67 protein-coding genes and 5 tRNA genes are annotated in these 87,979 nt (G+C 45.2%); 16 read left to right on the top strand and 56 right to left on the bottom strand.

Annotation, left to right across the window (positions count from 1 at the left end; translation table 11 throughout):
* Positions 1-204: 204 nt before the first annotated feature.
* Positions 205-276 (top strand) — tRNA-Met (locus Q0110_RS12055).
* Positions 277-362: 86 nt separating this feature from the next.
* Here the strand turns inward: Q0110_RS12055 and Q0110_RS12050 are convergent.
* The 15 genes from Q0110_RS12050 to Q0110_RS11980 form a co-directional block, all read right to left on the bottom strand.
* A complete protein-coding gene (locus tag Q0110_RS12050; protein WP_297906459.1) occupies positions 363-2,222 on the bottom strand; it encodes a ChbG/HpnK family deacetylase in 1,860 nt (619 codons plus the stop codon).
* A 71-nt stretch (positions 2,223-2,293) separates the two neighbouring features.
* On the bottom strand, positions 2,294-2,707 hold the full coding sequence (locus Q0110_RS12045) for a PaaI family thioesterase (protein ID WP_297906457.1): 414 nt from the start codon (positions 2,705-2,707) through the stop codon (positions 2,294-2,296).
* Positions 2,708-2,717: 10 nt separating this feature from the next.
* On the bottom strand, positions 2,718-3,284 hold the full coding sequence (gene xpt / locus Q0110_RS12040; protein WP_297906455.1) for a xanthine phosphoribosyltransferase: 567 nt from the start codon (positions 3,282-3,284) through the stop codon (positions 2,718-2,720).
* Between the two features lie 6 nt (positions 3,285-3,290).
* A complete protein-coding gene (locus tag Q0110_RS12035; RefSeq protein WP_297906452.1) occupies positions 3,291-4,616 on the bottom strand; it encodes a nucleobase:cation symporter-2 family protein in 1,326 nt (441 codons plus the stop codon).
* Positions 4,617-4,624: 8 nt separating this feature from the next.
* Positions 4,625-6,484 carry an endonuclease/exonuclease/phosphatase family protein gene (locus Q0110_RS12030; protein ID WP_297906450.1) on the bottom strand — a complete coding sequence of 620 codons (1,860 nt, stop codon included), beginning with the start codon at positions 6,482-6,484 and terminating at the stop codon, positions 4,625-4,627.
* A gap of 30 nt (positions 6,485-6,514) precedes the next feature.
* The gene (locus Q0110_RS12025) at positions 6,515-7,537 is read right to left on the bottom strand and encodes a low specificity L-threonine aldolase (protein WP_297906448.1); all 1,023 of its coding nucleotides are present in this window, start codon (positions 7,535-7,537) and stop codon (positions 6,515-6,517) included.
* Positions 7,538-7,697: 160 nt separating this feature from the next.
* A complete protein-coding gene (locus Q0110_RS12020) occupies positions 7,698-9,200 on the bottom strand; it encodes a glutamine synthetase family protein (protein ID WP_297906446.1) in 1,503 nt (500 codons plus the stop codon).
* Between the two features lie 18 nt (positions 9,201-9,218).
* Positions 9,219-10,169: a glycerophosphodiester phosphodiesterase family protein gene (locus Q0110_RS12015; RefSeq protein ID WP_297906444.1), complete on the bottom strand. Its 951-nt coding sequence runs from the start codon at positions 10,167-10,169 to the stop codon at positions 9,219-9,221.
* An 80-nt stretch (positions 10,170-10,249) separates the two neighbouring features.
* Positions 10,250-11,845 carry a sulfatase gene (locus tag Q0110_RS12010; RefSeq protein WP_297906442.1) on the bottom strand — a complete coding sequence of 532 codons (1,596 nt, stop codon included), beginning with the start codon at positions 11,843-11,845 and terminating at the stop codon, positions 10,250-10,252.
* A 47-nt stretch (positions 11,846-11,892) separates the two neighbouring features.
* The gene (locus tag Q0110_RS12005) at positions 11,893-12,081 is read right to left on the bottom strand and encodes a hypothetical protein (RefSeq protein ID WP_297906440.1); all 189 of its coding nucleotides are present in this window, start codon (positions 12,079-12,081) and stop codon (positions 11,893-11,895) included.
* A gap of 11 nt (positions 12,082-12,092) precedes the next feature.
* On the bottom strand, positions 12,093-13,640 hold the full coding sequence (locus Q0110_RS12000; protein WP_297906438.1) for a sulfatase: 1,548 nt from the start codon (positions 13,638-13,640) through the stop codon (positions 12,093-12,095).
* A 51-nt stretch (positions 13,641-13,691) separates the two neighbouring features.
* A complete protein-coding gene (locus Q0110_RS11995; RefSeq protein ID WP_297906437.1) occupies positions 13,692-15,176 on the bottom strand; it encodes a RagB/SusD family nutrient uptake outer membrane protein in 1,485 nt (494 codons plus the stop codon).
* 20 nt (positions 15,177-15,196) lie between these two features.
* Positions 15,197-18,502 (bottom strand): TonB-dependent receptor, encoded by a 3,306-nt coding sequence (locus Q0110_RS11990; RefSeq protein ID WP_366139667.1) that lies wholly within the window; start codon positions 18,500-18,502, stop codon positions 15,197-15,199.
* A 247-nt stretch (positions 18,503-18,749) separates the two neighbouring features.
* The gene (locus Q0110_RS11985) at positions 18,750-19,595 is read right to left on the bottom strand and encodes a FecR domain-containing protein (protein WP_297906433.1); all 846 of its coding nucleotides are present in this window, start codon (positions 19,593-19,595) and stop codon (positions 18,750-18,752) included.
* A gap of 110 nt (positions 19,596-19,705) precedes the next feature.
* Complete coding sequence (locus Q0110_RS11980) at positions 19,706-20,302, bottom strand: RNA polymerase sigma-70 factor (protein ID WP_297906431.1); 597 nt, start codon at positions 20,300-20,302, stop codon at positions 19,706-19,708.
* 268 nt (positions 20,303-20,570) lie between these two features.
* On the opposite strand from Q0110_RS11980, the gene Q0110_RS11975 reads away from it, so the two are divergent.
* On the top strand, positions 20,571-21,830 hold the full coding sequence (locus Q0110_RS11975; RefSeq protein WP_297906429.1) for a putative DNA modification/repair radical SAM protein: 1,260 nt from the start codon (positions 20,571-20,573) through the stop codon (positions 21,828-21,830).
* 26 nt (positions 21,831-21,856) lie between these two features.
* On the top strand, positions 21,857-22,621 hold the full coding sequence (locus tag Q0110_RS11970; RefSeq protein WP_297906427.1) for a TIGR03915 family putative DNA repair protein: 765 nt from the start codon (positions 21,857-21,859) through the stop codon (positions 22,619-22,621).
* A 400-nt stretch (positions 22,622-23,021) separates the two neighbouring features.
* Here Q0110_RS11970 and Q0110_RS11965 read toward each other — a convergent pair whose 3' ends face one another.
* The 7 genes from Q0110_RS11965 to Q0110_RS11935 all read right to left on the bottom strand — a co-directional run bounded on the left by Q0110_RS11965 (position 23,022) and on the right by Q0110_RS11935 (position 27,740).
* On the bottom strand, positions 23,022-23,819 hold the full coding sequence (locus tag Q0110_RS11965) for a DUF1080 domain-containing protein (protein WP_297906425.1): 798 nt from the start codon (positions 23,817-23,819) through the stop codon (positions 23,022-23,024).
* An 87-nt stretch (positions 23,820-23,906) separates the two neighbouring features.
* A complete protein-coding gene (gene queF, locus Q0110_RS11960; protein ID WP_297906423.1) occupies positions 23,907-24,371 on the bottom strand; it encodes a preQ(1) synthase in 465 nt (154 codons plus the stop codon).
* 10 nt (positions 24,372-24,381) lie between these two features.
* Positions 24,382-25,056, bottom strand: a complete 675-nt coding sequence (queC, locus tag Q0110_RS11955) for a 7-cyano-7-deazaguanine synthase QueC (RefSeq protein WP_297906421.1) — start codon at positions 25,054-25,056, stop codon at positions 24,382-24,384.
* A gap of 77 nt (positions 25,057-25,133) precedes the next feature.
* Positions 25,134-25,868: a class I SAM-dependent methyltransferase gene (locus Q0110_RS11950; protein WP_297906419.1), complete on the bottom strand. Its 735-nt coding sequence runs from the start codon at positions 25,866-25,868 to the stop codon at positions 25,134-25,136.
* 37 nt (positions 25,869-25,905) lie between these two features.
* The gene (locus tag Q0110_RS11945; protein WP_297906417.1) at positions 25,906-26,268 is read right to left on the bottom strand and encodes a VOC family protein; all 363 of its coding nucleotides are present in this window, start codon (positions 26,266-26,268) and stop codon (positions 25,906-25,908) included.
* A 98-nt stretch (positions 26,269-26,366) separates the two neighbouring features.
* Positions 26,367-27,173 (bottom strand): helix-turn-helix domain-containing protein, encoded by an 807-nt coding sequence (locus Q0110_RS11940; RefSeq protein ID WP_297906415.1) that lies wholly within the window; start codon positions 27,171-27,173, stop codon positions 26,367-26,369.
* A 93-nt stretch (positions 27,174-27,266) separates the two neighbouring features.
* Positions 27,267-27,740, bottom strand: a complete 474-nt coding sequence (locus Q0110_RS11935; RefSeq protein WP_297906413.1) for an Lrp/AsnC family transcriptional regulator — start codon at positions 27,738-27,740, stop codon at positions 27,267-27,269.
* Positions 27,741-27,903: 163 nt separating this feature from the next.
* On the opposite strand from Q0110_RS11935, the gene Q0110_RS11930 reads away from it, so the two are divergent.
* Positions 27,904-28,776, top strand: coding sequence for a DMT family transporter (locus Q0110_RS11930; RefSeq protein ID WP_297906411.1), 873 nt, complete (start codon positions 27,904-27,906; stop codon positions 28,774-28,776).
* 75 nt (positions 28,777-28,851) lie between these two features.
* Here the strand turns inward: Q0110_RS11930 and Q0110_RS11925 are convergent, their stop codons facing one another.
* Positions 28,852-29,829 carry a type I phosphomannose isomerase catalytic subunit gene (locus tag Q0110_RS11925; protein ID WP_297906409.1) on the bottom strand — a complete coding sequence of 326 codons (978 nt, stop codon included), beginning with the start codon at positions 29,827-29,829 and terminating at the stop codon, positions 28,852-28,854.
* 22 nt (positions 29,830-29,851) lie between these two features.
* Positions 29,852-31,870 (bottom strand): alpha amylase C-terminal domain-containing protein, encoded by a 2,019-nt coding sequence (locus tag Q0110_RS11920; protein WP_297906407.1) that lies wholly within the window; start codon positions 31,868-31,870, stop codon positions 29,852-29,854.
* A gap of 98 nt (positions 31,871-31,968) precedes the next feature.
* On the opposite strand from Q0110_RS11920, the gene Q0110_RS11915 reads away from it, so the two are divergent.
* Both Q0110_RS11915 and Q0110_RS11910 read left to right on the top strand, forming a co-directional pair.
* Positions 31,969-34,257 (top strand): cation:proton antiporter, encoded by a 2,289-nt coding sequence (locus tag Q0110_RS11915; protein WP_366139666.1) that lies wholly within the window; start codon positions 31,969-31,971, stop codon positions 34,255-34,257.
* Between the two features lie 30 nt (positions 34,258-34,287).
* Positions 34,288-34,872: a nitroreductase family protein gene (locus Q0110_RS11910; RefSeq protein WP_297906403.1), complete on the top strand. Its 585-nt coding sequence runs from the start codon at positions 34,288-34,290 to the stop codon at positions 34,870-34,872.
* Between the two features lie 2 nt (positions 34,873-34,874).
* On the opposite strand, the gene Q0110_RS11905 is transcribed toward Q0110_RS11910, so the two are convergent.
* The 3 genes from Q0110_RS11905 to Q0110_RS11895 all read right to left on the bottom strand — a co-directional run bounded on the left by Q0110_RS11905 (position 34,875) and on the right by Q0110_RS11895 (position 39,873).
* Positions 34,875-37,856, bottom strand: a complete 2,982-nt coding sequence (locus Q0110_RS11905) for an AAA family ATPase (protein ID WP_297906402.1) — start codon at positions 37,854-37,856, stop codon at positions 34,875-34,877.
* Positions 37,853-39,103, bottom strand: a complete 1,251-nt coding sequence (locus tag Q0110_RS11900; RefSeq protein ID WP_297906400.1) for an exonuclease SbcCD subunit D — start codon at positions 39,101-39,103, stop codon at positions 37,853-37,855. Before Q0110_RS11900 ends, Q0110_RS11905 begins: the two co-directional genes overlap by 4 nt.
* A gap of 323 nt (positions 39,104-39,426) precedes the next feature.
* Positions 39,427-39,873 carry a DNA-binding protein gene (locus Q0110_RS11895; RefSeq protein ID WP_297906398.1) on the bottom strand — a complete coding sequence of 149 codons (447 nt, stop codon included), beginning with the start codon at positions 39,871-39,873 and terminating at the stop codon, positions 39,427-39,429.
* A 210-nt stretch (positions 39,874-40,083) separates the two neighbouring features.
* Here Q0110_RS11895 and Q0110_RS11890 point away from each other — a divergent pair, with 210 nt between their 5' ends.
* Entirely contained in the window at positions 40,084-42,372 is a 2,289-nt protein-coding gene (locus tag Q0110_RS11890) for an NADP-dependent malic enzyme (RefSeq protein WP_297906396.1), read from the top strand.
* Between the two features lie 240 nt (positions 42,373-42,612).
* On the opposite strand, the gene Q0110_RS11885 is transcribed toward Q0110_RS11890, so the two are convergent.
* The 3 genes from Q0110_RS11885 to Q0110_RS11875 are packed head-to-tail and all read right to left on the bottom strand — an operon-like array spanning position 42,613 to position 45,032.
* Positions 42,613-43,515, bottom strand: coding sequence for a D-isomer specific 2-hydroxyacid dehydrogenase family protein (locus tag Q0110_RS11885; protein WP_297906394.1), 903 nt, complete (start codon positions 43,513-43,515; stop codon positions 42,613-42,615).
* Positions 43,516-43,539: 24 nt separating this feature from the next.
* On the bottom strand, positions 43,540-44,019 hold the full coding sequence (locus tag Q0110_RS11880) for a DUF456 domain-containing protein (RefSeq protein ID WP_297906392.1): 480 nt from the start codon (positions 44,017-44,019) through the stop codon (positions 43,540-43,542).
* 29 nt (positions 44,020-44,048) lie between these two features.
* Positions 44,049-45,032, bottom strand: coding sequence for a virulence protein RhuM/Fic/DOC family protein (locus Q0110_RS11875; RefSeq protein ID WP_297906390.1), 984 nt, complete (start codon positions 45,030-45,032; stop codon positions 44,049-44,051).
* 95 nt (positions 45,033-45,127) lie between these two features.
* Here Q0110_RS11875 and Q0110_RS11870 point away from each other — a divergent pair, with 95 nt between their 5' ends.
* The 3 genes from Q0110_RS11870 to Q0110_RS11860 all read left to right on the top strand — a co-directional run bounded on the left by Q0110_RS11870 (position 45,128) and on the right by Q0110_RS11860 (position 50,864).
* Complete coding sequence (locus Q0110_RS11870) at positions 45,128-46,534, top strand: TolC family protein (protein WP_297906388.1); 1,407 nt, start codon at positions 45,128-45,130, stop codon at positions 46,532-46,534.
* A gap of 69 nt (positions 46,535-46,603) precedes the next feature.
* Complete coding sequence (locus tag Q0110_RS11865) at positions 46,604-47,719, top strand: efflux RND transporter periplasmic adaptor subunit (RefSeq protein ID WP_297906386.1); 1,116 nt, start codon at positions 46,604-46,606, stop codon at positions 47,717-47,719.
* Positions 47,720-47,726: 7 nt separating this feature from the next.
* Positions 47,727-50,864 carry a multidrug efflux RND transporter permease subunit gene (locus Q0110_RS11860; RefSeq protein ID WP_297906384.1) on the top strand — a complete coding sequence of 1,046 codons (3,138 nt, stop codon included), beginning with the start codon at positions 47,727-47,729 and terminating at the stop codon, positions 50,862-50,864.
* Positions 50,865-50,948: 84 nt separating this feature from the next.
* On the opposite strand, the gene Q0110_RS11855 is transcribed toward Q0110_RS11860, so the two are convergent.
* From Q0110_RS11855 to Q0110_RS11830, 6 genes are all read right to left on the bottom strand, one after another.
* A complete protein-coding gene (locus tag Q0110_RS11855; RefSeq protein ID WP_297906382.1) occupies positions 50,949-52,523 on the bottom strand; it encodes a sulfatase in 1,575 nt (524 codons plus the stop codon).
* A complete protein-coding gene (locus tag Q0110_RS11850) occupies positions 52,520-53,950 on the bottom strand; it encodes a sulfatase (protein WP_297906380.1) in 1,431 nt (476 codons plus the stop codon). Before Q0110_RS11850 ends, Q0110_RS11855 begins: the two co-directional genes overlap by 4 nt.
* Before the next feature lie 111 nt (positions 53,951-54,061).
* Positions 54,062-55,381, bottom strand: coding sequence for a sulfatase-like hydrolase/transferase (locus Q0110_RS11845; RefSeq protein WP_297906378.1), 1,320 nt, complete (start codon positions 55,379-55,381; stop codon positions 54,062-54,064).
* A gap of 27 nt (positions 55,382-55,408) precedes the next feature.
* A complete protein-coding gene (locus tag Q0110_RS11840; RefSeq protein WP_297906376.1) occupies positions 55,409-56,920 on the bottom strand; it encodes a RagB/SusD family nutrient uptake outer membrane protein in 1,512 nt (503 codons plus the stop codon).
* Positions 56,921-56,937: 17 nt separating this feature from the next.
* A complete protein-coding gene (locus Q0110_RS11835) occupies positions 56,938-60,279 on the bottom strand; it encodes a TonB-dependent receptor (RefSeq protein WP_297906374.1) in 3,342 nt (1,113 codons plus the stop codon).
* 176 nt (positions 60,280-60,455) lie between these two features.
* Complete coding sequence (locus Q0110_RS11830) at positions 60,456-61,424, bottom strand: FecR domain-containing protein (protein ID WP_297906372.1); 969 nt, start codon at positions 61,422-61,424, stop codon at positions 60,456-60,458.
* Positions 61,425-61,746: 322 nt separating this feature from the next.
* On the opposite strand from Q0110_RS11830, the gene Q0110_RS11825 reads away from it, so the two are divergent.
* Entirely contained in the window at positions 61,747-62,361 is a 615-nt protein-coding gene (locus Q0110_RS11825; RefSeq protein WP_297906370.1) for an HU family DNA-binding protein, read from the top strand.
* Positions 62,362-62,480: 119 nt separating this feature from the next.
* On the opposite strand, the gene Q0110_RS11820 is transcribed toward Q0110_RS11825, so the two are convergent.
* On the bottom strand, positions 62,481-63,023 hold the full coding sequence (locus tag Q0110_RS11820; RefSeq protein WP_297906368.1) for an RNA polymerase sigma-70 factor: 543 nt from the start codon (positions 63,021-63,023) through the stop codon (positions 62,481-62,483).
* Between the two features lie 109 nt (positions 63,024-63,132).
* Here Q0110_RS11820 and Q0110_RS11815 point away from each other — a divergent pair, with 109 nt between their 5' ends.
* The 3 genes from Q0110_RS11815 to Q0110_RS11805 all read left to right on the top strand — a co-directional run bounded on the left by Q0110_RS11815 (position 63,133) and on the right by Q0110_RS11805 (position 66,014).
* On the top strand, positions 63,133-63,297 hold the full coding sequence (locus Q0110_RS11815; protein WP_297906366.1) for a hypothetical protein: 165 nt from the start codon (positions 63,133-63,135) through the stop codon (positions 63,295-63,297).
* A 125-nt stretch (positions 63,298-63,422) separates the two neighbouring features.
* Positions 63,423-65,519, top strand: a complete 2,097-nt coding sequence (locus tag Q0110_RS11810) for a DNA topoisomerase 3 (protein WP_297906364.1) — start codon at positions 63,423-63,425, stop codon at positions 65,517-65,519.
* 3 nt (positions 65,520-65,522) lie between these two features.
* Positions 65,523-66,014, top strand: a complete 492-nt coding sequence (locus tag Q0110_RS11805) for an NUDIX domain-containing protein (RefSeq protein WP_297906362.1) — start codon at positions 65,523-65,525, stop codon at positions 66,012-66,014.
* Positions 66,015-66,356: 342 nt separating this feature from the next.
* On the opposite strand, the gene Q0110_RS11800 is transcribed toward Q0110_RS11805, so the two are convergent.
* From Q0110_RS11800 to Q0110_RS11750, 11 genes are all read right to left on the bottom strand, one after another.
* The gene (locus Q0110_RS11800) at positions 66,357-67,739 is read right to left on the bottom strand and encodes a family 16 glycoside hydrolase (RefSeq protein ID WP_297906360.1); all 1,383 of its coding nucleotides are present in this window, start codon (positions 67,737-67,739) and stop codon (positions 66,357-66,359) included.
* Between the two features lie 149 nt (positions 67,740-67,888).
* Complete coding sequence (locus Q0110_RS11795; RefSeq protein ID WP_297906358.1) at positions 67,889-69,544, bottom strand: DUF6377 domain-containing protein; 1,656 nt, start codon at positions 69,542-69,544, stop codon at positions 67,889-67,891.
* Between the two features lie 116 nt (positions 69,545-69,660).
* Complete coding sequence (gene glmM, locus Q0110_RS11790; RefSeq protein ID WP_297906356.1) at positions 69,661-71,049, bottom strand: phosphoglucosamine mutase; 1,389 nt, start codon at positions 71,047-71,049, stop codon at positions 69,661-69,663.
* Positions 71,046-71,618 (bottom strand): DUF4827 family protein, encoded by a 573-nt coding sequence (locus tag Q0110_RS11785; protein WP_297906354.1) that lies wholly within the window; start codon positions 71,616-71,618, stop codon positions 71,046-71,048. Before Q0110_RS11785 ends, glmM begins: the two co-directional genes overlap by 4 nt.
* A 52-nt stretch (positions 71,619-71,670) precedes the next feature.
* Positions 71,671-72,720: a bifunctional oligoribonuclease/PAP phosphatase NrnA gene (locus Q0110_RS11780; RefSeq protein WP_297906352.1), complete on the bottom strand. Its 1,050-nt coding sequence runs from the start codon at positions 72,718-72,720 to the stop codon at positions 71,671-71,673.
* Positions 72,721-72,758: 38 nt separating this feature from the next.
* A complete protein-coding gene (locus Q0110_RS11775) occupies positions 72,759-74,045 on the bottom strand; it encodes a ComEC/Rec2 family competence protein (protein ID WP_297906350.1) in 1,287 nt (428 codons plus the stop codon).
* Between the two features lie 41 nt (positions 74,046-74,086).
* Positions 74,087-74,737 carry a ribulose-phosphate 3-epimerase gene (rpe, locus tag Q0110_RS11770; protein WP_297906348.1) on the bottom strand — a complete coding sequence of 217 codons (651 nt, stop codon included), beginning with the start codon at positions 74,735-74,737 and terminating at the stop codon, positions 74,087-74,089.
* A 77-nt stretch (positions 74,738-74,814) separates the two neighbouring features.
* Positions 74,815-74,988, bottom strand: a complete 174-nt coding sequence (locus tag Q0110_RS11765) for a hypothetical protein (protein WP_297906346.1) — start codon at positions 74,986-74,988, stop codon at positions 74,815-74,817.
* A 75-nt stretch (positions 74,989-75,063) separates the two neighbouring features.
* A complete protein-coding gene (locus Q0110_RS11760; protein ID WP_121735193.1) occupies positions 75,064-75,657 on the bottom strand; it encodes a sigma-70 family RNA polymerase sigma factor in 594 nt (197 codons plus the stop codon).
* A 200-nt stretch (positions 75,658-75,857) separates the two neighbouring features.
* Positions 75,858-77,435, bottom strand: a complete 1,578-nt coding sequence (locus Q0110_RS11755) for an outer membrane protein transport protein (protein WP_297906343.1) — start codon at positions 77,433-77,435, stop codon at positions 75,858-75,860.
* Between the two features lie 33 nt (positions 77,436-77,468).
* Positions 77,469-78,776, bottom strand: a complete 1,308-nt coding sequence (locus Q0110_RS11750; RefSeq protein WP_297906341.1) for a hypothetical protein — start codon at positions 78,774-78,776, stop codon at positions 77,469-77,471.
* 289 nt (positions 78,777-79,065) lie between these two features.
* Here Q0110_RS11750 and Q0110_RS11745 point away from each other — a divergent pair, with 289 nt between their 5' ends.
* The gene (locus Q0110_RS11745) at positions 79,066-81,135 is read left to right on the top strand and encodes a cation:proton antiporter (protein ID WP_297906339.1); all 2,070 of its coding nucleotides are present in this window, start codon (positions 79,066-79,068) and stop codon (positions 81,133-81,135) included.
* A 180-nt stretch (positions 81,136-81,315) separates the two neighbouring features.
* On the opposite strand, the gene Q0110_RS11740 is transcribed toward Q0110_RS11745, so the two are convergent.
* The 7 genes from Q0110_RS11740 to Q0110_RS11710 form a co-directional block, all read right to left on the bottom strand.
* Positions 81,316-81,400, bottom strand: a tRNA-Ser gene (locus Q0110_RS11740).
* A gap of 15 nt (positions 81,401-81,415) precedes the next feature.
* Positions 81,416-81,488: transfer RNA gene (locus Q0110_RS11735), tRNA-Lys, on the bottom strand.
* A gap of 20 nt (positions 81,489-81,508) precedes the next feature.
* Positions 81,509-81,581: transfer RNA gene (locus tag Q0110_RS11730), tRNA-Lys, on the bottom strand.
* A gap of 20 nt (positions 81,582-81,601) precedes the next feature.
* A tRNA-Lys gene (locus tag Q0110_RS11725) sits at positions 81,602-81,674 on the bottom strand.
* Between the two features lie 115 nt (positions 81,675-81,789).
* Positions 81,790-82,593 (bottom strand): MBL fold metallo-hydrolase, encoded by an 804-nt coding sequence (locus tag Q0110_RS11720; RefSeq protein ID WP_297906337.1) that lies wholly within the window; start codon positions 82,591-82,593, stop codon positions 81,790-81,792.
* A 48-nt stretch (positions 82,594-82,641) separates the two neighbouring features.
* On the bottom strand, positions 82,642-83,706 hold the full coding sequence (locus Q0110_RS11715; protein ID WP_297906336.1) for an asparaginase: 1,065 nt from the start codon (positions 83,704-83,706) through the stop codon (positions 82,642-82,644).
* Between the two features lie 21 nt (positions 83,707-83,727).
* On the bottom strand, positions 83,728-84,339 hold the full coding sequence (locus Q0110_RS11710; RefSeq protein ID WP_297906335.1) for a trimeric intracellular cation channel family protein: 612 nt from the start codon (positions 84,337-84,339) through the stop codon (positions 83,728-83,730).
* Positions 84,340-84,511: 172 nt separating this feature from the next.
* Between Q0110_RS11710 and Q0110_RS11705 the strand changes: the two genes are divergently transcribed.
* Positions 84,512-85,993, top strand: a complete 1,482-nt coding sequence (locus Q0110_RS11705; protein ID WP_297906334.1) for a DUF3943 domain-containing protein — start codon at positions 84,512-84,514, stop codon at positions 85,991-85,993.
* Here Q0110_RS11705 and Q0110_RS11700 read toward each other — a convergent pair.
* Complete coding sequence (locus Q0110_RS11700; protein ID WP_297906333.1) at positions 85,990-87,627, bottom strand: ABC-F family ATP-binding cassette domain-containing protein; 1,638 nt, start codon at positions 87,625-87,627, stop codon at positions 85,990-85,992. The two genes, Q0110_RS11705 and Q0110_RS11700, sit on opposite strands and share 4 nt — an antisense overlap.
* Positions 87,628-87,979 lie beyond the last annotated feature (352 nt).

Below are 87,979 nucleotides of genomic sequence, written 5' to 3'. Positions count from 1 at the left end.
TTGTCTGGCCACATCCACCAACATGTCACGTGTTTTAGAAACTGTCATCGGCATTGTATTGCACATTTTGATTAAAACTGTGCGCAAAGTACTTAAAAAAGATCGTATCTACCAAGTATATTAAAAAAAACTTGCAATAAATTTGTTTTATAAGAAAATATCCCTACCTTTGCGCTCGCAATCGAGAAACGATAGCAACTATATCGCGGAGTGGAGCAGTGGTAGCTCGTTGGGCTCATAACCCAAAGGTCGTAAGTTCGAGTCTTGCCTCCGCAACACAAGAAAAAGCTCTCAAGTTGTTGACTTGAGAGCTTTTTCTTGTAAGAAGGGTTCTTCTGATTTCCCCCAATAGAATTATTTTTTTACTTCAAGGCAGGTAAGATGTACTTCCAAACCAAATTGATCTCAGCCTGCATATCATCAATATTCGCAGTCATAGCGATTACCGCATCTTTTTCCGGCAAGATAATAATATATTGGCCTTTGGCTCCATCGGCACGAACAGCGTTATGACGGCAACGCCACATCTGATAACCATACCCTTGCAACCAATCGCTATCTTTCGGTTTCATCTTCAAGTTATCCGGTCTCATACCAGCAGGCATAGAGGCTATTTTAGAGGTAGTGGCCGCCTCTATCCAGCTTTCGGGAAGTAATTGCTTGTCGTTCCACTTTCCTTTTTGCAAGAAAAACTGCCCCATTTTCGCTAAGTCCTCGGTCTTGAGGTATAATCCCCAACCCCCGCAATTGATCCCCTGAGGACTCTCCTGCCAAGTGGCACCGACAATACCTAGCGGACGGAACAGGCGAGGATACAAATAATCGATCACTTTCTCTCCTGCCACCTTCTGGACGATGGCAGAAAGCATATACGTACCGAGGCTGTTATATACAAAATAGGTCCCCGGCTTATGTACCAATGGTGCCGAGAAAAAGAGCTTTACCCAGTCAGCATTCTCATTTCCCTCCTGGTGTACTAAAGCGGTAGGATCAACATCATGCCCGGATGACATAGTTAATAAATGACGTATCTCCAACTCTTTCAGGTAAGGGCCCACTTCGGCCGGCAATTTATCGGGGAAGAACGAGATTACCTTATCCGTGACCTTCAATTTACCCTCGGCAACGGCAAAACCGACGGCTGTTGCCGTAAAGGTTTTACTTACGGAGTTTAAAACATGCGGAGTCTGGCGATCACCTTCTCCCAGCCACTGTTCTTTCACGACCTTCCCATGCTGAAGGATCATGATACTATGTAAATCTTGGTTAACCTTCTTCACCGCCCGAAGATAATTGCCAAACGCCTTATCCAAGCTTTTTGAGGCTTCCCCACGGGGAAGCTCTTTAGTCAAGTCGTTGAAACTGATCAAATCTATATTTTTATCTTTCAAAGCTTGCTTTACTTCCGGACTGGTAAAAAGATCGGTCACACCTTGACGATCCATCGCTACATTCTCATAACCTATATGCCCGACAGTTTTCATTTCCTCGTTATCCAAAGCCGGGTGATCCAAGAACATATAGCGTTTACCAGGTTCCAACTTATCCAGCATCTTGATGAAACTGGCTACCTTCTCGGCCGAGGTCTTAGAAGCCCCATCATACCCGGAATAGGTAAAATCGTATTCCTTCATCGCCTCAACCCGATCCACGACCGGCAGATGATATTCCTCAGACAAACGGCGCATCAGCTTCACGACTTCCGGATCAAAACCAGTCGATCCCATATGCCCGGAAATATGGCTGATCTGGGGTATATTCTTTAAGGCCATCTCTATCTGGGCCCGGGCTTCCTGCTCGATCTCCGCTAAGTTCCATTTATTCTCCAGAATCGCCAGTCCCGGATAGGCGGGATTCGGAGACATCATCGGAAGGAAATAGCCATTGCTATCGGTCAGACTCGGACAATGTGTCAACGGACGCCATTTTACGTTATCCCATTCACTAGTAAACGTCAGATGAAGCCCGACATCTATACCCGGATTCTCTCTCAGCAACCGAGCGGCCTCGGGAAACCATGAAGTGACTACCATAACCTCAACACAAGTCTCCACCCCATTCTTATATCCCTCCATACACGCTATGTTGGCAGAACGGAACGATCCCATATCATCCGCACGGATTATCAAACGGGGATTTGTACCCCGTTGGCTGTATGCCGGCCATGTAGCGGCAAATAACAGACAACCACAAAGGATTTTTTTTACATTTGAAGTCTTCATAATATCGATAAATAAGATTTAAGAATTAATATACCAGTATCTGCTTCCGGCTTAGCCCGGAATAGCGTCATTTATACCTGTGGATGGACTACACAAAATGTCCCGGAAGACTTACTCACCAGCTTATCGTCACAATAAATCTCGCACTCACAAAAATGAATATTCCTCCCCGCCTTGATCACGGTCCCCTTGGCGATCAACTCATTGCCCCAAGCGGCCCGTAAAAAGGAAATTTTCAGTTCGGCCGTCAGTACATCTTTCTCCAACGGAGTCATCGTATAAGCGGCAAAGCCGGCGATCGTATCCGCTAAAGCAGCCAAGACTCCTCCATGTGTCACACCGCTATATTGCCTCTGCTCATCATGTAAAGGCATATGCGCCTCTACACGACCTTCCTCGATAACCGTAAAGTCAATCCCCAGAAAATTCACATAAGGATTCGTTTTCGCACGGTTAATTAACTTTTCTTTTATTCTTTCATCCATATCTCATAAATTAACGAATAGTTATCTTACAATCATCCAGATTATCAATAATAGCGAGGCTCTCCACACGTATCCCCTTCTCACGCAGCATATTCCCGCCATCTTGAAACGCCTTCTCAATGATAAAACCCATCCCTTCAATCACGGCTCCCGATTGCTCCACCAGCTCGACTATTCCCATGGCGGCATTCCCGTAGGCCAAGAAATCATCAATGAAAAGAATATGATCATCCGGTGTCAAGAAATTATTGCTAATACATACCGTATAATCCCGATCCTTCGTAAAGGAATGAACCACGGTAGAAAGCATATTCTCCATTGTCTTCGGTTTCTTCTTCTTTACGAAAACCACCGGCAACTGCATTATATATCCTACCATAATAGCCGGCGCGATACCACTCGCCTCGATAGTCACGATCTTATTAATTTTACGATCTTGGAAACGGCAGATAAATTCCTCCGCGATCTTATACATCAACATCGGGTCCATCTGGTGGTTAATAAAACTATCCACTTTAAGAATACCACCGGGATAACAGCGGCCGTCTTGCAAGATGCGTTGCTTCAATAATTCCATAATTCGTTATTCTGTTTGATCTTCTTTTACATGTATAAATAAATTCGCTAAAATAGCCGTCAATCCTCCTGTCGTAATGCCAGAGGAGAATATTCCCCGGATTACCTGGGGAGCCGCACCTAAAATATCCGGCATCAACTCCACCCCTAGCCCCAAAGACAAGCTGACCGCCAAGACCAACGTGGCCTTCCGGTTGATATCTTGGGCCGCGATAATGCGGATACCCGCCGCCGCTACCGTACCAAACATCAACAAGGTAGCGCCTCCTAAAACCGGATCGGGCATCAACGAGAAGATAACACCGACAATCGGGAATAATCCCAAAAGGATCAGCATACCCGCTATATAATACCCAACATACCGGCTGGCGACTCCTGTCAATTGGATGATCCCGTTATTCTGGGCAAAGATAGAATTCGGGAAGGAATTAAAGATACCGGAGACAAACGAGTTTACCCCATCTGCCAGAACACCTCCGGATACCCTCCTCAAGTAACCTTCCCCTTCGATCGATTTCCCCGATATCATCGAGTTGGCGGTAATATCCCCCGTAGCCTCAATCGCCGTGATCAAATAGATCAAGGCAACCGCCACGAACGAAGATATATTAAAATCCAACCCATATTTGAAAGGAACCGGAATATTAAACCCATTCAAAGTCTGCGAGGAGACGGATTCCATATCCACCATCCCCATGGCAAAAGCAATCGCATAACCGATACACAGTCCAAGCACGATAGAACTCATCCGCAAGTACTTGTTCTTACAACGATTAAAGAACAAAACACTCAACAAGACACATACAGCCACCCCGATATTACGAAAGCTGCCAAACGTGCCGTTATCCATAGCTGAATATCCTCCACCGCAAGCGATTACCCCCACCTTAATCAAGCTTAAACCAATCAGTAGCACCACGATTCCCGACACCAAGGGAGTAATCACCGAACGCAAATATTTAAAGGTACGGCTCACGATCATCTCAACCGGAGAAGCGGCGATACAAACTCCGAATATAAGAGGAAGCCCACCCGCCAAACCAGCCGTAATAATCGGACCGATAAACGAGAAACTAGTCCCCTGTATACATAATAATCCGGCTCCGACCGGCCCTAATTTACGGCATTGAACAAATGTGGATACCCCAGAGGCGAATAAGGCCATGGAAACCAAAAAACCGGTAGTCTCCAAATCCAGTTTCAATGCCCCGGCGATAATCAAGGGAGGTGTTATGATCGCCACGAATATAGCCAGCAAATGCTGGATAGCCGCAAAAAGGGTCTCTTTCAAAGGAGGACGGTCATCAATCCCATAAATCAAATCTGTATTCATCCTGTCTCTTATAACTTCAAGTCTAATAAGGTCTCCCCTTTTGCGTTCAACACCCGTACATTCATTTCATCTCCTTTTTTCCGCAAGATCATCACCGTGGCCGAATCGAGCTTTGGACCTCCACCTACGATTACCGGGAAGTTGTTTTCCAGTGAACCTTTCGGATGAAAAGCGTATCGATGCGTATGAGCGGATATATTCACGCAGAAAGGAGCTTTCGCCAACAAATTTCCCCAAAGTTCCGGACAAGGCTCATAGGCATCCCCATTCCCATAGATAGGGATATGGTTCAATAAAACCCGCTTCGAAGCCTGTTTAAACTCCTTACTTTCCAATTCTTTCGAAAGGAAACCCACCTGATCTTTCCGAAGACCGGTAAAATCATTCAATCCGTAATACACCCATGTGCTATCCGGCTTATCCTCGCCGCAATCCAACATGACGAAACGGGTATCTCCCCAGTTAAACGCCCCATATGTCTTATCGCCCACATAATCAAACAAGGCACGAAGACCAATAGAATAAGCGTTACGAATCTCGTGATTACCTCTCAGGAAAAAAGCGGGAACATTGCTAGCGCCTACCTTCCCGCATAAGTATGCCAAGTGATACAAAGCCTCTTTCTCATTGGCCGGATCATCAATACAATCGCCATTAAACACAACGAAATCATAAGGGATATCGCATACCTGCTCATATAAAGCATCCATAGTCGGGATATGCTTATGCAGGTCATTAAAGATCAACGCCGTGAAATCCTTTTGGGATGCGGACGGGAGTTTGAACGAATAAAACGGAGATACCGCTGTCTCACCAAACTCTTTCTTATAAGCTTGATAAAGCATGATTTCCTGCGAGCATACCCGGTAATAATAGGTCTGTCCGGGCTGGATATTTGTCAGCCGGATCTTATTATGCAAGCCGTTACATATCACTTGACCATCCACAATCGTGCGGACCTTCTTGAGATTTAACGTATCCGTACCATATTCCACCCAACTATAAGCCGGAACATTGGTTTGCCACATCACCGTAATACCACCCTCCGTAGGATTCTGGAGATAAGGAGCCGCATAAAAGATCTCTTCTGCCTTCGCTTTCAGGCGAACCTCTGTCACGACCGGACGATGGTCTGACGCCATAGCCTCTTCCGGAACCCATGCGGACAAACGGGTAAACGGCTGACCATTCTTTATGTATCCCGCTATATAATCCAAGCAACTATCCGGAGTGGAAGCAGGAAACGTGGCCAGTTTAGGATTGCTTAACAACTGAAAATCTTTACTGATCTCCGTGATAAAAGGAGAGTGAGCCGTAGCGTTCCAATCCCCGGCGATAAATAATGGCTTTCGCGCAGCAGCCGCTTCCTTACGGATGATCGGCAAAGAGAGCATCCGATCTTCCGGTGTCAGAGATAGGTGCGTACAGCAGAAGATATATTTCTCAAACTCAACCCATAGCAAGACTCGTTCCTCCTCTCGTCCGGGAAGAGCTATATACCGATATCTCAATGGTTTTTCCTTGCTTAGCATACCTACCCCGTATTTACCGCCATCATAGTCGATCGCCGGGGCGTAAGTCGGAAACATCAATGTCTGTTCCCCCAACAGCCGAAGCACATCTGTCCCTCCGCTCCTTCCTGTCACACTATCCACTTCCTGAACGGCTACCACATCGGGAGTTACCTTACGGATAGCGTCCGCTATACGTTGAAGGTCTGTCACCTCATCCATCCCCCTTCCATTACGGATATTATAACTCATGATACGTAACGTATTCCGCTCGGCATCACTACATTTCTGAGCTAAAACTTTATTTATGGGTAACAATCCTATAAGAACTATCACCCAAACAAAACATCTTTTCATATTATCAGATCTAATTCTATATCTATGATTTTAACCGAATATTTTTTTCATCTGTAGCTCGAAATCAGCGATATCCTCATCGGAAGTATCCCAAGAGGTAACCAGACGCACCTCATTTATCTCTTCGTTCCACATATAGAAGAAATATTTATCTTGTAACTTCCTCAATGCCTCAGAAGGAATCGTAAAAAAGAGTTGATTAGACTCTATTTTCTGCGTAAAGCGGATTTCCGGATATCGCTGTAACACATTCGCTAACCTGACCGCGCTGTCATTCGCTTTCATGGCATTCTCCAACCAAAGGTCATTTTCCAGATAAGGGATGAACTGGGCAGAAAGATAACGCAATTTAGAGGCAAGCTGAGCGGATTGCTTCCGATAAAATTGTAGGTTCTCCGTTATTTCCGGGTGGAACGACACGACGACCTCCCCCATCATCATACCATTCTTCGTACCCCCGAAGCTCAAGATATCTACGCCGGCATCTATGGTAACTTGACGCATCGTGCAATTCAAGTAGGCACAAGCATTCGCTAAACGGGCTCCATCCATATGCAGATACATATCATATGAATGCAAAAGATCCGCGATCGCTCTCACTTCCTCTATCGTATAAACCGTACCTAATTCCGATACCTGGGAAATATAAACAGCTTTGGGTTGCGAATGATGGCAAACCCCGAAGTTTTTCAAATGGGGACGAATCAATTCCGGCGTTAATTTACCGTCTTTCGTGGGGATCGTAACGATAGCGCAACCGGTCATTCGTGCGGGAGCTCCACATTCGTCTACGTTGATATGGGCGGTCTCAGCGCACAAGATGCTATTAAACGGACGTGTCACGGCTTGCAGGGCTACGGAATTCGCACCCGTCCCGTTAAATACAAAAAAAGGAGAAGCATCCTTACCGAACACTTCTTGTATTTTACTTGTAGCGGCCTCGGTCCAAGGATCATCACCATATCCAACCGCATGATTATCATTAGCCTTGATGATCGCATCCATTACCCGGGGATGCACGCCGGAATTGTTGTCACTAGCGAAACTTCTCATCTCTAAATTTTTTTTGCCAAAAGTACAGATTTAAGATGAGAACAAGGATATCCGAGTAATTATTTATCACTATTCATCATGTTATTCTTAATCTGTAGACCAAAAACAAGGGCGTGCCCATCACAAGCACGCCCTTCATATGAATCTGTAAATATAATTTTCAGCCACAATGGAAATAAGTATTAACCAGCTTTAGCATCTCTTCCGGATTATCTTCCATATCCTTCCGTAAAGATGAGTCATTATAAGATTCCAGTTTGTGGATAATACCGTCTATCATACTCGGACTAAACACATTATATTTTTCAAAAACAGCACGTTGCCGTCTTAAACAGATGGCTGAGGCCGCACAGCTGTCTGGGAGTTGGTCTAACGCTTTCAGACGATCTTGATTCTCTTCCTTATGAATATTCACGTTTACATAAGTCTTCTCAGCAATCTCCAAAGCATTATCGATCTCAAAACCATAGCGGCACGCAACCGCCAACCCTGCCAATAATTGGTACAAATCAGCGGAACCATCCGGCGAACGCATCTCAACCGTTTGCTTCTGGCTCGTATCATAATGGCTAACGGGCTCTAACGGATTCGCTAAAGAACACATGTCCGTTTTTGCCGCCCAACCTAGCGGGACACGTACTAAAACAGAGCGGTTCCGATCTCCCCAACAAATATTTGTAGGTGCTTCTTGATGTGGCACTAAGCGAAAATATGAGGTCGGATTCGTATTTCCGAAAGCCGTGATAGATGGTGCCAAACACATCATCCCCGCAATAGCTTTACGGGCGGTCTCGGATAACACGCCATTCGCCAGCATTTGATTCTTGCCGTCTTTCATGATACGCATATGGATATGCAGGCCGGAACCGGCTTTTCCCACCGTGATTTTCGGGGCGAAGGTGATATTATAACCATATTCGTGCGCCAAATTTCGGATCGCCCATTTCGCGATCATTAACTGGTCTGCCGCATTTTCTGCCGGACATGGCAAGAACTCGATTTCATTTTGCTCGTAGATCAAGCCATCTAACGTAAAATTACCAACCTCTGAATGACCATATTTGATTTGCCCTCCGGCTTGCGCAATGCAGTGCATGCACTCCGTGCGGAATTCATTGAACTTAGCATAAGGAGCGGATTCATGATAACCTCTTTGGTCGGTAGCAGGAAAAACACCTTCATCCGGGGCGATTACGTAATACTCCAACTCTCCCATTGCCTCAAATTCCATTCCCGTAACCTCCTTAAAAGCCTTACAAGCTTTACGCAAGGTATATTCCGGGGAACTTTCTAAGGGTTCTCCATCCTTATTGAAGAATGAGCAGAGCATGGTAAGCGTAGGCAATTCCGCAAACGGATCCTCGAAAGCCGTACGGAAACGGGGTACCACATACAGGTCACTACTTCCCGCCTCGATAAACGAGAAAAGACTAGAACCGTCTACTCGCTCGCCGCAAGTCAGGATCGCATCCAGATAGGCTGCATTGTTGATTACAAAGTTTAGTGTCTTCAAACGTCCGTCGCCTGCTGGATACATGAAATTAACCATCTGGATATCTTTCTCATAGATATAACGAATGATGTCCTCTTTCGTAAACTCGGATGCCGGCTTTTGTAAAAACTCCACTAATGCGTTAGGAGTCATTTCTAGTTCTTTGTTCATGTCTTATATTGATTATGTTTATAGTGTAGAGAAAAATTTTCCTTTGGAACTGTTGACAGGAATCAAGCTAGAGATCGCTTCTGCAACCTCAATAGGTCGGTCGGACTCTATAATGTCCACACCTTGACGGATAATCATACGGTATGCTTCAGCACGACTTTCGGGTGTGGATAATTTATCGTCGGAAGGAGCGGTAGATATCATGCACATGGCACCTCTTTCATGTAACATATCGATCACCTCACGGACTTCGGGGGTAATCTTAGGGCCTACATAAGCCATGATATGGCTCCAAGGTATACCATTATTCTCATAGTCTTGAACCGCTTCTTTCGTTTTTACGAAAGCCTCAAACATGAAATTAGGATTTTTCTCGTAAAAGAAACGGGCCGAGGCTCCATCATGAACCGTAATTATCACATAAGGTTCCGCTTGCATATCGGTAATCAATTGAGCGGTACGTTCCATAGGAACATCCTTCTTATCAAGGATTAGAATTGTTTTTCCACGGGCCCAACGAATCGCTTCCTCTAAAGTCGGAATACGATAGTTCGTGATATTTCCCTCGGGATCTTTCAAACGGAAATTTTGCAATTCTTTCCAAGTATAATCAGATACTTTCCCTGTCCCATTGCTGGTACGCTCCAGTGTATCATCATGGAAAAGGACGATAACACTATCTTTGGTTAACCTCGGATCTATCTCGAATGTGGCAGGTGTATAAGAAAGGGTATTTTCAAAAGTTTCCATACTGTTCTCAGGATAGCCTTTCCCCCGTCCACCTCGGTGTCCGCTAATTAAAGGAATTCGGTCATCGGCATATTGGTAGAAAGATATCAAATCTTCTATATTTGATATCTGTAGCGTATTCATTCCGTTGTATTCAATCTCCTCCTTTGGCGTGTTCAATACGCAAGAACCACAAAGTAGGGCCAATATTAAAAATCTAGCGGATAAATTGAGTTTCATTTCACGATCGTATTTTAGGTGAATGATTCTTTCTATCCGCCAAACTTACACAAAATAAATGATTTTACAGAGTTAGCACCTTAATATTCGTCAACTTTCTGGTCTGCACGGAACTTATCCAAACGTGCTTGCAAACGAGTTTGGACATCGGCATATTCCGGATTGCCGTATAAGTTATTCAGTTCATTCGGATCATTTTGCAAATCATAAAGTTCGTTACAATTAATCGCGTCATTATGTTCATTCTTTTCTCCATAAAAATGGATCAATTTATAACGACTGTCACGCACGCCATCGTGACGACGTACCATATGGATCGCAGGATAATCATAATAATGATAATACAAATATTCGCGCCAATCTTTTGGTGTCTCACCTCCAAACAAGGGGACTAAAGACGTTCCTACCATATAATCAGGTTTCTTGATACCGGCTATATCCAGATAAGTCGGGGCATAGTCAATGTTCTGTACCAAGGCCGTACATTCACTTCCTGCCTTGATTTTAGCAGGATAACGGATAATCAACGGCGTACGGAAAGATTCCTCATACATGAAACGTTTGTCGAACCAGCCATGTTCACCCATGTAAAAACCTTGATCTGAGGTATAAACAATCACGGTATTATCCATAAGTCCTTCTTTTTCCAGATATGCGATCAAACGCCCCACCTCATCATCAATAGATTTGATGCAACGTACGTAATCCTTGATATAACGTTGATATTTCCATTTAACCAAATCATCGCCTTTTAGGTTCTCATTAATAAATTTTTCGTTACGTGGCTTATAAGAAGCTATCCAAGCCTCCCGTTGTTCCGGGGTCATTCGATCCAAAGAGGCTTCCCAACCACCAATATTCCATTCCTTTTTATAAGCCTCCTTATCTTTAAGCTCATCAACCTTCAAATCATAAACCAAAGTCATATTTTTATCTATGCTCATTTCTTGCGTACGTGCGGCATCACAACGAGTGGCATAATCATCATTGAAAGTATCTGGATATGGGAACTCTACATCCTCATATAAATCCATATATTTCGTATCCGGCATCCAGTTACGATGTGGAGCCTTATGATGAACCAACAGGCAGAAAGGCTTATCCTTATCCCTCTCTTCCAAAAACTCGATAGCGTGATCGGTCGTAAGGGTCGTTGCATATCCTTCTTCTTTTACATACTTGCCATTCGATTCTTTGCTCTTGAACTCCGGATTATAATAATCTCCTTGATCCCATAACACATGATAATAGTCAAAACCTTTCGGTTCACATTGCATATGCCATTTACCTACGACACCTGTTTGATAGCCATGCTGTTGTAAGATTTCAGAAAAGAATACTTTTGTCGTATCAATACCTTTTCCTAACTGTCTTTGTCCGTTTTGATGACTATAAAGACCGGTCATTAAACAAGCACGACTAGGGGTAGAAAGAGAATTCTCTACAAAAGCTTGCCTAAACAACATTCCTTCTGCAGCCAAACGATCTAAATTTGGTGTAGGAGCCAATTTACCTAGTGCATGTCCATAAGCACTAATAGTTTGATACGAATGATCATCCGTCATGATATGGATGATATTAAGCGGCTTCTCTGCCACTTCCTTTTGCCCTACTCCACATGCAGAGAACAAAAAGGCCGGAGCCAAGAAGACCCCATAGTTAATAGCATTTTTCATGTATTCAAAATTTTAAAATTATACAAACGTACAAAAAACAGAAATTATCACCAATAATACTTTCGGGCTATTTCATCCATAGCCGGATACGTATCCAATAAATTTTCCGGTTTTAGAATCGTGATATCCTTCAATAAATCCTTGAAACGTTCAGCCGGAGTCCACGGCTGGCGTGGAGCCTTAAGCTTGAAAGTAAAAGATATTTGTATCTCATTTTGTATTAAGCCTTGAATCACACATTCACAGATTAATAATTTCCTTGATTCCTATGATCCGTGTGAGGTCTAACTGTCCGTTTCAAAGGAATATTCATTCCATCCGTAGATTCCAACCAGTCATAAATTTGACCATTCAATTGCTTGATAACTTCTTTATATTCAGGTTCTGCAATTAAATTAGTTGTCTCATACGGATCATTTTGCAAATCGTAGAACTCATTTGTATCCCAAACTCCATGATAACGTATGTATTTATATCGGTCGGTACGGATACCATGCATCGTAGGCGTTTGCGGAAATTCATATTCCCAATAATATTCATAAAAAATATGATCTCGCCAATCTACCTGTTCTCCTTTAAGCAATGGCAAAAAAGAATACCCTACCATTTGCTTAGCTTTATCTAAACCTGCACATGCCATAATAGTAGGAGCAATATCAACATTTTGTACCATATTTTCTATAACCTTACCACCTTCAAATAAACCTGGGCAACGGACCAACATAGGTACTCGAACAGACTCCTCATAAAATTGCCTTTTATCAATTAATCCATGTTCTCCCCACGCAAAACCATTATCACCCATATAAATCACCAACGTGTTATCATCTAATCCTGCCTCTTTTAAATAATCAAGGACAGAGCCAATACTTTCGTCTACAGAACGCAGAGTCTCACAATATTTGCGAACTTGAACATCCCAAGGGCGACCATGATAGGAATAATCTACTCCATGCCAACTTTCTCTTTGGTTCTTAACCCAATTAGGAGACATTTTCTCTCCATAATAATCTTTTCCGGAAGCAGCTTTTCCTGTCTCTTTACTAATAGTCGGTAAATCTTTAACACCATAATAAGGAGTATTTATTGTCTGGGGTAATACTAATTCTTTGTCTTTGTAACAATCCTTATGCCGTTTTGCGGCAGAGAAATTATCATGTACCCCTTTATGAGACAAATAAACAAAAAATGGTTTATCCGCTTGTTTCTGATCTTTCATAAATTGAATTGCATGCTCAGTTAACAAGTCCGTGACATAAGTACTATCTTTATATTGTATCCACTCTCCATTTGTATTAATACGAGGATTATAATATTCCCCTTGTCCTTTAAACCCCTCCCAATGGTCAAATCCGGGTTGCGGAGCACCAGAATCATTTCCCATATGCCATTTCCCGAAGAATGCGGTTTTATATCCGCTTTTTTGCAAATATTCAGGGAAAAATACTAACCCTTCAGGAAGAGGAGCCGAGTTGTCAACAACCTTGTGACTATGTGAATACATACCTGTCAGAATAGAGGCCCGACTGGGTGAAGAAAGAGATGTCGTAACAAATGCATTTTTGATATGTGCTCCTTCTTTGGCCATCCGATCCATATTAGGAGTTTCCAACCAAGGAATCGTTCCCATGAATCCCATATAGTCATACCGATGATCATCCGAAAGAATAAAAACGACATTTAATGGTTTTACTTCAAAAGAAGTATTTCCAGATTCCTGTATTTCAACCCGACTAGCTAAACATTGACTAGCAATAGTCAATGATAACAACGTACTATTAAGTCTTATATTCATAGAATAATTTATTGTGGAGCTGTAAAATATACAGCTCCAGATTCATAATTATTACCAACCAGGATTCTGATTTAATTCAGGATTTAAATCTAATTCTCGCTGAGGAATAGGCATAAGTACCATATGGTCTTTTATATTTTTAGCAATATCAGTCTTGTTATTCTCTGCGATAGAGGCTTCATAAGCACTATGCTCTTTCATACGAGTAACGAAAACTCCCATACGGACTAAATCAAACCATCGATGCCCTTCTATCGGGAACTCTAAAAAACGTTCCTTTAAGATTACTTGCCTAAACTCATCTTTTGAAAGACCCGAATAATTTCCGGAAGAATCTCCAAATGCACGTTCTCTCACACGATTTAATACTTCATGAGCTTTCGCTGATTCTCCTACCTCATTCAAGGCTTCCGCATACATTAGCAAAGCGTCAGAATAACGGATGATATGCATATTGATCTCACAGAATTTAGCAGCACTAATCCCCTCCTGCCAATACTTTCCAAATAAGGGAATACTAGAAACCAATTCTTTTCCATTTTGGAAATTTGTATAATGAGTCCTCATGTTCACATTCTTTCGCTTATCATTTTCCTCAAATGCATCATTCAGTTCCATAGTTGGTATATCTGCCTCATTAGATCCTTGCACTCCAACAGTTTCCGGTATAGAATATTTTGGTCCAACCATACTCATCTCCCCATTGTTAGGAAAGGGATTGGCTTTATATTCTATATAAAAAACAGCTTCCTTTCCAGCTTCTGTTTCCAAGTTCCAGTTATCACCATAATTTACATGTAAACCATACCCATAAGAACTTTCATGTTCAACCACTTCCGCTAATTTATCTTTTGCATTAGCGAAATCCCCTTTTGTCAAATATACTTTTCCTGCTAAAATTTTTGCGGCACCTTTAGTCACACGTCCAATATCCGCAGATGTATATTCGGATGGATAAGGAAGGATTTCTTCGGCCTCTGCTAAATCTGATAAAATTTGCTCAAAAATTTGCTCTTTCGCCACTCGAGGTCCCATAGCATCATCTATAGTCTCTAATCGAGTAACTAAAGGAACATCTCCCCAAAAACGGACAAGATTAAAATAATACAAAGCTCTCAAAAACTTAGCTTCACCAATAAGTCTCTGCTGAAGTTCAGGATTCATGGTAATAGACGGAATATTATTAATTGCCGCATTCGCTTTCATAATACCCGCATAATTATTTTGCCACATATCACTAATAAATGTATTTTCTGATGTATGGCGTAGGAATTCCAAATCTTGCAAGTTTGAATTTGGCATGCCTAATCCATTTTTCATTCCGTCACATGTCAAGTCACATAACATATACATACATCTATTATAAATGCCATTCAATTGTTGATAAGCAGCGTCAACCGCCGCTTGAGCATCCTGTTCACTAGCATAAAAATTATCTTCCACTAACCGGTCAACTGGCTTTTCATCCAAAAAGGAACAGTGAGTATTAAATAAAGCAAATAATGATATGCAGCTAAATTTTATGATTTTTTTCATGACTAATTCAATTTACATATTTACTTAATATCAAATCTTATACCAAACATAAAGGTTCGTGCTTGTGGATAACCTCCAAAATCCTCTCCTGCCTCAAGCGTAGAAGCACCTTTATAACTAACCTCTGGATCATATCCCTTATATTTAGTCCATGTTAACAAATTCTGGCCCGTTACATATAATCGAATTCCTTGAATATGTTTAATATTCAAAGTAGGAAAGCTATATGACAGTGATAAAGTCTTTAATTTCAAAAAAGAACCATCCTCTATAAATCGATCACTAACTAATAATGTCCGGTTCGTTGTTGCTTTTGGGTAAACATCACTCGGATGTTCCGGTGTCCATCGATTTATCATATCGGCAAAAACATTTTGGCCTCCTGTCGGATTCTCCAATTCCATTGCATTATAATTAAATATTTTATTTCCATAGGAGTATTGCAAGAAAACATTTAATTCAAATCCTTTATAAGCAAATGTATTTGTTAAACCTCCGAAAAATTTAGGACTTGCATCTCCTAATATTTCTCGGTCGTTGGTTGCGTCAACTTTTCCATCACCGTTCAGGTCTTTATATCTACGTAAGCCAACACCAATAGGCGATGCTGAAGAAGTCTGCTGTTTACACTCTTCTTCATTCTGGAAGATACCATCAAAGCGATACCCATAAAAAACACCAATTGGTTCTCCCACAATTAAACGACGTACAGAACCTGTCTTTAAATGGTCATCATTTTGTCCTACATCTTTATATTCTTCTCCTCCTAATTCTAGAACCTTATTTTTGTTAAATGATATGTTAAACGCAGTAGTCCAAGTGAAAGCCCCTCGCAAATTATCACTTTCAATAGAAAGTTCATATCCATGATTCTCTACGCTACCTATATTTTTCAACATACTCTGATGCCCAGAGGTAGAAGGAATTGCTACATTATATAAAAGATCTGTCGTTTTCTTCTTGTAATAATCTGCGGTAATTCTCAATCTATTACTTATTAATCCTAAGTCAACTCCAATATCAAATTGTCCTGTACGTTCCCATTTCAAATCTGGGTTTGGAATTTTATTCGGGAAAAATCCTGATACCAGCTGATTCCCTAAAATCCAGCTACTAGAGCCCAACGTGGCTAAAGATTCATACACACCAATCTCTGTATTACCAGTAAAACCATAACTGGTTCTTAACTTCAAATTTGAAATAACATCTTTTGTAGATTCCATGAATTCCTCTTCGGATATTCTCCATCCGGCTGATGCGGAAGGGAAAAAACCATATTTGCTATTTGCCCCAAATCTTGATGATCCATCGACACGAGCGTTTATGGAGAAAAGATATTTACGTTTTAGTGTATAATTGATACGCGCCAAATAAGACATTAAGCTCCATTGTGTAGCATTAGACTCCGGCTTATTGTAAACCGAGCCCGCACCTAGATTATTATATAGCATAACATCATTCACAAAATTTGAAGATGATCCCAAAACATATTCCGAATTATTCCTTTGAATGGTAAATCCCCCTAATAAATTCAAATCATGTTCCTCTGCAAATGTTTTATTCCAAGTCAGAGTATTCTCATTCAACCAATTAATAGTCTTATTAACACCTATTTGAGCAGAAGCCACTCCTCCCGATTGATAAATAGAGGATGGAGTATATCTATTCGTTTTATGATACATGACATCCGCACCTAAAGATACTTTCAATCTAAGATCAGGTATTATTTCCCATTGAGCATAAATATCTCCTAGCAAACGGGAAGTCGCATTGTTAAACTTCCGCTCTTTTGCTGTCGCTACAGGATTTGGGACCAATATACCAGGTATATTTACTTGAGTATATGCGCCTGTGGCTTCATTCTCATACACAGGTTGTATCGGATTCATTCTTAAAGCCCCTGAAATAGTACCATCTTCTCCTCCTGTATCTGTCGCTACCGCATTGTTTATCGTATGGCTAGCTGTCATATGCGTTCCCACATTGAAATTTTTGAAGATTTTACGATCTAAATTTAACCGAATGGAATAACGCTTAAAATCTGAGTTAATCACAATACCTTTTTGATTGGTATAGTTTCCAGATATTGCATATTGTGTTTTTTCATCTCCTCCTGAAAAACTTAGTTGATAAGTTTGGCTAACACCTGTTCTATAAATTTCGTCCTGCCAATCGGTTCCATCACCCAACTTTGCTATTTCAGATAACTGCGTAGCATCATAATAGGGTTCCAAACCATCATTCATATATGCTTCATTTACTAGTTTCGCATATTCCTGAGCATTCATTAAATCTATTTTCTTTGAAACATTAGACCAACCTGTCGATGTTTCAAAAGAAATAATATCTCGCCCTTTTTTACCACTTTTCGTCGTGATCAATACAACTCCATTAGCGGCACGTGCTCCATAGATCGCCGTGGCTGCGGCATCTTTCAAGATCTCTATAGACTCAATATCCGAGGGGTTCACAGTAGACAGACCACTCATCTGTGTCTTACCTCCCGTATTACCGAAACCGCTACCACTATAAACAGGGAAACCATCGATAACATATAGAGGCTCGTTTCCTCCTTGCAAAGAACTACTACCACGTACCCGGATAGAAGCTACAGCTCCCGGCATACCAGAAGTTTGGATTACTTGTACACCAGAGGCTCTTCCAACCAGTCCCTGATCAATAGAGGTCATTGGTGTTTGCTGTAATTCTGCCGTTTTCACAGAAGATACAGAACCTGTCAAATCACTCTTCTTTACAGATCCATAACCAATAACAACAACTTCATCTATATTTTGGGTATCTTCTGTCAGTTGGATTTTAAGGGAACGTTGTTTACCTACTTTTACTTCTTTAGTCATGTAACCGATATAAGATATCAGAAGTATATCTTTTTCTGACGCATCTAAGCTGAAATGCCCATTCATATCAGATATGCTACCCATAGAGGAACCTTTTACGATAACATTTGCACCGATAATGGGTACGTTCGCCTGATCGGTAATGATACCTGTAATTTTACCATCCTGTTGAATCATCTGAGACTGTTCATTTTTCTTATAAATAATGATATGTTTATCATCAATTGTATAAGATAAACCCTGTTTACCAAGAATACTATGTAATATTTGGTCGATGTTTTGTTTATTAGCCTTCACTGAGACTTTCTCGTTAAGGTTAATCTCATCATTTTTGTACCAGAAAGAGTATTCACTTTGGTGCTTAATCTCCTCAAAGGCTTCCGAGATAGTGACATTGTGCAGATTCAATGATATTTCCGCTACTTGAGAATAACCCGTTTTTGCAGATGCGCAAAATAAACTGAACATACATAGTACAACAGATAGTCTCATGATGTTATATGTTTTTTTTAGGTTAACATTTGGCATATAATGCCTTGTGTGTGAAATAAATTTCATACTTTTGCAATGATTTAAAGTTTGTAATTGTGTTGCGATAATTCAGACTTGAGTCTTTAGAAACGGAAGATGTTGGTAGCATTTTCCGTTTTACTTTTTTCCAATCTCTTTTTTCTATTTCATAGGCTATTGATTTAAAGTTTATAACTCATTTGGTTTATTTTTTCGAGATCGTGATTTGATCTCCTTCTATCTTATACCTTATAGGTCGATTTGCGGTCATTACTCGGAGGATTTGATCTATGTTCTCCCCCCGTACGAAATCACCGGTAAAAGCGGCCTTTTTCAAATCATTCCCAAGAATCTGGATTCTCACATTGAAACTTCTTTCCAGTTGTTTAGCGATTTTCTCTAATGGATAATTAGTGAAATAGAATTTACCGCAAACCCACGCTGTATAACTTTGTAATCTCACTTCTCTCTTGATAAAGCGATGTGAGGCTTTCATATATTTTATTTGTTGTCCGGGCATTATCGGGATGAGATTTTTAGTGTCAAGTCCGACACCAACTTTCCCCTCCGCCAAAGTTACCTCTATGTTATCATCATCGCCATAGGCTTTCACGTTGAACTTTGTACCCAATACTTTCACCTTAACATTTTCGGCGTTAACGATAAAAGGATGATCTTTGTCATGTGATACTTCAAAGAAAGCCTCCCCATCTACCTTGACCTCCCTTTGCTTGGAGACGAAAGCAGTCGGATAGCTTAATGTAGTTCCGGAGTTAAGGATTACTTTCGTTCCGTCTGGCAAAATAACAGAAGATCGCATTCCTTTCGGGTTTACCATCTCTACCATTTGGCTGTTCTGTTTCTTGTAGCCCTCATGGAAAGAAATATAATTGGAAATACCAAACAAAATCGTGACGGAAGCAGCAACCGCAGATATTCTCAGCCAGAATCTTCTACGCAGGCTGCGTTCAATGCGGCTATTAACCTCAAGGAAGATATCCTCCCTCATCTCATCGCCCATTTGCTTTATAATTTCTTTTCTTGTTTCCATATTAAGCCTTTCTTATAACAAGGAGTAAGACTAGATGAAATTCGTTTAAAGAGAAAGGCTATTTTTTCAATATAATCATTAAGATTCGTATAGAAACAAAAGGTATGTCATTACTGGAGAATAGACATTAATATAAGAACAAATGAAATATCAGGAAAGTCCGATTTCAACCGTGTTATTAACTTCTCTACCGCAATCTTCATTTGTACTCGAACCGTACTTTCCTGAATGGATAAAATTTTAGCGATCTCCTTAGTACTTAGTCCTTCTTCACGGATCATCAAGAATATCAGACGACATTTTTCAGGAAGTTCATCAATCGCTAGATTTAAAAGTTCCCGCATCTCTCGCGATTCCAATATTCCATCAGGAGTGGATTCTTCTTCCGGTTCAAATGAGCATAATTGATCCATCGGGATTTTATTGACGCTATTGTTTTTTGAAATATGACGAAGCGCTTCATTTCTTACCGTTACATATAAATAAGTATTTATATTGTCTACATCTCTCAAGCGTATTTTTGACTTCCAAATGGAAAAGAATACATCGGACACGACCTCTTTACAAGCCTCTTTCTCCCCAAGGCAATAATATGCGAAACGGAATACCTGATCGTAATATAAATTATAAAAACGCTCAAATGCCCCTCTGTCGTCTGAAGAGACAGAGGATAACAAGTTCTTAATATTTTGCCCAGATATTTCCATGCCCTTTTTAGCTCAGAGAAAAAGCGGGTTGTTGCCCACACTTCGTAAGGTATCGCCAGAGACCTATGCACACGCAGACAAGCAACCCGCAGATATAGCGAGGGCTTGTGCCTTGTGTGCTGTTAAAACTGGCGATTTCAACGAAGTAAGGCACTTCCAAAATTTTCACGATACAAATATAAGACTTTTTGGCAGATTTAAATCTCTTTAAAGCGTACAATTGATCCTACGAGATCATTATCTTTGTACGAAATAATCCCGCAAAAATATGGACGAGAAAGTACTCGAGAAATTGAAAATCTTGGCTGAATCGGCAAAATATGACGTATCCTGCGCCTCCAGCGGAACCTCACGTTCACATAAGAGCGGGGCTATCGGAAGCGCTGCGGGATGGGGGATTTGCCATAGTTTCGCTGAGGATGGACGATGTATCTCGCTTTTAAAGATCATGCTGACAAATTATTGTATGTATGATTGCGCTTACTGCATCAACCGGCGAAGCAATGATTTGCCGAGGGCTACACTCTCCGTTACCGAGCTGGTGAATCTCACGATTGAGTTTTACCGGCGTAACTATATCGAGGGATTATTTCTGAGCTCCGGTGTAGTCCGGAACCCGGATTACACGATGGAGCGGTTGGTGAAGGCCATTAAGGATTTACGCCTTATACATCACTTTAATGGATACATACATATGAAGAGCATTCCCGGAGCCAGCCAGGAATTGGTGAACGAGGCGGGGCTTTACGCTGATCGTTTAAGCGTGAACATAGAAATCCCGAATGAGGCGAGTTTGCAGGCTTTAGCTCCGGAAAAGGATTTTAAAAGCGTATTCGCCCCTATGCGTTATATCCAGCAAGGCGTATTACAAAGCGCTGAGGAACGCAAGCGTTTCCGGTATGCCCCACGATTCGCTCCCGCCGGGCAAAGTACGCAAATGATCGTTGGCGCTACGGCTGATACCGACAAGGATATACTTCATTTATCATCTGCCTTATATCAGAGACCTACAATGAAACGTGTTTATTATTCAGGATTCATTCCGGTAAATACATATGATAACCGCCTTCCGGCGCTTACCACGCCTCCGTTGGTCCGAGAGAATCGTTTGTATCAAGCGGATTGGCTGTTACGTTTTTATCAATTCAAAGTAGATGAAATTGTCAATGACGCATACCCGGACCTGGAACTAGACGTAGACCCGAAGTTGGCTTGGGCCCTACGGCATCCGGAAGTATTTCCGGTAGATATAAATAAAGCGGACTATGAGATGCTTCTCCGAGTCCCGGGAATTGGCGTGAAATCGGCTAAGATCATAATCGTTTCCCGGCGTTACGCCAATCTGGGTTCTGAGCAATTGAAGAAAATAGGAGTAGTCATGAAAAAGGCACGCTATTTTATTACCTGCCGTGAACTCCCGACGCAAACCGTGAATGAGGTCAGCCCCGAGACTGTTCGACAGCTATTGACGAGAAAAACCGGGAAGAAAACAGATGACCGGCAACTCATACTGCCTTTTATAGATTAACGCCTGTTTTATAAGAAGGATCGATAATGATTATATTTATTTACGACAAGACTTTTGAGGGGCTGCTTACCGCTGTATTCGATGCTTATTCCCGTCGAACTTTTCCGGATTTGTTATTGGCTGAGGGCGAGCCGTTTCCTTTGTTTTACGACGAGGCGATCCAGATTTATACGGACGACCGGAAAGCGGAACGGGTGTGGAAAGGGCTTGAAAGAAAAATTTCTAAGTCCTCCCTTTCCGGGTTGACGGTAACGTGGTTGTCGGAATTACCGGAAGTAGATATGTTGCTGTTCCGGTATATCCGGAAAGCGATTGACGCTCCTGCCACGATCGAGTTCAATCTTGGTGATCCGGACATATTGGAAACAGCCAAGATATGGAAGAAAGTAAATAACGAACGCCTGCGAGTGATGCAATTCTTTCGTTTCCAAAAAGCCACCGATGGAACTTACTTTGCCGCCATCGCACCTATATATAATGTGTTACCTTTAGTATTACCTTACGCACAAGACCGTTTCGCAGACCAACAATGGCTTATTTACGATTTAAAAAGAGAATATGGATATTATTATGATCTTAAAGATACGATAGAAGTCCGTTTCAAAGAGAAAGATTCACATTTACTGACCGGATTGCTCAGTGAAGATATCATGGACAAAGACGAAAAGCTTTTTCAAAGTATGTGGAAGGAGTATTTTAAGTCTATCGCAATCAAGGAACGTTTAAATCCACGCCTTCATCGCCAACACATGCCAGCCCGTTTCTGGAAATATATGCCAGAGAAGAGATGATATAATAATCACTATTAATCAATCAATTACATACTCTTGATTATTTTTGCCGGTAAATAATTAGAGAGTAAACCTCTTTCAGAAATAAACAACAAAAGGAACGACCCTTTTTATTACTAACTATAAATCGAGTCAACCCTATTTTATAGATTGGACGGAAAGTAGTCAACTAAAATCGTTAAACTACAGTTTCCTCGTATTTCTTTATGAGGAAACTACAGTTTCTTCAGCAAGAAATTATAGTTTCCATAGCAAGACATTACAGTTTCCTGCTTAAGAAACTATAATGTCTCACCGTGGAAATGAGTGTGTCTCCCCAAGGAAACAGGAATTCCTTAATAAAAAAGGGGGATGAACCTGAAATCAAGTCCATCCCCCTGTATTGCGATCAACACATTTCTTATAACTCACGAATCCATATATTACGGAAGCTGACCGGTTCACTAGGATCGCCGTGGCTCTGCAAGATGATTGGGCCTGCGCCATGTTTCTTGACTTGCGGGAAACCGATCCATTCCGTCGTACCTTGTATTATGGTATGATTTTGCAGAACTACACCGTTGTGGATGACTGTTACGGCAGGGTGCGTACGATAGCTACCGTCGTCCTTGAAAGTCGGGGCGGTATAGATGATATCATATACATTCCATTCGCCCGGTTTACGCATGGCGTTAGCCAATGGGATCGACTGTTTATAAATACTACCAGTCTGTCCGTTCACGTAAGTAGGATTATTGTAGCAATCCAATATTTGAACCTCATACATACCTTGCAAAAAGATACCGCTATTACCTCTCAATTGGCTTTCCCCCGTGATATTGGTAGGAACCTGCCATTCGATATGCAACTGGAAATCATTGAACTTCTGCTTGGTCTGGATATCACCTTTCTTCTTGTTCACGGTAAATACCCCATCGTGTACATCCCATTCCGCGGCACCCCCTTTCACGCTCTCCCAAGCGGAAAGATCCTTCCCGTCGAATAATACGATAGCATCCGATGGAGCGGTAAAACCACCACCTTTTAACTCGGTACCCGGAGTAACAACCGGTGGTACGGGTTCGTAAAACTCAGACATCTCATGCGTAATGCCCGCATAGCCTGTAGGCATCTTGAACTCTTGTTTCTTGTCTTGAGCGACAACAGCGACGCAACCCGCTAAAACGAAAGCCGCAACCGTAAGTAATTTTTTGTTCATGGTCTAAAATGATTTATTAGTTAGTTAACATTTCTTGCTGCAAATATACCTTTTTCTACCGGAATATATAACGATTTGTCAGAAATCTTATTGATTATGATCAAATAATCTTTTTTCTGCCAACCGTTCATATTTAGTACCCGGACGACCGTAATTACAATATGGATAAATACTTATACCGCCTCTCGGAGTGAATATACCGGTAACTTCGATGTATTTCGGATCCATTAATTTTATCAAATCCTTCATGATAATATTCACGCAATCCTCATGAAACGCCCCGTGATTACGAAAACTGAAAAGATAAAGTTTCAAGCTTTTGCTCTCCACCATTTTCACGTCGGGGATATAATCTATATGAATCGTGGCGAAATCCGGTTGCCCGGTAATCGGGCAAAGACTAGTGAATTCCGGACAATTGAAACGTACCCAATAATCATTCTCTTGATGCTTGTTCGTAAACGCCTCCAATACTTCCGGAGCGTAATCTTGCTTATATACGGTAGAGCCACCCAATAAACGTAACTCACCCTCTTGTTTTCTCTCGTCCATTCTCTTTTATTTACTTTTGTTTTTCTTTTTTCCTTCTCAGATATTTCTCCAATCCTTCCTTACGAAGTTTGCAAGCGGGGCAATGTCCGCATCCCTCAGCCACGACACCGTTGTAGCAAGTAAGTGTCTGCGTACGTACCAGATCAAATACGCCAAGCTCATCCGACAATTCCCAGACTTCGCTTTTATCCCGATCCATAAGTGGGGTATGAATTACGAATCCCTCGTCCATCGCCAGATTCAGCGTTACGTTAAGAGAGCGCACAAACGTATCCCGGCAATCCGGATAACCACTATAATCGGCTTCGGAGATACCTGTCACCAAATGATAAATCCCCTTGCCCCGGGCTAAGATGGCGGCGAAAGTAAGGAATACCATATTACGACCGGGTACAAACGTGTTTGGATAGCTATCATCCGGCTTTTCCTGATCCATGGCTATACTTGTATTCGTAAGCGAGCAATTGGGATCTAGCTGGCTGATAAGCGATACGTCTAATAACTGAAAAGGAACACCCGCATCTGCGGCGATCTTCCGGGCGACCTCTATCTCCAAGGAATGTTTCTGTCCGTACGTGAAGCATACGGCCTCTACACGTGAAAAATGCTTCTTCGCCCAGAAAAGGCAAGTCGTGGAATCTTGTCCACCCGAGAAGCATACCAAAGCGGCATCTTGTTGTTTCATATTTTTCTTGTTTTTAATACGTGGTTTAGCAAGCACACGGAAAAGACATCTTTTCAGCCGCGAAGATACGCTTTTTTCTAATTCTTTCGAGCGGTGATAAGCAACATCATCGGACGACGAAGCTCATCTCGCATCCCGGGAACCGTATCCAACATCGATTCGTCCGGTTGAGGCTCCACGAGATGAGTGATACGAAAACCCGCCTTGAGCAATCCGTTCACGTAAGTCGTAAGTGTCTTATGGAATTTGGTAACATCCTCTCCTAGAAAACTAGCATGCCGGATTCCCTCCTTAAAATAATTATCCACCGGCCAATGCATAAGTCTACCCTCCGGATCGTATATCCAATCTTGACTACCATAGGCCGTGAAAATGGGATGCTCCACGGAGAAGACAAAGGCACCTTCTTTCGTTAAGCATTTATACACATCCGCACAAACCACATCGAACGACTCGAGATAATGGAATGTCAACGAGCTAATCACCACGTCGAAAGATTCTGGCACGAAATTGAAATCCTCGATTGCCATTCTTTTATATTCGATCAAAGGTGAGGTATTTATCTCCCGGGCCTTCTCCAACATTTTCTCGGAGAGGTCAATGCCCAGAACGAAGGTCGCCCCTCGCTCTATGGCATATTGACAATGCCAACCAAAACCACATCCTAAATCCAACACACGCTTTCCGTTAAAATCAGGCAGCATCTTTTTTAGCTCATGCCATTCGCCCGCCCCTCTCAGTCCTTGTACAGAACGTGACATTTGGCTGTATTGACTAAAAAAACGCTCATCATCATACTTGTTTTCTTTCATATATGCTGTTTATCAAGGATATTTTGGCCGAAGATACTTATTTTTCGTAGATGCCAACGTGATTTCCCTCGCTATCTCCTAAAACGGCGAAGTATCCTTTGTTTTCGGCCTTTATCTTTGTCCTGGGTATGATAATTTTCCCTCCCTTCTCCAATACTTTAGATAAAGTACTCCCAATATCCTGGCTATAAAAGTGAATCAAGATACCATTTGGCGAAGGTTGGTAACCGGGAGCGAGAAACAAGGCTCCAACAGTTTCTCCCCGTTCGATAAAACAGGCCATCTTCTCCGTCTCACACTCCATAACCGAAAGTTTTACTCCAAGGATTGTCTCATAGAAATCGATCGCTCGATAAAAGTCCACGGTTGGGATCTCAAAAAAGGCAATTGAATTGTTCATTTTGTTTTCTTTTTATAGTTACTACTGGTGTCCTCGCAAAGACACCACAAAAGTAGAGTGTACGGAGCCTATACGATAGAAAAAAACAGACATCTTGGTTATTCCGAGAAATAATCGGAATAAGGAGCGCATACGGAAAGATACTCCGTCGGTGTATAACCCGAAAACAACCTGAACTCCTTTATCATATGCGACTGGTCTGAGAATCCGCATTCATAAGCCAACTGAGCGAACGAGATGGATGGATCTTGCTGTATCGTAAACAAAGCCCGTTGCATCCTTATAATACGGACAAACTCTTTTGGCGCAGCTCCCACATAATCCAAGAAAACCCGGTTGAATTGCTTGGGGCTGAGGCATGCGGTTTCCGATAGCCCGGAAATATTTATTTTCGCTTGCTTATTTATTTTATGGAGGACAGCGGATATTCGTCTTAAGTTATACTCATATTCTTCGAGCATGCGCAGACGGCGAATCAGAAACTGTTCGATCAAGCAGATACAAGCATCGTGATTGTCTGCCTCTATCACCCTTCTGGATAAAATTGATAATTCCAGATCTTCTATGTCATCCAAGGCGATAAGTTCTCCATAAAATAACTTAAGGGGAAGTTGAAGGATGGCTCTCGCCGCGTGGGGCTGGAATACAACCGTGATCATTTCAATCTTTCCAGCCGACATCACATCTGAAAAATTGAGACATTGCCCACAGATGAATGCCCGAGGCTGTGATTCTGTTTTTCCTACCAATAAAAGCCTTTTACCTCTATGAAATACCAATTGTATGCAGCCGGTAGGCAAAGTTCGTTCGGATACAGGAATATCCGCACTATCTTCCAATATCCAATAATATCTCACATAAGGAGTTAATACGTGAATGGGCTTTATTATCTCAAATGACTGCATCTTATAAAAACTAAATTATTGAGGCAAATATAAATGGCCCACGATCAATTCCATAGTAAAAAAGAGACATTCTATTGTGACATGGAATGTCACTCAACCGTTTTTAGGTATATTCAAAACCGTAGTATGCTTAATCTCATTGAGCACAAAAGAACTTTGCATTTTCACGATACCATGTACCTTGGTCAATTTCTCAAACACAAACCGATTATAGGCGTCTAAATCCTTAAGAACCACTTTCACAAAGAAATCATAAATACCTCCCGTCGAATAACATTCCATTATTTCGTCGATATTCCGTATTTCTTCCTTGAAACGTTCTATGTGCTCATCATCGTGAACGGCTAAAGATACATTACAAAAAACAATCAAGGGTAATCCTATTTTCTTATTGTCGACCAATGCTACATACCCTTTTATATACCCTTCGTTCTCCAAACGTTTGATCCGCTCGTAAATAGGGGTTTTGGAAATATGAAGCCTTTCCGAAAGCTCTTTCGTGTTGATCTTCGCGTCCTTTTGCAAAGAATGGAGAATCTCAATATCTGTCTCATCAAGCAGTGCCATAGTTTTTTTTCCTGTTTTATTTGATTTAACATTCCCGAATCAGGATTATAGAATACAAAACAGGACAAAAATAGGAAAATTATCGTATGTAAGTTTGACATATAGGAAAACAATCTTCTTTAGATAACTTTGCAGCAAATAAAAATCTAATTCCAACACAATTATGTTTAAAAGCGAAAATCTTCTGTTCCATTGTATCGCCATATTGACAGTCATTATATGGGGAACCACGTTTGTCTCCACAAAAATACTGATCAATACAGGATTATCGCCGGTAGAGATATTGTTATATCGCTTCGTACTCGCATATTTCTGTATTTTGACAATAGCGCATCAGCGCTTGTGGGCTAATCATGTAAAAGATGAGTTTCTATTGTTCCTATCCGGGTTGTGTGGAGGTTCCTTGTACTTCATCGCGGAGAATACCGCATTAGGTATCACATTGGCATCCAACGTTTCATTATTGATCTGCACGGCACCAATCATCACAACGGTATTATCACATTTATTTTACAAAGAGCCTCTCAAGAAAAGATTATTATACGGATCTTTAGTTGCCTTATTCGGGGTGGGGTTAGTAGTCTTTAACGGTAGTGTCCTTTTAAAAATGAACCCGCTTGGCGATTTCCTTACTTTAGTGGCCGCTACGATGTGGGCCTTTTACTGCCTTATTTTAAGACGCCTGAGTCGTTCTTATCCCACCTTATTCATCACACGAAAAGTATTTTTCTATGGAATACTTTCTCTCCTCGTCTATTTCACGATCTTCCCCCTAACTATCGACATTGAGTTATTGAAACTACCAATCGTGTATTTAAATATATTATTTCTGGGTGTTATCGCCTCAATGCTTTGTTATATCATGTGGAATACGGCAGTCAGGGCTCTCGGGGCCTCCAAGACCACTAATTATATTTATATTGTCCCCTTGATCACCCTTCTAACCTCCGCTATTTTTCTATCGGAGACTATCACGATAGCCTCTGGTATTGGGGCTTTAGCCATTATCAGTGGGGTTTATATCGCAGAGAGATGAGGACAAAAAAAGAGGGTGAATTCCATTTGAGAACACTCAGAATTCACCCCCCCTTGCTATTTTAACGGTACAATATTATTGTCCGATATAAGTCTCCATGAACTTAGCGCCCGGAGCCGGAGAGATGGTTACCACCTCCGTGTCGGCCGGGATCAAGACGGTCTGGCCTTGATGCACAAAAATCTCATTTCCTTTATTATCACGGATGGAAGCCTTACCTGCCATACAGATATAAACGACAAAAGAATCCAACTCCGAGAAGTTACGAACCATGATCGTATCCAGATCCAAAAGGTTTGTCGTGAAATACTTACAGTCTGCCAACTCTACCGTAGCGTTCGTATGACCTTTGTAATGAGTGCGGTAATCCGGATACAACGTATAATCGATAGCGTCTTTCGCCAACTCCGTATGTAATTCACGGCCATTGCCATTCGCATCCTTACGGTTGTAATCGTAAATACGATATGTGATATTACTGGTCTGCTGGATCTCAGCGATGAAGCAACCCGCTCCAATCGCATGTACACGTCCTGCCGGCAAGAAGAATACATCACCTTCATTTACATCGTAGCGCTGAAGTACATCCATGATCGTATTGTTCTCCACTCGCTTCACGTATTCCTCCGCATCGATTTGCTCAGAGAAGCCGGAATACAAGCCGGCGCCTTTCTCTGCCTTGATCACATACCACATCTCCGTCTTACCAAAAGAGTTGTGACGCTTTTTCGCCAACTCGTCATCCGGGTGAACTTGAATGGATAAATTATCACGGGCATCGATAAACTTGATAAGCAATGGGAAAGTCGTCCCGAATCTCTCCATCACTTTCTCACCCAGCAAATCCTTGCCATAAGAACGGATCAACTCATCCAAAGACTTGCCTTCCAACTCGCCATTATCAACGATTGAATAATTTCCCTCGACATGAGAAAGCTCCCAGCTCTCGCCAACGCCATTCTCTACCGGAGTAATACCCTTAAACGGGCAGATATCTGAACCGCCCCAAATCACCTTTTTGAGGATCGGCTTAAATGTAAATGGATATAACATAACGTGTTTTGTGTATAGAGTTTTACTTTTTGGCCTTCACTTTCCTTAATACGACGGCGCTACGTGCCGGGATATAAAGTTTCAGCCATTCTTTCTTTTCTTTCTTATATAACGGATCAAGTTGCGTAAAATGCCTTATGGTATCATCGGCCAAGCCAAATCCCCCGAAACAGGGAGCATCGGTGTTCAGCACGACCTCATATTCTCCTTTCGGCACCAAGAAACCATAATCCGTAAACGATTTCGTAGGGTTAAAATTGAATACGAAGACCAAGTCCTTACGCATATAAGCCAATATCTGATCGCCATCATTGTCCCAGACCTTTTGAATAGGAGTATCCTGGAAATTCTTCACGCCTCCGATCAATTCCAGCATCTCACGATCGAAATCACCCAAGAAATGATATTTCAAATCCAAATTGTCTACCAAGTTCCATTGGCGACGGGCGTATTTATAAGACCATCCATTCCCCTCCCTTGGGAAATCGATCCATTCCGGATGCCCGAACTCATTTCCCATGAAGCTCAGATAACCACCATTGATGGTAGAAGCCGTAACCAAACGGATCATTTTATGCAAGGCGATACCTCTATCTACCATAAAATTATGATCATCTTTTTGCATATGCCAGTACATATCGGCATCGATCAGGCGGAAAATGATCGTCTTATCGCCCACCAAAGCCTGGTCGTGGCTCTCGGCGTAACTGATCGTCTTCTCATCGGAACGACGGTTCGTGGTCTCCCACCAGATCGAAGACGGATGCCAATCCTCATCTTTCTTTTCCTTGATCATCTTGATCCAATAATCCGGGATATTCATGGCCATACGGTAATCAAAACCATAACCACCATCTTCCACCTTGGCGGCTAAGCCCGGCATACCACTCACCTCCTCGGCGATCGTTATAGCGTTAGGGTTCACCTCATGGATCAACTTATTGGCCAAGGTAAGATAGGCGATAGCGTCACCATCTTGGCAACCATTAAAATAATCGCCATAATTACAGAAAGCCTCACCTAAGCCGTGGCTGTAATAAAGCATGGAAGTAACGCCATCGAAACGGAAACCATCGAACTTATACTCTTCCAGCCAAAACTTACAATTCGACAAAAGGAAATGAAGCACCTCGTTTTTTCCATAATTGAAGCATAGAGAATCCCATGCCGGATGCTCACGGCGTTCGCCACTCAGGAAATATTGGTCATACGAACCGTCGAAGCGGCCTAATCCCTCCACCTCGTTCTTTACGGCATGGCTATGCACGATGTCCATGATCACGGCGATGCCCATCCCGTGCGCCTCATCGATCAGTTGTTTCAGCTCGTCCGGCGTACCGAAACGGGAAGAAGCGGCGAAGAAGCTACTTACATGATAGCCGAACGATCCGTAATAAGGATGTTCCTGTATAGCCATGATCTGGATAGCGTTATAACCGTCCTTCGCTACGCGAGGCAATATATTTTGACGGAACTCATTATAAGTCCCCACCTTCTCCTCATTGGTACTCATACCGATATGGCACTCATAAATCAAAAGGGGAGACTTTTTAGGTTTGAATCGTTTATTCTTGAATTTATAGGGTTTCTCCGGGTCCCATACCTGAGCGCTGAATATCTTGGATTGTTCATCTTGCACGACCCGGCGAGTCCACGCGGGAATACGCTCTCCGCTGCCCCCGTCCCACTCGACCAGCAACTTAAACAAATCCTCATGGTGCATCTGCGCGCCACTCAAAGCGATCTCCCATACGCCATTCGCCTTACGTTTAAGCTTGTACTTATTATCCTTCTGCCATCCGTTGAATGTACCGATCAAATAAATAGCGGTGGCATTCGGCGCCCATTCGCGAAACACCCAGCCTTTCGTGGTTTTGTGTAACCCAAAATAAAGGTATCCGGAAGCCATCTCGGATAAGGTCTGTTTACCATTATTCGTCAGGTTCTTTTCTTTATCAATCACGTATTGATACCGGCCTTCTATAGCCGCCTCATAAGGGGCTAGCCACGGGTCATTTTTTATCAGATTTAGAGACTCCATGATTTATTATAATTTGGTTCTCGGCAAAGATAAAAGAAAAAAACATACCCATTGATAATATTAGGATATTTCTTATATTCGCGGTAAACCGTACAATGATGAGCAAGGGAACAAAAAGTATAGCCTTTTACCTAATGATAATCCTCTTTTTCGGTTCGCTGATGTACTTTATCGCCAAAGAAGGAGAAAGTCGGCAACTGGAAAACTCTATAGCGTCCATCCAAAATGCACCTAGTAATTTACAAGAGGGGTTTACCTTATTTTCTCAATTATTAGTACATAATATCGAATCTTCCATAGGAATTCTACTTTTACAAATCATTACGATATTGCTCACGTGCCGTTTGTTCGGTTGGTTATTCCTGAAGATCGGGCAACCTACAGTCATCGGTGAAATCGTAGCCGGAATCGTGCTGGGGCCGTCCGTATTAGGTAATTTATTCCCGGAGGCTTCCGCATTCCTTTTTCCTATAGAATCGCTGGCGAATATAAATATGTTGAGTCAATTCGGACTTATACTTTTTATGTTCGCCATCGGGATGGAGCTTAACCTCTCCGAGGTGAGAAAAAAGCTAAATGAAACCATATTAATTAGTCATACCAGTACGATCGTTCCCTTCTTTTGCGGTATGTTAACCGCCTATTTCGTATACGACAAATACGCGGATAAGACAACCCCATTCCTCTCCTTTGCCTTGTTTATAGGTATCGCCATGAGCATTACCGCCTTTCCCGTATTGGCACGTATTATCCAAGAAAAAGGGCTTACCAAGACGCATCTGGGTACCATCTCGCTAGCGAGCGCGGCGAATGGGGATATCACCGCTTGGTGCTTGCTGGCGGTTGTCATCGCGATCGCACAGGCAGGGTCGATGCTAAGTGCCGTCTACAATATCTTGTTCTCGGTTCTTTACATAGCGTTTATGTTTTTGGCGGTACGGCCATTCCTGCGGATGATCGGACATATCTACCATAATAAAGAGGTGATCGACAAAGGGCTGGTCGCTTTCATCTTCTTGCTATTGATTACCTCGGCTTATCTGACGGAGATATTGGGATTGCATGCCTTGTTCGGCGCTTTTATCGCCGGGGTGGTGATGCCGGGAAATATCAAGTTCCGCAAGATCATGACCGAGAAAGTAGAAGATGTATCCCTTGCGCTTTTCCTCCCCTTATTCTTCGTATCTACCGGATTACGTACGGAAATAGGTCTTCTAAACAAGCCTGAGTTATGGTGGCTATGCCTTATCTTCATTGTAGTGGCCATCGCGGGGAAGTTCGGGGGAGCGATGTTCTCTGCCCGGTTCGTGGGTGAGAGCTGGAAGGATAGCTTATACATAGGGGCGCTCATGAACACCCGCGGGTTGATGGAGCTGGTCGTACTGACGATCGGGTACGAGATGGGGATATTGACGCCTTCCGTATTCGTGATCTTAGTGCTAATGACGCTGGTCACCACTTTTATGACAACACCGCTGGTCTCATTCATCAAGTTCTGTTACCGAACGCACGATAAGCTGATGGAGCAGAAAGAGAGAAGGCCGTTGGAGGGTATATTCAAGGTACTGCTATCCTTCGGACGGGCCGGAAACGGACAGATCATGCTGGACGTGGCCTACCAGATGTTCGCCCAAGGCAAAAACAAGCTGGAGCTCACGGCGCTGCACCTGACGGTTGGCTCGGACGTAAACCCGCTACATACGGATAATTTCGAGGAAGTCAGCTTCGGCCCAATCCTTTACGGGGCCAAGAAGCTGGGTATTCAGATACAGACCCGCTACGAGGTATCGAACAACGCCGGAGTGGATATTTGCAGCATCGTAAACAACGAGGGGTATGATTTCCTTCTGGTCGGTTCCGGGATATCGATGAGCAACACGCCGGACGATATAGCGGCAAGCCATTACCGGGCCTCTTTTTACAACCGTTATTTCAAACGTTTCAAGGCTCCGGAATCCTGGTTTTATCCGGGGGCCTTATTGAAAGACAAGACGAAGATGTTTATCGAGCAAAGCAATTGCCCGGTAGGTGTATTCGTGAACCGGAATTTCGTCAAGGCATCGAACGTGATCGTAGTTATCGACTCCGAGGAGGACTTATTCCTGTTGGGATATGCCCAGACCTTATTGAAGTCCACACACGGCTCGGCCAGCGTACTTGATAAATCCAGCAGTACGACCCCAGGGAACGAGGCGATCAAGGAAGGAATCCAGCGCTTCACGGAAGACGTGAAGCAGACCACGCTTCTACGAGAGAAAGACCTTACGCCCCAGTTATTCAACAGCTTCAACTTCATGCTGATCAGTTATAAGACATGGAACGATGTCTCCGAGCACCGGAAAGAAGCCTTGCAGAAGATGCCTTCTACGTTGATATTAAGTAAATAATCCGTTATAAATCCATATAAACCCGTCTTTATGAGAATCTATCTTTTCTTCTTGATCGCCACTTTCCTAGTGAGTTGTTCCTCTACGGAAAGCCAACGGCAGGAACCAGAAAACCAGACCTTGGAAACGATACTCAATCGTAAAAGCGTACGTAAGTATAAGGATCGCCCGGTAGAAAAAGAAAAGATAGACAAACTGATACGGGCCGGAATGGCCGCCCCCTCCTCCCGTGACAGGCGACCTTGGGAATTCATTATCGTAACCGACCGGAAAGCCTTGGATACGATGGCCGAAGGCCTCCCCTTCGCCCGGATGCTGAAAGAAACGAGGCAAGCGATCGTTGTTTGCGGCGATACCGTCAAATCCTCCAACGCTTGGTTTCTGGATTGTTCCGCGGCCTCACAGAACCTACTACTCGCCGCAGAATCCATGGGATTGGGAGCCGTATGGACGGCTGTTTATCCCTATCCGGACCGGATCGAGATCGTACGGAAAGAGCTTCGGCTACCGGATCATATCATGCCGTTGAACGTCATACCCGTAGGATACCCTATGCAGAAAGAGACACCCAAAAACAAATACAACGCCCAACAGATCCATCACAATGGCTGGTAAAGCTATATGACTTCCAGATAACTCCGTCCGTTTCCCGCCCGGTTCACCCGGATCTGTACGGGAATACGTTCCGTCATTTCCTGCACGTGCGAGATCACGCCGATCTTGCGTCCTTGCGTACGCAGGCTCTCCAAGGCATCCATAGCGACCCGTAACGTCTCCGCATCCAAAGAGCCGAAGCCTTCATCGATAAACAGGCTTTCTACCTTCATCCGGTTCGAGGAGAGCGAGGACAAGCCTAGCGCCAAAGCCAGCGAGACCAAGAAAGACTCCCCTCCGGAAAGGCTATGCACGGTACGGATCTCGTCGCACATATCCTGGTCGATCACCTGCAAGGCCAAGGTATCCGGCACACGCTCCAGCCGGTAACGCCGGGATAGTTGCCGCAATTGCACATTCGCGTAACTCAACAAGACATCCAAGGTGTAGCCTTGAGCGATCCTACGGAACTTAGCGCCATCCGCCGAGCCTGCCAATTCATTCAGCTTCGCCCAACGCTCGCTCACCGCCCTCCGTTCCGAGAGTTCTTGCTGGAAACCGGCTATCTTCCGTTTATTCTCCTCGTGCGTACGCAGACGGAAGCTACATTCGGACTTTTGCGCAGTTATCTCCGACAGGGATTCCTCCAGCGTCTTGCCTTCGGAGGTCGCTTGATAAGCAGTCATCCAGTTATCCAGCTCCTGCCGGCGTACGGAAAGGACCGCAGAAGTCTCCATCAGATCCTTCTTGATCTGTTCCGTCATTCCCCGGTATTGCTCCACCTCGCCGGCATGCCTCGTCGTACTTTCTTGTAACTGCTTCAAATGGCTCTTCAAGGCTTCCACCCGTTCGTGGAAGGCACGTTCCACTTGGTCGGCGGGCTGGCCTCCCAAAAGGAGATTCCGTTCCGAGCGCAAGCGGGCATAGGTTTGATCCTTCTCGTCGTAGGCTTTCGCGGCGTCCTCGTATTGCTTGCGCAAGGGAGGAAGAAAAGCCTCGTAGGACTCCCGTTCCGCTTGATGGGCGCTTCGCTCCCGTTCCAGTTCCCGCAGGCGTTCCCTGTTGGCTTGCCACTGGCGGGCGAAATCCGTCAAGGTCTCCCGGAAGCTTTCCGGGTCCTTGTTCCAGCCCGCCTGCCATGCGTCGTTCCCGAACAGGGCGTTAGCGGCAGACAGGGATTGGGATAGCTTCTCCTGTTGCTCCCGCTTATCCAATTCTTCCCGTTCGATCTGCTCGGACAGGGATTGTAGCTGGTTCCTTAATTCCGTCCGTGCGTTCTCGTCGGCGGCGATTTGTTTATGCAGTTCCAGTTCTTTCTGTTGTAGGGCAGCCAATTGTTTCGCATAAGCCTCCTGCCGTTCTTTACGGTCGAGAAGCCGCTTGAGGCGCAGAGTAGCTTCCGAGATACGATCCGCCAAGGCCAACAGACGCTCGTGCGCCTCATGAGAGGCGAAAGGATGCTCAAGGCTTCCACAGACCGGGCAAGGCGTTCCGGCGGTCAGCTTATCCCGCAGGCTTTTGATGTCACCGGTCGTTACGAACTGGGCTTGCTCCAGCAATAAGCGCTCCCGCTCCACACGGCAGGTCTCAATCGACCGATCCAAAGCCTCCGGTTCCAATTCCTTAAGGGCAAGCGCTATGGATTTCCGCTCTTCCTCGATCTTTACCTGTTCCTTGGCGTGCGCCTCCGCTTCCCGCCGCAAGGATTGTCCTCGTACCTCCAACCGCTGGATTTTCTGCCGGATAGCTAGCGAGGTCTTGTCGGACCGCTCGACCGCCCGGCGAGCCGTGAGGCAGGTATCCAGATAGATCAATAAGGCCGACAGTTGTTCGGCGATCCCCTCCTTGCTCCGGTATCGTTCGCGCCACGCCGTCTGCTTGTCCCACTCTTCCGAGGCTTTTTTCTGCTGCTCCTCCACCTTCCGGAGTTTCTCTTCCACCTCCTGTTTCCGGCGGGAGAACTCCTTCATCCGTTCGTCGGCCTCGTAACGGGCTTTCAAGGCCGATTCCAGTTGCACGTCCAGTTTCCGTGCCTGTTGTAATTCCAGTCGCAAGCGCTTAGACTCCTCGTCCGTCCTCGCCAATCGCACCTCTCCTTGCTCATACTCCTTCCTCGCAGTTTCCAGCGATACCAACGCCCGTTCCAAGAAATGGGCGTTCTCCTCCCGCTGTTTTTCCTTCGAGGCGATCTGGACCTCGGCCGCTTTCACGGCCTCCCGCAGGCTTTGCCGCTCGACCTTCGCCTTCTCCAAACGGACCAGTTCCCCCTCCAAGACCGAAAGACGGGCTTGGGAGGCTTCCACCTCCTCCTCCGGAAGAAGCTCTATGCCTTGTACACGGGCGTATAGCTGCTCGTAGGCCTCCTTCGCCTCGGCGTTCTTGGCGAAGATCCGGCGGGAGATCTCCGAGTATTGCTCCGTACCGGTCAGTTTCTCCAGCAAAGAGGCTTTCTCGCCTTGCTCCGTTTTCAGGAAAGTAGAGAAATCGTTTTGGGCCAAGAGCACCGAGCGGGTGAACTGATCGAAAGTCAGGCCGATCAGCTCGACGATACGGGCTTGCAGGTCCTTGTTGGTTCCCGGCTCCTCTTTCCCGGCATCTATATTATATAATGTAAGGCGAGCGGCCTGCAAACGCCCGCTTTCCTTCTCCCGTGCCCGGGATACGGACCAGCGGCTGCGATACCGGCATCCGTTCAGCGCCACGAAATCTACCTCCGCATACCCCGAGGCCGTCCCACGGCGTAAGAGAAAGCGGGGGTCGCTTTGCGGCAACACATCCTCTTGCACGTCCCTCAGCCGCACGTTATTCTCCTTCGCCAGCTCCGTCCGGGGCGTGCGGGAGAAAAGGGCGAGGCACATGGCATCCAGCAACGTGGATTTTCCCGCCCCTGTAGGGCCGGATATAGCGTAGATACCCGCCGAAGCCAAAGGCTCCTCCGTAAAATCAATGGAAAACTCTCCTTCCAGCGACGCCAAGTTGCGTCCTCTGATCGCCAGCACTCTCATAGCTCTACCTCCCTCATCACCTCATTAAACAATGTCTCTATCTCCTCGGGCAACTCACCTCCGTATCTCACGGCAAACGTATGCCTCAGCATATCCAACGGGGCTATCTTTTGCAAATCATTATATGACAAGGACCTCTCCTCTGCCTCCCCTTCCCGCCGGGGATATGAAGGGACGATCGAGGTGAGGCGGACCGCCTTCCTTACCAACGCCTCCTCCACCCGATGACGGAACGTAGGGTCCGGCTCCGTCAGCAAGACCCGTATCTCCAAGTAAGGCCAGCGGCTCTCGTCTTCGCTGTCTTCCTCCGGCTCCGGAAGCCCGTCGAGGCATCGCAAGACCTCCTCCGGCGGTAACGGGGATTCCGGCACACGTATCAGGTCCGCGACTCTCGGTATCCCGATCGCCTCGATCCTTGCGACATTCCCCTCCTCTATCTCCACGGCTATCACTTGATGCCGGTAGTTCTTCTCCGAAAACGACATAGGAAGCGGACTTCCGGCGTAACGTACGGACTCACGCCCGCCGATCCGCTGCGCCTTGTGGATATGCCCCAGTGCCGTATAAGCGATCCCGGCATCGAAAGTATCTGCGGATACGGACTCCAGCCCACCCATGATCGCACGCTCGCTCCGATCGTCCTCCGACAGCTCGGCTCCGGTGGCGTGTAAATGTCCCAAGGCCACGATCGCCTCGCTGGGATTCCTCCGGGCATCTGCGTAAGCGTAGAGATGCCGATACATCCGGCCGATACCAGCCACATACGAATCAGGCTCTCCCCCAGATGCCGCCGGGTAATCCCCTTGACGGAGGAAAGGTACCGCTAGGCAAAGCGCTTCCCGTTCTCCCGCACGGTTCCTCAATGGGACAACGAGCGATCCGAGGTCGATCTCCCCGGAATCCGTCCTCCCCACGATACCTACGATCGAGGTATTCAATTCCTCCAGCAAGGGATTCGGGGCTTCCAAGCGGATAGCGGAATCGTGGTTACCGGCGATGATCACGATCTGCAAACCCGGATTCAGGCGGTTCGCCTCCCGCAGGAAACGATAGAAACGGCGTTGCGCCCCGGCAGAAGGGTTCGCCACGTCGAACACGTCGCCGGCGATCAACAGGACATCCGTTTCCCGCTCCACCAATAGATTCGTCAGAAAACCGAGGAAAGCCTCGTGCTCCACCTCCCGGTCATAGCCGAAAAAGGTCTGGCCCAGATGCCAGTCGGCCGTATGGATAAGTTTCAATGCCATTTATCTTCTTCTATTTTGATCCGGCAAATGTACTTCTTTCCCTTCAGATATCAGATTTTGGCAAATCAAAAAAACGAACGATCAAGTATGTCCCGTATCCTCCTTCCAACATCCGTATGGATACATTCTTGTTCCTACGTAGATACATTGTCGTATCCGTACGGATACAAGAATACAGCCGTACGGATACACGGACGTACCCGTACAGGTACAAGGAAACAGCCGTAGAGATACACGCTCGTATCCGGGCAATAAAAAACCGGGATCCGGGCGGGTACATGTAAGTACCTGCCCGGATCCCGGCCCGCATCTATCTCCCTAGCTTATACCTCGTCCGGAGATTCCGAGTCGGAGCCACCAGAACCGCCCGGTCGTCCTTCCGCCAGCTTGTCCACCCAAGCGAAGGTAGCCTTCTGCAGATCGTTCTTGAACGCCTCGTCCGGCTGGAAATTCAGGTTTACGCTCTTGATGTTCCGAGCGTTCACCTCCTCCTTCGTGGAAACTCCTATACTGGAAATGGTGGCACTGAAACTACCCCAGTTACCCAATTTCACGCTCTCGCCTCCCATCAGCCTACGAAGCAAGATCTTACGAAGCTGACGGATGGCCATCATCGCCTCGGAAGGGTTCAGCGTCGTCTCATCGGCAAGTTCCATCGCCACCTGGGTTTCGTCCACTTGGGCGGTAGTTACTTGAGTTACATACCATTTCTTAGGCGCTTCCTTGTCCAACGGGTTTATCCGCTGCACAGGCTTTACTAGTATTGCCATGATAATTAGATTTATGGGCCTCTCTTGAACGGAGGCCCTGATTATTAAATCATCAAATATAACAATAGAGTTCCACTCTCGCAAGTTAAAACCGGATTACTATTCACGCTTTCTTAAAAACTATTTGTAAGCAAAAACTGACGAACTCATAATAATTTGTTACTTTTGCAACGGTTTTAAATAGGAACAACATAATTAATAAACATACCTATGGCAAAGATTACAAAAGAGGAGGCCCTTCGGTACCATGCCGAGGGCAAACCGGGTAAAATCGAGGTCATCCCTACAAAACCTCATAGTACGCAGACGGATCTATCCCTTGCCTACTCTCCGGGCGTAGCGGAACCTTGTCTGGAGATCGAGAAGAATCCGCACGACGCATACGAATATACGGCGAAAGGAAACTTGGTGGCGGTGATCTCTAACGGTACTGCCGTATTGGGGCTGGGTGATATAGGTCCCTTGGCCGGTAAACCGGTGATGGAAGGCAAAGGATTGCTATTCAAGATATTCGCGGGTATCGACGTGTTCGACATCGAGGTGAACGAGAAAGATCCGGAGAAGTTTATCCAGACCGTGAAGGCGATCTCGCCTACGTTCGGAGGAATCAACTTGGAGGATATCAAGGCGCCGGAGTGTTTCGAGATCGAGACTCGCCTGAAAAACGAGCTGGATATCCCCGTCATGCACGACGACCAACATGGAACGGCTATCATCTCGGGTGCCGGGCTGATCAATGCCTTGGAGATCGCCGGCAAGAAAATCGAGGACGTGAAGATCGTGGTGAACGGTGCCGGAGCCGCCTCGATCTCATGTACAAAATTGTACGTGATGTTAGGCGCACGCAAGGAGAATATCGTCATGTGCGACAGCAAGGGAGTTATCTCTACCAGCCGCACGGACTTGAACGCCGCCAAGCGGGAGTTCGCTACCGACCGTCCGATCAAGACCTTGCAGGAGGCCGTGGTGGGAGCCGACGTATTTTTGGGCCTTTCCGTGGCGAACGTATTGACCAAGGAGATGGTACGCAGCATGAACGCCGATCCGATCGTATTCGCCTTGGCGAACCCGAACCCGGAGATCTCCTACGCCGACGCCATGGCCTCACGGGATGATATCATCTTCGCTACCGGACGTTCCGACTATCCGAACCAGATCAACAACGTGCTGGGATTCCCTTACATTTTCCGCGGTGCCTTGGACACGCACGCCAAGGCGATCAACGAGGAGATGAAGCTGGCCGCCGTCTACGCCATCGCCGACCTTGCCAAGGAGCCGGTCCCCGACGTGGTAAACGCCGCCTATAAACTGAAACGCACCACTTTCGGACGCGACTATATCCTTCCGAAAGCGCTCGATCCCCGCTTGCTGACCCGTGTATCTTGCGCCGTGGCGAAAGCCGCTATCGACTCGGGCGTGTCTCGCAAGACGATCACCGACTGGGAGGGCTACGCCAACCATTTGCGTGAGATGATGGGATATGATAACAAACTATTGCGCTCGTTCACCGATATGGCGAAAGCGAACCCGAAACGGGTGGTATTCGCCGAGGCGAACCATGTGAATATGCTGAAAGCCGCCGCCGAGGCGAAAGCGGAAGGTATCTGTATCCCGATCCTGCTGGGTAACGAGGAGCGTCTGGCTAAGATCGCCGCCGAGGAGAATATCAGTCTGGACGGTATCGAGATCGTCAACCTCCGTCACGACCGTGAGACGGAACGCCGCCACCGCTACGCTCGTATCCTTTCTGAAAAGAAAGCGCGCGAGGGCGTGACTTACTCGGAGGCTTGCGAGAAGATGGTAGACCGGAACGCATTTGGTATGATGATGGTGGCTACCGGCGACGCCGACGCTTTCGTAACGGGTGTATACAGCCGCTACTCGGAGGTTACCAAGATGGCAGAGCAGATCATCGGTATCCGTCCGAGCTACAAGCATTTCGGTGCCTTGAACATCCTTACTTGCAAGAAGGGTACGTTCTTTATGGCTGATACGTTGATCAACCGTCACCCATCGGCCGAGGTATTGATCGATATCGCCCGCCTGACGCATGATGCCGTGAAGTTCTTCGCTCACGAGCCGGTGATGGCGATGTTGTCTTACTCGAACTTCGGTTCCGACAAGCAGGGTAGCCCGCTGAAAGTACATGAGGCGATCGATTTCTTGCATAAGACGTATCCGGATATGGTAGTGGATGGTGAGATGCAGGTAAACTTCGCTCTCGACAAGAAGCTGCGTGACGATATGTACCCGTTCAACAAGCTGAAAGGGCAAGACGTGAATACCTTGATCTTCCCGAACCTAAGCTCTGCCAACAGCGCATACAAGCTATTGGATACGCTAGGTATCACCGAGACGATCGGCCCGATCCAGATGGGATTGAACAAACCGATCCACTTCACCGACGTAGAAAGCTCTACCCGTGATATCGTGAACCTGACTACCGTAGCTGTCGTAGACGCTATCGTTCAGGAGCAGATCGAGAAAGAGAACAGATAGTAGGCAGTGTCACTAGCAGTCGTGGTGGTGGTTGTAGCGACCGTTATTGTAACAATCACTACCATCATAACGACCGCCATTAACAATAACGATTATCACTGTTGTTTTTGTTGTAGAGACGGGGCGTGCCCCGTCTCCCACCGATTGATAGTATTCTAAATTACCATTTTGATGGGATGAGACGGGGCACGCCCCGTCTCTACAATATAAAAACAACAGTGGTGATCGTTACAACAATAATTAGCGATATCCCCCCAAATAACTCTCAATATTAGCTATCACTTTCCGGGAAAGCCTTTGCATGCACTGTTCCGAATGGCCGGAAACCTTAGGCGTATATAACACATTATCGAATTGCGTCAAAGTATCCGCATAACTCCCGATACCCACCTCATCGCATAAGAAGAAGTTCCGTTTATGGGCACTAAGCCAACGTTGTAAATCCGGAACACGGAAAGTAGGCCCTACCGACGTATTGATCAATATCTTCAGATTACCGAACAAACTAAACTCGCCCGCCCCCAAAAGAATCGTATTACGAGGTAAGCAAGTACATAAAATATCCACCTCCGGCAGCAACTCCCGCAAAGGCAGGTAAGCGATACCGGCGGCCTCGGCATCCGGCTTACGAGTACGGCTGAAATAATAAACCTCCGCCCCCAAGAAGCGAAGAGCGTCAGCGATCATTCTCCCGGTCCGTCCTAATCCTATGATACCCACTTTTTGCCCGCCCAGCTCATACGCCTTATGTTTCCACTGTTTCCCGCCGAAACCATGCAACAGACGGACCAGCTCGCTAATAACATACTCCACGACTCCCTCATCGCCATAGTCGCGGATACCCAAGACCGTTATCCCCCGCTCACGTGCGGCGGCTATATCCACATTCGCACTAGACTCGCTATAAAGGGTACAGCACATCCCGATGTATTTGATATTCGGGCAAGCCTCGATCACATTCCTACGGATCTGTGTATTATAAGAGACAAGTACGCAATCAGCCTCCCCGATCCGGTTCACGGTCTCCTCATCCGTTTCCGGAATGCCGGTATAAAAAACGACCTCTTTTCCAAGCGTCTTCAAACGCTCCACTCCCCATGTATTCAATCCGGTAGAATCTACCACTACTATTTTCTCAAACATATCTTACTTTATTAATTACCATCTTCAATTAATTATCCCTCTCACAAAGCTATAAATAAAATAGCCACAAAGAGTGACTTTCAATACGACACTCAATAAAAAACCAGCGAATGCCCCGAAACCAGCCTTCAACGCATCCCCGGACGCCTTACCTCCTAAAAGTTCCCCAACGAAAGCCCCCACGAAAGGACCCAGCAAGATCCCCCAAGGCGGAAACACGAATATACCGGCCACGGTTCCCACGGCACATCCCCAATTCCCCCACTTGGACCCTCCGCTGTACTTAGTCCCCAGCATGGGCGTAACATAGTCCATCGCCTGCGCCAACACGACCAGTAATCCCCACACGACCAATTCCGTAACCGCAAATTCCGCATAGCCCGTAAAATGCAGCAGCCATAAAGCTAAATACGCCACCGGCGGTCCCGGCAAGACCGGCAAAAAACACCCCGCCAATCCCACCAACAAGCAAATAACGCCAAGTATAACCAATATGACATCCATACAGTCACTTTTTACTATAATCCTTTATTTCACCAATTCTCCTTATTAATCAAATTCACCACGACTTTCACCATCATATCTTTCTCCTCCGTCCGGCTTTCCGCAATCATCAAGGTTAAAGCGACCAATGTATTATCAGCGATACGTTTCGTTCCATCCGGATTATATAAGATTCCATTATTATCGAGAAACCACAAGAAAAGCGTCGCGGCTATACGCTTATTACCATCACTGAATGAATGATTTTTTGTAACCAGATAAAGAAGCATAGCCGCTTTTTCCTCTACCGATGGATAAAGATCCTCCCCACCAAAAGTTTGGTAAATCTGTCCGATAGAGCTTTTGAAAGAGCCGTCTTTCTCGTTCCCGAATAAATCACTTCCACCAAATTTACTTTTCAATCCTTGAATGGCCAACATCGCATTTTCATAGGTAGCCCTAAACCGTTGCTCATTTGTCGTCGAATGAATATCCAATTGCTGATAGTCATACTTATCCAGTGTATCTAAGGCGTAGGTATAGTCTATAACCACATCTAGTAACGTACGGCTTTCATCCGAGGAAAGAACCTCCTGACTCTTAACTGTACGACCGAGTACTTGTACAAGCAGCTTCAGTTCGTCGTATTTTTGTTGGGTCAGTTGTTTATTGACAGCGTAACCTTTAACAAGGTATTCTTTTAGGATTTTATTCGCCCAGATACGGAATTGCGTACCACGCTTAGACTTGACACGATAGCCGACCGAGATAATGACATCTAAATTATATACGGTTGTTTCATACAATTGATCCCTATCTACACCCATATGTGCAAATTTTGCACATGTGCTTTCTCGCTCTAACTCAGCTTCAATATACACATTTCTGATATGACGACCGATAACAGTCCGATCCTTTTGAAAAAGCTCCGCCATCTGCGCTTGTGTAAGCCACACCGTATCATTCTCCAATTTCACGTCAATTGAAGTCTCACCATCGGCTGTCCGATAAATAACGATCTTGCCATTTTCCATACGTTTTAGTTTTTAGGATATATAAATAGACAAAGATACAAACATTTCCCACCCTTAACTGTTTTGCTAAAAGCTAAATCTAAACATATATATTTATGCACAAACATTTACGCCTGACATGTTATGCTTTGTTGTGCTTGCTGGTGCCGATCGGGGTAATAGCACAGACAGAGCATACGTATTTAGACCGTGCCCTACCCGGGTCATGGTCTGAGGAAGGGAGTGATTTCCAGCAGACACTTCCTGTAGAAGATAATTGGTGGAGGAATTTTAAGGACCCGTTGCTGGATTCGCTGATAGAAGTAGCCGTGAAACAAAACTATTCCGTGCAAATGGCGATGGACAGGATCGCCATGGCGAAAGCCAACCTGCGGTCGGCACAAGGAAATTACTCGCCCACCCTAGGGCTTTCCACCGGATGGACACGGCAACAAAGTAGCGGCAATATCAATCAAGTACCCAAGGCGATCACCCAATATTCCAGCGCTACCGTAGATATGAACTGGGAGGTAGACGTATTCGGAAGTATCCGGAACCGGGTGAAAGCGGAGAAAGAGAATTTCGCCGCCTCGAAAGAGGAATACAACGCCGCCATGGTCTCCCTTTGCGCCCAAGTAGCCTCCTCCTACATCCATATGAGAGAGCTGCAACAAGAGGTAAAGGTGGCGCAACAGAACTGCCGCTCCCAACAGACCGTCGTACAGATCACCCAGAAACGGTACGAGACCGGGCTAGTCTCCAAACTGGATGTAGCGCAGGCGCAATCCGTATACTACAGCACGAAAGCCTCCCTGCCGATGTTGGAAGCCGGTATCATCCAATACGCGAACTCCTTGGCGATCCTGCTAGGCCTGTACCCTTCAGATCTGCAAAAGATCATGGAGACAGACGCTTCCTTGCCGGAATATATCGAGCCGGTCGGCGTAGGGTTGCCGGCAAACCTATTGCTACGCCGTCCGGATGTACGTGCGGCAGAACGACAAGTCAATGCGCTTGCCGCCTCCCTCGGGGCCTCTAAGTCCGATTGGTGGCCGAAAATATTCGTGAAAGGCTCGATCGGTTTCGCCTCCCACGACTTCGACAAGCTGGCGAATCACAATAGCCTGACCTACGAGATCGCCCCTACCCTTACGTGGAACTTCTTCCAAGGCACACAGAAAATACAGGCAACCCGGTTGGCGAAAGCCCAGTTGGACGAGTCGATCCGGCAATTCAACCAAACCGTGCTTACCTCCGTGCAGGAAGTGGATAACGCCATGAGCTCGTACAAGAACTCGATCAAGCAGATTGTAGCCCTCCGGGAAGTGGTAAACCAAGGGAAACAGACCTTGGATCTTTCCTTAGACCTCTATAAGCAGGGCCTTACGCCTTTCCAGAATGTACTGGACGCGCAACGCTCCCTCCTCACCTACCAGAACCAATTGACGCAGGCTCAAGGTAGCTCACTACTGAACTTGATACAGCTTTATCAATCATTGGGTGGAGGATGGAATCCTATGTAGGCCGTTCGATCCGATCGAACAAAAGCCCACTCAAACAATTAATATAAATAATCATTAAAGACAAAAGATATGAAGACATTTGTTTACATAGGGATTATCGGAGCCTCCGCCTTATTATTGGCGTCTTGCAAGGGGAAAAGCAAGCCGATGGAAACACCCGTGCCCTCCATAAGCATATCCACGCCGATCGTGAAGGACATCATCTTGACGAAAGAATACCCCGGATACCTTAGTTCACAATTGAAAGTAGACTTAGTAGCCCGTGTCAACGGATACTTGCGTACCTCTTACCTCAAGGCCGGAAGCCGGGTAAAAAAAGGCGATCTTATCTTCGTGATCGAACCGGACACTTATCAAGATAACGTCACCCAAGCCGAGGCTTCCGTAAAGACCTCCAAAGCCCAACTCGAATACGCCCGCAGTAACTATGAGCGTATGAAGGAAGCGGCCAAGAGCGGCGCCGTAAGCCAGATACAAGTGATCCAGGCAGAGGCTACCGTATCGGAGGCAGAGGCCGCCGTGAAGAACGCCGAGGCGGAATTGAATACCGCACGGACCAACTTGAGCTATTGCTATATCCGTGCGCCTTTCGACGGTGCGGTTACCCGGGCCAGCTACGATATAGGCAATTACATCAACGGAGCCGTCCAGCCGGTTACCTTGGCTACTTTATACAAGGACGACCTGATGTTCGCCAATTTCAATATCGAGGATAACCAGTTCATGAAGATGATGCTGGAAGCCGCCCGCAACGATAGCACCGTGAAGCTTCCGTCCGAGATCCTCGTCAGCACTGGCAAGGATGGCAGCAACACGTATACGGGTCGGCTGGATTATCTATCCCCCAATATCGACCTATCGACCGGTACCCTGAACGTACGTGCCAACCTGGATAACCCGAAGAATGTATTGAAGAGCGGCTTATACGTCACCATCACCCTGCCGTACGCCGAGCAGCCGGATGCGGTCCTGGTTCGCGACGCCTCGATCGGTACCGACCAATTAGGGAAGTACCTTTATATCGTGAACGACTCCAATGTCGTACGATACCGCCATATCGAGGTAGGCCAGCTGGTAGACGATACGCTTCGCCAAGTGACCGCCGGTATCGGCCCCCAAGATCCCTATGTCACCTCTGCCCTGCTTAAAGTACGGGATGGCATGACTATCAAACCTATAAAATAAGCAAGCTATGGTAAAGTTCTTTATTAACAGACCGATATTCGCCACCGTACTTGCTCTGATCATCGTCGTGGCGGGTTTGGTCACCCTCAATATATTACCGATCGCCCAGTATCCGGAGATCACGCCGCCTACCGTACAGGTATCTGCCGTTTATCCCGGAGCGGACGCACAAACGGTAGCGCAGACCGTAGGTTTACCGATCGAGCAACAGGTAAACGGCGTGGACGGTATGCTTTACATGAGTTCCAACTCCTCCAGTTCAGGGGCTTACTCCCTTACGATCACCTTCGCCGTGGGAACGGATATCGACATGGCGACCGTCATGGTGCAAAACCGGGTGAGTATCGCCCAGAGCAGCTTGCCGGAACCCGTGATCGTACAAGGTATCACCACCCGCAAGCAATCCTCCAATATCGTGATGATGCTTACCCTAAGTTCCAAGGATTCCATTTACGATGGGTTGTATCTAAGTAATTACGCCACCTTAAATATGATAGACCAGCTAACCCGTCTGCCGGGTGTAGGCTCGGTACAGGTAATGGGAGCCGGAAACTACAGCATGCGTATCTGGCTAGATCCGGAGGCGATGCGTATCCGTAACTTGACACCGGACATGGTTTATCAAGCCATATCCACGCAAAACGCCCAAGTATCCGCCGGTTACGTAGGCCAACCGATTATACGGGCAGATAACCCCTATCAATACACCTTGACCGTAAAAGGACGGTTGACGACACCGGATGAGTTCGGCAATATTGTCCTTAAGACCGGGCAAGGCGGCAAGATCCTGCGATTGAAAGATATCGCCCGCATAGAGTTAGGTAGCTCCTCTTATAACGTGGTCTCTAAATTAAGCGGACAGCCGACGGCGGCGATAGCGATCTACCAATTACCGGGCTCCAACTCCTTGGATGTATCGAAGGTGGTAAAGGCCAAGATGAAAGAATTAGGCAGTTCCTTACCCGAAGGCGTGGAATACAAAGTGACCTTGGATACGACCGAGGTGATCGACGCCTCCATCCATGAGGTGCTTATCACGTTCTTGGAGACAACCTTGCTGGTGGTCTTGGTCATCTTCTTATTCTTGCAGAATTTCCGGGCGGTAGTCATCCCGTTCATTACGATTCCGGTCTCATTGATCGGTACGCTGGCGGTCATGGCGGCTTTAGGGTTCTCCATTAATACGTTAACCCTATTCGGCCTGATCCTGGCGATAGCGGTGGTGGTAGATGACGCCATCGTGGTGGTAGAGAACTCCACCCGGCTCCTTGATACCGGAAAATATACGGCCCGTGAGGCGGTATCGAAGGCCATGGACGAGATCGTGGGGCCTATCGTGGGCGTGGTACTGGTACTATTGGCGGTATTTATCCCGACAACGTTTATCAGCGGTATCTCCGGGCAGCTCTATAAGCAATTCGCCTTGACAATCGCCGCCGCTACCGTATTAAGCGGATTTAACTCACTTACGCTTACGCCCTCGCTTTGCGCCCTTTTCTTGGAGAAGAATACGGAAGAACCGAAATTCTTCCTCTTCAAGGGATTCAATAAGATATACGGAAAGACCCAGAAGATGTACGACTCGATCGTAGAGCGGATGCTGAAACGGCCGGGAACGGCGATGATCGTTTACGGTATCATCACGGCGGTAGCGGTTATCTTGTTTATGCGCTGGCCGGCAACCTTTATACCCGAAGAGGACGACGGCTATTTCCTAGTCGTATCCCAATTACCCCCGGCGGCGAGCTTGAACCGGACGGAGGCGGTCACCAAGCAGATCGACGAGATCCTAAAGAGGTACCCCGAGGTGAAATCATTCGTCAGCGTTAGCGGATTCTCCGTGATGGGTGGAGGAGAGCAATCCAACGCGGCGACCTTCTTCGTGATCCTAAAGAACTGGAACGAGCGCAAAGGCAAGGAACATACGGCAGAGGCCGTGACCAACCGTTTCAACCGGGAGGCATCGGCTATCCAAGAAGCGCAGGTATTCGGTATGGTACCGCCCGCTATCCCGGGACTGGGCGCTTCGGGCGGTTTGCAACTGCAATTGGAGGATCGTAAGAACCTAGGCCCGACGGAGATGCAGCACGCCGTGGAGACATTGCTGGCCAGCTATCGCTCGAAACCGCAATTGCTGAACCTTTCTTGTATGTATCAAGCCAATACGCCGCAGTATTTGCTGAAGATAGACCGGGATAAAGTGCAGATGCTCGGTCTTCAGTTGAATCAAGTATTCTCCACGCTCAGCTATTATATGGGTGCGGCGTACGTGAACGATTTCGTGGAGTTCGGACGTATTTACCAAGTTAAGATCGAGGCGAACGGAGAGGCGCAGAAAGTGATCGACGATGTCCTCCGCTTGAGTCTGGAGAATAGCAATGGAAAGATGGTACCTTTTTCCTCTTTTATCGAGTTAGACGAGCAATTGGGATTAGACCAGATCAACTTATATAATATGTATTCATCGGCGGCTATTACTTGTATCGCCAACCCGAAATATAGCTCCGGGGAGGCGATCCTAGCGATGGAGGAGTTGATACAGGAGCAATTAGGTGATAATTTCGGATATGAATGGACCTCGGTCGCTTATCAAGAGACGAAAGCGGGATCTACAACCATGATTATTTTCGCCATGGCATTGCTAGTCGCATTCTTGGTTCTCTCGGCTCAATACGAAAGCTGGACAAGTCCGTTGGCGGCTATCATGGGTTTGCCTATCGCCCTGTTGGGAGCTATTATCGGCTGTTGGGTGATGGGAGTTCCGGTAAGCGTATATACGCAGATCGGTATTATCTTATTGATTGCCTTGTCTGCCAAGAATGGTATCTTGATCGTAGAGTTCGCCCGGGATTTCCGGAAGGAAGGCAATCCGATACGGGATTCCGCCTTGGAAGCCGGACACGTTCGTTTACGCCCGATCCTGATGACCTCGTTCGCCTTTGTATTGGGTGTCATGCCTTTGCTTTTCGCGACCGGAGCGGGAGCGGCCAGCCGTATATCCCTAGGTGCGGCGGTAGTATTCGGCATGGCTATCAATACGATATTCGCTACGATGTTCATCCCTAACTTCTATGAGTTGATGCAGACTATCCAAGAGAAATGGCTGGATAAAGGAAAGAAGACGGATAATACGCCTAAACAATAGAAAGTTTCCAAACCTCTAATGAGGCAAAAGAAGGTATTCCTTGCGAATACCTTCTTTTTTTCCATGCCCCTATTTATCTCTTTTTCACCAATAATAGGTATCCATAATCTTCTTCATTCTAGGTGTATTCTTATCTTCGTCCTGAACCTCTTTCCGTAGTTTCAACATTTCCTCCTTCATCTGCCGGATAATCTTGGCATATTGAGGATCGCCGTAGGCGTTATGGTTCTCACGCGGATCAGATTGAAGATCGTAAAATTCCCACGCCGGAGTGGTGGTCTTATCCTCCGATCCGGTCATATTCAGACGATCACCATAGAAGAACATCAGTTTATACCGTTCATTACGAATTCCCATATGAGCCGGGCGATTCGAATGCTGAGTCCAGTAGCGATAATACATTTCCTTACGCCAATCCTTGGGAGTATTCCCTTTCAAGTTATCCCGGAAACTATGGCCTTGCGATTCTTCAGGCACCTTCACGCCTGCGTAATCTGCCAATAAAGAAGCGAAATCCACGTTCAAGATTATATCCTTATTACGGGTTCCCGCCGGGATCTCCTTCGGATAACGGATCACGAAGGGCATACGTAAAGACTCCTCATACATCATACGCTTATCAAAGAAACCATGCTCACCCAGAAAATACCCCTGGTCGGATACGTACACCACGATCGTATTATCGGCGATGCCCATATCATCCAACGCCTTCAGCAATCTCCCGATATTATCATCAATCGTAGCCCCGCAACGCAAGTAATCGCGCACCAATTTCTGGTAAGCGGCGCTACGAGCGGCAGATCGGTGCATACCCTTCGTCGTAAAAGGCAATTCCGGATACCGGCACCACCATTTATCGGGATCTTGCGACGCTACGTCCCAACGGCGAGCCAATTCCTCCAAAGGTTGTCCGGAGAAGGAACGTCCATTTGTCTCCGGCCCCCAATCAAATAAATTCTCCGGTTCCGGAAAAACAACGCCGTCATACAAATGCCTCATCCGTTCCGGGAAATCCCAAGGCTCATGAGTAGCCTTGAAATGGCAACACATCATGAACGGACGGTTTTTATCGGCCTCCTTCATCCAGCGGATCGCCTTATCTGTCACGATATCCGTGGAAAAACCACGTACTCGTTCCCCAAAGTTACGCTCACCCGGCCAAGGGTCTGTACAATTTATAAAAGTAGGGTCCCGGTACTCGCCTTGGTCATGAAACACGGAATAAAAATCGAAACCCTGTGGTTGCGTTTTCAGATGCCATTTACCGATCAAGGCTGTCTGATAGCCCCCCTCCTTCATTCGTTTAGCGATATTATCCTGTTCCGGATCGAAAGAATCACTCAATGTATAGACCCCGTTCACATGGCTATAAGCCCCGGTCAAGATCGCCGCACGGCTAGGGGAAGAGATCGAGTTCGTACAGAAACAGTTATCCAACACGCAACCTTCCTTCGCCAAGCGACGGATATTCTCGTTCCGGGCATATTCCCCTAACACTCCACCATAAATACCCCAAGATTGGGATGTATGGTCATCCGAGAGGATAAACAAGATATTAGGGCGATTCTCTGATACCGGCTTATCAGCGGCCAAGAGAAACTGCCCGTTTCCCGAAAGACAACAGGCAGTCAATCCGATACTAATCAATGATTGTTTCATAGGTCGTTACGTTGTTTTCCTTGTACCAAACCCGGATCACGACGCTCCGTACCTTTCATTCGCGTCAAGTCATCCCCCAGCTCATGGCGTTTCTGGTCCGCGATCTTCATTAATTTCGCAGCCACCTCCGGATACTGGGAAATCACGTTATAACGCTCTCCCGGATCACGACGCAAATCGTACATCTCCGGCTTCATGATCTCCAGATTCGTCAATTTACCCGGCTGGCCATCATTTCCCGGCTCATAGGCTCCGTACGTAACGTATTTATGAGGGAATACCAGTTTAAACATTCCATCCGTGACAGCCTCCAAGTCATTCTTATGATAATAATAGACAAAAGACTCACGGGGATTGGCATCTTTTTTACCTTCGATCAGCGGCAAAATACTCACTCCATCAATCTTACGAGGAGGAAGCGGAGCTTCCGCGATCTCGGCAAACGTAGGAAGAAGGTCGATATTTGAGGCCAACTTATTGCAAGTCGTACCCGCCAGCGTCCTACCTTTCCAATACATGATACAAGGCACACGGTTACCGCCATCGAAGGTTGTAGCCTTTGCCTCACGCAATCCTCCAGCAGAACCGGCATGATTTCCATAATTGGTCCAAGGCCCGTTATCGGAAGTCAAGATCACCAATGTATTATCTTCCAAACCCAGTTCACGCAATGTCTTGAATATCTCACCCACACTCCAGTCGATCTCCATCATCACGTCGCCATATAAACCTTGCTCGCTCTTTCCCTTGAACTTATCGGATACAGCCAATGGCACATGGGGCATGTTATGAGCCAGATACAAGAAGAACGGTTTATTCTTATTTTTCTTGATGAAATTAACAGAACGAGTGGTATAGTCCGTCGTCAGCCGTGTTTGGTCTGTATTATAGCCGATAATCTCATTTCCGTCATAAGTCGGCAAATCCGGGAAATTAAATACCTCGCCCTGTTGCGGGTGAAAAGGCCACATATCGTTGGAATACGGTAAACCATAGTATTCATCGAAGCCATTTTGCAGGGGTAGGAACTCCTTCTGGCTACCTAAATGCCATTTACCGAAAATAGCGGTACTATATCCTTTCTGCTTCAATACTTCCGCGATCGTCATTTCTTCCGGATGGATCCCGTAGTTCGAGTCAGGCCCCGGAGCGCCGGAAAAACCGATACGATTCGGATAGCAACCGGTCAACAAGCCGGCACGAGATGCCCCACTAATCGGCTGCCCCGCCAAAAAATGCGTAAAACGAACGCCTTCCGCCGCCATTTTATCGATATTCGGAGTGGTATACCCGTAAGCTCCATTACAAGAAAAATCTCCGTAACCTACATCATCCAAATTAATTAAGACGATATTCGTGTAATCAGCGGCCATACCTGCCATCGAAAAGGCCGAGGCTGCCGTCAGAAACATTAGTTTATTCTTCATGATATTATTTGATATATTGGCTTTTTATTAAACAAATATAAACATACATAATCAGACGTTCTTTCTTTTCACATTTTTTAAAGCAAGAATATACTTACATTCCTAAGATCATCACTTTTTTAAAGAACTCTCAAAAGCGTCTCTCATCGATCGCAACTCTTTTACCTTCTCGGGATATTGATCTTTGAAATCCGTGCGTTCGGTGTTATCTTTTTCCAAATTGGAAAGGAACAACTCATTAAGGACCACTTCTCCTTTCGGGGTCACGTCATGAGGATTCGCTATTAGCTTCCACTCTCCGCAACGGACCGCCCACTGATTCCCAAAGTCAAAATGGAGTACCTTATGGGGAGATGGCTTAGAACCGTCTTTTATAAGTGGAACCAAGCTCTTTCCATCTACATCCATCCCTTCCGTGGAAAGACCGCATAACTCGACCAACGTAGGGAACCAGTCTATATTCATCGCTACCTGATCACGTACCTCTCCTTGAGGCAATTCCTTGGGCCAGCAGATAATAGCCGGGACCCGGATACCTCCCTCAAACAAAGAGAACTTTCCGGCCCGGTAAGGACCGCTATAGCCTCCTCCTCTAAAAGTACGCTCCTCCATGCTATGCCCGTTGTCCGACTGGAAAACCAGAATGGTATTATCGGCCAATCCCTCGGCGGCCAAGAAGGTACGTAACTCTCCTAAATAATCATCGAAGGTAGAGACAAACGCCGCATACATTCTTCTAGGATTAGGCAGGTCCGCATAATAATCCAGCCATTTCTCGCTGGGTTGCAATGGATAATGAGGTATATTTACCGCCCAATAGATAAAGAACGGTTTCTCTTTATCTTCCGTGGCGAACTTCTTGATCTCTTTCAGGTTCTCAGCGGCAAAGAAGTTTCCCGGAGAATAGATCTCCCTCTCATTCTGCCACAAATCGTGCCGGTTCGGGCCTCCCCAATAATAGAAATGGGAATAATTATCCACACATCCTCCCCGTATCCCCCAGAAGTAATCGAAACCCTGTGCGTTCGGCCCCTGTTCTATACGGTCGCCCAAATGCCATTTTCCGATCAAGGCAGTACGGTAACCATTCGATTTCATCCGCTCGGCTATGGTCTCTTTTTCTACCGGCAAGAAATTATTTCCTCCCGCATTCACCGTAAGTCCCGCGCGTTTGGCGAATTGCCCCGTCAATAAAGAAGCTCTCGACACCGAGCTAACCGCCGCCCCATAAAACTGGGTAAAACGAACGCCCTGATTTGCCAAGGCATCCATATTGGGGGTACATAAATCTTTCGCTCCAAAACAATTCACATCCAACGATCCATGATCGTCCGTATAGATCAAGATCACGTTCGGGTGAGCCGACTGAGCCTCAACAATACCAGCGAGCAAAAGCCCGCTGGTAGTTAAAATGGTTTGTTTTATATTCATGATTTATTTTCAAATACAGTGTCCTGTTTAATCCCAGTTCGGATTTTGCTCCAAATTCGGGTTCAAGACAGTCTGGTTATAAGGAATTGGCCATAAATAATCTCGCTCAGGATTGAAAGAGCGTTTCACAACTTCCACTCCCTCATAATTATGCATATAACCATTATTCTCTTTCTCGGCGGTTTTCCAGCGCAAGATATCCGAATAGTAGAGTCCTTCAAAGGTCAACTCGATACGACGTTCACGGCGGATCACCTCACGCATCTGATCTTTCGTCAAACCTTTGGGAACTTCAGGCATATTGATGTCCGGACGTTTACGTAATTGGTTGATAGCGTCATAAACCGACTGATCTGGACCACTCGCCTCATTCTGCGCCTCGGCATACGTCAACAAAACTTCCGCATAACGAATCAAGATAAAGTTGAAAGCAGAACGCTCTACCAAGGGAACCTCAACATCATCCTCATAAGAGGTATATTTCTTTACACCAAACCCTGTGGTTGCCACATCTTCTGATGTAATAGTCTTCCCCAGATAAGGATAACCTATACAAACAATCGATTTCAGCAAACGAGGATCTCTGTTCTCATATGGGTGAGCCGGATCATAAAGAGGAGATTCCTCTATCGTCTTCCCATCAGTACAGAGATACATATCAACCAATTCCTTCAAGGGAGCCGGACGATTCAAACGCCAGATCTGTTGATCGTACTCCGTAGTATATTCGGGCGATTTCGTTTCCACGTTAAAAATCACCTCGCAATTATGTTTATTAGCCTCGCTAAAGAAATGACGATAATCTTCAAATAATTGATAAGTACCCGATTCCATTACCTGTTTAGCCGCTTGAGCAGCCTCTGCCCAGCGAGAGTTATAAAGTAAAACACGGGCTTTCAAGGCTAAGGCAGCTCCTTTCGTAGCACGTCCAAGGTCGGTATCGGCATAAGTCTCTGGTAACACCGCTATCGCGTCATCCAAATCCTTGATAATTTGTGTCACACATTCTTCTTTCGTGTTACGAGGCAAGGATGCCTGTTCATCCGCATTCGGGGCATCCGTAATCAAAGGAACACCACCAAACTTATCGACCATATTCAAATAGAAAAAAGCACGTAAGAATTTAGCCTCTCCTATCATCTCATTTTTGCCTTTTTCATCCATGTCCACCGTAGATATGTTTTCGATAAACGTATTCGTACGCCCGATCCCAGTATAACAGTTCTTCCATAACGAAGCGATCAAGTCTGTCGTGGATAAATGCTCACCCTTACCTATCGCTTGTGTACCGTTGGCCTCATTATAAGGCATCGCATTGGCTGTCAACATGTCAAACTCCATCGTATGCAATGAACGCCAAGGCATCAACGCATTATAACATCCCATAATACCTGCGTTCGCATGTTCTTCCGTCTTCCAAAACGTATCTGTAGAATATTTATCCGAAGGATCTACGTCCAGCCAACTATCGCATGCGCTCAATCCCATACATGCAACAGCGATACATATCATATATTTCTTATACAATTTACGTCCCATATAGTCTTTTCCTTTATTTAAAATGTAACATTAACACCTGCTGTATACGTCCGAACCGATGGGTAAGTATACCAATTACTACCCTTCAAATCTTTCTCCGGATCAAAATCTTTCATCGGAGAGAAGGTGAATAAATTCTGCGCATTAACAAAAACCTTTAACCGCTTAACTATCCCATTCTTCAAGAAAGATGTCGGCACGTTATAAGAAAGTTGTAAGTTTTTCAGGCGTAAATAAGAGGCATTTCTCAACCAGAAATCATTTGTACGGAAATTCTCATTCAAGCATCCTTCGTATGTAGTCAAAATAGGCAATGTGGCACTAGTACCCCGCTCAGGAGTCCAAGCATCCGTCAACCACTGTTCCGGCAAACCGCAGCCAAACCACAAAGGTGTAGCCCCGATACGGTCTCCGTATGTATAAACGTCTGTAACTCCTTGGAAAAACGCAGAAAGATCGAATCCTTTATACCCCAAATTGATATTGAAACCATAAGTTACCTTCGGGATTACGCTACCACATATCTTACGGTCATCTTCCGTGATCTTTCCATCTCCGTTCACATCCTCAAATTTCAGATAACCGGGTTTAGTCGCCGCTGTCTGATACGGGCTGTTAGCGATCTCTTCCTCTGATTGGAAAATACCGATACAATGAAGCATATAATAAGAGTCTATCTCTTCTCCCTCTTTCAAGATAAACATACCATCGATAGTCGTATCTCCATTTAGATTCGTGATCTTATTATTAATCAATGTCATATTACCATTTATCTCATAACGGAAATCTCCTATATGATTCCTGTAAGCAAGGTTTAACTCCAATCCTTTATTGCTGACCTCACCAATATTACGGATAGGCCCCTCCAAACTACCTACTTGATCCGGCAAAGTAACGGTTCTCAAAATATCAGAAGTCCGCTTGTCAAAATACTCCAATGAAAAATCAATATTACCATTAAATAAAGAAGCGTCTATACCAATATTTGTCATCGTAGTTGTTTCCCAAGTTATATTCGGATCATTATAAGCGGTAACAGCAGCTCCTGATTGGATCGTTCCATTTAGAGGATAGGTTGTCGATAAATCCATTAAATCAACATAACGGAACAAGTCGATACGCTCATTTCCCAATTGTCCCCATGAGGCACGTAACTTCAGGTTGTAAATCCAAGGGATATCTTTCATAAACTCTTCCTCGCTCAAACGCCAACCGGCAGAGAAAGAAGGGAATATTCCCCATCTATTTCCTTTGGCGAAACGAGAGGAACCATCATAGCGGAAATTACCCTCAAACAAATAACGGTCTTTAAACCCGTAATTCACACGACCAAAGTATGACATCAAGACCGATCTGGTAGAAGTACCTTCCACAACAGCGTTCGCGGATCCCGCATCCAACTCATGTAACTCATTTCCGAGGAAACCCTCTACTTTACCGGAAAACTCTGTCTGATCATCACTCTCGAAACTATAACCAGCCAATACTTTCACATCGTGAGTGTCATTAAACTTCTTTCCCCACGATAACGTGTTGAATACCGTAACCGCTAAATTATTTTTATCCTTTTTATAGGCATTTCTCGTATTCTGACCATCAAAGACAATTTTTGTCTCCGCATCTGTCTTTAATTGATATTCATACACTTCCGGAGCAAACCGAGATTGTAAATAATCATACTTGTTTAAACCGACATTCAGGTTATATACGATATCAAACGGTAACTTATATTCCGCTGAAAGATTCGCCAGCATTCGTAAGGATTTATGCTGGTTTTCTCCCTCATCTGCCAAAGCCAACGGATGACGATAGATATTGTGTCCGGGAGTACGAACGAACGTATCCGCATAACGGCCATCTGCCGTATAAGTCGGATGGAAAGCTTGTGCTTTATAAGTCATCTCTACTAAATTAGAGACACCTGTAACCGGAGCGTTATGGACTTGATAATGCGCATTAATATTTGCTCCGATCTTTAAACGGCTATTCAGTTGAGCCGAAGTATTCACCGCTAAGGTGTATTTATTCGCATCGGTACCACGTAACACTCCATTCTGGTCTCCATAACCCAAAGACACCGAATACGTATACTTATCATCACCTCCGGAGAAACGCATATTGTGCTCCATGATGAAAGCATTGTTATACATGATATCTAACCAGTTATTACAAGGATATGTAATCGGGTCCGTCAGCATTCCTTGTTTATATTCCTCAATCAATTCATCTGAATAATCCACCGTCAATTTTCCTTCATTCCGTTGCGCCTGGTTCCTCGCCTCCATGAATACGATCGGGTCATAAACGAAATTAGGCAGATAAGTGGCTTGCTGGACACCGAAATAGTTATTATAGTCAACCGTGAATTTTCCTTTTTTTCCTGATTTTGTCTTCACCAAAATAACACCATTTGCCGCACGGGAACCATAAATAGCTGCGGAAGCCGCATCTTTCAATACAGAAATACTTTCAATATCATTCGGATTAACCGCTTCCAACGGGAACTCAATTCCATCCACCAAGATCAGTGGATCATTATCATTCAACGTTCCCTGACCACGGATACGAATCGTAGCCCCATCCGCTCCCGGCTGAGCACCAGCCTGATTCACATAAACACCAAGGGTACCTTGTAATGCCTGAGTAGAATTGGTGATCGGGCGATTCTCTAACGTCTCGGCATCCAAAGAGGAAATAGCTCCCGTCAAATTCACCTTTTTTTGCGTTCCGTAACCCACCACTACGACCTCATCCAGTTTCTGGGTATCTTCGGACAAACTAACCATTACATTCGAAGAGTTACCAACCTCAACCATACGGTCTGTAAAACCAATATAAGAAACTATCAAGATCGCATTGTCTGGCACTTCTAAGCTGAAGTTTCCATCGATATCCGTAATCGTCCCATTTGTAGTTCCTTTGACAACAACATTCGCTCCGATAATAGGTTCTCCAAGCGCATCTTTAACTTGCCCGGTAATCTTTCGCGGCGAAGATTGGAATAAAGCGCCCGGATGCGAGGTATTTGGAACATTTTTTGACTTAATTATAATCTGCCGATCTACGATCTCATAATGATATCCCGTATTTTTCAGGGCTTGCTCTAAGACTTCCTCTAACGAAGCATTATCTACTTTTACACTCGTTTTCCTATTTACATTTACTTGATTATCATTCAGGAAGAACGTGTACTCACTATTATTCTCTATTTCTTTCAGCACTTCCGATATACTGCAATCCTGTTTATTCATGGAAAGCTTATTTTGCGCATAGGAAGATGCGGATACAGTACATGCGAAAGCCAAGGATAACAATGTACTTATCTTCATGACCCGGTTTACTTTTCTGATTTTTTTCATAACTTTGTAATGTTTTTGATGAATAAATTAGCAGGTGTGTCGGCCTCTCAACTCCTAACGCCTGCCGTCAAGAACATCCGATCAGGAGGAGAAACCTTGTTTTTCCTCCTGTTTCTTTATTAGATTCAAGAACTGTTAACAAACATATTTTTTTAAATTTAAGGTTAAACACTCATTTATCTCCCTTTTATATATAGTTCATATTCACTGTCTTTCTCTCTGTATTTAATGGGTGACGTATTGCTTAACATAAACAGGATTCGTTCCAGGGACTCATCCCGTACCTTAAATGTAAACCGGTATTTTTCCGCTATCTCTTTCGGGCATTTTATCTTCCGTCCGTACCAAGGCTCCAGGCGAGTAAGGATCATGCTCAAGCGTTCGTTCTCAAAACTAAGTACACCGTTACGCCAACCTGAGTAAATCTCGGCGTTGACCTTCTTTACCTTCACGGTATTCGCCTGTTTGTCGTAAACCAACATCTCGTTTGGATTCAATATCACCTCACGTCTGTTCTTTATATTAGGATCTCCCAAACCGATCTTCACTTTACCGTTCAACAAGATCGTCTCCAATTTATTCTCAGATTCATGATTAAAAACCTCGAACGCCGTACCTAAGGCCGTTACATCCATGTTTTTGGTATGTACCGTAAACGGCTTATCTCGGTCTTTCGCCACGTCAAAGAAAGCTTGTCCTTTTAAATCCACATCACGTGTCTCACCATTAAAACTCTTCGGATAAGTTAATTGGCTATTGGGGCCCATTCTCACCATCGTACCATCCGATAAGGAAACCGACTCTATACAACGGACACCGGAGGCCATTACATATATGTATTGATCTTCCTTTGTATTGGCCCAATATACCCAACTTCCCACACCCAAAAGAAGCAAGACGGAAGCGGCGATCGCCATAATCTTATAGACATATAGCTTACGAACGTTGTTTTGCGCTATCGTCCGAGCTATAATTCGTCCCCAGATACGATCTCCTACCATGGGATTCATATCTTCCGCAACCTCATCCCATTGTGAACGCATACGCTCTTCCACCCTAGGGTCGCATAGTAAACGTTGCCGATCTTTCTCATCCAGAGAATCCCGCATCAATTTCTTCAACATCGTTCTCGTATCTTCGCTCATGTTTATTATTCTTATTCTATTTATAAATACACGCCATATTTTCCTTCCCCCTATTGGATGATAAAAAAAATTTCACTTAAGTATGCAAGAAATACAATGGTTCTTTCTTGCTTTCCACCTTTATATTCCCGTCCTTTGTATCTAATGAAATTAGTTGCTGACGGGGTCGGCAGGATTTCCGACCTCGTCAGCAATACTGCCGACAGCGTCAGTTATATTGCCGAGGGTGTCGGCAACCGATTTCATTGAAGAGAAACACCCAAAAGATAAACGTTAAATCACAGAGACATTATAATATTATCCATTAAACAACTAGAAAATTATGGGAAAACCGAGAAGTGGCATCCAAGTCAGTATCTATAATACACCGGGCAATAAACAAAACGGACCAATATCCTGCGCACGAGTCATCACCAGAGATACCAAACGCATGAACGATATATGTGAGTATATCTCCGAGTGCTCATCTGTCACCTCCGCAGATATAAAAGGTGTATTAGAGGCACTTACCTCCTATATCGGCAGGGAATTATCTTATGGATACAGCGTGGAACTAGAAGGGTTGGGGCATTTCTCGCCTTCGGTAAAAAGCAAAGAAGTAGTAGACCAGAAAGGAAACACTAAATCAAGTGCCAATATACACGGTGTTAACTTCCGCTGCTCTCCCCGGCTGAAGGAGATGGTGAAAAAGAACGCTCCCATCTTGGTTAAGCGGGAAAATCTTCCCAAGACAGGAATCGAGGGAAGAAGGGTTAAGATGTTATCCTACCTGGAAAAAAACTCATATATAAACCTCACCGATTATGCCGGTTTGAACAATTGTACCCGCTATCGTGCGGGTGAGGATATCAAGCAATTTATCAAGGATAACGTAGTAGCCAGCGTAGGATATCGAACACACCGTATCTATGTATTACCGGAAAAAGAAGACGGGTAAAACTAGAACTTAAGACGAAAAACAACTATAATTATTTATTGGTGAGGAAAGACTATCTTTGCCGTACTACCGATAGAGGGATAGCACTTCCGAACCCCCAATTATAACCTAGGAAGACATTAGATAAACCAGATAAGCAACATAATATTTTTTTTCAGGAACTTCAAGGCTTCGCTAATCTGGTTCTCCACGGTCTTCTCTGAAATATTGAGTTGCAAGGCTATCTCTTTATAACTTTTATGTTCTTTCCGGCTTAAATTAAAGATAATCCGTCGTTTTTCCGGCAGTTCTTCTATCAAGCGATCGATATACTCTCCCAAATTATAGGCGGCGATTTCTTCCTCCAAGTCGTAGGAGGTCTCCATAGCGGACAAGACCGTCATTTTATAAAAATCCTCGTTCACGTTCTTCCGATGTTGGTTAAAGATCAAATTTCGGGTGATAATAAACAGAAGGCCTTTAAAATTATCATCCTCCCGGATGAATTCCCTTGACTCCCAGACCTTGATAAACACCTCTTGCACTACGTCCTCGGCAACCTCCCGATCATTCAAATAAAGCCCGCAGAAATGATAAACTTTTGTCCAATATTGCTTATACAACACCGAAAAAGCCTCCCTATCTCCTTCCTTCAACGACTTTATAATTTGTTCCTCTTTCATTTAGTATCGCATATCGTTTCGCGAAGATAATAAAATCGCATACTAATAAAAGTTAATGACATCCCAGTTATTCATGACTTATTTGTATTATTAATATATATAAGAAATAATGGGAGAAGAAAACAAACATATAAGCGATTTATTAACCCGATACGTAAATGGACTCTATACACGAAATGACCTAGAGACTTTGCGGCAACTAGCCTCATCCGCAACAAAACGAGCCGAATTAGAAAGCGAGATGGACCGGGTCTGGAATGAGGTGCAAGACTAATTGGATAAGACACGCAAAAGAGAAAAAGAATATCTGATTGATCACCTAGGAGACCGTACGTATACATCTTTGCTCATTCGGAAATAATCATGTATTTTTGTCTGTTCATTTAAGAAGATCTATTGATGAAAGTTTGTATCGCCGAAAAGCCGAGTGTGGCCCGGGAAATCGCGGAAGTATTAGGGGCAACCCAACGAATGAATGGGTATATCGAAGGAAACGGATACCAGGTAACTTGGACATTCGGGCATTTGTGTACCCTGAAAGAACCGCATGAATACGCGGAGAACTGGAAACGCTGGAGTCTGGGGTCATTACCTATGATCCCACCCCGGTTCGGTATCAAACTGATCGAGAATCCTACGTATGAGCAACAATTCAAGGTAATCGAGGGCCTGATGCAGAATGCCGAGATGGTCATTAACTGCGGTGATGCCGGCCAAGAGGGGGAGCTGATCCAACGCTGGGTCATGCAAAAGGCGGGCTGTAAATGCCCCGTCTACCGCCTTTGGATCTCCTCGCTTACGGAAGAGGCGATCCGGGAAGGTTTCCAAAAACTAAAAGAGCAGACGGAATTCAATAAGTTGTATGAGGCCGGGCTATCCCGTGCCATCGGCGACTGGTTGCTGGGGATGAACGCCACCCGCCTTTATACCTTGCGTTACGGACAGAATCGGCAGGTATTATCTATCGGCCGTGTGCAAACCCCGACGCTCGCCTTGATCGTAAATCGGCAGGCCGAGATCGATAATTTCAAGCCGGAACCCTATTGGGAATTAAAGACCATTTACAGGAATACGACTTTCTCTGCCACGAAAGGTAAGTTCACGAAGAAAGAGGAAGGCGAGGCTTTTCTGGAGAAGGTAAAGGAACAGGATTTCACCGTTACCAGTATCACCGAGAAGAAAGGGAAGGAATTCGCACCTCGCCTATTCGACTTGACCTCGTTGCAGGTGGAATGTAATAAGAAATTCGCGTTTACGGCAGACGATACGCTAAAGTTGATCCAATCGCTCTATGAGAAGAAGGTGACAACCTACCCACGTGTGGACACGACTTTCCTTAGTGATGATATCTATCCGAAAGTACCCAATACCTTGAAAGGGCTGGTAGATTATACGGAACTTACCGCTCCTTTGATGAATCAGAAATTGCCGAAGAGCAAGAAGGTGTTCGACAACTCGAAGGTTACCGATCACCATGCGATCATCCCTACCGGAGTCCCCGCCCGCAATCTTACGGATACGGAACGGAAGGTGTACGACTTGGTAGCCCGTCGTTTTATCGCTGCTTTCTATCCGGATTGCGAGATATCGACCACTACGGTCTTGGGTCAAGTGGATAAGGTGGAATTCAAGGTGACCGGAAAGCAAATCCTCAAACCGGGTTGGCGTGTCGTATTCGGAGCCGAGCAGAAAGATCCGGAGGCTGAGCCTACCGAGGAAGAAGGCGTATTGCCCGATTTCGTGAAAGGAGAAAGTGGCCCGCATAAACCGATCTTGAAAGAGACTTGGACCCAGCCCCCCAAACCCTATACAGAAGCTACTTTATTGCGGGCGATGGAAACCGCCGGTAAATTGGTGGATAATGACGAGCTGCGGGATGCCTTGAAAGAGAATGGTATCGGCCGCCCTTCTACCCGTGCGGCGATCATCGAGACCTTGTTCAAGCGTAATTATATACGGAAGGAGCGTAAGAATCTTTATCCCACCGCTACCGGCGTGGAATTGATCGGTACGATCCATGAGGAATTGCTGAAAAGCGCGGAGTTGACGGGTCTTTGGGAGAAGAAGCTTCGCCAGATCGAGCGGGGAACGTATGAGGCTCGTACTTTCCTGGACGAGTTGAAACAGATGGTAAACGAGGTCGTCATAAACGTCCTTTCCGACCAAACCCGGCGAACGATCACGATCGAGGATACGTCTAAAGCAGCTAAAGAAGAAGTTTCCAAAGACAAACCCAAGGAGAAAAAGGAAAAGAAACCTCGTAAGCCTCGTGCCAAGAAAGAGAAAACGGAGGCTACTCCTGAATTGGAGCTTCCATCAACGGATAAGCCCGTTTGCCCCATCTGTCACAAAGGCTCTATCCTCCGGGGCAAAACCGCTTATGGCTGCTCCGAATACAAAAACGGATGTACATTCCGCTTGGATTACGCTACGTATGGAAATAATTTAACGGATGAGGAGTTAGGTACGGTTATCAGTAAATTAAAGTCTATTTAAAATATGAGAACAGAATGGTTTCCTTTGGTAAACGAGGAAGGTGAGACGATCGGAAAGGTTACTCGCAAGGAATGTCATAGCGGAAGTAAGTTGCTACATCCCGTAATCCATTTACATATCTTTAATAAGGATGGAGATCTATATCTCCAAAAACGTTCCATGACCAAGGATATACAACCGGGTAAATGGGACACGGCCGTAGGTGGGCATATTGATTATGGGGAAAGCGTGGAAGAGGCCTTACGCCGTGAGGTTCGTGAAGAATTGGGTATTACTAATTTCACGCCTATCTTCATCAAACGTTATATATTCGAGTCTTCCATAGAGAAGGAATTGGTAAACACCTTCCGGACCACTTACGATGGCCCCATCATCCCTGATCCCGAGGAACTGGACGGAGGACGTTTCTGGCCGATCGAGGAGATCAAGGAGAATCTGGGGAAAGGCGTATTCACCCCGAATTTCGAGAAGGAATTTACCGCTATTTTCCTATAAGATAAAAACCGCTACACTTCGGCTAGAATAGTTATTCAAGAGCCTGTTTATCCTTCGTAAGATACCATTACGTTCTACAAACCACGGCGTGAACTGTACAGACCACAGCATGTTTTGTATAATTCACGTCGTGGTCTGTGCAGTTCACGTCATGGTTTATAGAATGTAACTATATATGATTTTCTTTATATATTTAAATAAAATGTTTTGTCCTATAGCAATCGACCTATTATAACTGTAGCCCCATATGTATCTTACCTTGAAACCTAACAATCTTTGCCTAAAGCACTAATACCTCTACCTTAAATCTAATGTTTGTTCAGACCTTAAAACTAATTTTACTTATATATTAATGTGTGGTTTATACATATCTTGCGCCGTCAAACCGCATTCCTTTTTCATACGGATGCAATAATCGAGCGTTCCTACCTCCGGAGTGATATTGTTGGAACCGAACGTGAACTTTACACCTGCGGCTTTCGCTTTCTGAATGATCGCTTTATTCGGAATCTGATAAAGCTCGTTTATCTCCAAAGCCTTTCCACTTTTTGCCAAGGCATTCACGAAACGGTCGATACGCTCCTCTGTCCAAAACATATCATATCGGTCACTCATCGCATCGGGAAGGAAACAGGAATTTACGTACATATCGACCGGCTCTTCCAAGACAGAACAGATACGGTCCAACATCATATCCATATATTCTTGCTCATCGTCTATAATCACTTCCTTGTTTACCCACAGGTGCGTACGCCGCCCCTTATGATCCATAAACGTCATGGCATCGGTAAACACATAGTCAAAGCTGTTGCGGGCCGCCTCCGAAAAGGTTGTTACCCACTCACGCCCTTCCGCTTGCATAGCCAAGATAAAAGGTTGGGTACGCATGGTATCCAGATAATTATACAATTCCGTATCGTTCGTGATCGAGAAGCCGATGCCACAATTGATAGCCAAGCCATAATTAACCCCCGTCTGGCGTGACTGCCGTGCGGCTACTTCTTTCGTCAATCCACCTTTTAAATGAACATGATAATCAAGCACGGGGAAGTCCTCTTGGTGCAGACGAATGATCTCGTCCGTCTGCTCATCCACGGCATTCGCCCATTGAGCGGGAATGTCTATTCCTTTCGAGCTGAACGCCTCTAAAGAGATATTCTTAAACTGAATATTTCCACGTCCCGTACCCACCAGCGAGATAGTACCTTGGGATAACAATGCTTTAGCGTTCTCCTTCAAGCGGAAAGGTTTGGAAGGCTCTATATATTCTACGACAGTCTCACCATTAATCCGCACCCGGACAAGCCGTCCTTCTACCCGGATATTCATCTTAAACCATTCGTTCTCTTTCACGAAACTTTTCGTCAGGTTCCGGACCGACATCAAGCTACCGGTCATCCGCCACCAAACCGGATCTTCCCGATCGTTGTTCAAGGCGATACGGTATCCTTTACTATCCGTAGCATCCGTATGGATCCCGATATAACCTTTGCCACCGGTCGTAGTACGTACATCCATATCTAACTCGAAGTTGGTATAACCCTTGCCATCGTTCAATAAAGCACGGGCGTTGGAACCGGCCAACGTAAGAATATCATTTTGTATGACCACGACACCGGATGTCTTCCATGCGTTGTGATCGATCGTATCGGATACGTTCTCTTTCGTAAATCCCGTGAACACCAAACAGGCGATCACGGCGGCAATCATTAATTTCATCTTCATGGCATCTCATTTTTAAAGTTATGCCACAAATGTATCCGGGAATAAGAAGCAAAAAGAAGAGTGATATAAAAATGTAGACAGCATTATCCGCTATCCTATTAATTACAAATCAGTTAATAAAGATCACTATCCTAAAAAATGTAGATTGATTATAACGGATTCCGATTAATCCCGATCCTCATCACCCAACTTTCAAACTCATCACGAGGCACCAACGCTTTATTACGGATCTTGGTCCGGTAGTTATAGATCGTACTCAACGAGCAACGCAGAAAAGCGGCTATCCTTACGCTATCCGTAACGCCTAATCGCATCAAGGCGAATATACGAAGTTCCTTATTTAGCAGATCCTCCGATTTCAAGACAATACGTTCCTCGGGTTGCAACAAAGCGTTGAAGTCCTTGACAAACGTAGGATATAATCCAAGAAAGATTCGATCGAAGTTAACATACAGAGCTTCCACCTCATTCTCCACCATACGGGTCGAACGGAGCATCTTGAATAATTCGTCCAGCTGTTTATTCATCGCCTTCTTCTGTAGCGATTTCTGGTAATCTTCCAGCTTATTAATATAGGTGGAGCAGAGATCGAGGAAATGAGCGATGTATTCCTCCTTGATATGGTTCGACTCCGATAGCTGTATATTTCGCTCTTGCAATAAATTATTCGCCTCGCTCATCTCTCCATTCAACTTTACCAAACGGGCATTGGTATTAACCAGCTCCTCTCGTATCGCTGAGATCTTCCGCATCTGCCTATACACATAGGCAAGAGAAAGGATCAAAAAGAGCGTCAACAGGCTGATCAACAAGAAATAAGTCATCAGTTGCCTTTTACCCTGAGCTTCCTGTGCCTGATAGGAAGCATTAATGATAGGATAGAATTTAGAGATCTCATTCATGCGGAACTGTATATTGCAAGTAACGGCACCTTCTATGGCTAGCTGCGCATACTTAAGGGCATTAGACAAATCACCGTTCTTATAATAACTCAACGCCAGCTTTTGGATAGACCCACTATCCAAGAAGGCCCTCTTGATATCGGCGATAACCGACAAGGTATAATAGTCTCGGGCGAGATCGGTACGCCCATCCATATCATAAACATCTCCCAGCAGATAAGTGATCATCGCGAAATTCGGGTTATAGCGTTCCTCTTTCTCCAACAAAGGGATGAGCACCTTCTCCGCAGGCCTCGCCTGTCCGTGAGCCAGATATTTTTGCGCCAGATTTATCTTATACCGATAAGAGGCCGTATCTAAGACAGACAATAACGAATCCTTGTATAAATCAAGTTGTTCCCTATATTTAAAAGAATCCAAGTTCGTACTGTAATAAGAGAAAAACGAATAATAAGCCTCATAAAAATCCTGTTTCTGCTCTTTAGACAGCAACTCACGGTCTATGCTTCGCAACAAACTTTCCGACTCCCGATACATTCCGGAAAAAGCATAAAGCGTAGCCAGTCGTAAGCGGGAAGTATAGATGCGTGCCGTATCCTTCATAAGTGACGCTATCTCCATATTCCGCTTTATGTAATAAATGGCCGAGTCTTGTTGAATTTTCTTGAACTCCTCGTATAATTGGTGGTTGATCTCATATTCCTGCCACAACGAGATCTTGCTCAAGAAAAACATATCCTTTAGCTGCGTGATCCGTTGCTCCCGTTGCAGAAGATAAAAAGATCTATTCAAGACAGCTTCATCCAGCTCCTTGGCCAGCGTGTCTCCTCTCAGCCCTCCCCATGCGAAGGCTTGAACCATCCCGACAATTAGAAATAAGATTACCTTTATTAGTTTATTCATTACACGAACTGAGAATTATCCAAAAGAAAAGGGTTCAGTCAAATCAACAGAGCATAAATAGCTTACCTCGGCTGAAGACTGAACCCAATATTTTAAAACACCCCGTGGAAAGGGTATTATTTACACATCTCGTTGATGATCTGTATCAACTGGCCGCCTAATTCCTCGGCTTCCTCCATCGTATGGGCCTCAGAGTAGATACGGATGATCGGTTCCGTGTTGCTCTTACGCAAATGAACCCATTTATCCGGGAAATCGATCTTCACGCCGTCGATATCCGTAATATCGTATTGAGAGAACTTCTCTTTTACTTTCGCTAAGATAGCATCTACGTCGATCTCCGGCGTCAACTGAACTTTTTGCTTGGAGATGAAATACGGAGGATAAGAAGCCTTCAACTCGCTCGTCTTCATCTTCTTCTTTGCCAGATGAGTCAGGAACAAGGCGATACCTACCAAAGCGTCGCGTCCGTAATGGCTGGCCGGATAGATCACTCCCCCGTTGCCTTCACCACCGATCACGGCATTCGTAGCCTTCATCTTAGTAACCACGTTCACCTCGCCTACGGCGGCGGCATTATATTCGCAGCCATGAGCACGGGTAACGTCACGAAGCGCACGGCTCGAGCTTAAGTTACTTACCGTATTACCCGGTGTATGGCTTAATACGTAATCACTGACAGCGACCAAGGTATATTCCTCGTTGAACATCTCGCCATTCTCGCAGATAATCGCCAAACGATCCACGTCCGGATCTACCACGAAACCGACATCCGCCTTCGCATGTCCCATCAACTCGGATATCTCCGTCAAGTTTTCCGGAATAGGCTCCGGATTATGAGAGAAGTTTCCATGAGGGGCGCAATGCAGCTTGAAGATTTCCTTCACGCCCAACGCATATAATAAATCCGGGATCACGATACCGCCTACGGAATTCACGCAATCGATAGCTACACGGAACTCAGCAGCTTTAATAGCCTCCACGTCCACGAGCTCCAAGTTCAAGACACTCTCAATATGTTTTTGTTTATAAGTCGTATTCGGGATTACCTTGCCTAGATGATCTACATCAGCGAACTCAAAGTCCTCGGCGGCAGCGATACGTAATACCTCAGCCCCCTCAGCGGCATCCAAGAACTCTCCTTTCTCATTCAAAAGCTTCAAGGCATTCCATTGCTTCGGGTTATGGCTGGCGGTAAGGATAATACCTCCACAAGCTCCTTCCATAGCGACAGCCAGTTCGGTTGTTGGAGTCGTGGTCAGATCGATATCTACCACATCAAAACCCATACCGGTAAGCGTTCCCAGAACAACTTGTTTTACCATCGGACCGGAGATACGGGCATCACGTCCTACAACGATCTTATTGGTCGCCACCTTTGCGTTTTTCCGAATGAATGTAGCATAAGCGGCCACAAACTTAACAATAGCTAACGGATTCAATCCGTCTTCCGGGCTACCGCCTATCGTACCGCGAATACCGGAAATAGATTTAATTAGTGTCATAAGTTTTCTTCAAATATATATTCTAGAATTTCGTAATATGCAGGCTCCCCGTTTGATTGGTCATTATAAGTACCTCGCTTAAACGGAACTATCAGTTTTACTTTCGCCCGATCTCCAACATATTCTAAAGGAGCTTGCAATCCCTCGCTTATAAGATACGGATTCGCTTGGCTGGCATAATCACCATAGGTAAACTCCCAAGGATTGGTTCCATTGCTATGAGGACCATAATTCTGAATATAATAAGGAGTACTATTTATATAAGCGGAATCCATTGGATAAGAAACTATACATCTGTATAGAATCTTTGCGTTATATTGAGCCCTTTGACTTGTTCCCTTCTCTATAATATTCAAATAGGTACCATTCTCCAACTCAACAAACTGGTTTTCCTTAAAGACACTGTCTTCCGGAAAATCTTTTAAAATCTCAAAACCATTCTCATCAATCAAACGCTCGATTGCCTTTTTCTCATCTTTCAACATATCCGTGTACGACTTTGTCTTGCTACAAGAGATAGCAATTAACGCAGCACACAGAATCAACAGGATATTAAAACTTTTCTTCATTTGTTAGTCTTTAATTGAATGAATCGCAAATGTAAATAATCTTCGTCAAACCTTACGCATGTTTGCCTAAATCTTCTGATTTATTAGGATTAAATTCCTGTAAACCTTTCTCAAACACGGCTACGGCCTCAGATAAAGAGCCATAGAACTCACCTCCGGACGCATTTTTATGTCCACCCCCATTGAAATAAGTAGAGGCAAACTGGTTACAAGGGAAATCGCCCACGGAACGAAGCGATATCTTTATATAATCTCTGTCTTCACGAATAAAAACGCTAAAGCTCACATTCTCTATGCTCAACGGTAAGTTCACGAAGCCTTCCGTATCTCCTGTCTGGTACTGAAAGCGATCCAGTTCCTCTTTCGATAACGTAATAAGAGCCGCCTGTTGTTCCGGATAAACTTTCATCTTCTCATACAGCACATACCCCATCATACGCAAACGACACTCGGAGTATACCTGATTCACCTTGCGGTAGATCAAATCCTTATCAATCCCTTTCTTGATCAACTCACTGACGATCGTATAAATCTCCGGCTTATTCGAGTTATAAGTGAAAGAGCCCGTATCCGTCATCATACCCGTATAGATACAAATCGCGGCATCCCGGTTCAATAAATCGAACATTCCCATACGACAGATAAAACGGAAGACCATCTCACTGGTAGAAGACATCTCCGGATACGACATGGTCACACGGCAGAAATCAGCGGGGTTCAGATGATGATCGATCATCACCTTACGGCCTTCCGAGGCGATCACCGCCGGAGCTAATTTCTCAATTCGTTTAGGTTCATTAAAGTCCAAGCAGAAAATAACATCCGCTTCCTTGATCAGTTTCTCGGCGAAATCCGGATATTTCTCATGGATCACGACATCCTTAGCCCCCGGCATCCATCGGTAAAAGGAAGGGAATGAATTAGGTACCACAACAGCGACATTATCTTTACCGTAAACGGATAGGAAATGATATAAACCAAGGGATGAACCTAATGCGTCGCCATCTGGTGAGACATGCGTCACGATAACAAAACTCTCGCCTTTCTCTACGTATTTTTTGGCTTTCTGAATCTTCTCTTCTTGAATGATTTTAGTGATCATATAATCTTTTTGTTTTCACCCCCAAAGGTACGACTTTTTTAGTTTCCGGCTATCAAAAAAAGTTCAATAAGAATCTTTACCGATATTATTAACAAAAGGACTAAAGCGGCTAACAGAACCTTCGGCTCCCGTATCTTCATGTATATCAGACCTAAGACTAAAACCCCATAACTTCCCAACATCTCAAAGAAGCCAAAATGCCCCGTAATCGTCGCATAGGGCATAGCGCTGAATACTTCCACCACCTTTCCCATGCCATGAACCAGCCCTTCCACGATCCTTTGTACCCAGTCGTACCCATATAAATCCACCGGATAACACAACCATAGAAAGGCAAGAGGTATCAAAAACATAGCCAAGAAAGTAACCGGAAGATTCGTAAACAAAAAGACCGTGGAAAATTGTCCGAAATAATAAAAACAAAGGAAAGCGGTCCCCACCTGTGCGGCGACAGATACAATAATCCATTCCCAAGGTATGGCCAACAGTGGATTTCTGACCTCTATCCACTTTCTTAAACGAGGCACAAGGAACAAAATAAAAAACACGGCTAAATAACTCAACTGAAAACCGATATCAAACAAATAATACGGTTCATAGGCCAACATGCAAAAAGCGGCGGCAGCCCATGTATTATATCCATCCGTAGTACGACGGAGTACCTTCCCTGTTAAATACAGGGATAACATCAAGGCCGCCCGTACCGCCGAGGGTGCCAACCCCGTGATAAAGACAAATCCCCAAAGACTTCCCACCAGAACGATATAACGAACCCAACGCCCCATCCCCCATCTTGGCATAAACGAGCAAAAGAAAGATAAGAATCCACAAACTACGGCAACATGAAAGCCACTCACCGCTAATATATGGGATACTCCCGCCAATGAGAAACGTTTTTTCGTTTCCCGGCTCATCGCTTTTTTGTATCCTAAAGTCAATGTCGCTAAAATAGATTTTTCTTCCTCAGACAAGCGTAAATGATCAAATGTATTCACCAAAGAATATTGGGCCTCGACCGCCATCAAACTTAACGAAGAAGCAGATTCATTTACGAAAGCTATACGCCGGTCACTATACCAACATACCTCTACTGCCAAGAATAAGATCAAGACTGAGATTATGGCTCCCCACACCCAACGGGAATCGTATCGTATCATTGCGCATGCCCATCCTCGCGATACGCAAAGAAGAAGAAATATCAAGGTAGCCAATGTTCCCAAGACCGTGAGAAGCAAAGAGGTCGGTAATAGCGTATAGAGTAAAATTCCGGTTATCCACAAAAAAAGCGGCCGCACAAAAGGCCGCTTTTGTATTTCCTCGATCATAATAATAGTTTGGTTTTGGTTGATATATTTATCCGTGTCTTCTACAAAGCTTTCAAATCCTTGATCGTTTGTTCCGGATCAGGAGAGCTGAACACGAAATTACCTGCAACCAGCACATTGGCACCCGCATCGACCAAACGCTTTCCCGTATCCAAATTCACCCCTCCGTCTACCTCGATTAAGGTATCCAATCCTTTCCGGTCTATCATTTCCCGCAAACGGGCCACTTTTTCCACAGAATGCTCTATGAAACGTTGACCTCCAAATCCCGGATTCACGGACATCAGCAAAACCATGTCCACGTCTTGGATAATATCTTCCAACAAACAGATTGGCGTATGCGGATTCAAGGTAACCCCCGCCTTCATACCCGCCTCCTTAATAGCGGCTACCGTCCGGTGTAAATGAGTACATGCCTCATAATGCACGTTCATCATATAGGCTCCCGTAGCCGCAACTTCTGGAATAAACTTCTGGGGCTCCACGATCATCAAGTGTACATCCATCGGTTTCCGGCACATGGGCTTCAATGCGTTAAGCACCGGGAAACCAAATGAGATATTCGGCACGAAAACCCCATCCATAATATCCAGATGCAACCAATCGGCGTCACTCTTATTTATCATTTCCACTTCTTTCCGTAAATCCAAGAAATTAGCGGAAAGAAGGGAAGGCGCTATCAAATGCTTCATAATCTTGTCTTTTGTTTTTACAAAAGTACAAAAAAAAGAAAGAGAACCTAATAATATAGATTCTCTTTCCATAAATCTTAGTTCAACACATACCCGCAGAGTTCCGGACGTATAGCCGGTTCTACTTGATAAGCCCTCGCAAACTGTTTCAGGAAATCCATCGTTTGCTTCCGAGGCGAACTTTTCACCTCCGGGGCACTTTTCTTTTTTTTCTCTAAATCATCCATGCATCGCGTAGAAAGTTTCCTCATAGGCATCTTTATTTTTATTCTGTTTGCTAATAAAACGTACAGGCCTAAGACTTATTGCATGGGAAAAGAATTATTTTATACCATAGACAACTCGATACGGTTCTCATCGGCCATACGCCGCATATTTAAGATAGCGTAACGCATACGCCCCAAGGCCGTATTAATGCTAACTCCCGTGATATCGGCGATTTCCTTAAAGCTAAGATCTTGATAGTAACGCATCTCCAATACCTCACGTTGGCTATCTGGCAAATGTTTCACCAATTTCTTAACATCCGACAACACCTGGTGACGTACGATATTATCCTCTATCGTACCATCGCAAAGCTTGATATTATTGAACAAATCGATTTCTACCTCATCATTCGAGATCGTGTTCTCGCTACGCTCCTGACGAAAGTTATCTATAATCAAATTGTGAGCGATACGGGTAATCCAAGCCTTAAACTTACCATTCTCGGTATAGCGACCTTGTTTTATAGTCATAATAACCTTTACGAAAGTCTCTTGAAAGATATCCTCCGTAAGTTCCTTGTTACGTACAATGAAATAAATGTAAGAATGAATGCTACTTTTGTATCGATTTAATAAAATATCGAAAGCAGCATTATTACCTTCTGCATAAAGGACAACCAATTCCTCGTCGGTCATCATTTTTAAAGTCTTCATTACTTCCACATTTTTAGTTTATTCGAGTAATGTTTATGCTATAGGCGATGCGGTTTAATTGTTATACAATGTTATTTACGAAGGCAAAAGAACAAAAAATATTTTAATCTGACAAACTTTTTATTTCAAATTATAAAAGAATGTCCCCTGTCCGCACCTTTAACGTACGAACAGGGGACTTTACTGATCTAAATATATAATTAAAACTTGTATCCTAATGTCAACGCAACACGGGTCGTATTGTTTTTCAACGTAGCCGGCTGAGCCTCCATAAGCTTTTCCCCATCCTCTATCATATTAGAGAATATATAAGCGTCTTCTTTATAAGAACCTATGACACAGGCTAAATCCGTATAAAAATTAGGAGTGAAACGATATCCCAAACCCACCGTATAACTTGTCGTCCCTTTATATATCGTAAAATGAGGGATTGTCCCAACAGTGGCGATCTCTATATCACCATTCTTTATCGGATCCTTAAGCGGACTATCACTATACGCGACACCGGCTCTCACGGCAAACTGAGGAGTCGGCTTGAACTCCGCGCCCACACGAATCGTATTTCCCATCTTGAAATTGTTCGATATATCTTCATTCGTCACAAGATTACTACTGCCATCCGTCTGATACATTCGCATGTTCTTATAATTGGTCAACTCATAATCCACGCTTATCAAGCCCACCGTCCCGAAAATAGCTGCCGCACTAAACAACCATTTGTCCGGAGAACGATACTCATAGTCATAAACCCCTTTGGGAGTACTCGCATCCAGCTTAGGATCATCCAAAAATGGAATATCCGTTCCCGCATGCCCTTGATAATAATCGGTCATCTTATACCACACCGGAGAATTATAGGCAACCCCCAAGCGCAGAAAATCCACAGGACGGACGATAGCGCCGATATTGAAAGAATAGCCGGTACCATCCGTCTTCAGATAATTATCTAAATATAAATTACTATTCCTCGTAAATCCCTCATCATACCTGGATTCGTACTCATATTTCAGATCAGTGATGCTGACATCCGCGCCAAACATGAACATCTCGGATATATTTAGGCCAAAAGCCATATTATACTTGTCTATAGAGCCCCATTCCGAGACACGCAACTCCGCCCCTTCCAAGTTCAAGAACTCCTGAGTAGCGGGATCATAAAAAGCGCTGGAATATACATTACCTTCATTATTTGCCGGCACCGTATATCCCCCTTGAAAACTCAAGATAGACAACCAGTCTCCGATATTAGGATTTTCGTAAGGGTTATACCCATCGGAACTGGCTAAATCAGCGGCAGGCAGACCGTAAGAGCGCAAAGCCGTGTAATCAGACAAAGAGGTATGCAAATTTCCCGCTGTATTTAACGTATAGTTTCTTCTATAATTTTTTACCCGGTTATAAGAGAAACCAACATTCCAACTCACCAGTCCCTCATCATTTCCTGTAGGGAAATAACCTACGTAAGCGATATTATCAAAACTAAACGTATTCTTCCCCTCATCCACCTTATTCCCTAGCCAATCAGACTTGGCGTTAACAGCCGATAAGCTAAAGGTTGTCACGATCTCGGAGCTATGATAAACCGCCAACCCAGCCGGATTCGTGTTCATCGCAGATATATCGCCACCTAGCGCACCAAAAGCCCCGCCCATTCCCAGATACCGGGCCGTACCACTCAATTCAGTTTGGGAATACCTAAAAGCGTCTAATTGCGACTGGGAAAAAGCGGTACCGCCACATAAAGCAAGCACCGACATCATAATTCCTATTTTTCTCATCTTATCTCTATTTTATCATCCATACATTCAAAATTACCGACGTCCACCACCGGAACGACCTCCACTGTAAGAACCACTAGAACCACCCGAACGGCCTCCGCCACTGCTAAAAGAACCACTGGAACGACCTCCCGTATATCCCGAAGAAGAACCCAGTGAGCTACGACGAGACGGTGTATAACTTCTAGACTGCACAGAAGACCTAGAAGAACTATTGGACGAAGAGTTACTACGGATAGAAGAAGAACGACTCGGCGCCACATATTGACGTCCCGCGCTCGATGAGTTGCTCGAACTTATACGAGTACGAACACCGCTTGAGGAAGACGCGCTTCCCCGATTTGCGGAAGATCTACGACCAGCCCCAGATATAGCGGCAGCCTCGCTTCTCGTGTAAGAACCTCTGCCGTTACTCAGAGACGAGGAGGAAGGACGTGTAGATGTACCGGCGCCTTTCAGCGAAGAGGCTCTTCCGCTCGAACGGCCAGATGTGTACCGTCCGCTACTATATCCTGAACTACGTCCAGAGGAATACCCCCTATTATCCCGATAAGAAGATCGCCCGTTCGCATAATGACGATAGGGTGTCGCGTAATGGTGATGATGCCCCCAGTAGCCACCACCCCAATATCCCGGGCCCCAATATCCGCCCCAACCCCAATGCGGGCCATACCATGGATCGTACCACGGGCTATAATATCCGGCATAGAAACCTCCCCAGCCCCAGCCGAATCCCCAAGACGGACCGTAAAAACGAGCTGAATAAGTCCACCACGGGCTATAACCATAAAACCAAGGATCGTACCAACCAGTATACCAAGGCGACCCCCAGCTATTACCTACATTGACATACAAATTTACGTTTGCGCTACCGTTCGAGTAATCCGTATCATAACCATAGCCGTAATATCCGTCACTCAGATACAGATCCACTTGATCCGCCCCGGCGATCGTAATCTTACTCGGTGAATGATAACGAACGATACGTTCCGTATACTCAGTATCCGAGCGGCGTTCGGAAGATGAGTCGTTTCCATCACTATCCTTATAATCCGCGGAGTCATCCTCACGATAAGGCTCCTCTACCTCCACAGAAGCGTACCGACGATTATATTCATCCACGTCCCGGCTGTCCGAATCAGAAAAGGCCTTGCTCTCGGCTGTCGCGACCGGAGTCCTAGACTCCTGCTTCGGCTGAACAACCTCTTTCTCTTCAACCTGTTCTTTCTTTTTCTTGCTTTTGGAAGAGAAATACACATCATCAAAGAACTCCTCCTGAGCCGCAGCGCTAAATGCGATCAGAATCATCATCACTAAAGATGTTAATTTCATGGGTTTCATATTTGTTTCTCCTCTACATTAAATAAATATTTTTCTCTTTTCATGTTTGATACCCTTTTATGCCAAGGGTTTAAACGCTTTTTAGTTTTATAACAATAAACTCAACGCAAGATATGTACAAATATACTCGGTTCACTCTTATGTCCCAAGATTTATATATACTTTAACTTATAAAACTCACACATTTATTGTTATCTATAAAAGAAGATGCAATGTTGGCATAAACGCTGCAAACTCGACAAATTCTTCTTATATTTGTTTTCAAGTTAAAACGTAAAAAATACGAATTATGATATTAGCATCGACAATAGATTTCACGTTACCGCTAGCGGACCCTGTATTGAAATTCCTTTTAATCCTCTTGATAATCTTGGCCGCTCCGCTCCTGCTCAATAAGCTTAGGATACCTCACCTATTGGGCCTGATCATCGCCGGAGCCATCATCGGGCCACACGGATTCAACCTAGTATTGCGAGATAGCAGCATCATTCTCTCCGGAACGGCGGGATTACTCTACATCATGTTCCTCGCCGGATTAGAGATCGACATGGGAGATTTCAAGAGAAATAGCGCGAAGAGCCTCATTTTCGGTATGTACACCTTCCTCATACCGATGGCGCTCGGTACGATAATCGGGATATGGGTATTAAAATTCAGTGTTTTGACATCTATTTTATTGGCCAGCATGTTCGCTTCTCATACGCTAATCGCTTACCCGATAATCAGCAAGCTGGGAATCAGTAAAAACAATGCGGTAAGCATAACAGTCGGAGGTACGATGATTACCGACACGCTGGCTTTACTGGTCTTAACGATTATTGTAGGCATGGCTACCGGGCAGGTCAATGATATGTTCTGGATTCGCTTAGGGGTATCGATCGTGGTATTCACGCTAATCGTATTGCTAGGGTTTCCTTTTATCGGCCGTTGGTTCTTCAAGCACGTACACGATAATATCTCCCAATATATATTCGTACTGGTAATGGTATTCCTAGGATCGTTTCTAGCTCAGTTGGCCGGGATGGAAGCGATTATCGGGGCTTTCTTGTCCGGGTTGGCCTTGAATCGCCTTATCCCTCAAAGCTCTCCCCTGATGAATCGCGTAGAATTTGTCGGGAACGCCATATTCATTCCTTTCTTTTTGCTCAGCGTAGGTATGCTGATCGACTACCGGGCTTTCTTCACCAGCTTCGATACGATCAAAGTGGGATTAATCATGATTATCGTTGCCACGGTCGCAAAATATATAGCCGCTTGGCTGACACAAAAGACATTCCGCCTATCTGTTGATCAGCGAAGCGTTATTTTTGGCTTAAGCAACGCGCAAGCCGCCGCCACGTTAGCCGCCGTCTTGGTTGGATATAACGTGATCATCGGAACGACACCGGAAGGCGAACCCATCCGTTTATTGAACGAGAGCGTACTGAATGGCACGATCTTGATGATCCTTGTCACCTGCACGATCGCCTCCTTTGCCGCCCAGAAAGGAGCACATAATATAGCGGCTCAAGAAAGCTCCGATGAAGAGATAAATAAAGGAGACCGGTCCGAGCATATATTGATACCGGTCAGCAACGAGGAAACCGTAGAGGAATTGGTCAATCTGAGCCTGGCGATCAAATCCCCCCATAATAAAAACGGTTTATATGCCTTAAAAGTGATCGACAATCATAGCTCCGACGAGAAAATATTAAAGCAATCCCGCAAAGTCTTGCAAACGGCGGTCAACACAGCCGCGGCTACAGATACCCGGATGAAGGAATTGTTAAGATACGACCTCAGCGTCTCCAACGCGATCGCCAGCGTAGTGAAGGAACGGGAAATCACAGATATGGTGCTCGGCTTACATAAGGAAAGAGATATTCCCGCCGATTTCCTGGGGCATATCGTAGAAAGCGTATTGGCAGCGAGCAGCGTAAGCACTTTCATCTACAAGCCGGTCCAGCCCATCGCTACCGTGAAACGGCATTTGATTATCGTTCCCGAGTTGGCCGAAAAAGAAATCGGTTTCAATCAAATCATCAACCGCCTTTGGAATGTAGTCCAGAATACAGGCGCAAAAACGGTTTTCTACGGATCGGAAACAACCCTGAACGTTTTAAAGAAACTACTCGCGAAGAAAAGCAGGGAGATTACTTATACCGAATTTAGCGATTGGGACGATTTCCTGATCGTATTCCGGGATATCAAGCCCGATGATACCATGTGGATTATCCTCAGCCGCAAGGAAGGACTTTCTTACGCACCTATCATGGCCCGCATCCCGAAATACCTCAATAAATATTTCCAAGCAAACAATTTCGTACTAGCCTATCCCATACAGGCCGGAATGAACGAGAGTACTCGCTACTTAACATAATCGTTCAAGATATCAGTTTCTCTCGCCAAGGCTTGCGGGGTGAATAGGGCATTTTCCACTTAGCGTATCCTAGACGAAGTATTAGTGTAGGATACGCGTTGATGTATCCCCTTGGCCGATAAACGGAAACATATAAAAACAAAAAATCCCGTAAAGTTCTCACTCTACGGGAATCATTTGCGGAAAGACAGGGATTCGAACCCCGGGAACCTCTCGGTTCAACGGTTTTCAAGACCGCCGCAATCGACCACTCTGCCATCTTTCCAATAAGTAAATTGCGTGACCTGGGAGGGGCTCGAACCCTCGACCCAATGATTAAGAGTCATTTGCTCTACCAACTGAGCTACCAAGTCAACATTTCATCTATCTAGAGTGACCTGGGAGGGGCTCGAACCCTCGACCCAATGATTAAGAGTCATTTGCTCTACCAACTGAGCTACCAAGTCAACATTTCATCTATCTAGAGTGACCTGGGAGGGGCTCGAACCCTCGACCCAATGATTAAGAGTCATTTGCTCTACCAACTGAGCTACCAAGTCATTCTGTTTCGCTATCGTTATTCTTCAAACCACCGTTTGTTTCTCGATTGCGGGTGCAAAGATAGAGGTTTTATTTTTCTTCGCAAACTTTTCCACCATTTTTTTCATGATTTTTTTAATCAAACTCGTAAATATCCGAGGGGGTAGTTCGCTTCAACGCAACCAATGAAACATCCTTCCCTACCCTTATCCCTTCTTGGAAAAGACGTATATCCACTGTCTTATAAGCCAATTCGGGATGGTTATTATCCCGGCTGAGATGGCAAAGCCAGATATTCTTCAAACCGGTATTATAATGGGTCGCCAAGAACTCCGCCGCTTCCCGGTTACTCAAATGCCCGGTAGGACTTGCCACCCGCTCTTTCAAGAAAGCGGGATACGTGCCGAAACGCAACATCTCCTCATCATAGTTCGCTTCCAATATCAAATGGTTCGCCATGCATATATACTTTCCTACCGTATCCGTGATATGCCCCACGTCGGTAGCGAAAGTGAATTTATGATTGCCATACTCAATATGGTAACCCACGTTATCAGTACTATCGTGAGGCACCTCGAAAGCCGTGATACGGAAATCACGGATCAGGAACGGAACTTCTTTTTCTATAACTTTGCGAGAGGCGCATAAGGTTTCCTCCACATACCGGCTCTTATCAATCCCCCGGTGCACACCGGCTGTCGCATAGACGGGGATACAAAGCTTCTCGCCCAGATACCCGACCGTCTTGATATGATCCGCATGATCATGGGTGATCAACACGGCCACGATCTTTGAAAAATCGATCGACCGATCTTTCAAAACTTTTTTTATGGTCCGGATCCCGATACCTGCGTCAATCAGTATACCGAATTCCGGAGTCCCTAAATAATAGCAATTCCCACTGCTCCCACTCGCTAAACTCAGAAATGATAGTTTCATACTCTCCTACTCCGCAACACTGTTTTTTTCTGTTTTACATAGTATACACTAGGGGCGGAACGTCTCAGGGATCGATACCTCCCCGATCAACGAGCAATTCATGTGCTCCTTCACCTCATCGGGTGTCAGCCCGTGGCCGAAAAGGAACATCAGCTTCGTCACGGCGCTCTCTGTCGTACTGTCGAAGCCGCTCGTAACGCCTGCCTCCAACAATTTATGCCCCGTCTCGTAACGGTGCATCTCCACGCTTCCGGCCCTGCACTGGGTAACATTCACGATAACGATACCACGGTCTACGGCCTCCTTCAACATATCCAAGAACCATTCCTCGCACGGAGCGTTACCGCTCCCGAATGTTTCCATCACCACGCCCTTCAGACCCGGGATATTCAGGATACTTTCCACTACCTGCGGAGAAATTCCGGGGAATAGCTTGAGTATAGCGATATTTCGGTCCAACAAATAATGTGGCTTCAGCGGTTTACGCGATACCGGATGATATACCTGTGGCAGATCATACTTGATATAGATACCCGCATGGGCTAAAGCCGGGTAGTTGTACGAACGGAACGCATTAAAATTATCCGCGTTAATCTTACTCGTACGATTCCCCCTCAATAAATCATTCTCAAAAAATACACAGACTTCCGGAACCAACGGCAGACCGTTTTCCTTGGCGGCCGCTATCTCGATCGCCGTAATCAGGTTCTCCTTTCCATCGGTACGCAACATCCCGATCGGCAGTTGCGATCCCGTAAGGATCACCGGTTTACTCAGGTTCTCAAGCATAAAGCTCAACGCCGAAGCCGTATACGACATCGTATCCGTTCCATGCAACACCACGAAACCATCGAATTTCTGATAATTCTCGGCGATGATCCTTACGATCTTCATCCATGAGTCCGGCCCCATCTCCGAGGAATCCATCGGCGGGTCAAATTGTATCGTTTCTACCGAATATCCCAGTTTCTTCAACTCCGGCATATTATCCTTCAAATGCTGGAAGTTAAACGACTCTAACACACCGGTCTCCGGATTCTCGATCATACCTATCGTCCCACCCGTATATATCAATAGGATGGAAGCCTCGTCTTGTTGAGTATGCATGTCCATATAATTTGCAAAGTTAATAAATTATTCTTCTCCTTTCAATACCGGAACACTTATATGATACTTTACGGCGATTATACGTGCGAGGAATACGCTTAGCGCCGACACGAACTGTATCATCGCCGCCGACATGGAAGTCTGCATACATACATAATATATCAAACCTCCGAAAACGCAAGCCAACGCATAAATATCTTTCCGGAATATCAATGGTTCCTCATTAATCAATATATCCCGTACCATACCGCCAAATGATCCGGTTATCGTACCCATCACGATAGCCACCCACATGGGAAAGCCGAAATCCAAGGTCTTGGCGATACCTACCACCACGAACAATCCCAGCCCGATAGCATCGAAAATAAAAAAGGTATTGTTCAAACGGATCACGTACTTTCGGAAAGCGATAACAAACAACAAAGCCAAGGCCGAGACGACCAAATAAGAAGCCTGCTCCATCCAAAAGGGTACCGCATTCAATAAAATATCACGAATTGTACCTCCTCCCACAGCGGTCACGACACCCACCACGTAAGCGCCGAACCAATCAAATTGTTTTGCGGAAGCCAATCTTATGCCACTTATGGCGAACGCAAAGGTCCCCGCATAGTCACAGAAGGTGATAAAATCTATCATTTTGTTTTTTTCGCGAAAATACGGAATAGTTCGCAAATAATAGCATTTATAGAAAGAATACCTAACAATAATTTAAACCAAACGAATCCCGTAATGTTTATTATATATAAGTTTGCGAAAGGTTAGAACCAATAACCTATTGATTTATATTCATAAAAGAGAATTGAGCTTGATGAGGATGAGAAAATATTTGTTGATCGGGTTGATTTGTTTGTTATCCGGCCAATGGATACGAGGGCAGCACTTCCCCCAGATGGATGCCCGCAATTACGTGAGCGACACAGCCCTTTTCATTCCACGCCGCCCTTGGCTGGCAACGGGCGAGGTATTCGGCATGAACATGGCAGTGTGGGCTTTCGACCGTTTTTTGATGAACGAGGATTTCGCAAAGATAAACGGGCATACGATCAAGCAAAACTTTAAGACCGGACCAGTTTGGGACACGGATAAGTTCTCCACCAACCTGGTAGCCCACCCCTATCACGGATCGTTATATTTCAACGCAGCCCGCGGCAACGGATTGAATTTCTGGCAATCTATTCCATTCGCGGCGGGAGGCAGCCTTATGTGGGAATTTTTCATGGAAGCGGAACCTCCTTCCATCAATGATATGCTTGCCACCACTTTCGGAGGCGTAGAACTGGGGGAGATCACTTACCGCCTTTCCGATCTATTCATCGACAATCGCACCCACGGGGCAGAGCGTGTGGGACGCGAGGTCTTATCCGGCCTGATCTCACCGATGCGGGCGATCAACCGTATCATCACGGGAGAAGCCTGGAAACACAGTAGTTCCAAAGGACGTGCATACACTTCCGTACCCGTGAATTTCATCATAGGCGCAGGTCCCCGGTTCTTGGCCGAGCAGGAAAGCTCCAAGCATGGCACCACGAGTATGCACGTATCTTTCCGGTTGGATTATGGAGATCCTTTCAACGATGACTATTATTCACCCTATGAATGGTTCCAATTGAGGGCCGGTTTCGATTTCTTTTCCAGCCAGCCGCTCATCAGTCAAGTCAACGCCGTAGGCGCTATATGGGGGAAACAGGTATGGAGCAAAGGCCCGCGCAGCCTGGCCGCGGGAATCTTCCAGCATTTCGATTATTACGATTCCGAGCTGAAATCCAATAGTACCCAAACGGTCGCCCCTTACCGCATATCGGAAGCGGCGGCGGTCGGCGGTGGATTGATCTATTACAAAAAAGGTACGCCCGATAATAAGGTAGATGTTTACGCCGAGTTATACGGAACAGGGGTCGCCTTGGGAGCCAGCATATCCGATTACCTCCGGCTGGAAGAGAGAGATTATAACTTAGGAAGCGGGTATAGCGTGAAAGCGTTTACCGGATTGGCCTACGATAAACGCTGGGCATTCTTGATCGACCTGGAGAACTACCATATATTCACTTGGAAAGGGTACGAGCCGGATATAGACTGGAACACGGTAGATCCTACGAAGCTAAACGTGCAAGGCGATGCCGGCAACGCACGTTTAACCGTATTTTCCACCACATTGGCCTATATGTCCAAGCATAAATGGAACCTAGCGTTGCGAAATCGCTATTTCTCCCGCCGTACCCATTATAAGTATTACAAAGATATAGACAACTCCACGTATGATATTATGCTGACGCTTGGGTGGAGGATTTAAATCTTTCGCTCAAGCTCACGCAAATTCTCCATTTTCTTGCGCCGCATAAACTCATAGATACCTTCCAGATGCTCCGTTACTTTCTGATTTCCGAACTCATAAACCTTAGATACCAGGCCATCCAAGAAGTCACGGTCGTGAGATACGACAATCAACGTCCCGTCGAAGTCAAGCAACGCCTGCTTCAATATGTCTTTTGTCTTCATATCCAAATGGTTCGTCGGCTCGTCCAGAATCAGCAGGTTCACGGGCTCCAACAATAACTTAATCATGGCCAGACGTGTACGCTCGCCACCGGAAAGCACTTTCACCTTCTTCACCGAGTTTTCGCCGCCAAACATGAAAGCTCCCAGCAGATCCTTGATCTTATTACGGATATCACCTTGCGCCACATCATCGATCGTCTGGAAAACCGTAAGGTTCTCATCCAGCAGAGAGGCTTGGTTCTGGGCGAAATAACCGATCATCACGTTATGCCCCAATGTCAATGTCCCCTCATGCTCGATCTCTTTCATGATACACTTCACCAAGGTAGACTTACCCTCGCCATTTTTCCCGACAAAGGCGATCTTATCCCCTCGCTCGATCGTCAGATTAACATTCCGGAAAACCGTATGATCACCATACGACTTCGAGACATTCTCGATCGTCACCGGGTAAGAACCCGAGCGGGGCGAAGGCGGGAATTTCAAGCGCAAAGCCGAGGTATCTTCCTCGTCCACCTCCAAAATCTCCAGCTTCTCCAGCATTTTCACACGGCTCTGCACCTGCAAGGTCTTGGAGTACGTACCCTTGAAACGCTCGATAAACTCTTTCGTATCGGCAATCATCTTCTGCTGCTCGTCATAAGCCTTCTGTTGTTGCTCGCGACGCTCCTTCCGCAGTTGCAGGTATTGGCTATAGTTTACCTTATAATCGTAAATCCGGCCCATCGTCACCTCGATCGTACGAGTCGTGATATGATCCACGAACGCACGGTCATGGCTGATTACCACCACGGCTTGGCCGTTATCGATCAAGAAATCCTCCAGCCACTGGATGGACTCGATATCCAAGTGATTCGTCGGCTCGTCCAGCAAAAGGACATCCGGTTTCTTCAACAGCAGTTTCGCCAACTCGATACGCATGCGCCAGCCACCGCTGAACTCACTGGTTTGCCGATTGAAATCCTCTCGCTTGAAACCCAGCCCCAACAAGGTTTTCTCTATATCGGCGTCGTAGTTAATCTCCTCTATGGAATAGAATTTCTCGCTCAAGGTAGAGACCCGCTCGATCAGCTCCATATAGCTATCCGACTCATAATCCGTACGAGTCTCCAATTGCTTATTCAATTCGGCGATCTCCGCCTCCATCTCGTGCAAATGAGCGAAAGCCTGCGCCGTCTCCTCGAAAACGGTACGGCCATCCTCCGTCATCAAATGCTGCGGCAGATAAGCGATCACGGTATCTCTAGGGGCGGACACTTTTCCGCGGCTTGGTTCCCGCACACCGGCCAATATCTTCAACAAGGTAGATTTACCGGCACCGTTCTTGCCCATCAAGGCGATACGATCTTTCTCGTTAATCACGAAAGAAATATCCGAGAAAAGAGCGCTTCCACCAAACTCTACTGTTAGTCCGTCAACTGAAATCATAAGTCTATTTTAATACATTAAATATAACGAAGCCGCGAAGATAAGAATAAATCCTTTTCATTAGGGATGTACAGGAGATTTCATACGATCTCTCCGGTACAAGACCAGGAAGAGATCGGTTGCCGACATCGTCGGCAATAATGCGGACGCTGTCGGAAAGATTGCGGACGCTGTCGGAAATGCCGCTGACGGCGTCGGCAACCGATTTCATAATGGATTAATCCCTCAAACAACCTTTAAAAAAAACAGAAACACCTGCATATTTTCCCATGAAACGCTTGTTTTATAAACAGAAAGCCCTATCTTTGCACCCGCTAATACAAACAGCTTAAATTAATTATTCAAACATGGC

Origin of the sequence: uncultured Parabacteroides sp. (genome assembly GCF_947855115.1) — a bacterium.
In the GTDB taxonomy this organism is placed as follows: Bacteria; Bacteroidota; Bacteroidia; order Bacteroidales; family Tannerellaceae; genus Parabacteroides.
This window is presented reverse-complemented; position numbering and strand designations above follow the sequence as displayed.

What these genes read in the sequence shown, in the direction of transcription:
- Q0110_RS12050 (WP_297906459.1), bottom strand. Translation starts at nt 2,222, where the DNA reads ATGAAGACTTCAAATGTAAAAAAAATCCTTTGTGGTTGTCTGTTATTT.
- Q0110_RS11935 (WP_297906413.1), bottom strand. Translation starts at nt 27,740, where the DNA reads ATGGCACTGCTTGATGAGACAGATATTGAGATTCTCCATTCTTTGCAA.
- Q0110_RS11840 (WP_297906376.1), bottom strand. Translation starts at nt 56,920, where the DNA reads ATGGGACGTAAATTGTATAAGAAATATATGATATGTATCGCTGTTGCA.
- queC (WP_297906421.1), bottom strand. Translation starts at nt 25,056, where the DNA reads ATGAAACAACAAGATGCCGCTTTGGTATGCTTCTCGGGTGGACAAGAT.
- Q0110_RS11940 (WP_297906415.1), bottom strand. Translation starts at nt 27,173, where the DNA reads ATGCAGTCATTTGAGATAATAAAGCCCATTCACGTATTAACTCCTTAT.
- Q0110_RS11910 (WP_297906403.1), top strand. Translation starts at nt 34,288, where the DNA reads ATGAGAATCTATCTTTTCTTCTTGATCGCCACTTTCCTAGTGAGTTGT.
- Q0110_RS11850 (WP_297906380.1), bottom strand. Translation starts at nt 53,950, where the DNA reads ATGAAGAATAAACTAATGTTTCTGACGGCAGCCTCGGCCTTTTCGATG.
- Q0110_RS12030 (WP_297906450.1), bottom strand. Translation starts at nt 6,484, where the DNA reads ATGAAAAGATGTTTTGTTTGGGTGATAGTTCTTATAGGATTGTTACCC.
- Q0110_RS11885 (WP_297906394.1), bottom strand. Translation starts at nt 43,515, where the DNA reads ATGTTTGAGAAAATAGTAGTGGTAGATTCTACCGGATTGAATACATGG.
- Q0110_RS11945 (WP_297906417.1), bottom strand. Translation starts at nt 26,268, where the DNA reads ATGAACAATTCAATTGCCTTTTTTGAGATCCCAACCGTGGACTTTTAT.
- Q0110_RS11785 (WP_297906354.1), bottom strand. Translation starts at nt 71,618, where the DNA reads ATGAAGAAAAGTTTTAATATCCTGTTGATTCTGTGTGCTGCGTTAATT.
- Q0110_RS11835 (WP_297906374.1), bottom strand. Translation starts at nt 60,279, where the DNA reads ATGAAAAAAATCAGAAAAGTAAACCGGGTCATGAAGATAAGTACATTG.
- Q0110_RS11765 (WP_297906346.1), bottom strand. Translation starts at nt 74,988, where the DNA reads ATGAGGAAACTTTCTACGCGATGCATGGATGATTTAGAGAAAAAAAAG.
- Q0110_RS11755 (WP_297906343.1), bottom strand. Translation starts at nt 77,435, where the DNA reads ATGAGAAAAATAGGAATTATGATGTCGGTGCTTGCTTTATGTGGCGGT.
- Q0110_RS11900 (WP_297906400.1), bottom strand. Translation starts at nt 39,103, where the DNA reads ATGGCATTGAAACTTATCCATACGGCCGACTGGCATCTGGGCCAGACC.
- Q0110_RS11880 (WP_297906392.1), bottom strand. Translation starts at nt 44,019, where the DNA reads ATGGATGTCATATTGGTTATACTTGGCGTTATTTGCTTGTTGGTGGGA.
- Q0110_RS11870 (WP_297906388.1), top strand. Translation starts at nt 45,128, where the DNA reads ATGCACAAACATTTACGCCTGACATGTTATGCTTTGTTGTGCTTGCTG.
- Q0110_RS11825 (WP_297906370.1), top strand. Translation starts at nt 61,747, where the DNA reads ATGGGAAAACCGAGAAGTGGCATCCAAGTCAGTATCTATAATACACCG.
- Q0110_RS11705 (WP_297906334.1), top strand. Translation starts at nt 84,512, where the DNA reads ATGAGGATGAGAAAATATTTGTTGATCGGGTTGATTTGTTTGTTATCC.
- glmM (WP_297906356.1), bottom strand. Translation starts at nt 71,049, where the DNA reads ATGACACTAATTAAATCTATTTCCGGTATTCGCGGTACGATAGGCGGT.
- Q0110_RS11990 (WP_366139667.1), bottom strand. Translation starts at nt 18,502, where the DNA reads ATGTTCAGTTTATTTTGCGCATCTGCAAAAACGGGTTATTCTCAAGTA.
- Q0110_RS11710 (WP_297906335.1), bottom strand. Translation starts at nt 84,339, where the DNA reads ATGATAGATTTTATCACCTTCTGTGACTATGCGGGGACCTTTGCGTTC.
- Q0110_RS11845 (WP_297906378.1), bottom strand. Translation starts at nt 55,381, where the DNA reads ATGAATATAAAACAAACCATTTTAACTACCAGCGGGCTTTTGCTCGCT.
- Q0110_RS11920 (WP_297906407.1), bottom strand. Translation starts at nt 31,870, where the DNA reads ATGGAGTCTCTAAATCTGATAAAAAATGACCCGTGGCTAGCCCCTTAT.
- Q0110_RS11715 (WP_297906336.1), bottom strand. Translation starts at nt 83,706, where the DNA reads ATGGACATGCATACTCAACAAGACGAGGCTTCCATCCTATTGATATAT.
- Q0110_RS11980 (WP_297906431.1), bottom strand. Translation starts at nt 20,302, where the DNA reads ATGGAAATATCTGGGCAAAATATTAAGAACTTGTTATCCTCTGTCTCT.
- Q0110_RS11780 (WP_297906352.1), bottom strand. Translation starts at nt 72,720, where the DNA reads ATGATCACTAAAATCATTCAAGAAGAGAAGATTCAGAAAGCCAAAAAA.
- Q0110_RS11745 (WP_297906339.1), top strand. Translation starts at nt 79,066, where the DNA reads ATGATATTAGCATCGACAATAGATTTCACGTTACCGCTAGCGGACCCT.
- Q0110_RS12045 (WP_297906457.1), bottom strand. Translation starts at nt 2,707, where the DNA reads ATGGATGAAAGAATAAAAGAAAAGTTAATTAACCGTGCGAAAACGAAT.
- Q0110_RS11775 (WP_297906350.1), bottom strand. Translation starts at nt 74,045, where the DNA reads ATGATCGAGGAAATACAAAAGCGGCCTTTTGTGCGGCCGCTTTTTTTG.
- Q0110_RS12000 (WP_297906438.1), bottom strand. Translation starts at nt 13,640, where the DNA reads ATGAATATAAGACTTAATAGTACGTTGTTATCATTGACTATTGCTAGT.
- Q0110_RS11800 (WP_297906360.1), bottom strand. Translation starts at nt 67,739, where the DNA reads ATGAAGATGAAATTAATGATTGCCGCCGTGATCGCCTGTTTGGTGTTC.
- Q0110_RS11975 (WP_297906429.1), top strand. Translation starts at nt 20,571, where the DNA reads ATGGACGAGAAAGTACTCGAGAAATTGAAAATCTTGGCTGAATCGGCA.
- Q0110_RS12015 (WP_297906444.1), bottom strand. Translation starts at nt 10,169, where the DNA reads ATGAAACTCAATTTATCCGCTAGATTTTTAATATTGGCCCTACTTTGT.
- Q0110_RS11965 (WP_297906425.1), bottom strand. Translation starts at nt 23,819, where the DNA reads ATGAACAAAAAATTACTTACGGTTGCGGCTTTCGTTTTAGCGGGTTGC.
- queF (WP_297906423.1), bottom strand. Translation starts at nt 24,371, where the DNA reads ATGGACGAGAGAAAACAAGAGGGTGAGTTACGTTTATTGGGTGGCTCT.
- Q0110_RS11925 (WP_297906409.1), bottom strand. Translation starts at nt 29,829, where the DNA reads ATGTTATATCCATTTACATTTAAGCCGATCCTCAAAAAGGTGATTTGG.
- Q0110_RS11970 (WP_297906427.1), top strand. Translation starts at nt 21,857, where the DNA reads ATGATTATATTTATTTACGACAAGACTTTTGAGGGGCTGCTTACCGCT.
- Q0110_RS11905 (WP_297906402.1), bottom strand. Translation starts at nt 37,856, where the DNA reads ATGAGAGTGCTGGCGATCAGAGGACGCAACTTGGCGTCGCTGGAAGGA.
- Q0110_RS11890 (WP_297906396.1), top strand. Translation starts at nt 40,084, where the DNA reads ATGGCAAAGATTACAAAAGAGGAGGCCCTTCGGTACCATGCCGAGGGC.
- xpt (WP_297906455.1), bottom strand. Translation starts at nt 3,284, where the DNA reads ATGGAATTATTGAAGCAACGCATCTTGCAAGACGGCCGCTGTTATCCC.
- Q0110_RS11895 (WP_297906398.1), bottom strand. Translation starts at nt 39,873, where the DNA reads ATGGCAATACTAGTAAAGCCTGTGCAGCGGATAAACCCGTTGGACAAG.
- rpe (WP_297906348.1), bottom strand. Translation starts at nt 74,737, where the DNA reads ATGAAGCATTTGATAGCGCCTTCCCTTCTTTCCGCTAATTTCTTGGAT.
- Q0110_RS11720 (WP_297906337.1), bottom strand. Translation starts at nt 82,593, where the DNA reads ATGAAACTATCATTTCTGAGTTTAGCGAGTGGGAGCAGTGGGAATTGC.
- Q0110_RS12025 (WP_297906448.1), bottom strand. Translation starts at nt 7,537, where the DNA reads ATGAGAAGTTTCGCTAGTGACAACAATTCCGGCGTGCATCCCCGGGTA.
- Q0110_RS11760 (WP_121735193.1), bottom strand. Translation starts at nt 75,657, where the DNA reads ATGAAGACTTTAAAAATGATGACCGACGAGGAATTGGTTGTCCTTTAT.
- Q0110_RS11855 (WP_297906382.1), bottom strand. Translation starts at nt 52,523, where the DNA reads ATGAAACAATCATTGATTAGTATCGGATTGACTGCCTGTTGTCTTTCG.
- Q0110_RS12020 (WP_297906446.1), bottom strand. Translation starts at nt 9,200, where the DNA reads ATGAACAAAGAACTAGAAATGACTCCTAACGCATTAGTGGAGTTTTTA.
- Q0110_RS11865 (WP_297906386.1), top strand. Translation starts at nt 46,604, where the DNA reads ATGAAGACATTTGTTTACATAGGGATTATCGGAGCCTCCGCCTTATTA.
- Q0110_RS12010 (WP_297906442.1), bottom strand. Translation starts at nt 11,845, where the DNA reads ATGAAAAATGCTATTAACTATGGGGTCTTCTTGGCTCCGGCCTTTTTG.
- Q0110_RS11830 (WP_297906372.1), bottom strand. Translation starts at nt 61,424, where the DNA reads ATGAGCGAAGATACGAGAACGATGTTGAAGAAATTGATGCGGGATTCT.
- Q0110_RS11810 (WP_297906364.1), top strand. Translation starts at nt 63,423, where the DNA reads ATGAAAGTTTGTATCGCCGAAAAGCCGAGTGTGGCCCGGGAAATCGCG.
- Q0110_RS11700 (WP_297906333.1), bottom strand. Translation starts at nt 87,627, where the DNA reads ATGATTTCAGTTGACGGACTAACAGTAGAGTTTGGTGGAAGCGCTCTT.
- Q0110_RS11915 (WP_366139666.1), top strand. Translation starts at nt 31,969, where the DNA reads ATGAGCAAGGGAACAAAAAGTATAGCCTTTTACCTAATGATAATCCTC.
- Q0110_RS11805 (WP_297906362.1), top strand. Translation starts at nt 65,523, where the DNA reads ATGAGAACAGAATGGTTTCCTTTGGTAAACGAGGAAGGTGAGACGATC.
- Q0110_RS11930 (WP_297906411.1), top strand. Translation starts at nt 27,904, where the DNA reads ATGTTTAAAAGCGAAAATCTTCTGTTCCATTGTATCGCCATATTGACA.
- Q0110_RS12035 (WP_297906452.1), bottom strand. Translation starts at nt 4,616, where the DNA reads ATGAATACAGATTTGATTTATGGGATTGATGACCGTCCTCCTTTGAAA.
- Q0110_RS11995 (WP_297906437.1), bottom strand. Translation starts at nt 15,176, where the DNA reads ATGAAAAAAATCATAAAATTTAGCTGCATATCATTATTTGCTTTATTT.
- Q0110_RS11820 (WP_297906368.1), bottom strand. Translation starts at nt 63,023, where the DNA reads ATGAAAGAGGAACAAATTATAAAGTCGTTGAAGGAAGGAGATAGGGAG.
- Q0110_RS11875 (WP_297906390.1), bottom strand. Translation starts at nt 45,032, where the DNA reads ATGGAAAATGGCAAGATCGTTATTTATCGGACAGCCGATGGTGAGACT.
- Q0110_RS11815 (WP_297906366.1), top strand. Translation starts at nt 63,133, where the DNA reads ATGGGAGAAGAAAACAAACATATAAGCGATTTATTAACCCGATACGTA.
- Q0110_RS11950 (WP_297906419.1), bottom strand. Translation starts at nt 25,868, where the DNA reads ATGAAAGAAAACAAGTATGATGATGAGCGTTTTTTTAGTCAATACAGC.
- Q0110_RS11795 (WP_297906358.1), bottom strand. Translation starts at nt 69,544, where the DNA reads ATGAATAAACTAATAAAGGTAATCTTATTTCTAATTGTCGGGATGGTT.
- Q0110_RS11750 (WP_297906341.1), bottom strand. Translation starts at nt 78,776, where the DNA reads ATGAAACCCATGAAATTAACATCTTTAGTGATGATGATTCTGATCGCA.
- Q0110_RS11860 (WP_297906384.1), top strand. Translation starts at nt 47,727, where the DNA reads ATGGTAAAGTTCTTTATTAACAGACCGATATTCGCCACCGTACTTGCT.
- Q0110_RS11985 (WP_297906433.1), bottom strand. Translation starts at nt 19,595, where the DNA reads ATGGAAACAAGAAAAGAAATTATAAAGCAAATGGGCGATGAGATGAGG.